Source organism: Curtobacterium sp. MCBD17_003, from assembly GCF_003234885.2.
Classification (GTDB): domain Bacteria; phylum Actinomycetota; class Actinomycetes; order Actinomycetales; family Microbacteriaceae; genus Curtobacterium.
In genome coordinates this window covers 1,243,741-1,359,083 of record NZ_CP126275.1, presented here as the reverse complement: position 1 = coordinate 1,359,083, position 115,343 = coordinate 1,243,741, and the positions used below count along the sequence as shown (strand labels likewise).

The following is a 115,343-nucleotide window of genomic DNA, read 5'->3' as shown; positions in this document are numbered from 1 at the left end:
GGTACGGGCTCTGCTGGCGGTCCTGCGGCGGTCGCCCACGGCGCTCCGAGCGGTTCGTCCCGTCGGGGTTGCCCCGGTACGGAGTGCCACGACCGCCCGGTCGGTCGCCCGCCTGCTCGGCGAGGCGCTCCTCGTCGTAGCGCGAGTAGGCGTCCACGATGCGGCCGACGAGCGTGTGACGGACGACGTCGTCACTCGTCAGGCGCGCGAAGTGGATGTCGTCGACCTGGTCGAGGATCTGGGTCACGAGCCGCAGACCGCTCACCTGCGCGGGCAGGTCGACCTGCGTGATGTCGCCGGTGACGACCATCTTCGAGCCGAAGCCGAGCCGGGTGAGGAACATCTTCATCTGCTCGGGCGTCGTGTTCTGCGCCTCGTCAAGGACCACGAACGAGTCGTTGAGCGTGCGACCACGCATGTACGCGAGCGGTGCGACCTCGACCGTGCCGGACGCCAGGAGCTTCGGGACCAGCTCGGGGTCCATCATCTCGTTGAGGGCGTCGTACAGCGGCCGGAGGTACGGGTCGATCTTGTCGGTGAGCGTGCCGGGCAGGAACCCGAGCTTCTCACCGGCCTCCACCGCCGGGCGGGTCAGGATGATCCGGTTGACCTCACGTCGCTGCAGCGCCTGCACGGCCTTCGCCATGGCGAGGTAGGTCTTGCCCGTGCCGGCCGGTCCGATGCCGAACGTGATCGTGTTCTCGTCGATCGCGTCGACGTAGGCACGCTGGCCGTCCGTCTTGGGCCGGACGGACTTGCCGCGGCTCTGCACGATGGGGGTGCCGAACAGGTCGGTCGGCCGGCGGTCGTCCTCGATGACGCGGGCGGAGGTGGCGACGTCCGCCTGTCCGATGTCCTGGCCGCGACGCACCATGGTGATGAGCTCGTCGACGAGGACACGGGCGTGTGCGACGTCGCGCTCCGGACCGGTGAGGCTGACCTCGTTGCCGCGGACCAGCACGCGGACGGTCGGGTACTGCCGCTCGACCGTGCGGAGCAGGCGGTCCTGCGGCCCGAGGAGTTGCACCATGGCGATGCCGTCCACGGCGAGGTCGACGGTGACCTCGGGCTCGTCGGACGAGGATGCGGGGTGTGCGGTGCTGCTAACCGGCAAGGGTGCCTTCCTGGAGGTCGCCCGCGAGGACGTGGGCGTGGACGTGGAACACGGTCTGTCCGGCGGACGCACCGGAGTTGAACACGAGACGGAACTGGCCCCCCGCGCGCTCGTCGGCGACACGCTGGGCCATCGCGACGAGGTCCGCGAGCAGCGACGGGTCGCCGGCCGCGAGCTCCGCCACGGTGGCGTACTGCTCGGTCTTCGGGACGACGAGCACGTGGACGGGCGCCTTCGGAGCGATGTCCTCGATCGCGATGAGGCGGTCGTCCTCGGCGACGACGGTGGCGGGGATCTCGCGCGCGACGATCCGCGAGAAGACGCTCGGCGAGGTGCTCATCGCTCCATCGTAGGGCGTGCTGGCGACACCGTTCCGAGCTGTTCGCGCTGGGCTTGCGCTGCGCCGGGCACCCCGACGGTGGCAGCCGTCACCAGCGGCCGAGCCGCGCCTGGAGCACGGCGAGCGCCGCGGGCCCCGCGGTGCTCGTGCGGAGGACCGACGCACCGAGCCGGACCCGCGTGGCGCCCGCGTCGGTGAGGCGGTCGAACTCGGGGTCCGCGATGCCGCCCTCGGGACCGACGACGAGTGCGATCGCCCCCGCGCCCTCGGGAACGGCCACCGAACTGAGCGGCTGCTCCGCGAGCGGATCGAGCACGAGGACCGTCGTCGAGGGCGGGAGGCCCGCCCCGTCGGCCAGGGTCGCGGTCGTGACGAGCGGTCCGACGTCGGGGACCCGGGCCCGGAGCGACTGTTTCGCGGCCTCCCGGACGATCGCGCCCCAGCGGGCACGGCCCTTCTCGGTCTTCGGACCCTCCCAGCGGGACACGCTCCGTGCAGCCGACCAGGGCACCACGCCGTCGACGCCGATCTCGGTCGCCGCCTGGACCGCCATCTCGTCACGGCCGCCCTTCGCGAGTGCCTGGACGAGCACGAGCCGTGGCGAGCCCTCAGGTTCGACGTCCACGGACCGGACCGCGAGCGTCAGCGCGTCGCGGCCGACCTCCGCCACCGCGCCGCTGACGACGGTGCCCCGACCGTCCCCGATCCGCAGCGCCTCGCCCTGGCGGATCCGCGCGACCGTGACGGCGTGCCGACCCTCGGCACCGTCGAGCGACACGACGTCGCCGGGACGGACGCCGGCGAGGTCGTCGACCAGGTACAGGGACGCCACGGATCAGAAGGTGAAGAAGCGGTCACGGAGCTTGCCGAAGAGCCCCTGCTGGAACCGGGCGAGCTGCGGCGCCGGCGCCTTCCGGGACTTGGCGAGTTGTTCGACGAGACCGCGTTCCTTGTGCGAGAGCTTCGTCGGCGTGACGACCTGGACGCCGACGCGCAGGTCGCCCCGACCCCCACCGCGCAGTCGCGTCACCCCGCGGTCCTTGATCGTCAGGACGTCGGCGCTCTGCACCCCCGGCCGGATCTCGAGCTCGACCGGGCCGTCGAGCCCGTCGATGGTCGTCGTCGTGCCGAGGATCGCGTCGGTCATCTGCACCTCGAGTGTCGCGAGGAGGTCGTCGCCGTCGCGGCTGTACACGTCGTGGTGCCGCACCTTGACCTCGAGATACAGGTCGCCCGAGGGTCCGCCCGCCGGCCCGACCTCGCCCTGACCGGGCATCTGCAGCCGCAGACCGGAGTCGACGCCCGCGGGGATGTCGACGGGGAGCGTCCGGCGGGCGCGCACGCGGCCCTGGCCCTGGCAGGTCGGGCACGGGTTCGGGATCACAGTCCCGTACCGGCGGCAGGTGCCGCAGGGCGCGCTCGTGACCACGTTGCCGAGGAGCGACCGGACGGTCCGTTGCACGTGCCCGGTGCCCCCGCAGATGTCGCAGGTCACCGGGTGGGTCCCGGGCGCGCTGCACGAGCCGCCGCAGGTCTCGCACAGCACGGCCGTGTCGACCTCGATGTCCTTGTGCGTGCCGAACACGACTTCCTCGAGGTCGACCTCGACACGCAGGAGGGCGTCCTGGCCGCGCTCGGCGCGCGACCGTGGCCCGGTGCCGCGCGCACCGAATCCGCCACCGCCACCACCGAAGAAGGCGTCGAAGATGTCGCCGAAGCCACCGGCTCCGCCGCCGAAGGTGCCGTCCTGCGGACCGGCGTCGTAGCGGCGCCGCTGCTCCGGGTCGCTGAGGACGTCGTAGGCGTGGGTGACGTCCTTGAACCGCTCTGCCGCCTCCGGGCTCGGGTTGACGTCCGGGTGGAGTTCCCGGGCCAGGCGTCGGTACGCCTTCTTGATGTCCGCGTCGGCGGCGTCGCGTGCGACGCCGAGGACCTCGTAGTGGTCTGCCACAGCACCTCAGTCTGTCGGAGTGGTCGGCGTCCGCCGCACGGTGGTCCCGATCCGGGACGACCGGCGGTCCGGACGGATGGTCAATTGTCGGCCAGGAGCCCCGAGAGGTACCTGGCCACCGCCCGGACGGCGGCCATGTTCGTGCCGTAGTCCATGCGGGTCGGGCCGAGCACGCCGAGCCGGGCGACCTCGCCCCCGGCCGCGGTGTACCCACCGGCCACGATGCTCGTCGCGTCGAGTCCCCCGGCGGTGCCGAGGTACGCGGCGTTCTCCTCGCCGATGCTCGCGGCGACGGCGACCGCGTCGAGCTGCATCTCGCCGAAGAGCCGGAGCAGGGTCACCTGTTCCTCGATCGCCTCGAGCACGGGGAACAGACCGCCGGCGAAGTCGTCCTCGCTCTTCGCGAGGTTCGCCGCGCCCGCCATGACGAGCCGGTCCTGGCGGTTCGCGCGGACCTGCTCGACGAGTGCCGCGACCACGACGGCGGCGAGTCCCTGCAGCTCGGGGCGCACGCGTTCGGGGATGCCGAGCAGCACCCGGGGGACGTCCTGCAGCAGCAGCCCGACGGCCGCGGAGCCGAGCACGGCGCGGAGTTCGGTGAGGGCGTCGTCCTCGACGCGGAGATCGGTCTCGAGGATGCGCTGCTCGACGCGTGCGGTGTCCGTGATGAGCACGCTCATGAACCGGGTCTCGCTGAGCCGGACGAGTTCGACGTGCCGTACCCGGGCGCGGATCATCGAGGGGTACTGCACGAGCGCGACCTGGTTCGTGAGCTGGCTGAGCAGACGCACCGTGCGACCGAGGACCTCGTCGAGGTCGTTCGACCGCCCGAGGAAGGTCTCGATCGCGTGCCGCTGGGCGCTCGACAGCGGACGGGCCTCGGTCAGGTGGTTGACGAACACGCGGTAGCCCTTGTCGGTGGGCACCCGCCCCGACGACGTGTGCGGGGCGACGATGAGCTGTTCTTCCTCGAGGGCGGCCATGTCGTTCCGGATCGTCGCCGACGACACCCCGAACGCGTGCCGCTCGACGATGGAGCGGGACCCGACGGGCTCGCGGGACGCGACGTAGTCGCGCACGATGGCCTTGAGCACCTCGAGACTGCGTTCCGACACCATGACGCGCCCTCCCTCCTGCCACTCGTGCGCGATGTGCGCCCGGAGGGTCCGGCGGTGGTCGCACCGTCCGCCGTGCCACAGAGCTGGCACTCTCCGGGTCCGACTGCTGATCCTACGCCGAACCTCCGACCGACCGGGCCTCGAACCGGTCACAGCGAGCCGTTACGCTTCCGGCATGAGCACGACGCCGCCCTACGGACAGCAGCCGGACCCGCAGTGGGGACAGCAGTGGGGGCACTACCAGCCGCCGCAGCCGATGCGCCCCGAGGACCAGCGCCTCTGGGCGACCCTCGTGCACGTCGGCGGGATCTTCTTCCAGTTCGTCGTCCCGCTGGTCGGGTACCTCGTGCTGCGCGACCGGGGACCGTTCGTCCGCGAGCACACGCGGGTCGCGTTGAACTTCCACTTCACGATGGCGATCGCGTACGCGGTCGGCGTCATCACGTCGTGGCTCGGCATCGGCGTCCTCATCCTGTTCGCCGTCGCCGTGATCCAGGTCGTGTTCGGCGTCATCGCGGCCGTGCGCGCCAACGCCGGGCAGTTCTACCGCTACCCGCTCAGCATCGAGTTCATCCGCGCCTGACGACCACCGTCGGTCACCTGCCCGCGGACACGGCCGGGAGGCCCGCCAGCAGCCCGCCGCTCCCCCGGCGGTCCGTCAGTCCAACAGCTCCCGCACCACGGCGTCGGCCAGCAGGCGCCCGCGCAGCGTGAGGTCGAGCCTCCCGGACAGCGCGGCGCGGCCGTCGACGAGTCCGCGCGCGATGAGCCCGGCGACGCGCCCACGCGCCTCGGGACGGAGCTCCGCGGTGGCCAGCTCGCCGCGCACGCGCGCAGCGAGCAGGACGCGCTCGACGTACCGGGTCTCGTCGTCGAGCGTCTCGCGGCCGGCCGCCGGTGATTCGCCCCCGAGCACGCGCGCGGCGTACGCGGCCGGGTGCTTGACGTTCCACCATCGGGTGCCGGCGACGGCCGAGTGCGCCCCCGGACCCACCCCCCACCAGTCGTGGCCCTTCCAGTAGGACAGGTTGTGGCGGCTCGCGTGCTCGGCACCGCGGGCCCAGTTCGAGACCTCGTACCAGCTGTACCCGGCGGCAGCAAGACGTGCGTCGGCCTCCTCGTACATGTCGGCGGCCAGGTCGTCGTCCGGCGCCGGCAGGAGCCCCTTCGCGACGGCGCGCCCCATGGCCGTGCCGTCCTCGACGATGAGCGCGTAGGCCGACAGGTGGTCCGGCCCGTACGCGATCGCCGCGTCGAGCGAACGGCGCCAGTCGTCGAGTGACTCCCCCGGCGTCGAGTAGATGAGGTCGAGGCTGACGTCGAGCCCCTCCGCCCGCGCCGCATCCACCACGAGCGGGACCCGCTCCGGGTCGTGCGTCCGGTCGAGCGTGGCGAGCACGTGGGGCACCGCGGACTGCATGCCGAAGCTCACGCGCGAGAACCCGCCGCGGCGCAGCGTCGCCAGGGACTCCGCGTCGACCGAGTCCGGGTTCGCCTCGGTCGTGACCTCGGCACCCGGGAGGATCCCCCAGGTGTCGTCGATCGCGCGAAGGATCATCACGAGGTCGTCCGCCGGCAGCATCGTCGGGGTCCCACCGCCGAAGAACACCGTGGACACCGGCCGACGCGCGACGCCCGACCGGTCGAGGACGGACGCCGCGAACCGGATCTCCTGGACCGCGTGACCCGCGTAGTCGTCGCGCCGGACGCCCCGCAGTTCCGACGCGGTGTAGGTGTTGAAGTCGCAGTACCCGCAGCGGACACGGCAGAACGGCACGTGCACGTAGACGCCGAACGGGACGCCTCCCGCGTCCGCCGAGGGGACGATCAGGCCGTCCGCGGGGGCGGGATCGGCGATCGGCAGGGCGCTGGGCACGGACTCCATTGTCCCACCGTGCCGCCGTCCCCGGGTCACACCACCGGTCGCGCGGCCGGTACGGGGTCGCCATGATGGTCCCATGCACGACAGCACCACCTCCGGGAGCACGGACCCGGAACCCAGCGCCGACAGCGTCGTCGGCACCATCGTCCTCTGGGACGTCGACGGGACCCTCGTCGAGAACGCCGCCGTCCCCGGGAGCCTGTACCACCTCGCGCTCGAGCGCACCGTGGGCCGGGACCTCGAGCAGCTCGTCGGACACCAGCACGGCCGGACCGACGCCGGGATCATCCTCGAGGCCCTCCGGGCCCACGGGCTCGACCCGGAGCTGTCCGAGACCGTCCGCGGACACCTGCAACGCCTGTCCGAGGAGCGCTACCGGTCGGGTGAGCGGCGGACGCCCGCGCCGGGTGTGATGGCCCTGCTGCAACGCATGACCGATCGTGGCTGGCGCTCCGCGCTGCTCACCGGGAACTCCGCGGGTCGGGCTCGCCTCAAGCTCGCCAGCGCCGGGTTCGACCCGGACGCGTTCGACTGGGCGCACTCGTACTTCGGGGACGAGGACGTCGAGCGGCAGGCGCTGACGCGCCGGGCGGCCGCGGACCTCCGCGGGAACCGGGTGGTGGTCATCGGGGACACGCCCCGCGACGGCACCGCCGCCGACGCGGCGGGCATCCCGTTCATCGCGGTCGCCACCGGCGTGCACGACGTCGACGAGCTCGGCAGGACGAGCGCGGTCGCGGTCGTCGCGGACTGCGCGGAGGGTGCCGACACCCTGCTGGACGCCGTCGCCGCGCTCCGGCCCCTGGTCTGAACGGCCCGGCGCGCGATCCTCAGTCGGAACCGAGCAACGCCTGCAGGTAGGCCTGGGCGAGTCGCCGCTGCTGGCGTCGGAGGAACGGGCCGAGGAACCGCCACCCGCGCGATGACGGCTGCGAGAACTGCCGCACCTGCAGCCAGACCGAGCCGTCCGTGGTGCGCTCGACGACGAAGGACTCCTCGCCCGACACCGGGTGCCCCTCGAGCGTGCCGTACGCGAAGCCCTTGCGGTCCGGTTCGTCGATCACCGAGACGACGCGGACCGGGGCGTGCACGACCCGCCCGTACGCGTGGATCGTCAGCGTCGCGGTCGTCCCCGCGGTCAGCAACGGCGTACCGTCCGGCGCGAACCGCTCGGTCGTCCCGCCGCCGATCGAGGCCGGTGTGACCGGACGACCCTCGTCGTCGAACTCGACGGGGGTGTAGCCGACCTCGTCGTCGTCGGGGACGTCCTCCACGCGGACCCGGATGCCGCTGCGCTCCTGGATCTGCCAGGTCAGGGTCTGGACCCACGCCGTCTCGAACCGCTGGTCGCCGTGGCCGATGCGCGTGCGGGACTCGCTCGGCGTGAACCCCTCGGGCGGGTAGGTCATGAGGTCCGGCGCCTGGGTCGCCCCGACGGCGCCGTAGGTCAGGGCGGTGGGGCGGTGGCTGCCGCGGGTGCTCATCCGCCCATCGTACCGAGCGTGGGGTCGTTCCCCCCGGCGAGGACCCGCAGGTAGCGCGCCGTCGTGCGCCGCGACTTCCACTGCACGAACGGCCAGAGCAGCGCCCACAGTCGGTTCGCCGGTCGTGAGAACGACCGCACGACGAGCCAGACCGTGTCATCGGGACGGTGCTCGACGAGGAACGCGACCTCGCCCGACTCGGGGTGCCCGCGACGGGTGCCGTAGGCGAAGCCGCCGCGGGTCTCCTCGTCGACCACGCGGACGGCGCGGACCGGCGCGTCGGTGGTGACGCCGTACGCGCGGATGTGCAGGACAGCACGGTCTCCGGCGCGGAGGCGCGGGTGCGGTCGCCCGGGTCGGGACGGGTCGTGCGGACCGTCCGGGTCCTCCCGGGCCTCCCGGTGGTCCTGGGTCTCCCGGTGGTCCTGGGTCTCCCGGTGGTCCTGGGTCTCCCGGTGGTCCTGGGTCTCCCGGACCTCCGGTTCCACCCGGATCCCGACGCGCTCCTGGATCTCCCAGCGGAGCACGGCGTCGACCGTGCGGTCGTGGCAGGCACGACCGCGCCCGATCCGCGCGGCGTCCTGCCGTGCGCGGTACCCCGCTGGCGGGGCCGTCACCAGGTCGGGGGCGAGCGATCCGCCCTCGGGCGCGTAGGTCAGGGCGTCGCGGTCCGCACCGGCACGTGCGGCGTGGGCGCTCCCCGGACCGTCGGCGGTCACTTCTTCTTGGCGTCCTTGGCCTCGGTGTCACCGGAGAGCGCAGCGATGAACGCCTCTTGCGGGACCTCGACGCGACCCACCATCTTCATGCGCTTCTTGCCCTCCTTCTGCTTCTCGAGGAGCTTGCGCTTGCGGGTGATGTCACCGCCGTAGCACTTCGCCAGGACGTCCTTGCGCATGGCACGGATCGATTCGCGCGCGATGATGCGCGCACCGATCGCGGCCTGGATCGGGACCTCGAACTGCTGCCGCGGGATGAGTTCGCGCAGGCGACCGGTCATGAGCACGCCGTACGCGTACGCCTTGTCCCGGTGGACGATCGCGCTGAAGGCGTCGACCTGGTCTCCCTGGAGCAGGATGTCCACCTTGACGAGGTCGGCCTCCTGGTCCCCCATGGGCTCGTAGTCGAGGCTCGCGTACCCCTGCGTGCGGCTCTTCAACTGGTCGAAGAAGTCGAACACGATCTCACCGAGCGGCATCGAGTACCGGAGCTCGACGCGGTCCTCGCCGAGGTACTCCATGCCGAGCATCGTGCCGCGGCGCGACTGGCACAGGTCCATGATCGCGCCCACGTAGTCCTTCGGCGCCAGGATCGCCGCGCGGACGACGGGCTCCTTGACGCTGGCGATCTTGCCCGACGGGAACTCCGACGGGTTCGTGACCTCGACGGTCTTCTTGTCCTCGGTCGTGACCTCGTAGACCACACTCGGCGCGGTGGTGATGAGTTCGAGTCCGAACTCGCGGGACAGCCGCTCCGTGATGATCTCGAGGTGCAACAGCCCGAGGAACCCGCAGCGGAACCCGAAGCCGAGCGCGACCGAGGTCTCGGGTTCGTAGACGAGTGCGGCGTCGGACAGCTTCAGCTTGTCGAGTGCCTCGCGCAGGTCCGGGTAATCGCTGCCGTCGATCGGGTACAGCCCCGAGAACACCATCGGCTTCGGGTCGGTGTACCCGGCCAGCGCCTCCGTGGCGGGCCTCGCGGCGCTCGTGACGGTGTCGCCGACCTTGGACTGCCGGACGTCCTTGACGCCGGTGATGAGGTACCCGACCTCGCCGACTGCCAGGCCCTTCGTCGGTACCGGCTCCGGGCTCGACACCCCGATCTCGAGGATCTCGTGGGTGGTGCGGGTCGACATCATCTGGATCTTCTCGCGGGGGCTGATCCGCCCGTCGACCATGCGCACGTAGGTGACGACACCGCGGTAGCTGTCGTAGACCGAGTCGAAGATCATCGCCCGCGGCTCGGCGTCCAGGCGACCGACCGGCGCCGGGATGCGTTCGACGACCCGGTCGAGCAGCTCCGCCACGCCCACGCCGGTCTTGCCGCTCACGCGCATGACGTCGGCCGGGTCGCCGCCGATGAGCTGCGCCAGCTCGGCGGCGTACTTGTCCGGCTCCGCGGCGGGCAGGTCGATCTTGTTGAGGACCGGGATGATCTCGAGGTCGTTCTCGAGCGCGAGGTACAGGTTGGCCAGGGTCTGCGCCTCGATCCCCTGGGCGGCGTCGACGAGCAGGATCGCGCCCTCGCACGCGGCGAGCGACCGCGACACCTCGTACGAGAAGTCGACGTGGCCCGGAGTGTCGATCATGTTCAGGGCGAACGTCTGGCCGTCACGCTCCCACGGCATGCGCACGGCCTGCGACTTGATGGTGATCCCGCGCTCGCGCTCGATGTCCATCCGGTCGAGGTACTGCGCCCGCATCGCACGCTCCTCGACGACGCCGGTGATCTGCAACATGCGGTCGGCCAGCGTCGACTTGCCGTGGTCGATGTGGGCGATGATGCAGAAGTTGCGGATCGCCCCGGCCGCCGTCGACGCGGGTTCGAGTGGTGCGGATGCTTGTGGGCTCACGGTTCCTCTGAGGTCGAGCGGTGGATCGGTCGATTGTTCCACGCGCAGCCGACCGATGCGGCCAGACCCGGCCGCGGCGACCGCGGCGAGGACGGGAGCGACCCTGCCGGCAGGGTCGTCAGCGCGGGTCCGGGAGACGACGGAGACCCTCGCGGAGCACCGCGGGGTCCGCGGCCAGGCACACGCGGATCCACCCCTCACCGGCCCTCCCGAACGCGCTGCCCGGCGCCACCGCGACGCGCTCCGTCAGCAGGAACCGCTCCGCCCATGCCGCGACGTCCCCGTCGGTCGCGTGCGCGACGTCGATCCACAGGTAGAACGCGCCCTCGGGGTCGTTGTACGTGATGCCCTTCGCGTCGAGGACCTCTCGCGCCACCTCGAGGTTCGCGCGGTAGTGGTCACGGGCCTCCTGGACGGCCGAGTGGTCCCCGACGATGGCCGCGAGGGCCGCGAACTGGTCGGGTTCGGCGACACAGCTCACCGTGGCCTCCTGCACCGTCCGCATGGTCCCCGCCATGCCCCTCGGCGTGACGAGGTACCCGACGCGCACGCCGGTCATCGCGTACGTCTTGCTCAGGGAGAACACGCTGAACACCCGGTCGTCCTCGTCGAGGGACGCGGGACTGACATGGCGGGCGCCGAACGTGAAGTACTCGTAGACCTCGTCACTGATGACCCAGAGGTCGTGCCGACGGGCGAAGGCGAGCAGCCGCTGCACGGTCTCCGCGCCGACCACCGACCCGAGCGGGTTCGACGGCGAGTTGAGCAGGAGCACGCGCGTGCGGTCGGTCACGCTCGCCTCGAGGGCGTCGAGGTCCGGCTCGAACCCGTGCGCCGGTGCGAGCTCGTACGGCACCGGGACCGCACCGAGCATGTGGGCGTTCATGGTGAAGGTCGTGTAGCCGGGGTCCGGCACGAGGACCTCGTCGCCCGGCGCGAGCAGCAGTGCCATCGCCTGGTGCAGGGCCTGGGTCGCCCCGACCGTCACCCAGACCTGCTCGATCTCGGCGTCGATCCGGTTCTCGCGGGACAGCTTCTCCTGGAGGGCCCGCCGCAGTGGCGCGATCCCGCCGTTCGGCGTGTAGTTGGTCCGGTCCTCGGTCCACGCGCGTCGCGCCGCGTCGCCGATGTGCCGGGCCACGGGCACGTCGGGCTCGCCGACCACGAGCATGATGGCGTCGTCGAGGAGCAGAGCCTGCTCGTAGATCCGCCGGATGCCGGAGTCGGGCACGGTGCTGATGTGCGGCGCGAGCGATGGCATGGCGCAACGCTAGTCGAGGGGTGGCGCGTTGATCGCTCCTCGTGGTCCTGGTAACATTGCTCGCTGGCTTGCGTGTTCCATCTCCCACAGGTGGAGCGCGATCCGCGATCGGACCCTCTATCCCTGTGATCGCGTTCACCCGTCCGAGACACACAGAAAGCAGAACCGCATGGCGAACATCAAGTCGCAGATGAAGCGCATCAAGACCAACCTGAAGGCCCAGGAGCGCAACAAGGCCTACAAGAGCGAGCTCAAGACGTACATCCGCCACACGAACGAGGCCATCGCCGCCGGCGACAAGGACAAGGCCACCGCCGCCCTCGTCGTCGCGACGAAGAAGCTCGACAAGGCCGTGAGCAAGGGCGTCATCCACAAGAACCAGGCCGCGAACCGCAAGTCCGCGATCTCGAAGAAGGTCGCCGCGCTCTGATCTGAGCGCTGGCCGAGCCGCACCTCGCAGAACGCCCCCGACACCTCGGTGCCGGGGGCGTTCCGCGTGTCCGGCGCGGCGCAGCTCGGGCTTGGGGGTCAGCACGGCGCAGGGGTCCGCACTGCGCAGGGGCCGCACTGCGCAGGGGTCCGCACTGCGCAGGGGTCGGCGCTGCGCAGGGGCCGCACTGCGCAGGGGTTGGCACCCGGCGGGTCCGGCCTACGGGATCAGCACCCGGCGGACCATGCCCGCCCCGGTCAGGTCCCCTCACCGCGGCGGGCGATGACGCGGACCATCACCTCGAGCGCGTAGTGGGCGTCGCGGGACCCGCCCTTCACCGCCGTGTCGGCGGCCGCGATGCTGAGGATCGCGTTCGCGAGGCCGGCCTCGCTCCAGCCCTGGACGTCTCGCTGCGCCCGCTGCACCTGCCACGGTGCCAGCCCGAGCGCCGATGCCGCCTGCCCGCTCGACCCGCGGAAGGAACTGACCTTCGCCATCGTGCGGATCTTGCTCGCGAACGCCGCGACGATCGGCACGGGGGCCTCGCCGGTCGCCAGGGCGTGCCGGAGCTGCACGACGGCCGGCCCCGATCGACCGGCGAGCGCGATGTCGGCCACCTTGAAGGCGTTCGTCTCGACCCGGCCGCCGTAGTACCGGTCCACCGTCCGGTCCGTGATCTCCTGGTCGTCGTCGGCGAGCAGCTGACGACAGGCGGCAGCGAGTTCGGCGAGGTCGTCCGCGAACGCCGCGACGAGGGTGCGGACCGCGGACGGGCTGATCTTCCGGCGCGCGGCGCGGAACTCGGCCTGGACGAAGTCGATCCGGTCGGTCTCCTTCTTCAGTTCGTCGCACTGGACCTCGATCCCGCCGCCGGTGCCGCCACGGATCGCGTCGAGCAGTTTCTTCCCGCGGACGCCGCCGCCATGCCGGAGCACGAGCGTGACGTCGTCGGCCGGGGCCTGGAGGTAGGAGAGGGTCTCGGTGATGAACGCGTCCGTGCACTTCTCGACCTGGACGACGCGCAGGAGGCGGGGTTCGCCGAACAGCGAGGGGCTGGCGAGGGTCGCGAGCAGCCCAGGCGCGTACTGGTCGGCCTCGAGATCGTGGACCTCGAGTGCGGGGTCCTCGGCGAGCAGGAGATCGCGCAGCGAGGTGATCGCTCGTTCGGCGAGGAAGGTCTCGGGTCCCGTCACGAGGACGACCGGTGCCGGCCGGATCGCCGACCACGGGACCTGGTCGATCGCCGCGGCTGCGCGCGCTGGTCTCTTCGCCGCCATGGTGTGCCTCCCGCTCGGGACGTTGGTGGACCCGACCGTGCCCGACCCGGTCCACGCCGGGCTCCGACCCGACCGACCTCCAGCAGTGTACGGGCGACCGGCGACACCCCCGTAGTGGGATCGCCTCGGTCGGGCCGCTCGCGCCAGACCCGGAGGTCGCCGCCCGACGCCGAGAGCACGATCGTGCCGTTCTGATCGGTGCGGAGCGCCGCCGTGCCCGCTGCCTCCAACATCGCGAGCGCGCGGTCGGTGGGATGCCCGTAGGGGTTGTCGGCACCCACGCTCACGATGCCCACCCGAGCCGACACCGCTCGGTACAGCGCCGGGTCCTGGTCGGCGGAGCCGTGGTGCGCGACCTTGACGACGTCGACGGGTGGCCAGCCTCCGGCTGCCGTCACCATGGCGAGCAGCCGTCGCTGCGCCGCCTCGCCGAGGTCGCCGAGGAACAGCGACGACAGGCAGTCGGAGCAACGCCGGGACGGCTCGAACAGGACCGTGACGCTCGCGTCGTTCCCGCCCTCGGTGGTCGACGGAGGGGGCCACACCACCCGCCACGGCAGATCCCCGAGCGTGCCGGCGGTGCCTGCGCCCGCCGTGACCACGTCGGCACCCGCGCGCCGCAGGGTGGCGACGACGTCGGCGTCCGCCGCGCGGCCGAGCGGGCCGACGAGGGCGGTCCCGACACGGTTGGCTACCACCCCGACCGCACCCACGTGGTCGCGGTCGTAGTGCGAGGCCACGAAGAGGTCGATCCGGTCGATCCCCAGCAGGTCGAGGCAGCGCTCGAGCCGCTCCGGCTCGTCGCCCGTGTCGACGAGCGCGACCGCATCGTCCCGCCGCACCAGGACCGCGTCGCCCTGGCCGACGTCGCAGGCCGCGAGCGACCAGTCGGCGGGGACGCTCCCCCGGACGACGGCGTCGGGCACGACGACGACCGAGACGCCGATCACCCCGACCACCACCGCCGCGGCCACGGGGACCGCCCGGGCAGCACGGCGCACGAACACGGCCGCCACGACCGCCGTGCTCACCAGTGCGGCCGTCGCGGCGCCGAACGGACCGGCCGGCCAGGGGACCACCGCGAACGGGAGTGCCGCGGCCGCCCGCGCGACGACGGCGATGACCGCGGCGGGTGCCCACGCGGCGGCCGCGAGGAACCAGGCACCGGTCGACCAGATGGGCGCGAGCGCGCACGCCGCCAGCCCGAGGACGGTCGCGACGGGAGCCAAGGGCTCCGTGACCAGGTTCGTGAGCACGGCGTACGTCGGGATGGACGGCGCGAGCACCACGGTGACGGGCCAGCACGCGGCCTGCGCCGCGACCGGTACCGCGAGCGACGCCGCGACCACTGGTCCGAGTCGTCCGGCGAGACGCGACGCCAGGACCGGGGCGACCACCACGACCCCCGCGGTGGCCAGGACGGAGAGCGCGAACCCGAAGGACCGGGCGAGCCACGGGTCGACGACGAGCATGCCGATCGTCGCCAGTGCCACGAGCGGTGCGCCATGCACGGGTCGTCCACGCAGGTGCACGACGAGCACGACGACCGCCATGATCGTCGCGCGCACGATGCTCGGATCCGGTCGCACGAGCAGGACGAATGCGCCGAGCACGACGACCGAGACCACGACACGCGCCAGCCGCGGGGCGCGTGCGGCACGGCCGACGAGCATCACGAGTCCGACGAGCACCGCGCAGTTCGAGCCGGAGACGGCGGTGAGGTGCGTCAGTGCGGTCACCTCCATCGCATCCGCGGTCCGGTCGTCGATACCGCTCCGGTCCCCGATCGCGAGCCCGCGCAGCAGGCCGGCTCCGGGGCCGGGCAGTCTCCCGGTGACCTCGGCGAACGCGCGGCGGGCGATCGTGCTGGCGAGGAGCAGCGCCGCGGGAGCGTGGACGACCTCGGGGTCGCCCCGGGTGAAGAGCAGGACGGACGCGGTCGCACCCGGCGTCCCGGCGACCAGCTCCGCGTGCACACGCACCGTGGCACCCGCGACGAGTGGGACGGCGACGTCGCTGGCACCGGGGTCGTGCTCCGTCGAGCCCGGCTCCGCGAGGACCACGCGGGCGGGGACGCGGAGGCCGGTGGTCGTGATCGTCTCGCCACCCGCGCGGTGTTCCATCCGGACGAGGCGCCCGGGGACCGTTCGCTCACCCGGTTCGCCGTCGCGCTCGAGCACGACCTCGGCGACCACGGCCGCCCCGTCGTCGATCGCTCGGATGGCTTCCGGACGCCGGACGGCGTCACGCACGTCGACGGCGACCGCGACGAGGGCCACGAGCAGCAGGGTGGGCGCGACGAGGCCGACGACGCCGAGCGGTCCGCTGTGCGCTCGGGGTGGCGGGCCCGCCCGCCCGCGACGGACCGCCTGGAGGACGACCAGGACCGCTGTGGCCGCGGCGACTCCCGCGGCCACGGCGACCGGGACCGCGTGCGCGGGACTGGCGACCAGGACCACCGCGACCACCCAGGCCACGGCCACCGGCACGACGAGGCGGAGATCCGGACGTGGCGCACCGAGCGACGTCACACCCGCACCCGGTCCCGGAGGTCCGCGAAGGTCGCGTCACCGATCCCGCTGACGTCGAGCAGGTCCTCGACGCTCGAGAACCGACCGTGCTCGGTCCGCCACGCGACGATCCGGTCGGCGAGCGCCGGTCCGATGCCGGGCAGGGTCTCCAGGGCGGTGGCATCGGCGGTGTTGAGGTCCACCAGGGTCGGGCCCTCCCCACCACCGACGGACGCACTCCCGCCCCCCACGACGGGTCCCGGGGCCTCGGGGACGTCGTCCTCGCCGTCACGCGGCACGTACAGTTGCTCGCCGTCCACCAGCGGCCGGGCGAGGTTCACCCGGCTCAGGTCTGCGTGGTCGGCCGCCCCGCCGGCCTCGGTGACCGCGTCGTCGACGCGGGCACCGACCGGGAGCTCGACGAGGCCCGGCGTGGCGACGGCCCCGAGCACGTGGACGACGACGGTCGCGGGCGTCGCCGCTGGGGGGACCACTCCCGTGGACGCCGTGGCGGGCGCCGACACCGAGACCGCATCGGCGGAGCGCTGGACCGTCGTGGCGTGGTCGGTCAGTGCGCCCACCGCCAACAGCACGAGCGCCACGACCGTCACGGCGATGGCGACGACCACGAGGGCGCGCGGCCGGATCCAGGTGCGGACCGGTGCGGTGTCGTCGAACTCGTCTCCCGTCATGCTCCGACGCTAGGGGCGCTCCCGACGCCGAACGGCCCCGCCGGTGCGTCCTGTGTCGGGACGCCCCAGCGGGGCCATTGTGGAGGAGTGGGCGCGGAGGGCAGTCAGCCCCGGATCGCGATGTTGACCAGCTTCGGCGCGCGGACGATCACCTTGACGATCTCGCGCTCACCGATGAACCGCTGCACCGATGCGGAGGACCGGGCCAGCGCCTCCAGGGCGTCCGCGTCGATCGACGGCGGCACCTCGAACGTGTCGCGCACCTTGCCGTTGACCTGCACGACCGCCGTGACGCTCTCCTGCACGAGCAGGGTGGGATCGGCCTTCCGCCAACCGTGTGTCGCCACCGACGGCTCGTACCCGAGCCGCTCCCACATCTCCTCGCCGGTGTACGGCGCGAAGACACTCAGACCGAGCGCGACGGTCTCGGTGGCCTCGCGCACCGCGGGGTCTGCCGGCCCGACACCCGAGTCGATGGCCTTGCGCGTGACGTTGACCAGGTCCATGAGCCGCGCGATGACGACGTTGAACTTGAAGGACTCCATGAGACCGGGCGCGTCGGCGAGGAACCGGTGGGTGACGCGGCGCAGCGCACGGTCGCCCTCGGCCCACACCGCGTTCGGAGCCGACGTCACGTCCACCGCCAGGCGGTAGGCGCGAGCGAGGAAGCGCGCGCTCGCGGCGGGCGAGACGTCCTCCCAGTTGATGTCGTCCTCCGGCGGACCGGCGAAGCCCATCACCAGACGGATGGCGTCGACCCCGTGCGCGTCGAGCTCGTCCCCGAGGCTGACGCCGCCCTTCGACTTCGACATCTTCGACCCGCCGGACAGCACCATGCCCTGGTTGAGCAGCGCGTTGAAGGGCTCGGTGAAGTCGATGTACCCGAGGTCGAACAGGACCTTCGTGACGAACCGCGCGTAGAGCAGGTGCAGGATCGCGTGCTCGACGCCGCCGATGTACTGGTCGACGGGCGCCCACTTGCGCGCCTCGGCCGGGTCGAACGCCTGGCTGTCGTCGTTCGGGCTCAGGAACCGCAGGAAGTACCAGGACGAGTCCACGAAGGTGTCCATCGTGTCGGCGTCGCGCTTGGCGGGAGTGCCGTCCACCGGGTTCGGCACGTTCACCCAGTCCTCGGCGCCGCCGAGCGGGCTCGTGCCCTTCGGCTTGAGGTCGAGTCCCTCGCTCGGCGGGAGCAGCACGGGGAGCTGGTCCTCGGGCACCGGGTACTCGGTGCCGTCGTCGCCGTGGATGATCGGGATCGGCGTGCCCCAGTACCGCTGGCGGGAGATGAGCCAGTCGCGCAGTCGGTACGTCTTGGCGGCGCGACCGGTGCCCTTCTCCGAGAGCAGCCGGATCGCAGCCTGGATCGCGTGCTGCTTGCTCATGCCGTCGAGCGGACCGGACGCGATCATCCGCCCCTGTCCGGTCAACGCGACACCGGTCGATGCCGGGTCGAGTGGCGGCAGGTCGAAGTCCTCGAGGGTCGCGCCCTCGGGGATCACCGGGAGGGCACCGGTGACGGCCGCGTTCGTGTCGACGACCACCTTGACCGGGAGGCCGAACACGCGTGCGAAGTCGAGGTCGCGTTGGTCGTGGGCCGGCACCGCCATGACCGCACCGTGGCCGTAGTCCGCGAGCACGTAGTCGGCCGCCCAGATGGGCAGGCGCTCCCCCGTGACCGGATGCAGGGCGAACCGGTTGAGCGGGACACCGGTCTTCGGCCGGTCGGCGTTCTGCCGGTCGATCTCGCTCGTCGCCTGGGTCTCGGTCAGGTACTCGGCGAAGGCCGCCTGCGTCGCGTCGTCCGACGACGCGACGAGTTCGGCGGCGAGGTCACTGTCCGGGGCGACGACGAGGAACGTGACGCCGAAGACCGTGTCGGGTCGCGTCGTGAAGACGGTGACGGGTTCGTCCCGCCCCTCGATCACGAAGTCGACGTCGGCGCCGACGGATCGACCGATCCAGTTGCGCTGCATGGCGATGACCTTCGCCGGCCAGGTGCCCTCGAGCTGGTTGAGGTCATCGAGCAACCGGTCCGCGTAGTCCGTGATCCGGAAGTACCACTGCGTCAACTTCTTCTTGACGACCACGGCGCCCGAGCGGTCGGACGTGCCGTCCGGCAACACCTGCTCGTTCGCCAGGACGGTCTGGTCCACCGGGTCCCAGTTGACCCAGCTGTCCTTCCGGTACGCCAGGCCCTTCTCGTACATCTTGAGGAACAACCACTGGTTCCACTTGTAGTACTCGGGGTCCGACGTGTGCAGCTCGCGCGTCCAGTCGAAGGACGGGGCGTAGCGCTTGAACGAGGCCTTCTGTTGTTCGATGTTCGCGTACGTCCAGGCGCGGGGGTCGATCCCGCGCTTGATGGCCGCGTTCTCGGCAGGCAGGCCGAACGAGTCCCACCCGATCGGGTGCAGCACGTTGAAGCCCTGCTGCCGCCAGTACCGGGCGACGAAGTCGCCGAGTGCCCAGTTCTCGGCGTGACCCATGTGCAGGTCTCCGGACGGGTACGGGAACATCTCGAGGATGTACTTGCGCGGGCGGCGGTCCTCCGGGTCCGTCGTGAAGAGCCCGAGGTCCGACCAGATGCGCTGCCACTTGTCCTGGATGCGCCGGGGGTCGTAGGCGTGCGGGTCCTCGACGTGTTGCTCGATGGTCACGGAACTCTCATTCGGTCGGGAGGGACGGGTCACCGCACACGAGCGGGTGACCGACGATCAAGGGTACCGAACCGAGCCGGGCCGCACGCCGCACGGGGACGGATGCCGGGCACTCGCCCGGCGTCCGTCCCCGTGTCGGTGGTCAGTTCGCCGCGCTGCTCAGAGCAGTCCCTTGTCGGTGAGGAACTTCTTGGCGATCTGCGCCGACTTCTCCTTGTCCACGGTGCTCTCGGTGTTGAGCTGGATCAGCGCGGACGTGGTCAGGGCTTTGTCGACCTTCTCGATGTCGGTGGCGGCCTTGCCGGTCACCTTCTTCGAGACGATCGGCGTCACGTTCTGCGGCAGGATCAGGTGCTTCGGGTCCTTGAGGGTGACGAAGTCGTTCGCCTTGATGCTCGGGTCGGCGCTGTAGATGTCGGCGAGCTGCACCGTGCCGTCCTTGAGCGCCTTGACGGTGAGCGCGCCGCCCGAGTCCTCGATCGCGGTGAACCCGACGGTGGCACCGTAGGTGGACTTGAGGCCGTTCGGCCCGTAGGGACGGGCCTGGAACTCGGAGTTCCCCCCGACGGTCAGCTTCGTGGAGACGTCCTTCAGGTCGGCCAGGCTGGTCACGTGGTTCTGCTGCGAGAACTGCTTGGTGACCGTGTAGCTGTCCTGGTCCGTCGCCGCCGCTGCGGGGAGCGCACGGATCCCGCTCGGCAGGGCGGACTTGAGACCCGCGGCGATCTCCGCGGGGCTCGACGCCGTGGACTTCTTGTCGTAGTACTGGAGCAGGTTGCCGCTGTACTCGGGCATGACGTCGATCGCGCCCTTCTGCATCTGCGGCAGGTAGACCTCACGTTGCCCGATGTTGAAGTTCCGCTTCACGTCGTAGCCGTCGTGCTCGAGCACCTGCGAGTACAGCTCGGCGATGATCTCGTTCGAGTAGTACTGCTGCGAGCCCACGACGATGGTCGAGGACCCGGCGGCGGACGACGCGCTGCTGCCCGCGATGGGGCTGCTCGAGGAGCAGCCGGTGAGCGCCGCGACGGCGCCGACGGCCAGTGCGGCCGCGATGCCGAGGCGGAGTCTGGTTGCTGTGGTCACGAGGGGTTTCCTTCCGGGAGGGGATTGTGGGAGGACGCGTGCGTCACCCGGGAACGCGAGCCCGAACGGCCGGCGACGCCCGCGGGCACCACCGCCCGCTGGAACCCGGCGAAGAGGATCTCGAAGACGATGGCGAGTGCGATCACGAGGATCGACGAGCCGAGCATCTCCGCGTAGTCCTGGATCTTGAGGCCGAGGAACAGGTAGCCGCCGAGACCGCCGGCCCCGACGTACGCCGCGAGGGTCGCCGTCGCGACGACCTGGAGGACTGCGGCCCGGATGCCCCCGATGAGCAGCGGCAGGCCGAGCGGGATCTCGACCTTCCAGAGGATCTGCCACTCGGTCATGCCCATGGCACGGGCCGCGTCCACGGTCACCGGGTCGACGGCCTCGATGCCGGCGTAGGCGCCGGCGAGCACCGACGGGATCGCGAGCACGACCAGGGCGATGAGCGGGGCGGACAGTCCGACGCCGAGCGCGATGCCGAGCAGCGTCAGCACGCCGAGCGTCGGCAACGCACGGATGCCGCCGGAGAGGGCGATCGCCACGCTCCGCGCGCGACCGGTGTGTCCGATCGCGAACCCGATCGGGATCGCGATGACCGCGGCGATCCCGACCGCGAGGAGCGTGATCCACACGTGTTCCCAGAGGCGCGTCGGGATGCCGGTGGGTCCGGGGTAGTTGGTGGGGTCGAACACCCACGCGAACGCCTGGCCGATGATCACGAGGTCACCTCCGCGACCGGTGCGGTGGATCGGGCGGCGCGCCGTCGCGTGGCGCGGGGCATGGACCGGGTCCATGGGAGCACCAACCGCCCGAGCAGCACGAGCAGGCCGTCGAGCACGAACGCCAGGACCAGGACCATGACGATCCCGGACCCGATCTCCTCGGGGATCGTGCGCTGGATGCCGTCCGTGAACAGCGACCCGAGGCTCTGCACCCCGAGCACCGCGCCGACCGTCGTCAGCGAGATCGTCGACACCGAGACGACCCGGAGGCCGGCGAGCAGCACCGGTCCCGCGAGCGGCAGGTCGACCCGGAAGAACCGCTGCACCGGCGAGTACCCCATGGCGACGGCGGCTGCCTGCGTGGCCGGGTCGACGGACGACAGCGCGTCGGCCGTCGACCGCACCATGAGCGCGAGCCCGTACAGCGTCAGCGCGACGACGATGTTGACGGGGTCCTGCAGGTCGGTGCCGATCACCGCCGGCAGCGCGATGAACAACGGAAGGGACGGGATCGCGTAGAGCAGGCTGGCGACGGCGACGATGCCGCCGCCGGTCCCCCGGGCGAGCCTCCGGGGCGCCCCGCCGTCCGTCGAGGGGCTGCGCAGTTTGACGACGAGCCACCCGATGGGGATCGACAGGAGGAAGCTGACGACGATCGCCGGCAATGCGGTCGCCAGGTGCGCCAGCGTGTCCGACCAGATGATGTCGAGGTTCGACCACACCCAGGTCACGACGCGCTCCCACCCTGCGCCGCAGCACCCGCCGCGGGGTACGCGGCGGCCTCGGAGACGGATGGGACGGGTCCGGTGAGCACACCGGCGGCACGACCGTCGGCGTCGACCACCACGGGACCACCGGGTGTCTGCTCGATGCGGAGGGCGCGGCGGCCGCGACCGGCACCGACGAAGTCGGCGACGAAGTCATCGGCGGGCGACGACATGATCTCGGCCGGCGTTCCCTGTTGCGCGATCACCCCGCCCTTGCGGAGGATGACGACCTGGTCGCCCAAGCGGAAGGCCTCGTCGATGTCGTGGGTCACGAACACGACGGTCTTGCCGAGTTCTCGTTGGAGCCGGATGAGCTCGTTCTGCAGATCCGTCCGCACGAGGGGGTCGACCGCGCCGAACGGCTCGTCCATGAGGAGGATGTTCGGGTCGACGGCGAGGCCACGGGCGACCCCGACACGCTGCTGCTGACCCCCCGAGAGCTGCGAGGGGTACCGGTCGGCGAGGCCGCGGTCGAGTCCGACGGTGTCCATGAGCTCGAGCGCACGCTCCCGTGCGCGGGCCTTGGGGACGCCGGTCAGCAGCGGCACGGTCGCGATGTTGTCGACGACCTTCCGGTGCGGCAGGAGTCCGCTGTTCTGCATCACGTACCCGATGCGGCGGCGGAGTCCGACCGGCGGGACCGCCGCGACGTCCTCGCCGTCGATCTCGACACTGCCCGCGGTCGGGTCCACCATGCGGTTGATCATCCGGAGCAGGGTGGTCTTGCCGCAGCCGCTCGACCCGACGAAGACCGTCGTGGTCCGGGACGGGATCACCAGGTCGAAGTGCTCGACTGCGGTGGTGCCGTCCGGGTACTGCTTGCGCACCGATCGGAACTCGATCATGGATGCTTGGCCCTTCCGGTTCCTGGGTGCGTCTGGTGGACGCGTGCCCGTCGATCTCCCGCCGATGGGTGGAGGTCGTCCCGCCCACGTACTGAAGCATGCTTCGGCGCGATGGGCAATCACGGATTGCGTACGCGGACATCCGACGCCCTGCTCCGCCGGATCGACCGATCGAGCGGGGTACGAGCGCACCGCACCGGAGGGGTACGGACGGTCAGGAGCGTACCCGGGTCCGCCGACGCTCGCGTCGGGACGATGACGAATCGTGACGTGGCGGACGACGACGCCCGCCCCCGAGAGCGGGAGCGGGCGTCGTCCGGTGGCCCCGGGTCAGGCGTCGGCGAGGACCGATCGCAGGTACGCGCGGGACATCGCCCGGAACTCCTCGACGAGTGCGGCGTCCCCGGCACCGGGCACCCGGTGTGCGCGGGCGAGGACCGCGTGCCCGGCCTCGGTCAGGACGGTCCACGCCCGACTCATCCGATCGGAGTCCGGGAACCCGAAGCGCTCGCGGAAGATGACGGCGACCGCGCCGCCCAGTTGGGACATCCGGTCCTCGGTGCCGTCGTCGCCCTCGGTGACGTCACCGAAGCGGACCGCACGGAACCCCGGCTCCGTACGGTACATCTCGACCGTCATGTCGATGAGCGCGTCCGCGCCTTGCTCCCACGTCGTCGCGCCGCTCGCGTCGATCGACGAGACGAACCGCTCGGCGAGCCGTTGGGCGCACCGGATCGCGAGCGCCTCCACGACCGCGATGCGATCCGGGAAGTACCGGTAGACCGTCCCGATCGAGGCTCCGGCCCGCTCGGCGACCATGGCGGTCGTCAGGCGCTCGAGCCCGATCTCGTCGATCACCGCGGCCGCAGCGTCGAGGAGCCCGGCGAGGCGCGCCGAACTGCGGGCTTGGACCGGCTCGTTCCTGAGCAGTGATGATCCCCCCGGCAGTGCGTTCGATACCTCGGTGACGAGCACGTGTTCTCCTCCTCGCGCGAACGCGATGCTGGTCGACGGCCCGAGCGGCCGATGGCGGCGGGACGAACGGGCGTCCGCGCCGCGACGGGCGACGGACCCGCCGACGTGTTGATGTGACGGTCACAATGGTCGCACCGAGCGCCTGGGTCGACGCTGCGTTTCGACTCCTCGGAGGCAACGCGTGTCGTGGGACGCCCGTCCGGCCAGGGCAGGACGGGAGGGGCGACGCGACCGGCACGGTGCACGCACCGACCGACGGATCACCCGCGTCCCCGTGCGCGGCGTCATGACATCACCCGACCGCGGCCGATGGCGGCGGCGACTCGGCAGAGGGTCGGCCGACCGACCGGCGCCCACCGGAGCGTGGAATGATGGTGCGATGCCCGATCGGACGATGCCGGATGCCGCGCTGGTCGACCCGATCCTGCACCGCGCCGCCCGCGTCGAGGACGCGGTCCAGGAGTTCCGGGAGCGGCGGGCACGTGCTCGCGGTCTCGTGCCGACGGTCGTCCCGTACACCGGGTACGGGGCGCCGGGATGGGTCCGGGTCCTCTGTCGGGTCCTGCTCACGCGGCGTGGCCTCGCCTCCGACGCCAGCTACGAGGGCGTCCGCGGTTGGCGCAGCTTCACGAGCGTGGCCGTCGACGACGTCGAGGTCACCGTCACCGCCGGTGGTGCCACGCACCGCGTGCAGGCCGACCGGGGCGGCGTGGTCGACACGCGTGTCCCGCTCGACCTCGAGCCCGGCTGGCAGACCGTCACGCTCGCCGCTGGCGGTTCGCGTCCCGTCCACGCGCCGGTGTTCGTCGTGGATCCGTCGACCCGCTTCGGCGTCGTCTCGGACGTCGACGACACGATCATGGTGACGAGCCTCCCCCGCCCGTTCCTGGCGGCATGGAACTCGTTCGTCCTCACGGAGCACGCCCGCCGCCCCGTCCCCGGGATGTCCGTGCTGTACGAGCGGATCCTGGGTCAGCACCCGGGCGCTCCGGTGGTCTACCTGTCGACCGGCGCCTGGAACGTCGCGCCGACGCTCAACCGGTTCCTCACTCGCAACATGTACCCGCCCGGCGCCCTGCTCCTCACGGACTGGGGTCCGACGCACGACCGCTTCTTCCGCAGCGGACGGCTCCACAAGCAGGAGAACCTCCGACGGCTCGCCGCCGACTTCCCGGACGTCCGATGGCTGCTCGTCGGCGACGACGGCCAGCACGACGAGGAGCTGTACGGCGAGTTCGTGGCGGAGCACGAGGGCAAGGTCTCCGGGGTCGCGATCCGCCAGCTCTCGACGAGCGAGGCCGTGCTCGCCGGCGGCCGCTCCCGGGCTCAGGAACGCAGCCGCAATTCGGCCGCTCCGTGGGTCTACGCCCCGGACGGCGCCGGGCTCTGGGAGGCACTCGCCGACGTCGGGATCACCCGGCGCTGACCCGTGTCGGCGTGCCGATCCGGACGTCCGGACACCGGCTCCCCTGCGGGAGTGCACAGCCGACTCCCTCCCGCCGGACGCGGGACCCGCAGGGTGACAGGCTGGACCGATGGCGCTCCACATCGAGGACTACGCACTCATCGGCGACTGCCACACCGCCGCGCTCGTCGGCCGCGACGGCAGCATCGACTGGCTGTGTCTGCCCCGGTTCGACAGCGCGTCCGCGTTCGCCGCGCTCCTCGGCGACGAGGACGACGGTCGCTGGCTGCTCCGACCGGACGACGACACCGCGACCGCCACACGCCGCTACCTCGACGACACGTTCGTCCTCGTGACGACCTGGACGACCTCCACCGGCGTCGTCGAGGTGACCGAGTTCATGCCGTCCGGGGACCGGCGCGCCGACCTCGTGCGACGGGTCCGCGGGGTGCGCGGATCGGTGGCGATGCGGCAGGAACTGCGGATCCGGTACGGCTACGGAGCGACGGTGCCGTGGATGCGGCAGATCGGCCACGACGACGCGCACGTCCTGCTCGCCACCGCGGGGCCGGACTCGATCGTCGTCCGTGGACCGCGCCTCCATGCGGAGGGCCACCGTCACGAGAGCCGGTTCACCGTCGAGGCCGGCAGCACGGTCGACCTCACGCTGACCTGGTACCCGTCCCATCGTGAGCCGCCGACGCCCCCGCAGGTCGACGCCGTCCTCGACGAGACCGTCGGCTGGTGGCGCCACTGGGCCGCCGGCGACGCCACCGATGGCCGCTACGCCGACGCCGTGCACCGCTCGTTGCTCGTGCTCCGTGCGCTGACGCACGAGGACACCCGCGGGATCGCCGCGGCAGCGACCACGAGCCTCCCGGAGGACCCGGGCGGCGAACGCAACTGGGACTACCGGTACGTGTGGCTGCGCGACGCGTCGCTGACGCTCGCGGCGCTCCTCGCGCACGGGTTCCGCGACGAGGCGAACGGCTGGAAGCACTGGTTGCTCCGCGCGATCGCCGGTGACCCCGCCGACGTCCAGATCATGTACGGCCTCGCCGGCGAGCGGGAACTCCCGGAGCGCACCCTCGACCACCTCGCGGGGTACGAGGACTCCCGCCCGGTCCGCGTCGGCAACGGCGCCTACACGCAGTACCAGGGCGACGTCTTCGGCGAGGTCCTGGCGGCGCTGCACGACGCACGCGAGCTCGGCGTCGAGGAGAACGCGGACAGCTGGTCGCTGCAGCGCGCACTCCTGGCCTACGTCGAGGAGCACTGGCAGGACCCCGACAACGGCATCTGGGAGATGCGTGGGCCGCGCCGCCACTTCACGCACTCCCGCGCGATGATCTGGGCCGCGTTCGACCGCGGTGTCGCCGCCGTCGAGGAGTTCGGACTCGAGGGGCCGGTCGAGCGCTGGCGCGGGTTCCGTGACCGGGTCCGCGAGGAGATCGAGACGCAGGGCTACGACCCGGTGCGGAACACCTTCCGGCAGCACTACGACACCGACGAGGTGGACGCCTCGCTGCTCGTCCTCCCCCAGATCGGTTTCTGCAAGCCCGACGACCCCCGCATGCTCGGCACCGTCGCCGCGATCGAGCACGACCTCCGCACCGGACCCGACGGACTGCTGCTCCGGTACCGCACCACCGCGGGCTTCGACGGCCTGTCTGGATCGGAGCACCCGTTCCTCGCCTGCTCGTTCTGGCTCGTCGAGCAGTACGCGGCGTCGGGCCGGATCGAGGACGCCGAACGCCTCATGGACACGCTCGTCGGGTTCGCGAACGACGTCGGGATGCTCTCGGAGGAGTACGACGTCGAGCACGGCCGGCAGATCGGCAACACACCCCAAGCGCTGTCGCACCTGACCCTCGTCACCGCCGCCGACGCGATCCGCCGGGCGCGCGGCGAGGCCGGGCCCGGCATCCGCACCCGGGAGGCCCAGAACGACGGCACCACCCGCAGCACCACCGGTGTGGGCGAAGCCGCGGGCGCTCCCGACTGACGCGCCGCACGCCGACACGACCGCGGCCCCGTCACCGGCGAGGTGACGGGGCCGCGGTCGCGTCGGACGACGATCGACGTCAGGGGATCAGGACGAGGACTCCCAGTCGGCGGGGCCACGCGAGCCGGCACGGTAGTCGTCGAGCGGGACCTCGCGACGCTTCCAGGCGTCCACGACGGGCTGGACGATCTCCCAGCAGCGGACCGCGACGTCGCCGCGGATCGACAGCAGCGGGTCGTCGTGGAAGATCCCGCTCAGGACCTCACCGTAGGGCGTGAGCTCGCCACTGTCGAACGACGACGACAGGACGATCTGCCCCATCTCGAACGGGTTGCCCCCACCGTTCGCCGACAGGCTCAGCTCGATCTCGTCCGGGTTGAGGACGATGCGCAGCGTGTCCGACACCGGCTGTCCCTCGAGGCCGGACGGGAGTCGCGGCACCGGCTTGAAGGTGACGAGGACCTCCTTACGGCTCGCACCGAGCGCCTTGCCCGAACGAAGCGTGAAGGGCACGCCCTGCCAGCGGGCGGTGTCGACCTCGACGTTGATCTCGGCGAGGGTCTCGGTCTGGCGCTCGGGGTCGACGCCGTCCTCGTCCGCGTACGACGGCAGCTCCTTGCCGTCGATCGTGCCCGCGACGTAGCGCGCACGCCGGCTCGCCTTGAGCGGGTCGTCGTCGACGAGGTGGGTCGACCGCAGCACCCGGGCGAGCGACGACCGCAGCTCGACGGCGTCAACCGCAGCGGGCGCGTCCATCGTGACGAGCGCGAGGATCTGGAGCAGGTGGCTCTGGATCATGTCGACGAGCGCACCGGCGTCGTCGTAGTACTGCGCGCGGCCCTCGAGGCCGAGGGTCTCGTCGTAGAGGATCTCGACCTTCTCGATGTTGTCCGCGTTCCAGATCGGCTCGAACATCCGGTTGGCGAACCGCAGACCGATGATGTTGAGCACGGTCGACCGGCCGAGGAAGTGGTCGGTGCGGTGCACGCGCTCCTCGGGGACGAGCTGGAGGACGGTCTCGTTCAGCGCCCGAGCCGATTCGACATCCGTGCCGAACGGCTTCTCGAACGCCAGGGTCGTGCCCTCGGGGAGTTCGAGCTCCGCCAGGGCGTCACAGATGTCCGACGCGATCTGCGGCGGCAGCGCGAAGTACAACACCGGCTCGCCCTCGGCGGCGTCGAGCATGGCCTTGAGGTGGGCCGGGTCCTTCGGGTCGCCCTGCATGAAGACCGTCGACTCGAGCGTCGCGTCGACCTCGGGCCCCGAGACGTGCTGCGAATCGAAGGCGTCCTTGACGACCTTGGTCCAGGCTTCCTCCGAGCGGGCGCTCCGGCCCGTGCCGATGAGCTTGACGGGGACGGAACGGGCGCTCTGGAGGAACGTCCCGAGGCCGGGGAGCAGCAGCCGGGCGGCGAGGTCGCCGGTTGCGCCGAAGACGATGAGAGTGCGCTTGTCGGTCACCAGGGGTGACTCCTTTCGGATGGATGTGCGGGTGTCGACCGCGTCCGATCGGACCGGTCGGGATCGGCCCGGACGCACGTCGGGCGGCACCGGTGAGGGTGCCGCCCGATGAGCGTCAGGTGCGGATCAGTGTCCGAAGTTGCCGCGGTAGTACTCGTAGGTCCAGCCGACGAGCGCCACGATCCCGATGGAGGCGCCGATGGCGAAGATCCACCACCCGGCTGCGACGCCGAGGAAGCAGATCGCCGCCGCGGCCGCGAGCGTGATCGGCCAGTAGGACCAGGGGCTGAAGTGACCGAGTTCGGCGTCACCGTCCTCGATGTTCGCGTCGGTGCGGTCCTCGGGCAGTACGCCGTCCTGCGCTGCGAACGTCCGGCCCAGGTAGAAGGCGATGAACACCCCCAGGATCCCGGTGAGACCGATCGAGACCGTGCCCACCCACTCGATCTGGTTGGTGGCGAGGATGCCCCAGATCGTGTACGCCGCGTCCGCCACGAAGAAGAAGATCGCGAGGATCCAGAACAGGTTGGTACTAGCGCGCATGGTTCCTCAGAACTTCTGGTCGGTCTGGTTCGGGTTCCGGGTCTTGCCTGTCGCCGCGTCGTGCGTCTGCGCGTCCGGAGCGTCCATCGCCGGACCGACACCGATCGGGATCCCCGCCTCGGGGTGGTTCAGATCGAACGCCGGCGACTCCGACCGGATGCGCGGGATCGAGGTGAAGTTGTGCCGCGGCGGCGGGCAGGAGGTCGCCCACTCGAGCGAGCGGCCGTAGCCCCACGGGTCGTTCACGGCGACGCTGGGCGCGTGCCGCGCGGTGACGTAGACGTTGTAGATGAACGGCAGGAACGAGACGCCGAGGATCATCGCGCCGATGGTCGACAGCTGGTTCATCCAGGTGAAGCCGTCCTGCGGCAGGTACGTGGCGTAGCGACGGGGCATGCCGATGACGCCGAGCCAGTGCTGGATGAGGAACGTCGTGTGGAACCCGATGAACAGCAGCCAGAAGTGGATCTTGCCGAGGCGCTCGTTGAGCATCTTCCCGGTCCACTTGGGCCACCAGAAGTAGAAGCCCGAGAACATCGCGAACACGACCGTGCCGAACACCACGTAGTGGAAGTGCGCGACGACGAAGTACGAGTCGGACACGTGGAAGTCGAGCGGCGGCGAGGCGAGGATCACGCCCGTGAGGCCACCGAAGGTGAACGTCACGAGGAACCCGATGGCCCAGAGGATGGGCGTCTCGAACGTGACCGAGCCGCGCCACATCGTGCCGACCCAGTTGAAGATCTTCACGCCGGTCGGGACCGCGATGAGCATCGTCATGAGCGAGAACCACGGCAGGAGCACGCCGCCGGTGACGTACATGTGGTGCGCCCACACCGTCACCGACAGGGCCGCGATGGTGATCGTGGCGTAGACGAGCGTCTTGTAGCCGAAGATCGGCTTCCGGCTGAAGACCGGGAAGACCTCGGACACGATGCCGAAGAACGGCAGCGCGATGATGTAGACCTCGGGGTGGCCGAAGAACCAGAACAGGTGCTGCCAGAGCAGCGCACCACCGTTGGCAGGGTTGAACACCTGCGCACCGAACACACGGTCGAGGCCGAGTCCGAACAGCGCCGCGGCGAGCACCGGGAACGCCATCAGCACGAGCAGCGCGGTGATGAGGGTGTTCCAGGTGAAGATCGACATGCGGAACATGGTCATGCCCGGCGCGCGCATCGTGATGATCGTCGTGATGAAGTTCACGGCACCGAGGATCGTCGAGAAGCCGGTCAGGCCCAGGCCGAAGACCCACAACGTCCCGCCGAGACCTGGTGTGAACGTGGTGTCCGACAACGGCGCGTAGGCGAACCATCCGAACGAGGCGGCACCCTGCGGCGTGAGGAACCCGCCGACCGCGATGAGGCCGCCGAAGAAGTACAGCCAGAACGCGAAGCCGTTGAGGCGCGGGAAGGCGACGTCGGGCGCGCCGATCTGCAGCGGCATGATCGCGTTCGCGAACCCGGAGAACAGCGGCGTCGCGAACAGCAGCAGCATGATCGTGCCGTGCATCGTGAACAGCTGGTTGTACTGCTCCTTCGTCGCCACGACGTGCAGGCCGGGCTCGAAGAGCTGCGCACGGATCACGAGCGCCATCACTCCTGCCAGCAGGAAGTACAGGAACGAGGCGATCAGGTACATGTACCCGATCGTCTTGTGGTCCGTCGACGTGATCCAGTTGACGATGATGTTGCCCTTGCGGCCCACCCGCGAGGCCGCGAAGTCCGGCGTCGAGGTCGGGGCCGACTGGCCGACGAATGCGGAAGTGGTCATGGAGCGAGCCTTACTTCTCGGTACCGGCGGCCTGCGCGGGCGCCACGTTGTTCGGCTGGTTCGAGTCGGTGTTGTACTCGTTACCGAGCAGACCGACCTTGCCCTGGTCGCGGAGGGACGCGAGGTACGCCTGGTACTTCGCCGGCGACACGACCTTCACCTGGAAGAGCATGAGCGAGTGGTACTCGCCGCAGAGCTCGGCACACTTGCCCTGGTAGGTGCCGGTCTTCTCCGGGATGAAGTACTCGTAGTTGGTCCGGCCGGGGATCGTGTCCTTCTTGTAGAGGAAGTCGACGACCCAGAACGAGTGGTCCACGTCGCGCGAGGACAGCTCGATCTCGACCTTCTTGCCCTTGGGCAGGTAGAGGGTCGGCAGCTGGTTGGTCTTGATGTCGCCGGTGCCGTTGTCTTCTTCCTGGGCCTGGATGCCCTGGTAGTAGACCGACTTCTTGGCGTCGTTCTGGTCGATGTAGTTGAAGTCCCACGCCCAGCGCTTGGCGTACACGTGGATGGTGGCGTCGGGGTGTGCGAACGGCTTCTCGATCGCGGCCTGGTCCTTGGCGGTGAAGGCGAAGAAGCCGAGCACCAGGATGAGCGGCACGATCGTGTAGAAGATCTCGATCGGCATGTTGTAGCGGAGCTGCACCGGGAGGCCGGTCTGGCCCTTGCGGCGGCGGTAGACCACCGCGGCCCAGATGATCAGGCCCCAGGTGATGAGACCGACCGCGAGGAGGACGATCCAGCTCGTCACCCAGAGGCCGACCGTCGCACTCGTGTGGTTGGTCGTGTCCCGCGTGTGCTCGGTGCCCGGCAGCCAGCCGTTCAGCTGCTGCTGCGTACAACCGGCCAGTGCGATGACCAGACCGACGGCCACCGGGATGGCCGCCCAACGTATACGGCGATTCGAACGCACTGTTACCTCTCGCGAAGACGGTTGTCGGGACGTGACCGCATCGAATCAGCTCGACGCAGGGCTCGTTCCCAGACTGGGTGGAACACTCCTAGCTTACTCGCAGCCAGGGTGCCGACGTGCACACGCGACACGCTCGCGGGCGGCTTCGGAAGCCCACAGGTGTCGCCCAACGCAGCACGAGGGACGCCGGTCGCCCGGTCGTCCCTCGCTCGCCGCGGTGCCCCGGCAGGGCCGGTGCCCTGCGTGCGCCGCGATCGGTGCTGGTCAGTGGAAGCTGTCGCCGCACGCGCAGCTGCCCTGCGCGTTCGGGTTGTCGATGGTGAAACCCTGCTTCTGGATGGTGTCCTCGAAGTCGATGGTCGCACCGTCGAGGTAGGGCACGCTCATCCGGTCCACCACCACCTCGACCCCGTCGAACTCGGCGGTGGCGTCACCCTCGAGCAGGCGCTCGTCGAAGTACAGCTGGTAGATGAGGCCCGAGCAGCCGCCCGGCTGGACGGCCAGACGGAGCCGGAGATCGTCGCGGCCCTCTTGCTCGAGCAGGCTCGCGACCTTCGCCGCGGCCGCGTCGGACAACAGGACGCCGTGGGACGGTGCCGCGGCCGGCTTCTCGATCGTCGTGGTGGTGTCGGTCATCGCCGTCTCCCTCCGCGCGGTGCAGGTCACCGCGGCTCGTTCCGATTGTAGGCGCGCGCACCGACGCCGTGCACCGGGTCGGGCCTCCCGGGTCGTGCGGACCGGACCGGAGGCCCGACGGCGGGCCGCTCAGACGGAGCGGGTGCCGAGGCGGGCCAGCAGGATCGTCTCGGCGGCGATCGCGCGGTGCAGGACGCCCAGGTGCTGCGACTCGTTCGGGCTGTGCGCGCGGGTGTCCGGGTCCTCGACGCCGGTGACGAGGATCTGCGCGGCGGGGAACTCGGCGGCGAGGTCCGACACGAACGGGATCGAGCCGCCGATCCCCTGCTCGACCGGCTGCGCACCCCACCCCTCGGTCATGGCCGTCCGGGCCTCGCGCACGGCCCAGCCGCTCGTGTCGACGAGGAACCCGTCGCCGGTGTCGACGTCGGTGATGTCGACCCGCGCGCCGAACGGGGTGTTGGCCCGGATGTGCGCCTCCACGGCCGCGAAGGCGTCGGTCGCCGACTGCCCGGGGGCGACCCGGATGGAGACCCGCGCGGAGACCGTCGGCAGGAGTGTGTTCGACGCGTTCGCCACGCTCGGCACGTCCATGCCCGTGACGGTCACCGAGGGCCCGGACCACATGCGGCCGAGCAGCGGGCCCTCCCCCACGGGCCGGACGCCGTCGACGAACGCCGCCTCGGCCGCGAGTTGCTCCTCGCTCCGCTCGGGCACCGGACCGTCGTACCGCGTGAGCCCGGGCACCGCCACGGTGCCGGCGTCGTCGTGGAGCGACGCGAGGAGACGCACCATGGGCATCATCGCGTCCGGCACGGCACCGCCGAACATCCCGCTGTGCGACGCGTGCTCGAGCGTCGTCACCGTCAAGCGGAAGGTCACGTTGCCGCGCAGGCTCACCGTGATCGCCGGGACGTCGGTGGACCAGTTGTCACTGTCCGCGACGACGATCACGTCGGCCGCGAGGTGCTCGCGCTGCTCGCGGAGGAACGTGGTGAACGAGCGCGACCCGAACTCCTCCTCGCCCTCGACGAAGAGGACGATGCCGAGGTCGAGGTCGGCGTCGTCGACGACCGCACGCAGGGCGCGCAGCGACGCGATGTGCGTCATCACGCCGGCCTTGTCGTCCGAAGCGCCCCGCCCGTGCAGACGCTCCCCGCGGAGGGTCGGCTCGAACGGCGGCGTCTCCCACAGCGCCTCGTCACCCTGCGGCTGGACGTCGTGGTGCGCGTACAGCATCACGGTCGGTCGGCCGTTCCGCGCGCGCCGCACCGCGAGCACCGCCGGCTGTCCGAGCGCCGCGCCCCCGTCCGTTCCGGCCGTCGCGTCGGCGCCCTCGCCCTCGGCGCCCGCGATCGCGGAGCGGACGACCCGGACGTCCTCGAACACGCCCGTGGAGCGCGCGAGGTCGGCCACGGCCTCGGCACTCGCCTGGACCGCGGACGGGTCGAACGCGGACCACGACACGGAGGGGATGCGGATGAGCGCCGACAGGTCGGCGATGGTGGTCGGCAGGCCGCCCTGGACCGCGTCGCGCAGCGCGGCGAGCAGGGTCGGATCGGTCTCGGGCGCGTGCTGTGCGGAGTCGGTCATGCGGGTAATCTTGTCAGTCCGAGCAACGATCGAGGACACCGTGGCCAAGGCGCAACCCAAGACGAACACGACGGTCAACCCGTCCGACGAGGAACTCCTCGCGGCGGGCGCCCCCGCCCGGGGCAAGGGGCGACCCACCCCGAGCCGTCGGGAGCGTGAGGCCGCGAACCGGCGCCCGATCGTCGGCGCGACCCCGGCGGACCGCAAGGCCGCGCGGGCACGCCTGACGGACGACCGCGAGCGTGCTCGCGTCGGCCTGGCGAACGGCGAGGAGCGCTACCTCCCGGCCAAGGACCGCGGTGAGCAGCGCCGGTACGTCCGCGACTACGTCGACGCCCGATGGAGCGTCGGCGAGGTGATGCTCCCCCTCATGGCGGTGTTCCTCATCGTCTCGCTGGCCGTGACGGCGATCGAGGGCATCGCGTTCGTCCTCATCTGGCTCTTCGTCGCGCTGTTCCTGCTCGACGCCGTCGTCACGTTCCTCGCGCTGCGCCGTCGCATCACCGCGAAGTGGGGGTCGGGGTCGCTGCAGCGTGGCACGTTCCTCTACGTGGTGACCCGCCAGTTCCAGATGCGGTTCCTCCGACTGCCGAAGCCGCAGGTCAAGCGCGGTCAGTACCCCGTCTGACGACCGGACGGACGGGAGGCCCGGTGCACGCTCGCACCGGGCCTCCCGTCGTTCCTGCGGCCGATCAGGCGCGCGCCGCGGCAGCCGCGCGCCGCGCCGCACGCCGGTGGCGACGCCGACGCAGTCGGTTGATGCGCATGGCCCACGTCGGTCCCTCGTAGAGGAACGCCGTGTAGCCCTGCACGAGCGTCGCGCCGGCCTCGATGCGGGCCTCGACGTCGGCCTCGGTCGTCACCCCGCCGACCGCGATCACGCAGAAGTCGTCCGGTACCGCAGCGCGCACGCGACGCAGGACCGCGAGGGACCGCTCCGCGAGCGGCGCGCCGGAGAGACCACCCACGCCGAGGGCGGCGACGACGTCCTCGGCGGCGCGCAGCCCCGTGCGTTCGACCGTCGTGTTGGTCGCGATGACACCCGCGAGCCCGAGCTCCACCGCGAGTGCCGCGATCACGTCGATCTGCTCGTCAGTCAGGTCCGGTGCGATCTTCACGAGCGTCGGCACGCCCCGGGCAGCGCCGTGCACGGCCGAGAGCAGCGGCCGGAGTTGGTCGATCTCCTGCAGACCGCGGAGCCCAGGGGTGTTCGGCGAGCTGACGTTCACGGCGAGGTAGTCGGCGAACGGCGCGAGCATGCGGGTCGACTCGAGGTAGTCGTCGACGGCTTCGGCCACCGGGACGACCCTGCTCTTGCCGATGTTGACACCGATGACGGGGCGGCCCGGGAAGCGACGCGCGCGTTCGAGGCGCCGGGCGGCCCGCGCGGCACCGCCGTTGTTGAACCCCATCCGGTTCACGAGCGCTCGGTCGGCGACGAGCCGGAACAACCGGGGCCGTTCGTTCCCGGGCTGCGGTCGGGCGGTGAGCGTGCCGACCTCGACGTGCCCGAACCCCAGGAGCCCGAGCCCGATGACGCCCTTGGCGTCCTTGTCGAACCCCGCCGCCATCCCGAAGCGCGACGGGAAGTGGATGCCCATCGTCGTGACGCCGTCTGCGGCACCGGGCCGTCCGTAGCGCTCGGCCAGTCCCGCGAGCACGGGGAGCCGGGGCAGGACACGGATCACGCCGAAGGCCAGGTGGTGCGCGCGTTCTGGGTCCATCCGGGCGAACACCACCCGGAACACGACCTTGTACCCGGCCCGGAGGAGGACTTCGGCGACGCCGCTCATCCGGCGCTCGTCGCGCTGCGGCCCGCCGCCGCGTCGGCGTCGGCGTCGGCGTCGGCGTGGTGGTCGATGCGCAGTTGCTTGATGGCGTCGTCGAAGTCGTCGAGCGACTCGAACGCCTGGTAGACGCTGGCGAAGCGCAGGTACGCGACCTCGTCGAGCTCGCGGAGCGGATCGAGGATCGCGAGCCCGATGTCGTTCGCGTCGATCTGGCTCGCACCGGACGAGCGGACGATCTCCTCGACGCGCTGAGCGAGCACGGCGAGGTCGGCGTCGGTGACGGGGCGACCTTGGCACGCCTTGCGGACGCCCGAGATGATCTTCTCGCGGCTGAACGGCTCGAGCACCCCGTTGCGCTTGACCACGTTGAGGCTCGCGGTCTCGGTGGTCGAGAACCGGCGCCCGCAGTTCGGGCACTGGCGACGACGGCGGATCGACGTGCCGTCGTCACTGGTCCGGGAGTCGACGACGCGCGAGTCCGGGTGGCGGCAGAAGGGGCAGAACATGTCGCAGACGATCGTACCGGGTGGTCAGGAGCGGGCGAGGCGTGCGGCCACGGCGGCCCCGTGCGCCGGCAGCTGCTCCGCCTCGGCCAACGCCACGATGCGCGGACCGACCTCGGCGAGGGCCTCCGCGTCGTAGCGCACGATCTGCTGCGGGCGCAGGAACGTCGCCGCCGAGAGGCCGGCGCCGAACCGGGCCTGCCCGCCCGTCGGGAGCACGTGGTTCGACCCCGCGAGGTAGTCGCCGAGACTGACCGGAGCGGACGGCCCGACGAACACCGCACCGGCGCTGTCGATCTCCGCGAGCACGGCGTCGTCGTCCTCCGTCTGGATCTCGAGGTGCTCCGGTCCGTACGCGTTGCTGACCGCGGCGGCGTCCGTCAGCGAGCCGACGAGCACGACGGCCGACTGCGGGCCGCCGAGCGCCACGCGCACGCGGTCCGCGGTGGCCAGCCGGGCGAGCTGTGCCGGGATCGCGGCGTCGACCGCGTCGGCCAGGGCCTCGGACGTCGTCACGAGGACGCTGCCCGCCTGCTCGTCGTGCTCGGCCTGGCTCACCAGGTCGGCGGCGACGTACTCGGCGTCGGCGGAGGCGTCGGCGATGACGAGGATCTCGGTCGCGCCGGCCTCGGCGTCGATGCCGACGAGGCCGCGGACGAGCCGCTTCGCCGCCGCGACGTAGTTGTTACCGGGACCGGTCACGAGGTCGACCGGCTCGAGCCCGATCTCCGGCACACCGTGCGCGAGTGCCCCGATCGCACCCGCACCGCCCATCGCGTAGACCTCGTCGATGCCCAGGAGGCCCGCGGCCCCCAGGATCGTCGGGTGCACGCCGTGTCCGTGGTCGCGTTGGGGCGGGGACACGAGGGCGATCGACCGCACCCCGGCCACCTGGGCCGGCACGACGTTCATGACCACGCTCGACGGGTACACGGCCTTGCCGCCCGGCACGTAGAGGCCGACCCGACGCACGGGGCGCCACCGCTGGTGGACCTCGGCTCCGTCGGCGAGCGTGGTGATCGCGGCCTGGGGCACCTGGGCGGTGCTCGCCGCACGGACGCGCCGGATGGCCTCGTCGAGCGCGTTCCGGACCACCGGGTCGAGTCCGGCCACTGCTGCGCCGATCGCTGCCGCTCCCACGCGGACGGCGCCGGGCGCGCCCCCGTCGAACCGCTCCGCCTGCTCGCGGAGCGCGGCGGCACCGCGGTCACGGACGTCGTCCACCAGGTCACGCGCCGCGGTCGTCGCACTCGCGACGTCACCCGCGGCCCGCGGCATCAGTCGGAGGAGTTCGGCGCGGTCCGGCAGTCCGCCGCGGAGGTCGATTCGTCGCATCATGGCCAGCCCAGCCTACCGAGGCCGACCCGGTCACCGACGGCGCAGGTCACACGAGACAGGACGGTCCGAGCAGGCTCTTCAGCTCGCCGAAGAGATCCGGCGTCAACGCGACCGGGAACGGGATCTCGAAGGTGCGCGCGGCGTCCTCCTTGAGGAGCCGGAGTCGCACCTCGGTGTCCCCGTGATGACGGCCGAGCACCTTCGCCAGCTCGGAGACGGTCTCGGTCGTCGCACGCCGTTCCGGCAACGACAGCGTGAGCGGCCCCGAGCCCATGGCGTCGCCGACGTTCGGCGCGAACATGCTCACCGCGTGCAGGCTCTTGCCGTCGTCGCGCACGCTCACCCGACCCCGCAGGACGACGATGGCGTCCGCCTGGAGCATCGGGCCGAACTCCTGGTATGTCTTGCCGAGGAACATGACGCCGATCTCGGCGGCGAAGTCCTCGATCTGCACGATGCCGTACGGGTTGCCCGAGTTCTTCGACACCCGGTGCTGCACGCTCGTCAGGAGTCCGGCGACCGTCACGGTCTCGCCGTCGATGTGGTCCTCGGCCGCGACGATGTCGGCGATCGACATCGACGCGTGCTTGGCGAGCTCGACCTCGAGGCCGGCGAGCGGGTGGTCGGACACGTAGAGACCGAGCATGTCGCGCTCGAAGGCGAGCTTGTCACGCTTCGACCACTCCGGCCGCTCGGGCACCTGTGACACGGGCGCGGCGGTCTCGGCGACCTCCGCGAACAAGCTGTCGAAGTCGAACCCGACGTTGCCGTTCGCCTCGTCGCGCTTGATCTTGACCGCGGCCTCGACCGCACCCTCGTGGATCTCGACGAGCGCACGCCGGGTGTCACCGAGCGAGTCGAACGCCCCGGCCTTGATGAGGGACTCCACGGTGCGCTTGTTCGCGGCGGTGATCGGGATCTTGCGGAGGAAGTCGTGGAAGGACTCGAAGCGCCCCTTCTGCCCACGGGCCTCCACGATCGCGTCGACGACGTTGAAGCCGACGTTGCGCACGGCGCCCATGCCGAACCGGATGTCCTCGCCGACGGCGGCGAAGAACCCGATCGACTCGTTGACGTCGGGCGGCATGACCTTGATGCCCATGCGCCGACACTCGTTGAGGTACAGCGCGAGCTTGTCGCGGGCGTCGCCGACGCTGGTCAGCAGCGCCGCCATGTACTCCGCCGGGTAGTGCGCCTTGAGGTACGCCGTCCAGTAGGACACGACCCCGTACGCCGCCGAGTGCGCCTTGTTGAACGCGTAGTCGGAGAACGGCAACAGGATGTCCCACAGCGTCTTGATGGCCGCGTCGGAGTAGCCGTTGTCCTTCATGCCCTGCTCGAAGCCCGCGTACTGCTTGTCGAGCTCGGACTTCTTCTTCTTGCCCATCGCCCGCCGCAGGATGTCGGCCTGACCGAGCGAGAACCCGGCCACGCGCTGCGCGATCGCCATGACCTGCTCCTGGTAGATGATCAGGCCGTAGGTCGTGTCGAGGATGTCGGCGAGGGGCTCGGCGAGCTCCGGGTGGATGGGCGTGATCTCCTGCTCGCCGTTCTTGCGCAGGGCGTAGTTCGTGTGCGAGTTCGCACCCATCGGCCCCGGGCGGTACAGCGCGATGAGCGCGGAGATGTCCTCGAAGTTGTCGGGGCGCATGAGCCGGAGGAGCCCACGCATCGGACCGCCGTCGAGCTGGAAGACGCCGAGCGTGTCACCGCGCTGCAGCAGCGCGTAGGCCTCGGGGTCGTCGAGGGTGAGCGACTCGAGGTCGAGGTCGGTCCCCCGGTTCATCTTGATGTTGTCGATGGCGTCGCTGATGATCGTGAGGTTGCGGAGCCCCAGGAAGTCCATCTTGATCAGCCCGAGCGACTCCGCAGCCGGGTAGTCGAACTGCGTGACGATCTGGCCGTCCTGCTCGCGCTTCATGATCGGGATGATGTCGATGAGCGGATCGCTCGACATGATCACGCCGGCCGCGTGCACACCCCACTGTCGCTTCAGGCCCTCGAGCCCCAGGGCGGTGTCGAAGACCGTCCGGGCCTCGGGGTCCGACTCGACGACGGCGCGGACGTCCGCGGCCTCCTTGTAGCGCGGGTGGTCGCGGTCGAAGATGCCCGTGAGCGGGATGTCCTTGCCCATCACGGGCGGCGGCATCGCCTTCGTGAGCTTCTCGCCCATGCCGAACGGGAACCCCAGGACGCGCGAGGAGTCCTTGAGGGCCTGCTTCGCCTTGATCGTGCCGTACGTGACGATCTGCGCGACGCGCTCGTCGCCGTACTTCTCGGTGACGTACTTGATCGCCTCACCGCGGCGACGGTCGTCGAAGTCGACGTCGAAGTCGGGCATCGAGACGCGGTCCGGGTTGAGGAACCGCTCGAAGATCAGACCGTGCGCCAGTGGGTCGAGGTCGGTGATGCGCATGGCGTAGGCGGCCATGGACCCGGCACCGGAACCGCGGCCCGGCCCGACGCGGATGCCGTTGTCCTTCGACCAGTTGATGAAGTCCGCGACGACGAGGAAGTACCCCGGGAACCCCATCTGCGTGATGATGCCGACCTCGTAGTCCGCCCGCTTCCGCACGGCGTCCGGGATGCCGTCCGGGTAGCGGTAGTGCAGCCCCTTCTCGACCTCCTTGACGAACCAGGACTCCTCGTTCTCGCCCTCGGGCGTCGGGAACCGCGGCATGTAGTTCGCCGAGGTGTCGAACTCGACGTCGCACCGCTCGGCGATCGCCAGGGTGTTGTCGCAGGCGTCCGGGTGGTCGCGGAACAGGTGCCGCATCTGTGCCGGGGTCTTGAGGTAGAACTCGTCCGCGTCGAACTTGAACCGGTTCGGGTCGTTCAGCGTCGACCCGGACTGCACGCAGAGCAGCGCCGCGTGCGAGGTGGCGTCGCCCGCGTGCGTGTAGTGCAGGTCGTTCGTGGCGACGAGCGGGAGGCCGAGGTCCTTGGCGAGGCGGATCAGGTCCGTCATGATCCGCCGCTCGATGCCGAGCCCGTGGTCCATGATCTCGCAGAAGTAGTTGTCGGCGCCGAAGATGTCACGGTAGTCGGCCGCGGCCCGGACGGCCTCGTCGTACTGCCCCAGGCGCAGCCGCGTCTGGACCTCGCCCGAGGGGCACCCGGTGGTCGCGATGAGGCCCTTGGCGTACGTCGACAGGAGCTCGCGGTCCATGCGCGGCTTGAAGTAATAGCCCTCGATCGAGGCGCGGGAGGACAACCGGAAGAGGTTGTGCATGCCCTCGGTGGTCTCGGCGAGCAGCGTCATGTGCGTGTACGCGCCGGCACCGGAGACGTCGTCGCCGCCGCCGTCGCCCCATCGGATCCGGGTCTTGTCGCTCCGGTGGGTGCCGGGCGTGATGTAGGCCTCGGTCCCGATGATGGGCTTGACCCCGGCACCACGAGCCGTCTTCCAGAAGTCGAACGCGCCGAACATGTTGCCGTGGTCGGTCACGGCGACCGCGGGCATGCCCTGCGCGGCGGTCTCGCCGACGAGCTGTCCGATCCGCGCCGCGCCGTCGAGCATGGAGTACTCGCTGTGCACGTGCAGGTGGACGAAGGAGTCGCTGTCCGCCACGGAACCTCCGGCGATCGATGCTCTGACCTGGTCCGGGAATCGTAACGGGCACGGACGACATCGCGTGGTCGGGCCGCGCGGGTTCAGCCCTCGCGGACGAGTTCCAGGGCGTGTCGCAGGTCGTCCGGGTACGCCGCCTCGAACTCGACCCAGACGCCCGTGCGGGGGTGCTCGAAGCCGAGCCGGACGGCGTCGAGCCACTGCCGCGTCAGCCCGAGTTCCGCGCTGAGCACCGGGTCGGCGCCGTACGTCGTGTCCCCGACGCACGGGTGCCGGGTGGCCGCCATGTGGACGCGGATCTGGTGGGTCCGGCCGGTCTCCAGGTGGACCTCGAGCAGTGTGGCCGCACGGAACGCCTCGAGGGTCTCGTAGTGCGTCACGCTGGGCTTGCCGTCCGCGACGACCGCGAACCTCCAGTCGCTCGAGGGGTGGCGGCCGATGGGGGCGTCGATGGTGCCGGAGGTGGGATCGGGATGCCCCTGCACGAGCGCGTGGTAGACCTTGTCGACCGTCCGCTCCTTGAACGCGCGCTTGAGCGCCGTGTACGCCAGCTCCGTCTTGGCCACGACCATGAGGCCGCTCGTCCCGACGTCGAGCCGGTGCACGATGCCCGCGCGTTCCGCCGCACCCGAGGTCGCGATCGTGAACCCCGCCGCCGCGAGGCCGCCGGGCACCGTCGGCCCGTCCCAGCCCGGCGACGGGTGCGCCGCGACACCGACCGGCTTGTCCACGACCACGATGTCCTCGTCGTCGTACACGATCGTCATGCCGGGCACCGCCATCGGGACGACCCGCGGCGACTCCTTCGGCGACCACTCGACCTCGAGCCAGCTGTCGGCGTGCAGGCGGTCCGACTTGTCGACGACGACACCGTCGACCCGGACGCCGCCGGCGGCGACGACGTCCGCGGCGAACGACCGGCTGAACCCCAGCAGTTTGGCGATGGCCGCGTCGACACGCTCGCCCGCGAGCCCGTCGGGCACGGGCAGGCTGCGCGACTCGCTCACGTCGCGTCGTGCCCGAGCGACGGCCTGGAGGCCCGGTCCCCGTCCGCCGGTCCGCCCGCGGTCGCGTCGGGTGCGGCCCCCACGGCGGACGTCGCCTCGCTCGTGACCGCGGTGGCTCCCCCGTCCGTGGCCGGCGCCGCCCCGGGGACGCGCCCCTGGGCCTCCCGGTCGTCCGTGCCGGCACGGTCGTCGGCGCCGGCGCGGGCGGCCTGGGTCCGCTTGGACGGCGTCCGCGTGCCGTCGAGGTTCACGCCGAGCAGCGTGAGCACGACGAAGATCGCCATGCTGATGCAGATGAACGAATCGGCGATGTTGTAGATCGCCGGCATCATCCACGGGGTGTAGATGAAGTCGACCACCTGGCCGCGCCCGAAGCCCGGCGGCCGCGTCAGGCGGTCCGTCAGGTTCCCGAGGGCACCGCCGAGCAACATGCCGAAGAGCACGGCCCACCAGAGGGAGCGGATGCGCCGCGCCGTGATCACGATCGCGACGACCACCGCGGCGGCGACGATCGAGAAGATCCAGGTCTGACCCGTGGCGAACGAGAACGCGGCGCCGGGGTTCGTGACGTAGTGCAGCTGCAGGAGCCCGCCGAGCACCGGCACGGTCGCGCCGTAGGTCAGGTGGGCGACGACGAGCGCCTTGACGACCTGGTCGAGTGCGTAGACGCAGACAGCGGCGAAGGCCAGTGCCGCGATCGCGCGGACACTGACCTTCGCCGGACGTTCGGCTGGTGCAGCCGGATGGGGCTGGGGCAACGTCAGTTGGACCCGAAGCCCTGCGCCGACGCCGGCGCGGGCTGGAACCCGCTGGGCTGCTCGTTGCTCGCGCTGTCGAGTTCCTGCAGCTGGCCCTGGATGTAGTTCTTGAGCTGCGCGCGGTACTCACGCTCGAACGTGCGGAGCTCCTCGATGCGACCTTCGAGCTGCTTGCGCTCCTGCTCGTAGGTCGACACACGCTGCCGCTGCTGCTGCTCCGCGTCGGCGAGGATCTGGCGCTGCTGCGCCTCGGCCTCGGAGACGAGACGCGCGGCGGTGGCGTGACCCTCGGCGATGAGGGCGTCACGCTTCTCGACGCCCTCGCGGACGTGCTCCTCGTGCAGGCGACGGGCGAGCTGCAGGAGGCTCGAGGTGCCTTCGGTCTCGTCGTCGGTCGTGGTCGTCGTGGGGGCGGCGGCGGCGACGGGCGCCGGAGCGGGGGTCGGCTCCGGTGCGGCGGCGACGGGCGCCGGCTCCGGGGTCGGCTCGGGCTGCGGGGCCGGCGCGGGCGTCTCGGCGGCGCGGGCCTCGGCGGCGCTGAGGCGCTGGCGCAGCTCCTCGTTCTCCTGCCCGAGACGACGCAGTTCCACGACGACCTCGTCGAGGAAGTCGTCGACCTCGTCCTGGTCGTAGCCCTCGCGGAACTTCGTCGGCTGGAACCGCTTGTTGACTACGTCTTCCGGCGTCAAAGCCATTGCCGTCACCTCAATAGAACTGCTGATCGTGTGGAACCGAACGGTCACGACCGAACCTACCAGCCGTGACCTCCGGTGCGGATGCGCGCGTGACGCGCATCGGGTCCCGACCACCGTACACCGCCGGTCGGCCGCACCCCCTGCGGCGCCCGGTGTGGCGCGGGTCGGACGCGCGGTCAGGCGATGGCGAAGCGCTCCGTGACGCCCATCAGGATGATCACGAGGAGCATCACGATGCTCCACCCGAAGTCGAGCGCGACCGCACCCATGCGCATCGGCGGGAGCACCCGTCGGACGGCGCGGACCGGCGGGTCGGTGGCCCCGAACACGACCTCGGCGATGACGAGCACGGCACCCCGGGGCCGCCAGGACCGGTTGAAGGTCCGGAGCAGGTCGAGCACGAACCGCGCCCACATCATGAAGAAGTAGATCAGGAGCAGCAGGTGCAGGATGCTCGCGACGAGGGACACCATCGGGGCAGATCAACTCGTTCGGTCGGGGCGGGCACCGGGGCCGGTGTGGACCCGGCGGAGGACGCGCGGGGAGCGGTCCTCAGGACTGGGCGAAGAAGGACGCCTCGATGTCGGACTCTACCTCAGCGGGCTCGCCGCTCACCGCGACGTGCGCCGGCGACAGGAGGAACACCTTGCTCGTGACGCGCTCGATCTTGCCGTAGAGGCCGAGCGACAGGCCACTCGCGAAGTCGATCATGCGACGCGCGTCGCCCTCGGTCATCTGGGTGAGGTTGATGATCACGGGGATGCCGTCGCGGAAGCTCTCGGCGATGGACTGCGCGTCCTTGTACTCGCGGGGGTGGACGGTGAGGATCTCGTTCATTTCCTGGACCGGGGTCGCCTTCTGTGCGTGGGCGCGTCGGAGCGGGGTCACCTGCGCGCGCTGCTGGTTCTGGGTCGCGACGGACGCGACGGGTGACTGGGTGGGCGCGGGCGGAGCCGCCTGGACGGCGGGCTGGGTCGCGACCGCGGTCGGCTGGGAGGGCGCGGCCTGGGCGGCCGGCTCGTCGTACTCGACGTCCTCGTCGGCGAGGCCGAGGTACACCATCGTCTTGCGCAGCGGGTGGGCCATGGTTCCTCCGGGTGGTGGGTGCTCGTGCGTGTCCAGTGCGAGATTAACGAGGAGCCGGGCGGTTTCCGGTGATTGCCGTCCCGATCCGAAGGTGTGTCGCGCCCTCGAGCACGGCGTCGGGGTAGTCGCCGCTCATGCCGGCGGAGATCGCGGTCGCCGACGGCGCCACCGCACGCACGCGCTCGGAGATCGCGCGGAGCCGGGCGAACGCCCGACGGGGCTCCTCGTCGAGCGGAGCGACGGCCATGACGCCGCGCAGGCGGACGCCGCCGGATGCCAGCACCTGCTCGACGAGTGCGTCGACCTCGGACGGCTGAGCGCCACCGCGTGCGGGATCGATCGTCAGGTTCACCTGGACGAAGCCGTCGATCACCCGCGGGTGCGGCTCGCCCTCCGTCGGTGCGAGCGCGTCGACGACACTGGCCCGGTCGAGCGACTGCACGACGTCCGCGTAGCGACGGACCTGCCGCGCCTTCTTGCTCTGGAGCTGGCCCACGAAGTGCCAGCGCAGCGACAGGTCGGCGAGCTCGGCCGCCTTGGCCTGCGCCTCCTGGTGCCGGTTCTCCCCCACGTCGGTGACGCCGAGTGCGGCCAGGGACCGGACGAGTGCAGCCGGGTGGTACTTCGTGACGACGACGAGCGTCAGCTCGTCGACGCCGCGCCCCGCGGCTCGCGCGGCGTCGGCGATGCCGTTGCGGACGGAGCCGAGCCGTTCCTCCAGACCGGGTTCCCCGGACGGGAGGGGCGGCTCGGCCCCGTCCACCCGACTCACTTCAGGAAGTCGGGGACGTCGAGCTCGTCGTCGTCGTCGTCGAACGCCGGGTCGGCTGCGCGCTGCACGGGCGGCTCGTGCTCCTGCGTCGCCCAGGAGGCGACCGGAGCGGTCTCGTCGTGCGCGTGGCTCGCCGCGACCGGGGCGGTCGTGTCCGGGTCGACGTAGCTCGACCGGCGGTCCTTCTGCTGCTGCTGTCCGGACGGCTCCCCGCCGTCGAAGCCCGCGGCGATGACCGTGACCCGGACCTCGTCGCCGAGGGTGTCGTCGATGACCGCACCGAAGATGATGTTCGCCTCGGGGTGGACGGCCTCCTGCACCAGGCGGGCGGCGTCGTTGATCTCGAAGATGCCGAGGTTCGACCCACCCTGGATCGAGAGCAGCACGCCGTGCGCACCGTCGATCGAGGCCTCCAGGAGGGGCGACGCGACCGCGAGCTCGGCGGCCTTGATCGCACGGTCCGCGCCGCGTGAGGAACCGATGCCCATGAGTGCCGACCCGGCCCCCTGCATGACGCTCTTGACGTCGGCGAAGTCGAGGTTGATGAGCCCCGGGGTCGTGATGAGGTCGGTGATGCCCTGGACACCGGCCAGGAGCACCTGGTCGGCGGTCGCGAACGCCTCGACCATGCTGATACCGCGGTCGCTGATCTCGAGCAGGCGGTCGTTCGGCACGACGATGAGCGTGTCGACCTCGTCCTTGAGCGTGGCGACGCCGTTCTCGGCCTGCGCCTGACGGCGCTTGCCCTCGAACCCGAACGGCTTCGTGACGACACCGATGGTGAGCGCACCGATCGACTTCGCGATGCGCGCGACGACCGGCGCGCCGCCCGTCCCGGTGCCACCGCCCTCACCCGCGGTGACGAACACCATGTCGGCGCCGGCGAGGGCCTCCTCGATCTCCTCCGCGTGGTCCTCGGCGGCGCGACGGCCGACCTCCGGGTCGGCACCAGCACCGAGCCCACGGGTGATCTCGCGGCCGACGTCGAGCTTGACGTCGGCGTCGCTGAGCAGGAGCGCCTGGGCGTCCGTGTTGATCGCGATGAACTCGACACCGCGGAGACCCAGTTCGATCATGCGGTTGACGGCGTTCACGCCGCCGCCGCCGACGCCGACCACCTTGATGACGGCGAGGTAGTTGTGGTTCGTGGTCACGTTGGTCCGGCCTCCGGTAGTGCTCTCCGAGAGCAAGCCTCAACCTCTGGTTGAAGTTCAGGAATTTTGCTGGTATGGGTACTGCTGACGACGCTAGGGGTGCCCCTCGGAACGAGGGACGACGCCACGCCGCGTGTCGCAGGAGCGACCCGCGAATCGGCGTGTGCGCCCATCATCCCGCCGATCGCTGCTGCCGCACGATCCCGTTGTCGGGCGCCGAGACGTCGTACTCCACCTTGCCCGAGGGCGCCTGCGACGTCATCAGTGCCGCGAGGAGCCGGGCCTTCGCGGCGGAGTCGTCGGGACTCCCCCAGACGACCTTCGCACCGGAGCGCAGGGTGAGCGTCACGTCGTCCGAGGTGCTCGCGGTCACCTGCGTCACCGTCGAGCGCACCGAGGTGGGCAGCGCCAGCACGACCTCGGTCATCGACCGGAAGGCCGTGCTGCCGAGCTGGGACGGCTGCACCGCCGCGAGCGGCATCCCGGCGGGCTGTTTCGGGTCGGACTCGACGACGATGCCCGCGGGGTCGACGAGGTCGTACCCGGACCCGGTCTTCACCGCCACGATCGGCTCGCGTTCGGTCACCGTGATGACGAGCGTGTGCGGCGGAGCCTCCTCGGTCACGTAGCTCGCGATGAGCGGGAACCCGGCGAGCTGCCGCTTGATGGCACCGAAGTCGATCCGGGCGAGCGGCGTGCCGAGCTGGCCGTCCACCGCGTGGAGCACCTGCTGCCGGTCGACCCGGTCGGTGCCCCGCACCTCGATCGTCCGGAGCGCCATGAGCGGTGAGTACACGGCCACGACGACCGACAGCACGAGCACGAGCAGCACCGCGCCGGATGTGAGCCACGCTGCACGCCGGTGGCGGCTCCGCCGCGTGAACCGACGGACCTCCTGGCGCTCCACCAGACGACGACGGCGGCGGGCCGCGCGGGCCTCGCGAGCGGTCTCGGCGGCGCGGACGCCCGCGCCCAGCGGCCGCTCGTGGTCGACGTGCGGATCCTCGGCGGCCTCGGCGGCCTCGGCGGCCTCGGCGGCCCGTGCGGCACGCGCGGCGGCGCGCTCCTGCGCCACGGGGTCGACGAAGTCCTCGTCCGGGCTCAGAGCACGGAACCGGCCGGCCAGTGCGGTGATGCCCGCGCCGAGCCGCTGACCCGTCGCACCGGTCAGGAGGCTCCGCGCACCATCCGACGGCGCACGGCCCGGCGTCGCACCACCCGGTGTCGCACCACCCGGTGTCGCACCACCGCGAGCGCTCGCGTCCGTGTCCGACGCGGCACGGTCCTCACGCGGCGGCGCCGGACGCTCCGGGACGGGCAGCGAGCCCGGGTCGAACCCCTCGGGACGCTTCACCGTGCCGGGGCCTCCGCCGCGACTCGGCCGCCGTGCAGGTCGGCGAGCACCTGCGGGATGATCCGGTAGACGTCGCCACAGCTCAGCGTCATGACGATGTCGCCGTCCTCGGCGAGGTCGGCGGCACGGGCCGCCGCCTCGGACCAGTCCGGCAGGTAGTCGACGCGCGACTGGTCGGTGAACCGCTCCTGCACGAGCGCTCCGGTCACCCCGGGCTCCGGGTCCTCACGGGCGCCGTACACGTCGAGCACGACCGTGTGGTCCGCGAGCTCCTCGTAGACGCGGGCGAAGTCCCCGGCCATGAGCCGGGTGCGGGAGTACAGGTGCGGCTGGTGGATCGCGATGACGCGGCCCTCGCCGACGACGCTCCTCGCGGCGCGCAGTGCCACCGCCACCTCCGTCGGGTGGTGCGCGTAGTCGTCGTAGACGCGGACGCCGCGCTCGGTGCCGTGCAGTTCGAACCGCCGCTCCGTCCCCCCGAAGGCCTCGACGCCACGGACGGCGTCGGCCGCGTCGACCCCGAGGCCGACGAGCACGGCCACGGCCCCCGCCGCGTTGATCGCGTTGTGCCGCCCGGGTACCCGCAGCGCCAGGGGGTGCGCGACGCCCGCGACGTGGACCACGGCCTGCACGCCCGCGGTCTCGACGACATCGGTCACGCGGACGTCGGCGTCGTCGGCCTCACCGAACGTGACGATGGACGGTGCGTGCGCGGTCGCCCGGACATCGGCCGTGACGCGTCGCGCTCCGGCGTCGTCGCTCGAGATCACCACCCGCTCGGACGCGCGCGAGGCGAACGTCACGAACGCGTCGATGAACGCGTCCTCACTGCCGTAGTGGTCGAGGTGGTCGGCGTCGACGTTGGTGACGAGGGCGATCGCGGCGTCGTAGAGCAGGAACGAGCCGTCGGACTCGTCCGCCTCGACGACGAAGGTGTCACTCGCACCGCTGCCCGAGCTGACACCGAGGGACTGGATGACGCCGCCGTTGACGAAGTTCGGGTCGAGGCCGAGCTCCACCAGGGCCGTGACGATCATGCCGGTCGACGTCGTCTTGCCGTGCGCGCCCGCGACCGCGACGAGCCGCCGGCCCGCGATGAGCGCTGCGAGGGCCTGCGAGCGGTGCATGACCGGCAGACCGCGACGCCGGGCCTCCAGGAGTTCCGGGTTGTCGGGCCACAACGCACTCGTGACGACGACCGTGTCGGCGTCACCGACGTTCGCGGCGTCGTGGCCGATGCGGACGTCGGCACCGAGTTCGCGCATGCGTCCCGTCGTCGCGGACTCCCGGGAGTCCGACCCGGTGACCCGGTGCCCGGCGGCGAGGAACATCCGTGCGATGCCGCTCATGCCGGAACCGCCGATGCCGATGAAGTGCACGGTGCCGAAGTCGTCGGGGATCGGTTGCGACAGGTCGGGCTTGATGGTCATGGTTCCTCCGTCCGTCCCGCGTCGCGCCCTCGGAGCGCGTCGATCACGAGGTCCGTCATGCGATCGGCGCCGTCGCGGTGTCCGACGCTGCCCGCGCGCACCGCCATGTCCGCGATCCGCGCCCGGTCCTGGAGGATCCCGAGCAGGTCGAACGTCACCCACTCGGGCAGGAACGCCTCGTCCGCCACCAGGACCGCGCCGCCGGCCTCGACGACGTCGCGGGCGTTCAGCCGCTGCTCGCCGTTGCCGACAGGATACGGCACGAGCACGCTCGGCAGGCCGACGGCGGTGAGTTCGCAGACCATCCCCGCGCCCGATCGGGAGACCACGAAATCCGCGGCGGCCATGGCGAGGTCCATGCGGTCGCAGTACGGCAGGACGTGGTACCCCTCGAGCGACGAGGGGCCGATGTCGGACTTCGCGCCCACGATGTGCAGGATCTGCCAGCCCACCCCGAGCACGGCGGCCGCGGCGCGGTGGACGGTCTCGTTGATCCGTCGCGCGCCCGAGGAGCCGCCGGTCACGAGCAGCACCGGGCGCGCGGGGTCGAGACCGAACGCGGCCAGCCCCTCGGCGCGGGCGGCGCGTCGGTCGAGCGTCTCGATCTCGCGCCGGAGCGGCATGCCGACGAGGCGGGCGTGCGGGAGGCGCGTGTTCGAGAACGTGGTGCCGACGTGGTCGGTGAAGCGCGCGGCGAGGCGGTTGGCGAGCCCCGCACGGGCGTTCGCCTCGTGCACCACGAGCGGGACGCCCGTCCGCCGTGCGGCGATGTAGGCCGGCGCGGCGGCGTACCCGCCGACGCCGAACACGACGTCGATGCCGCGATCCCGGATCAGGGCCTCGGTGTGGGCCACGGTGCGCCGGAAGGCGCCCGGGAACCGGACAGCCGCCGCGTTCGGACGGCGCGGGAACGGCAGGCGCGGGATGGTCGCCAACTCGTAGCCGCGCAGGGGGACGAGCCGCGCCTCCAGGCCCTCGGCCGTGCCGAGCACGAGCACGTCGTCGTCCGGACGACGCTCGCGCAGCCGGTCGGCGACGGCGAGGAGCGGGTTGACGTGCCCCGCCGTGCCTCCGCCCGCGAAGAGGAAGCGGCTCACCGAGCACCCCGTCCGGGGTTCGCGACCCGGCCGGCACGCGCCGCCGCGGCCGCCGCGGATCGCTGCGCCGCGACGAGGTGCCCGTCCACGGGTACTGCGGTGTCGGCGTCCGGAGCGACGCGGGCGAAGGACAGGACGACGCCGATCGCGACGAGCGTCATGATGAGCGCCGAGCCACCCGCGGATATCAACGGCAACGGCACGCCGAGCACGGGCAGGAGGCCGAGCACCACGGCGATGTTGACGAGTGCCTGCCCGACGATCCACACCATCACCGCGCCGGTCACCGTCCGCACGAACGGGTCGCGGGAGGTCCGGATCACCTTGACGAACCCGATCGCGAGGACCACGAAGAGGACGAGCACGACGATCGCGCCGATGAGCCCGAGCTCCTCGCCGATGATCGCGAAGATGAAGTCGTTGTCCGCCTCGGGCAGCCACGACCACTTGAGCTTCGAGTTGCCGAGGCCGACACCGAACACACCGCCGGACGCGAGCGCCCACATGCCGTGCACGGGCTGCCAGCAGAGGTCCTGGTACTGGTTCGAGTTCGTGCAGCCCGACAGCCAGGCGCTGATCCGGGACGACCGCGAACTCGACGACATCGTGAGGAACGGGACGACCACCGCGATCGCGAGCACGCCCACCCCGAGGTGCCGCAGGCGGGCGCCGCCGATGAACAGCGCACCGAACACGAGCAGCATCATGATGATCGCGGTCCCGAGGTCCTTGCCGACGAGGACGAGCCCGATCGAGCCGAGCGCCGCGAGCCCCACGGGGATGAAGACCTCGCGCCAGTCGTCGAGCTTGTCCCGCTTGGCGTAGATGATCGCACCGATGCCGAGCGCGAGGGCGAGCTTGAGGATCTCGGACGGCTGCGCGGTGAAGGAGCCGATCCGGATCCAGTTCCGGTTGCCCTGGATCGAGTACCCGAGCGGTGTGAGCACGACGAGCGCCTGCACGACCAGGCCCGCGACGACGATCCGCATCGCCCACTTCCGCCAGAAGCGCACCGACAGCCGCGATGCGACGAGCATGAGCGGGACGCCGATCACGGCGTACATGCCCTGTCGCGTGAAGGCCCCGAAGAAGTCCTTCGTGGCCGCGTACTGCTCGACGCTCGACGAGGACAGGACCATGACCACGCCGAACACGACGAGGAACAGGGTCACCCCGAGGATCGTGTAGAACGCGCCCGTCTCGGCGACGAACAGCTGGCGGACCGCGACCACGGCCCCGTTCGCGCGTCGAGCGGCCGCACCGGCAGACCGGTCACCGCCCCCGGTCCGGGTCGTCCCCGTGCGGACGGTCGTCGGCGGGTTCGCCATCGGCGTCTCCTCCCAGGTGCTCGTGGACGGCCGCCGCGAATCGGCGCCCCCGGTCCGCGTAGGAGCCGAACTGGTCGAACGACGCGGCAGCCGGGGCGAGGAGGACCGTGTCGCCGGGTCGTGCGACCGCGGCGGCATGCCGGACCGCCTCGGGCATGACCTGCTCAGTGTCCGATGCGAGGACCTCGACGAGGGGCACATCGGGCGCGTGTCGTGCGAATGCCGCGAGCACCGGTGCGCGGTCCGTCCCGATCACGACGGCCGCACGCACCTCGGGTCCGAACCGGGCCACGAGGTCGTCGACGTCGACGCCCTTGAACAGGCCGCCGACGATCCACACCACGTCCTCGAAGGCCGCGAGGGACGCCGTTGCAGCGTGGGGGTTCGTCGCCTTGGAGTCGTCGACCCAGCGCACGCCGTCGGCGACCGCCACGAGCTCCGTGCGGTGGTGGTCGGGACGGAACCCCCGGACCGCCTGACGGATGTCGGCGGGCGTGACACCACCGGCGCGGGCGAGCGCCGCCGCCGCGAGCACGTTCATCGTCATGTGCGGCGACGCGAGGCCGGCGAGCTCGAGGTCCGCCTGCGCGGCCAGTTCGAGCGCGGCGTTCCGCCGGTCGTCGAGGAACGCACGGTCGCACAGCACGTCCTCGACCACCCCGACGTCGCCCGGCGCCGGGACGCCCGCGGTGAACCCGACGGCACGGCACCCCTCGACGACGTCGGCGTCCTCGACCATGCGCCGCGTGGCCTCGTCGACGACGTTGTAGACGCACGCGACGACGGTGTTCGCGTAGACCTTCGCCTTGGCGTCCCGGTAGGCCGCGGCGGATCCGTGCCACTCGAGGTGGTCGTCGGCGAGGTTGAGGCACGTGGACGCGAGGGGCACGACGGCGCCCGGTCCGGTCGTCGGCATGCTGTGCAGCTGGTGGCTCGAGAGCTCGACGACCAGCACGTCGTACCCGTCCGGGTCGCGGACGACGTCGAGCACGGGGACGCCGATGTTGCCGCAGGCCGCGGCACGCCAGCCCCCGGCCGCGTACATCGCCTGGGTGAGCTGCGTCGTGGTCGTCTTGCCGTTCGTCCCGGTGATGAGCACCCACGGCGCGGGTCCGCTCGGACGCACCACCTTGTCGCGGACGCGCCAGGCGAGTTCGATGTCGCCCCAGACCGTGCTGTGCTCGACGGCCCAGGCGAGCGTCGGGTTCGACGGCGGCAACCCGGGCGACGCGACGACGAGGTCCGGGGCGGCGACGACGAGCTCGTCCGGCACGGTCGCCAGGGAGGTCCGCACGAACCGGGCGCCGATCACACCGAGCAGCTCGACGCGGTCCTCCGGGGCGTCCTCGGACCACACGGTGACCTCGCTGCCGAGTTCGACGAGGGTGTCGGCGACCGAGAACCCGGTGGCACCGAGCCCGAGCACCGCCACGCGGAGCCCACGCCATCCGGTGGCGTGCCAGCTGGTCAGACCGTCGAGCCGGGAGGCCCGGGTGGGTCCTGTCATGCGTTGGCTCTCGTGATCCACTCGAGGTAGAACAGCCCGACGCCGGCGGCGACACAGAGTCCGGCGATGATCCAGAACCGCACCACGACCGTGACCTCGGCCCAGCCCTTGAGCTCGAAGTGGTGGTGCAGCGGACTCATCAGGAAGATGCGCTTGCCGTGGGTGATCTTGAAGTAGGCCCGCTGCAGGATGACCGAGCCGGTGACGATGAAGAACAGGCCGCCGATGAGGACGAGCAGCAGCTCCGTCCGGCTGAGGATCGCGAGCGCGGCGAGGGCGCCCCCGAGGCCGAGCGAGCCCGTGTCACCGAGGAAGATCTGCGCCGGCGACGTGTTGTACCAGAGGAACCCGATGAGCCCGCCGCAGATCGACGCGGCCACGACCGCCAGGTCGAGCGGGTTCGTCACCCGGTAACACGCGTGCACGACGCTGTCGTCGAGTCGCGCTCCGCCGCACTCCTGGTTGTACTGCCAGAAGCCGATGAAGATGTAGGACGCGATCGCGAGGATGCTCGACCCGGTCGCCAGCCCGTCCAGCCCGTCGGCGACGTTGACACCGTTGGACGTGGACACCGTGAGGAACACGATCCACGCGAGGTAGAGCACGGTCCCGATGACGGTGCCGAGGGCCATGAAGTCGAGCCACGGGATGTCCCGTACGGCCGAGATCATCTTGGACGCCGGGTACTGCCCGTGCGCGTTCGGCACGACGAGGGCGACCGTCGCGAAGATCACGCCCACGATGACCTGCCCCAGCACCTTCGCCCAGCCGCCGAGCCCGAGGCTCCGCTGCCGACGCACCTTGAGGAAGTCGTCCACGAACCCGACCACGCCGAGCCCCACCATGAGGAACAGCACGAGCATCCCGGACAGGGTCACGGTGTCGCGGCCGGCGAGGTGCCCCACGAAGTACCCGATGACGGACCCGAGGATCAGGACGATCCCGCCCATGGTGGCCGTCCCGCGCTTGGTGTGGTGGGACTGCGGACCGTCGTCGCGGATGAACTGCCCCCACCCGAGTCGGTGGAAGAGCTTGATGAACAGCGGGGTGAGCAGCAACGTGAACACGAGCGACACCGCCGCGGCGATGAGCAGTGCGATCATGCCGGAACACCTCCGATGCGGTCACCGAGGTGTCGGAGACCGGCGGACTTCGAGGACTTGACCAGGACGACGTCGCCGGGGCGGAGCATGTCCTGCAGGGTACGGACGGCGTCCTCGGCGTCCTCGACGTAGACCGACTCGCCGTCCCACGATCCCTCGAGGGAGGCGGCCTGGTGGATGGGGAGCGCTCCGGGCCCGACGACCAGGAGCTGCCCGATGCCGAGGCGGACGACGAGCCGTCCGACGCGGTCGTGCTCCTCGACGGAGTACTCGCCGAGCTCGGCCATCTCGCCGAGCACCGCGACGGTGCGCTCGCCCGGACGGGCGATCTGCGCGAGCGTCCGGAGCGCGGCGGCCATCGAGTCCGGCGAGGCGTTGTACGCGTCGTTCACGACCGTGACGCCCTCCGGGCCGCCGTGGAGGAGCTCCATCCGCCACCGCTCGGCGCGCGTCATCGTGGCGAGCGCCTCGGCACCGTCGGCGAGCGGGACACCCCACTCGGCGGCGACCGCGAGCGCGGCCGTGGCGTTCATGGCGTGGTGCTCGCCGAGGATGGCGAGGCGGACGCTGACGGTCTCCTCGGCCTGGGTCGGGCCTCCCGGCACCGCCGACGCGTCCGTGCTCCGACGGGTCAGCGTGAACGCGGTGCCGTGCCGGTCGCTCGTCAGGTCCCCGATGCGGTACGCGGCGTCCGGGGAGGTGCCGAAGCCGACGACCCGCGCGGCTGTCAGCGCGCGCATCGAGGCAACGCGGTCGTCGTCGATGTTGAGCACGGCGGTCGCGGTCGACGGCAGGTCGGTCACCATCTCGGACTTCGCGCGCTGGGTCGCCTCGATCCCGCCGAACTCGCCCGCGTGCGCGAGTCCGACCTTGAGGACGACCCCGACGTCCGGCTCGGCGATGCGGACGAGCTTCGCGATGTGCCCGACACCGCTCGCGCCCATCTCGACGACGAGGAACCGCGTGTCGTGCGTGAGTCGCAGCATCGAGATCGGCGCGCCGACGTGGTTGTTGAACGAGCCCTCGGGTGCGACGGTCTCGCCGTGCCGGGACAGGATCGTGCGCAGCATGTTCTTGGTGCTCGTCTTGCCGTTCGAGCCGGTGATGCCCACCACCCGCAGGCGGCCGCCGGCGCGGACCCGGGCGACGACCTCGTGCGCGAGCGCGGCCAACGCGGCGTAGCCGTCCGCGACGACGATCTGGGCGACGTCGGCGTCCGGCCGGCCCGCCACCTCGGTCGCCGTGACGCGCTCGGTGATCACGAGCGCCGCCCCCGCCGACACCGCTGCGGGGACGAACAGGTGGCCGTCGGTCGTCTCGCCGGCGAGGGCGAAGAACACCGACCCGGACCCGACGAGCCGGGAGTCCGTCTCAACGGAGCCCTCGATGACCCGCTCGGGCGCGCCGGCGACGAGTTCGCCGCCCACCGCCGCGGCGACCTCGGCGAGGGTGAGCGCGATCACCGGCGGGCCTCCCCCGGGGTCCAGCCGGCCTCACGGAGGGCGGCGCGTGCTTCGTCACGGGCGGAGTACTCCGTCCGGACCCCGCGGATGTCGCGGTAGTCCTGGTGTCCCGGTCCCGCCCAGAGGATCGAGTCGCCCTCGCCGGCGAGCGACACGGCGTGCCGGATGGCGGCCTCGGGCGGCGTGACCTCGTACAGCTCGTGGTCCGGGTAGGCCTCGCGTGCGGCGTCGACGAGCGTCTTGCGGATCGACGCCGGGTCCTCGAATCGCGGGTGGTGGTCGGTGACGACGAGCACGTCGCTGCCCGCCGCGGCCACACGGGCCATGTCCGCCCGCTTCGTCGTGTCCCGGTCGCCGTCCGCGCCGAAGAGCATGATCACCTTGCCGGGCGTGAACTGCCGGACCGCGGCGAGGGTGTTGAGGAAGGCGTCGGGGCTGTGCCCGAAGTCGACGTAGACGCTGGGTCCCTCGTCTCCGGAGACCCGCTCGGTGCGGCCGGGGAGGTACGCGTCGATACCGCTCGTGCCGTCCTCGTGGCGGAGGGCCTGCTCGATGGCGCCGAGCTCGAACCCGCCTTCGACCAGCATGACGATCGCCAGTGCAGCGTTCGCGGCCATGTGCCACCCGATGAGCGGGACGCGGGTGGTCAACGACCGGCCCTCGGGGCCGGTGAGCCGGAACTCGGTGTACGCGGCAGCGGCCTCGGTGATCTCCACGCGCCACTCGGCCTCGACCTCGGGTCGGACCGTGATCGTCGTGACCGGGATCCGGGACTCGGCGACCACGCGCGCCCCCCACTCCGAGTCGAGCGAGACGACGCCCCGACGCCCGTGTTCGGGTTGGAACAGGGGCAGCTTCGCCTGGAAGTACTCCTCCATGTCGGCGTAGTCGTCGAGGTGGTCGTGGCTGAGGTTCGTGAACGCGACGACGTCGAACACGATGCCGTCGACCCGGTGTCGGCTGAGGGCCTGGGCGCTCACCTCGACGGCGACCGCGCGCACCTCGCTCTCACGCATCCGGGCGAGGAGCGCGTGCATCTCGCTCGCCTCCGGCGTCGTGAGGCGGCTCGTCACGCTGAGCTGCCCGATGTGCCGCTCCGCGGTCGAGCTGAGTCCCGTGACGAGCCCGAGCTGCCCGAGGACCGCCTCGAGCAGGTAGGCGGTGCTCGTCTTGCCGTTCGTGCCGGTCACGGCGAAGAGCTGCGGCAGGTCCTCGGCGTCCTGCGTCGTGCGGTACACCCACGCGGACACGTCTCCGAGCGCCGCGCGCGGGTCCTCGACGACGATCACGGGGAGACCGCTCGGTGCCGCCAGGGCCACCCCGGCGTCGTCCGTCATCACCGCGACGGCACCACGCTCGGCAGCGTCAGCCGCGAACTCGGCCCCGTGACGGTGCGCTCCGTGGACGCCGACGAAGACGTCCCCGGGCTGCACCTCGGCGGCGCTGAGGGTCACGCCGGTGACCTCGATGCCGTCCGTCGAACCGACGACGCGCAGGCCGAACGCGTTGACGAGTTCGGCGAGCGGGCGTGCGGCCGGGTGTTCGGGACGGAGGACCGGAGGGATCCGAGCGGACACGTGCTCCTTCTTCCTCACCACGTGGACGGGTAGGTCTTCTCCGCCGTCGTGGAGGGGGTGACGCGGTACTTCTCGAGCACCTGGGACATGAGGGTGTGGAACGCCGGAGCGGCGGAGCTGGAGAACCGATGTCCCGGCCCCGGCTTCGTGAACGTCACCGTGACAACATACTGGGGGTCCTCGGCAGGTGCCATTCCGGCCACCGAGATGATGCGGTCGCTGCCGTACCCGCCACCGTTCGCCACGGCGACCTCGGCGGTCCCGGTCTTGGCGGCCACGTTGTAGCCCGAGATGGGCTGCATGCCGGCGAGCGTGCCCGCGTGGTCGGTCAGGGTGCTCTGCAGCATCTGCACGACCTGGTCGGCCGCCGAGGTGGACACCACGCGCGTCGGCGTGACGTCGGGCTTGTCGGTGACGGTGCCGTCGGCCTGCTCGCACCCCGAGACGAAGTGCAGCGGGATCCGCTCCCCGCCGTTCGCGAGCGTCTGGTAGATGCTCGCGACCTGCAGCGCGGTGGTCGAGATCCCCTGGCCGAACATCGAGTTCATGTTCGTCTGCGGGTCCCACGAGGGTGACGCGGCGTCGGGCCAGGTCGGCTGCCCCGGGAAGGCGATCCCGGACTGCGACTCGAACAGGCCGAACTTGCGCATGTAGTCGTACCGCTGCTGGGCGCTGAGCACCTGCCCCGCCTCGGTGATGCCGACGTTCGACGACTGGGCGAGGATCCCGGTCAGGGTCAGGTTCTCGGTGCCGTGGTACTCGGCGTCCGAGATCTTGCCGCCCCACGGGAAGGTCCGCGAGTACGGGACCGACTCCGGGGTGAGCGGCGTCGCCTTGCCGGTGTCGAGGAGGGCCGCCGCGATCGCCGCCTTGATCGTCGACCCCGGCTCGTAGGTCGCGGTGAGCGCCCGCGAGCCGAACGACCCGGTGTCCTTCGTCGCGTCCACGTCGTTCGGGTCGACGCTCGGCCAGTCCGCGATCGCGCGGATCTCCCCGGTTCCGACCTGGACGACCGTCGCGGTGGCCGACTGCGCTCCGAGGGCCTGCGCCTGCTGGGCGATGTCCTGCTGCGCCATGTACTGCAGGTCCTCGTCGATGGTCGTCTCGACGGTCCCGCCGTTCTTCGCCTGCTTCGTCGTGACCGTGCTGCCCGGCAACTGGACGCCGTCCTCGCCGCGCTCGTAGGTCTCGGACCCGTTCGTCGCCGCGAGGCACTTGTCGTACGCCAGCTCGAGCCCCGCCTGCGCCCCGTCCGTGCCCATGAACCCGGTGAGGTTGCCGGCGGCGGCCCCGTTCGGGTAGGTCCGCGATGCTTGCTTCTCGGGGTAGATCCAGGGGATGCCGAGCGCTTCGACCGCGCGGTAGTGCCCGACGTCCAACCCCTTGACGAGGTAGGCGAAGTCGGAGTTCGGGGCGGCCGCGATGGCGCGCTTCATGGTGGGGACGTCGCCACCGGACGCCGTCGCGAGCGCCTGGAGCGCCTGCGCGATCGAGACGTGCTTGATCCGGGTCCCGCCGAGCTTGCCCTGGAACGCGTCGACGATGCGGGGCGCCGTCGTGATGTTGTAGCGCGTGACGCTGTCCGCCAGGGGCGTGCCGTCGCGGTCGACGATCGACCCGCGGGTGCCGTACAGCGTCACCGGGATGCTCCGCTTGGCGACGGAGGCCTTGTCGAGCTCGGCCGCCTGCACGACCTGGATGTCGACGAGGCGGACGACGAACACCGCGACGAGTGCCATGATCGCCACCATCACGACGCTGTAGCGGATGCGTCGGTTCTGGAGGGTCTTCCTCACACTGCGTCCTTCCGGACCGAGGGCGACGGTCAGCGCGTCTGGGGCGCCTGGAGCTCGGCCGCGTCCGACGATACGGACGAGTCCGAGGAACCCTGGCCCGACGCGCTGGCGCCGCTGCTCTTCCCAGCATCGGAGCCCGACGCACCGGTCGCCGAGCCGGTCGTGGTGGTGTGGGTCGTCGGCTGCTCCGCGCTCGTGGCCGTGTCCCCGTGCTTCGCGACGACCGCGGTGCCGTCGAGCAACGCGTTCGGCACCTGGTTCGTCGTGGTGGCCGCGGTCGAGTCGGTCGCCGCTGCCGGCGTCGGCGTGCCGTACACCACGCCCGTCTTCGGGTCGAGGTACACGGGCGACGAGTTCGCGATCATCCCGAGCGCCTGGGCGTTCCGAGCGAGGTTCTGCGGCGAACGGAGGACGGACAGCTGCTCGTCGAGCTGCTGCTGCGACCGGCTCAGGTCCGTCTGCGTCGACTGCAACGCGTCGAGCTGGTAGGCGCCCTTGCTCAGGACCATGCTGATCCCGAGCTGCGCGAGCAGGAGCGCCGCGAGTGCGGCGACCGCCACGAAGGCGGCGACGATCCGCGGTCGTGCCCGACGCTGCGCGCGGGTCGCCGTGACCTCGACGAGTTCTGGGCGGGCACGGCGGTGGTCGGGGCGGGGCTCGGCCGCGATGCCGGCCGCGAGGGCGAGGTTCGTGGTCATGTCACTTCCGGATTCGCTCGGCCGCGCGGAGTCGCACGGGGGTGGCTCGGGGATTGGCGGCGCGTTCGGCCTCGTCGGCCAGCTCGGCGCCCTTGACGACGGCGGTGAAGGTCGGGCGGTGCTCGGGCAGCTCGACCGGGAGGCCCGCGGGTGCGCTCGACCGCGTCCGCTCGGCGAGCGCGCGCTTGACGATGCGGTCCTCGAGCGACTGGTAGGCCTCGACGACGATCCGGCCGCCGACGCGCAGGGCGTCGAGCGCGGCCGGGATCGCGCGCTCGAGCACCGCGAGCTCCTGGTTGACCTCGATCCGGAGGGCCTGGAACACCCGTTTCGCGGGGTGGCCCTGCCGCTGCACCGCGACCGGGGTGGCGGCGGTGAGCACCTCGACCAGGTCCGCCGACCGCTCGAACGGGCGCTCGGTCCGGCGCGCGACGATGGCCCGGGCGTACCGCGCCGCCAGTTTCTCCTCGCCGTACACCGTGAAGATCCGGCGGAGCGCGCGCTCGTCGTACTCGGCCAGGACGTCGGCGGCGGTGGGGCCGGCGGTGCGGTCCATGCGCATGTCGAGCGGCGCGTCCTTGCTGTAGGCGAAGCCGCGCTCCGCCCGGTCGAGCTGCAGGGACGAGACGCCGAGGTCGAACAGCACGCCGTCGACGGCGTCGATCCCGACGGACGCGACGGCCGCGGGCAGCTCGTCGTACACGGTGTGCACGAGGTGGACACGGTCACCGAAGGGCGCGAGGCGCTCCCCCGCGATCCCGAGGGCGTCCGTGTCGCGGTCGAGGCCGACGAGGGTGAGCTCCGGGAAGCGCGCGAGCAGTGCGGCCGAGTGACCGCCCATGCCGAGCGTGGCGTCCACGAGGACCTTGCCGGACCCCTCGAGCGTCGGCGTGAAGAGCTCGACGATGCGCTCGAGGAGGACCGGTGTGTGCGGGAAGGTCCCGCCGTCGGATGCTGTCATGTCGCCCCCGCTTCCTGGACCGTGGATCCGGATCCCCATCCATCCCGACCTGACACCGGGGAAGGTGTGTCAGGGCGCATGGCTGGGAGTCCGGGTCCGCGGGTCAGAAGACGCCCGGGATCACCTCCTCGTCGTTCTCGGCGAAGTCGGCCTCGCTCGCGGCGTAGTAGGCCTCCCACGCGGGGGTGGACCAGATCTCGGCTCGGTCACCCGCGCCGATCACGGTCAGGTCGCGCTCGAGGCCCGCGTACTCGCGGAGGTTCTGGGGGATGGTCACGCGGTTCTGCTTGTCGGGCTGTTCCGCGCTCGCCCCGGAGAGGAACAGGCGCATGTAGTCGCGAGTGCGCTTGTTCGTCATCGGTGCCTGCCGGATGCGGTCGTGCAGCGCGGCGAACTCCTGCTGGCTGAAGACCACGACGCACCGTTCTTGTCCGCGCGTCATGACGATGCCGTCGGACAGCTCGTCACGGAACTTGGCGGGGAGGATGACGCGCCCTTTCTCGTCGAGCTTCGGAGCGTACGTACCGAGCAGCACGCCCGACCCCCTCTGCTCCAACGACCACCTAGTTCCTCCACTTTACTCCACCACCCACCACCCAGCAACGGAACGGCGCCCCGGGAAGGCCCCCGAGCCCCCGTTCTGGGGGCGAGAAGGCGGCGTCGCGGCGGGCCGGAGCGCTGCGGAACGCCCGCACGCATGCGGATCCGGCGCCGTTCCTCCCGGTCGGAGCGGGGGTGGAGGGAAGTGGGGGGATCGTGTGGAGCGGAGTGGAGGAGGGGGTGGAGGGCCGCGGTGTGTCGTCGGACCATCGACGGCTGCCGCCCGGGAACGCGACAGCGGGGCCGACCCGAAGGTCGACCCCGCTGTGGTGGTGCAGGTGGACGGGAGCGGCTACTGCTCCTGGTTGCGCTTGTCCCAGCGCTCGTTCATGCGGTCCATGAACGAACCGCCGGCGCCGCCCTTGGCGGTCGGACGGCCGGCCGGCCGGCCGGCACGCGAGCCGACACCGGGACGCAGTGCGAAGAGGACGCCCACGAGCATGAGCACGAAGCCGACCACGCCGATCACGGGCTGCCGGAGCGCGAGGCCCAGCACGACGACGCCGACCCCGACGAGTGCCCCGAGGACACCGAGCGTGATCGAGGTGTAGGTCGGCCGCCCCTGCCGCTTGGTGACGCGGGCCACGAAGTCGGAGTCGTTCTGGTAGAGGCTGCGCTCCATCTCCTCGAGGAGTCGCTGCTCTTGCTCCGAGAGTGGCATCTCAAGTCCCTCATCCCTGGGATCGACGCTGGTTCAGTGGGCCGATTCTATGCCTCAGCCACCCACTAAGGTAAGGAGGGTGGCTGAGAGTACGCGGTTAGTGGATCTCGTCTCGGATCGCATCGAACGCGCGCTCACGGAGCAGCGCACGCGGCTCGCGGCGATCAGTCCCGACCTCGCGCCGTTCAGCGACTTCTCGCGCGATCTGCTCGCCGGCGGCAAGCGGTTCCGTGCCCTCTTCTGCTACTGGGGCTGGCAGTCCGTCGCCGGCCGGTCGGGCTCGTTCGACCCGCTCGCCGCGGGATCCCGTCAGACCACCGCGGAGGCCGTCGTCACCGCGGCCGCGGCCCTCGAGGTGTTCCACGCGGCGGCCCTCGTGCACGACGACATCATGGACCGCTCGGACACGCGGCGCGGCCGCCCCGCAGCCCACCGTCGCTTCGAGCGCCTGCACGCAGAGCACGGATGGATCGGCGACAGCGCCGCGTACGGCACGAACAGTGCGCTGCTCATGGGCGACCTCCTGCTCTCGCTGTCCGACAGCGTGTTCGACGAAGCCCTGGCCCTGCTCGAGCCCGGCCGTGCGCGCCTGGTCCGTCAGGAGTTCCACGCGATGCGACTCGACGTCACCGCGGGGCAGTACCTCGACATCCACGAGGAGACCGCGTGGCCGACCGTCGACGAGGCCGACCTGCTCGTCCGCGCCCAGCGGGTGATCGTGTTCAAGTCGGCGAAGTACTCGGTCGAGGCGCCGCTCGCCATCGGCGGACTCATCGCCGGCGCGGACGACCGCCAGCTCGAGGGGTTGCGGGCCTTCGGCCTCCCCCTGGGCGTCGCGTACCAGCTGCGCGACGACCTGCTCGGCGTGTTCGGCGACCCCGAGGTCACGGGCAAGCCCGCCGGTGACGACCTGCGCGAGGGCAAGCGGACGGTGCTCATCGCGACCGCACGGAAGGCCCTGCCCACGGGCGCCCGGCAGCTCGTCGACGAGTTGCTCGGCGATCCCGAGCTCGACGAGGACCAGATCACGATGCTCCGGGCGACCCTCACCGAGTCCGGCGCCGTCGCCGCCGTCGAGCGGTCGATCGAGCGGCACGTCGCCCGGGCGAAGGCCGCGCTCGCGGCGGCGCCGCTCACGCCGTCGGCGCGGGAGCAGCTCGTCGCCCTGGCGGACACGGTCGCCCAGCGCGTCGCCTGAGGACCACCCCGACTCGGCGACTGGTCGCGGCTCGACGACCCGCTGCGCCTCGGCGACCCGCTGCGCCGCGACGACCCGCTGCGCCGCGACGACCCGCCGCACCTCGCCGCGCCTCGCCGACCATCGCGGCCGGTCAGAGCAGGGACTGCGCGACCCGACGCACCTCGGCCTTGCGTCCGGCCCGGAGCGCTGCGATGGGCGGGACACCGATCGACTCCTCGGTCGTGAGCATCCAGCGCACGGCCTCGTCGTCGCTGAAGCCGTTGTCGCCGAGCACGATGAGCGTGCCGCGGAGCTCCGGCAACGGCTCCGCGCCGTCGAGGAACTCGACCGGGACACGGAGCACACCGTCGACCCGCGCGGGGAGCAGGGTGCGCTGCTCGAACAGCCGGTGGACCCGGCCCGGGCTCACACCGAGCAGCTCCACGAGGTCGGGCACGGTCAGCCAGCGCTCGGACAGGGCATCGTCCGTCAGTGCGTCAGTCACGCTGCCATGGTGCCAGAATCCCCCGCGGTCCTCGAACGGGGGCGAGGGGCACGTGAGTCACACCAGTCACATGCGTCTCGTTGATTGACTCGCGTGACGATCCGTGCAACGGTGGTGCGGACCTTGCCGCGGCGCGACGGAGCACCCGCGGCGTGGCACCCGGCCGAAGCAGCACGGCACCCCCGCCGCGGCCCCCGAGGAGAGTGATCACCGTGGACACCGACGACGCCGCCGCACGGCGCCCGCGCGCAGCCCGATTCGCGACGATGCCGATCGTCCTCGCCGGCACGATCGCCGTCGCCGCCGGCCTGACCGGACCGGTGGCCGCCGGACACCTGGACCAGCGCCATCGCCCCGAGGAGAAGCACGAGGGTGACCACACGCGCCGCGCCGCGCCCGACCGCGTCGAGACCGACCACCCGGTGTTCGGCACGGCGGTCGCCACCTCGACCCCGACGGTCACGACCGTCGCCGCCATCACCGAGGCGCCGGCCTCGTACACCGTGGTCCAGGGCGACACGGTCAGCGCGATCGCGGCCCGGTACGGGCTCTCGCCGCGCGACGTCCTCAGCGCGAACGGCCTGAGCTGGAACGCGATCATCCACCCGGGGCAGACCCTGACGCTGCGGTCGGGGTCGACCGCAACCGGCCGGACCGGCGGGACCTCGACCTACCACGTGGTGTCGGGCGACACGGCGACCGGCATCGCGGCGCGGCTCGGTGTCTCCACGAACGCGCTGCTCGCCGCCAACCAGTTGTCGGCCAGCAGTGTCATCTACCCGGGGCAGACGCTCCGGGTGCCGTCGGCGACGACCACCTCGACGGTCGCCGTGACGACGAACGCCGGGACGAGCACCGCGGCACCGGCGGTCAGCAGGGCGACGACCGTGCACATCCACGCCGGTGACACCCTGGCCACGATCGCGTCGGCGCACGCCGTCTCGGTCGCCGACCTGCTCGCCGCGAACGGCCTGACCTACACGAGCACGATCTACGCCGGGAGCACCCTCGTCGTGCCGGCGTCGAGCGGTGTCGGCCTGACGAACGAGATGCGGGCCAACGCCGAGACCATCGTCCGCGTCGGCCGCGCCCTGGGGGTTCCCGAGCGGGGCCTCGTCGTCGCGCTCGCGGCCGCGATGCAGGAGTCCGGGCTCCGCGACCTCGACCACGGGGACCGCGATTCGATCGGACTGTTCCAGCAGCGGCCGAGCCAGGGCTGGGGATCCGCGTCCGAGCTCATGGACCCGACGTACGCGGCGAGGCTGTTCTTCGGCGGTCCGCACAACCCGAACGCCGGCACGACGGCCGGTCTCCTCGACGTCCCCGGCTGGCAGTCGATGTCGGTCACGGACGCGGCCCAGGCCGTGCAGAACTCGGCGTACCCGAAGGCGTACGGCCAGTGGGAGAAGCCCGCGACCGCGTGGCTCGCCACCCTCTGACACCGGATCCGGCCGCCAGGTCGGAGGCGGGACCGGTCGTCCGTGAGCACCGCCTCCTCCTCCAGATCGAGATTGCATCACGGTCGGTGCGTCAGCGGCGGTGGTCCGACGCCCGATTCGTAGAATGCCGACCGTGACCATGAACGCCGCGACGGATCCGATGATCGGTCGGATGATCGACCAGCGGTACCGCGTCCGGTCGCGCATCGCCCGCGGTGGCATGGCCACCGTGTACCTCGCCACGGACGTCCGTCTGGAGCGCCGCGTCGCGATCAAGATCATGCACGGTCACCTGGCGGACGACGCCGCGTTCCGCGGACGCTTCATCCAGGAGGCCCGGTCCGCCGCCCGTCTGTCCCACCCGAACGTCGTGGGCGTGTTCGACCAGGGGCAGGAGACCGACTGCACCTACATCGTCATGGAGTACATCCCGGGCATCACGCTCCGTGACCTCCTGCAGGAGCACCGGGCGCTCACGAGCGACCAGGCGCTCGACATCCTCCGCGCCGTCCTCGCCGGGCTCGCGTCCGCGCACCGGGCGGGCATCGTGCACCGTGACCTCAAGCCCGAGAACGTCCTCCTCGCGGACGACGGCCGGATCAAGCTCGGCGACTTCGGCCTCGCGCGCGCCGCGACGGCGAACACCGCCACCGGTGCGGCCTTGCTCGGGACCATCGCCTACCTCTCCCCCGAACTCGTCACGCGCGGAGTGGCGGACACCCGGAGCGACATCTACGCCGTCGGCATCATGCTGTACGAGATGCTCACGGGCGAGCAGCCGTACAAGGGCGACCAGCCGATGCAGATCGCGTACCAGCACGCGAACGACACGGTCCCGGCCCCGAGCGCGAGCAACCCGGCGGTGCCGCCCGAACTCGACGACGTCGTCCGCTGGGCCACCGCCCGCGACCCCGATGAACGACCGCGCGACGCCCGCGCGATGCTCGACGGCCTCGCGGGCATCGACGAGCGGATGAGCGGTCCTCGCGCGACGTCCGTGCTCCACCCCGCCGGCACCACCACCGTCCTGCCGCTCGACGCCGCGCCCGCGGACACCACGATGCTCGGTCCGCGTGGTCCGCTCGCTCCCCCCCGGAGCCCGATCGGTCCGCAGCGCACGACGACGTCGGCGCCCCGGTTCCCGCCGACGGCGAGCGACTCGGTCGACATCGCTCTCGCTCCCGCCGCGGGACGCCTCGCGCACACGACCGCCCGGCGCCGTCGCCGCGGGTGGGTCCTCCTCGCCGTCGTGGTCGTGGTGGCACTCGTCGTCGGGGTCGTCGCGTGGTGGTTCGGACCCGGGCCCGGCGGCAACGTGCGCGTGCCGGAGGTCGCCGGCAAGAGCGTCTCCCAGGCACGCCGCCTGATCGAGGAGCGGGGACTGCACGCCGCGTCGAGCACCGGTGCGCGCCCCGACGCGGTCGTCCACGCGGGCGCCGTCTCGGCGACCGCGCCGGACGCCCGGCGCATCGTGACCCGCGGGACGACCATCCGGATCCTCGTCTCGTCCGGGCCCCGTCCCATCGTGCTGCCCGCGATCGTCGGACAGCCGGTCGCGACCGTGCGGAGCGAACTCGCCCCGCATTTCACACTCGAGCAGCTGCGCTACCGGTTCGACGGATCCGCTGCCGCGGGCACCGTCCTCGCCGCGACCGGCACGACCGAGGCCGGCGACGACGTCGACCTGACCACCGTGCACCAGTACGGCGAGCGGATGCCCGTCCGCCTCACGGTGTCGCTCGGCGCCGTGCCGGACGTCGTCGGCAAGTCGAGCGACGCGGCCACCGCCGCGCTCGAGGCGGTCGGGCTCGACGCCGGCCAGGCGCCCGGCCAGTACAGCGACGACGTCCCCACCGGCGACGTCATCAAGGCGATCCTCCCGGCCGACCCCGTGGTCAAGGGTTCCACGGTGCAGCTCGTGGTGTCGAAGGGCCCCGTCCCGATCACGCTCCCCGACGTCCGGAAGAAGCCGATCGACCAGGCCGCGTCGACCCTCCAGGCCCTCGGCCTGCACGTGTCCTACCCGGACTGCACGAACGTGCTGTGCTCGTTCTACGACTGGAAGTCGTCGCTGCCGGTGTCCGCGACCGACCCGGCCCCCGGCTCCACCGTGCACAAGGGCGACACGATCACGCTCGACTACGAGCAGTGACCGGTGCGCGCCGTCCGGTCCTCGGCTGACGCGACCGGGGGCGGGACGGACGGGAGGCACGACACCGGTCCGGTGCCGTGCCTCCCGTCCGTCCCGGGGACCGTCAGGACCGCGGTGCCGCGCTCAGCTCCTCGGCCACGAGGAACGCGAGCTCGAGCGACTGCATGTGGTTGAGGCGCGGGTCACAGAGCGACTCGTACCGCGTGGCGAGGGTCTCCTCGTCGATGTGCTCGGACCCACCGAGGCACTCGGTGACGTCGTCGCCCGTGAGTTCGACGTGGATGCCGCCCGGGTAGGTCCCGACCGCGCGGTGGGCCTCGAAGAAGCCGCGGACCTCGTCCACGACGTCGTCGAAACGCCGCGTCTTGTAGCCGGTCGGCGTCGTGAGGCCGTTGCCGTGCATCGGGTCGGAGACCCAGAGCGGGTTGGCGTCCATGCCCTTGATCGCCTCGAGCAGGGGCGGGAGTTTCTCGCGCACGAGGCCCGCACCCATGCGCGTGATGAACGTCAGGCGGCCCGGCTCGCGCTCGGGGTCGAGCTTGTCGATGAGCGCCTCCATGTCGGAGGCCGAGGTCGACGGCCCGAGCTTCACGCCGATCGGGTTCCGAACCCGCGACAGGAAGTCGACGTGCGCGCCGTCGATGTCGCGCGTGCGCTCCCCGATCCACACGAAGTGGCCGGACGTGTCGTACGGCAGCCCGGACCGCGAGTCGATACGCGTCATCGGGCGCTCGTAGTCCATGAGGAGGCCCTCGTGCGACGCGTAGAACTCGACGTGCTTGAGTTCGTCGAAGTCCGCGCCCGCGGCCTCCATGAACCGGATGGCGCGGTCGATCTCGCGGGCCAGGTGCTCGTACCGCGCGTTCGCCGGGTTCTCGGCGAAGCCCTTGTTCCAGCTGTGCACCTGTCGGAGGTCGGCGAACCCGCCCTGCGTGAAGGCGCGGATGAGGTTCAGCGTCGACGCCGCGGTGTGGTACCCCCGCACGAGACGCTGGGGATCCGCCTGCCGGGACTCCGGCGTGAAGTCGTAGCCGTTGATGATGTCGCCGCGGTAGGCGGGCAGGGTGACGTCACCGCGGGTCTCGAAGTCGCTCGACCGCGGCTTGGCGAACTGCCCCGCCATGCGTCCCATCTTGATGACGGGCGTGGAGGCGCCGTACGTCAGGACGACGGCCATCTGCAGGATCGTCTTCACCCGGTTGCGGATGGCGTCGGCGGTCGCACCGGCGAACGTCTCGGCGCAGTCACCGCCCTGGAGGAGGAAGGCCTGACCCCGAGCCGCCGCCGCGAGCCGGTCGCGCAGCACGTCGACCTCGCCAGCGAACACGAGCGGCGGGAAGGTCGCGATCTCGGCCGATGCGGCCTCAGCCGCGACCGGGTCGGGCCACGCCGGCTGCTGCTTGATCGGGAGCGTCCGCCAATAGTCGAGCCCCTCGATCACGTCCGGATCCTGCAGGGCGACGATGTCGGTCGACTCGAACACTTCGATTCCCTCGTGGTTGTGTGGCTCGATGCCACGTCGGGCAGGGCTGTCCACACCGGTCGGGGCGTGCGGACTGACTGAGCCTAACGTGGAAGCGTGGCGCCCTGTTCCCCAGCGGTGGAACCGACGCGCTGCCCCGTGGACCGGAGGGCCGCTGCGCCGCGCTCCTTCACGCTCGACGCATACACGTCGGCGTACTCCTGGTGACTCAGGCGTCGGAGCTCGTGCATGATCTCGTCGGTCACGCTGCGGAGGATGAAGCGGTCCGACTCCAGGCCCGTGAAGCGGGAGAAGTCGAGGGGCTCGCCGAAGACGACCCCGACGCGCTTGATCTTCGGCACGTGCTGACCGATCGCCATGACCTCGCGCGTGCCGACCATGGCGACCGGGACGACCGGGACGCGCCCCTCGAGCACCATGCGGGCGACGCCCGTGCGGCCGCGGTAGAGGCGCCCGTCCGGGCTGCGCGTGCCCTCCGGGTAGATGCCGAGCTGCTCCCCGCGCGCCAGCACGCCGAGGCCCGTCCGCAGGGAGGCCTCGCTCGCCTTGCCGCCCGATCGGTCGATGGGCAGCTGGCCGAGCGCGCCGAAGGCGGTCTTCGTGGCCCAGCCCTTGATCCCACGACCGGTGAAGTAGTCGCTCTTGGCGAGGAACGAGATCCGGCGGTCGAGCACGACCGGCAGGATCACGGAGTCGATGAACGACACGTGGTTGCTGGCGAAGATGACGGGACCCGTCGCCGGAACGTGCTCACGCCCGACGACCCACGGGCGGAACACCGCCGTGAGCAGTGGTCCGATGAGCAGGTTCTTGAGCACCCAGTAGAGCATCGTCGCGTCCTCGGTCCGGTCGAGCGGTCAGGCGGTCCGCGCGTGGATCCGCGCCAGGTCCGCGGCACCGACGACACCCGCGTCGTTCACGAGCTCCGCGATGACGAAGTCCGGCTCCGGATGGTAACCCCGCGCGGGCAGGTTGTTCAGGTACGCCTGACGGATCGGTTCGAGCAGGCGGTCCCCCGCGCTCGCGACCCCACCCCCGAACACGAACAGCTGCGGGTCGAGCACGGCCGACAACGACGCGCACGCCTCGCCGAGGTGTCGTCCGAGTCGACGGAGCGCCGCGAGGGCCCCCGGGTCGTCGGCGAGGATGAGGTCGCCGACGATCTGCCCGTCCAGCGTGCCGCCGTTGGCGTCGCGGGCCTCGGCGAGGGCGACACCGATCCCACCGGCGTCCGCGACGTCGTTCGCCATCCGCTGCAGCGCCCGACCCGAGCCGTACTGCTCGATGCACCCGCGCGCGCCACAGCCGCACGGGAGCCCGTTCGGGACGATGCGGAGGTGGCCGATCTCGCCGCCGGTGCCGAAGCCGCCGCGGAACAAGCGGTCCTCGGTGACGATCGCCCCACCGACACCGGTGCCGATCGTGAGCATCGTCATGTCGCTGACGAGGCGGCCGGCACCGAAGCGGAACTCCGCCCAGCCCGCGGCGTTGGCGTCGTTGTCGACGGTGATGTGCACGTCGCCGAGGCGTTCCTGCAGCCGCTGCCGCAGCGGCTCGTTCCGCCACCGGATGTTCGGCGTGTAGTAGACGATCGACTGCGAGGCGTCGATGAACCCGGGAGCCGCGACACCGACGGCCTCGATCGCGTGCTCCGCGCGGAGGCGTTCGACCATCGAGACGACGTCGTCGAGCATGGCGGTGGGGTCCGCGGCGTTGGTGGGGACCCGGTCCTCCGCGACGATCTCGCCGAGTTCGGAGACGACCGCGCCCGCGATCTTCGTGCCCCCGATGTCGATTCCGATGGCATGCACGAACATCGACCCTACCCGGTGTGGACACTGGACTCGCGCGGGGGCGTGGGTCCTATGCTGAGCGCGTCCGGCTCGACGACGAGGCGGATCAGCATCGACGGTCGACGAGGGAGTTGCCGTGCACGATCACCGAACCTCACCCGAGGGGACCGACCAGACCCACGCGGACGCCGGGCACGGTTCCGCCGCCCGGATCCTCGTCGAACGGGCCGCGGCGACGCCCGATCGCGGACTCCTCGCCCAGCGGCACGGGGAACGGTGGGTGCCGATGAGCGCTGCGAGCGTCCTCGCCCGCGTCCGCGCCGTCGCCAAGGGCCTCGTCGCCGCAGGACTCGAGCCGGGCGCCCACATCGCCGTGCTGTCCCGCACGCGGTCGGAGTGGACCATCGTCGACTTCGCGATCTGGCACGCGGGTCTCGTGTCGGTGCCCGTCTACGAGACGAGCTCGCCGGACCAGGTCCGGTACATCCTCCAGGACTCCGAGTCCGTCGCGATCGTCGTCGAGAGCGAGGAGCACGCACGCCGTGTGGCGGGCGTCGCCCCGGACCTCCCGCGTCTGGCGCAGCACTGGACCATCGACGGCGGCGGGCTCGACGACCTGGCGCGACTCGGCGAACCGGTGACCGACGCCGAGCTGGACGCCCGCCTCGACGAGGTGTCCGCGCACGACGACGCGACCATCATCTACACCTCCGGCACGACGGGTCGGCCGAAGGGCTGCGTCCTCCGTCACGACAACTTCACGACGCTCGTCGAGGGTGCGGCGGAGGCGATGGCGGACGTCGTCGAGGAGGGCGCGTCGACACTGCTGTTCATCCCCATGGCGCACGTGTTCGCGCGGTTCATCGCCGTCATGTCGATCGGGACCGGTGTGCTCGTCGGTCACGAGCCGGACACCAAGGACCTCATGCACGCGGTCGCCACGTTCCGGCCGACGTTCCTGCTCGCTGTCCCGCGCGTGTTCGAGAAGATCTACAACGCGGCCGAGCAGAAGGCGGCCGTCGGCGGACGCGGCCGGGTGTTCCGGCTGGCGGCCGACACCGCGGTCGAGCACTCCGAGGCGCTCGCCACCGGGACGGTCCCGCTCGGCCTCCGCCTGCGGTTCCGGCTGTTCGACCGGCTCGTCTACGCGAAGCTCCGCGAAGCGCTCGGCGGTCGGGTGCGGTACGCGATCAGTGGGTCGGCACCGCTGTCGCCCTGCCTGGCCCACTTCTTCCGGTCCGTCGGGGTGCTCGTGCTCGAGGGCTACGGCCTGACCGAGACGACCGCACCCGCGACCGTCAACCGGGCGGCGGAGATCCGCATCGGGTCCGTCGGCCGCGCCCTCCCCGGCGTCGAGGTGCGGATCGCCGACGACGGCGAGATCCTCGTCCGTGGCGTCGACGTGTTCGACCGGTACTGGAACCGCCCCGACGCCACCGAGCAGGCGTTCGTCGACGGCTGGTTCCGCACCGGTGACCTCGGGACGCTCGACGAGCACGGCGTCCTGACCGTCACCGGGCGCGCGAAGGAGCTCATCGTCACCGCGAGCGGCAAGAACGTCGCACCCGCCCCGCTCGAGGACGCCGTGCGCGAGCACCCGCTCGTCGCGCAGGTCGTCGTCGTCGGCGAGGGCAAGCCGTTCGTCGCGGCGCTCGTCACCCTGGACCGCGAGATGCTGGCCGGCTGGTGCGCGGCGAACGGGATCGTCCCCGCGCTCACCCCCCGGAGCGCCGCCCACGACGCACGCGTCCACACGGCCGTGCAGCACGCGATCGACGCCGCGAACCAGCGCGTGTCCCGCGCCGAGTCGATCCGCTCGTTCACGATCCTGGACGCCGAGTTCACGGAGGCGTCCGGGCACCTCACGCCGAAGCTCACCGTCAAGCGGGACCGGGTGCTCTTCGACCACGCCGCCGACATCGAGCACATCTACTCGGGCTCCGCGGTGCAGACCACCGCGGTGCCGGTCGTGGAGCACCGGCACCGCGGGTACTGACCCGACCCGACGACGAACGCCCCGCCGGAGCACCGGCGGGGCGTTCGTGTGTGGTCGCGGTTCAGCCGACCGTCACGGACTTGCATCCGAGCGTCGGGTTCGACCCACCGCCCTGGTTGATCGCGTACGCGCACACCTTGTGGGTGCCCTTCGCCAGCGAGACCGTCGTGCTCCACCCGGTGTTCGCCGGGGCTCCCGCCACCGCACGCGCCACGTCGGACCGGGCGATGGAGGTCGTCACGCTTCCCAGGTACTTCGACCCGGAGGTCTGGTCGTACAGCCGGACCTCCGTGCTCGAGGTCTGGTCCGGGTCCCATGCCCACCCGCGTGCCGTGGCCCCGCCGCTCGTCGCCGTGAGGGTGTCGAAGCTGCCCTTCGGGGTGGCCGAGACGGTCGAGCCCGACGCGGCGGCCTTGGACATGATGACCGGCGCGGACGAGAACGCCAGTGCGTTCCCGCTGTTCGGGTGGTGGAGCACGACCTCGACGTGGTAGGTCCCCGCGGCCATCGAGCCGAGCGAGAAGGTCGTGGCGTTCGTACCCTGCTGCACCGGGACGCCGGACGCGATCGTCGTGTAACCGGAACCGTTCGCGCTCGTGCCGACCTTGACGTCGGCCGTCGTGCCGGCGACCCACGCCGCGTCGTGGAACTTGACCGTCGTGCTGCCGGTCGCGGCCGGCGTGTTCCGCAGGTGGATCGACTTGAGGTGCCAGACCGCGGCACCCTTGTCCTCGTTCGGGTCGAACCGGAACCCGGTGATCACCTGGCCGGCCCACCCGACCTTCGGGTTGAGGGCGGTCTCGTCGAGGGGGTTCACCGCGGTCATGTCGATCGCGACCTCACGGGCGTTCGCCCCGGAGAACGTCAGGATGTCGTTGCCGATCTGCGGCGTCGACGTGCTCGCGCCGTACCAGATGACGCGCGCCATCTTGCCGCCGCCCGCAGCGCTCGCCAGTGAGAACCCGCCGTCGTAGGTCAGGTCGAAGGTGAGGTAGTGGTACTGGTTCGCGCTGAACTTCTGGACGGGCAGGTGGACCTGCGGGTCGCCCTGGTTCGGCCCCTGGTTCTGCGCCGTCAGACCGTCGCTGCCGTAGTGGATGAGCCGCGCGTTCTGCAGCGTGACGCCCGACGCGTTCGCCGACGAGGTGAACTCCCACGGCTTGCCCCGCTGGACCGTGGCGAGGTCCTTGCCGTCCGCCGGGCTGGGGCTGTCCACCACCGGCTCGGGCATCGGCTCGACCCGGTAGGTGCCGTGGTCGCCGGCCGGCATCGCGGCCTGCGCCGTCGTGCCGCCGTGCAGGCGCACCCAGTTCAGGGTCGCCGACACCGTGGGGTGCGCCGCGTTCGTGACGATGGGCTGGACGCGGAGTGCGACCACCTTCGCGCTCGTCCACGGGATCTTGCTGCCCTGGTTCGACGTCCCGTTGAGCGGGATGTCGTACACGTGGTCGCCCGCCGTGACGTTGAAGGTGGTCCCGCCGAGGCAGCTGCTCGTCTTCTCGCGGCAGGTGTACCAGTAGACGATGCCCTTGCCCGAACCGGCCGACGACGTGTTCATCTCGAACGCCAGGCGCTGGTAGCGCGACGTGTTGATCGGCGCCGCGGCACCGTCCCGCCCGTAGGCCAAGCTGCCGCTCACCGTGTCGACGAGCGAGATGAAGCCCCCGGTGCCGTAGTTCATCGACAGCTGCCCGTTGGCCACCTTGTAGGTGCCGGGCCCGCTGAGGTCGGTGTTGTAGTCGGCCGCGTCGCTGAAGTCCCACGGGTCCTGGAAGGTCTCGGACGCGTAGTCCGGGGACTCCCCCACCACCGGCTCGGTCGCGGCGTGTGCCGGTGCCGCAGCACTGACCGTCACCACCGCGAGCGGCGCGGCGACGACCGTGAGGACCACCCCGAGGGCGGTCAGTCGTCCGCGGCGCGAGCGCGCACGGACGAGACGTGTTCCTGATGATGACATCGCTGTCCCCTGATCCTGTCGGCGGACGCCCTCTCTGCGTCCGGGTCCACGGTGACCAGGGAACCTGATCCGCGTCCACCCCGTGAACGGGGGTGCCCGCGTCGGGAGCGATGTGCGCCCCGGTCAGAACCAATCCTGCCCGCGGATGTCGCGGAGCGCACGTCGTCGTGTCTCCGGATCGAGCGTCATGACGTAGACGGTGCCGTCGAGGTGGTCCGTCTCGTGCTGCAGCGCCTCCGCCATGAGCCCCTCACCCTCGAGCACGACCTCGGCGCCGTCGACGTCGAGGCCCCGCACCCGCGCGTACGGGAACCGTCGGGTCGGGTACGCCAGGCCGGGCACCGAGAGGCATCCCTCGTCCATGAGCTCGGGCTCGCCACGGGTCTCGACGAGCTCCGGGTTGAGCACGTAGCCGACGAAACCGTCGACGTTGACGCTGAAGGCGCGCAGTCCGACGCCGATCTGCGGCGCGGCCACGCCGGCACGGCCCGGCACCCGCACCGTGTCGAGGAGGTCCTGCACGAGGTCCGCGACGCCGTCCGCGCCGATCCGGACCGGGTCGGCCGGTGACCGCAGCACGGGGTCGCCGAACAACCGGATGGGTCGGACCGTCATCAGGCGACCACCACCAGGAGGTCCCCGGCGTCGACCTGTTGGGTCACCGGGACGGCCAGCCGTGTCACCGTTCCCGCACGGGGCGTCGTGATCGCCGCCTCCATCTTCATCGCCTCGATGCTCGCCACGGCCTGCCCCGCCTCGACGCGGTCGCCGGGCTGCACCTTGAGCGTCACGACACCGGAGAACGGTGCCGCGACCTGACCCGGGTCGTCGCGATCGGCCTTCTCGGCGGCCTTCGACTCCACCGCGACCGACCGGTCACGGACGTACACGGGGCGGAGCTGCCCGTTCAGGGTGGTCATGACCGTGCGCATGCCGCGCTCGTCGGCGTCGCCGATGGCCTCGAGGCCGACGTGGAGCGTGACGCCCCGGGCGATCGACACGACGTGCTCCCGCCCCTGCTTGAGCCCGTACAGGTAGTCGGCGGTCCCCACGCCCGAGAGGTCGCCGTACTGGTCCCGGACACGGTGGAACTCGTCGGTCGGACCCGGGAACAGGAGCCGGTTCAGGGCCGCCTGCCGCGCCCGGCCCGGCTCGGCGAGCACCGCGGCGTCCTCGTCCGAGATCGGCGTCGTCGTGAGGTGGACCTCGCGCCCGGCGAGCACCTTGCTGCGGAACGGCTCCGGCCAGCCGCCGGGCAGGTCCCCGAGCTCGCCCGCCATGAACCCCACGACCGAGTCCGGCACGTCGTACCGCTCGGGGTGCTGCTCGAAGTCGGCGGGGTCGGCGCCGACCGCCGCGAGCTGGAGTGCGAGGTCGCCCACCACCTTGGAGGACGGGGTCACCTTGGTCGGGCGTCCCAGGATCCGGTTGGCCGCGGCGTACTGGTCCTCGACCTCCTCGAACCGGTCGCCGAGGCCGAGCGCGATCGCCTGCTGCCGGAGGTTCGACAGCTGCCCGCCCGGGATCTCGTGCACGTACACCCGACCGGTGGGACCCGGGAGGCCCGACTCGAACGGCCGGTAGACGCGGCGGACGGCCTCCCAGTAGGGCTCGAGGTCGCTCACCGCCCGCAGTGCGAGCCCGGTGTCGCGCTCCGTGTGCGCCAGCGCCGCCACGAGCGCCGACATGCTCGGCTGGCTCGTGGTGCCCGCCATGGGCGCGGCCGCGACGTCGACGGCGTCCGCTCCGGCGCGGCTCGCCGCCAGGAGGGTCGCCAGCTGCCCGCCGGCGGTGTCGTGCGTGTGCACGTGGACCGGCTGGTCGAACCGCTCCCGCAGGGCCGTCACGAGGCGGTCGGCAGCACCGGCACGGAGGAGGCCCGCCATGTCCTTGATCCCGATCACGTGCGCACCCGCCGCCACCATCTGCTCCGCGAGGCGCAGGTAGTAGTCGAGCGTGTAGAGGTCCTCCGCCGGGTCGAGCAGGTCGGCCGTGTAGCAGAGCGCGGCCTCGGCGACGGCCGTGCCGGTCGCGAGCACGGCCTCCAGGGCGGGTCGCATCTGCGCGACGTCGTTGAGGGCGTCGAACACGCGGAAGACGTCGACGCCCGTCGCCGCGGCCTCGGCGACGAAACCCTCGGTGACCTCGGTCGGGTACGGCGTGTAGCCGACCGTGTTGCGGCCGCGGAGGAGCATCTGGATCGGGATGTTCGGCATCGCCGCACGGAGGGCCGCGAGCCGTTCCCACGGGTCCTCGCCGAGGAACCGCAGGGCGACGTCGTACGTCGCGCCGCCCCAGGCCTCGATGCTGAGCAGTTCCGGGGTGAGCCGCGCGACGTACGGCGCGACCGCGACGAGGTCCGTGCTGCGGACGCGGGTCGCGAGCAGGGACTGGTGGGCGTCGCGCATGGTCGTCTCGGTGACGGCCAGGGCCGTCTGCGCGCGCAGGGCTTCCGCCCAGCGCGCCGGACCGAGGGCGAGGAGGCGCTGCCGCTGCCCGGCGGGCGGCTCCTGTCCCAGGTCCACACGCGGGAGCTTCACCGCCGGGTCGAGGGCACCCGTGCCCGGCCCGTTCGGCTGGTTGACGGTGACGTCCGCGAGCCACGCCAGCACCTTGGTGCCACGGTCCCGCGAGACGTGGCCGCCGAGCAGCTGCGGGCGCTCCTCGATGAACGACGTGCTGACGTCACCGCGAGCGAAGTCCGGGTCCTCCAGGACGGCCTGGAGGAACGGGATGTTCGTGCTCACGCCGCGGATGCGGAACTCGGCGAGCGCACGACGGGCCCGAGCGACCGCGGCGGGGAACGACCGCCCGCGGCACGTCATCTTGGCGAGCATCGAGTCGAAGTGCGGGCTGATCTGCGCGCCGGTCGACACCGTGCCGCCGTCGAGGCGGACCCCCGCGCCACCCGGGCTCCGGTAGGTCGTGATCCGGCCGGTGTCCGGGCGGAACCCCTGCGACGGGTCCTCGGTCGTGATGCGGCACTGCAGGGCAGCCCCGTGCACCGCCACGTCCTCCTGCGACAGTCCCAGGTCCGCCAGCGTCTCGCCCGCCGCGATCCGCATCTGCGCCTGGACGAGGTCGACGTCGGTGACCTCCTCGGTCACGGTGTGCTCGACCTGGATGCGGGGGTTCATCTCGATGAAGACGTGCCGCCCGGCGCGCTCGCCGACCGTGTCGAGCAGGAACTCGACCGTGCCCGCGTTCACGTAGCCGATCGACCGGGCGAAGGCGACGGCGTCCCGGTGCAGCGCTGCCGCCACCGCGGGGTCGAGGTCCGGCGCCGGCGCGATCTCGATGACCTTCTGGTTCCGGCGCTGCACCGAGCAGTCGCGCTCGAACAGGTGGATGGTCCCGGCCTCGTCGCCGGTGGCGTCCGCGAGGATCTGGACCTCGATGTGCCGGGGCCGGAGCACAGCCTGCTCGAGGAACATCGTCGGGTCGCCGAACGCACTGTCGGCCTCGCGCATGGCCTCCTCGAGGGCGGGACGGAGGTCCTCGGGCCGGGCGACACGGCGCATCCCCCGGCCACCGCCACCGGCGACGGCCTTGGCGAACACCGGGAACCCGATGGCCTGGGCGCCGCGCACGAGCTCGTCGACGTCGCGGGAGGCCGGCGTGCTGGCGAGGACGGGCACCCCCGCCGCGACGGCGTGTTCCTTCGCCGTGACCTTGTTGCCGGCCATCTCGAGCACGCGTTCGCCCGGGCCGATGAACGTGATGCCGGCCGCTGCCGCAGCGGCCGCCAGCTCCGGGTTCTCGGACAGGAAGCCGTACCCGGGGTAGATCGCGTCCGCGCCGCACTCGCGGGCGACGCGGACGATCTCGGCGACGTCGAGGTAGGCCCGGACCGGGTGACCGGGCTCGCCGATCTGGTACGCCTCGTCCGCCTTGAGCCGGTGCTCGGAGTTCCGGTCCTCGTAGGGGTAGACGGCGACCGTCCGGGCACCGAGCTCGTACGCGGCGCGGAACGCCCGGATGGCGATCTCGCCTCGGTTCGCGACCAGGATCTTGCGGAACACGGGCTGCCCTTTCGGCATGCACCCGGGCGTCGTCGTGGTGCCCGGGCGGACGGCGCGATCGGCCGTCGAGCACGGCGGATCTTGAGGTGGTTCAACCCTAGTGGGGCTATCGTGTCTCGACGTGCATGTACTCAGCGTCAGCTCCCTCAAAGGAGGCGTCGGCAAGACGACCGTGACCCTCGGCCTGACGTCAGCCGCGTTCGCCAAGGGACTCCGCACCCTCGTGGTCGACCTCGACCCCCAGTCGGACGTCTCCACGGGGCTCGACATCTCGCTCGCCGGCCACCTCAACGTCGCCGACGTGCTCGAGAACCCGAAGGAGAAGATCGTCCGTCAGGCGATCGCCCCATCCGGGTGGACCAAGGGACGCCAGGGCAAGATCGACGTCATGGTCGGCTCCCCCTCGGCCATCAACTTCGACGGTCCGCACCCCTCGATCCGGGACATCTGGAAGCTCGAGGAGGCCCTCGCCAACGTCGAGGCCGACTACGACCTCGTGCTCATCGACTGCGCTCCCTCGCTCAACGCCCTGACCCGCACGGCGTGGGCCGCCTCGGACCGCGTGTCCGTCGTCACCGAGCCGGGGCTGTTCTCCGTCGCGGCGGCCGACCGTGCACTGCGCGCCATCGAGGAGATCCGCCGCGGACTCTCCCCGCGCCTCCAGCCGCTCGGCATCATCGTCAACCGTGCCCGCGTGCAGTCGCTCGAGCACCAGTTCCGCATCAAGGAGCTCCGCGACATGTTCGGCCCGCTCGTGCTGTCGCCCCAGCTGCCCGAACGGACGTCACTGCAGCAGGCCCAGGGTGCCGCGAAGCCGCTGCACGTGTGGCCGGGCGAGTCCGCGCAGGAGATGGCACGGAACTTCGACCTGCTGCTCGAGCGGATCATGCGGACGGGCAAGATCGGCGAGTACGCCGAGGGGGTCGCGCAGGCCTGAGCCGGCCGAGGCGCCTGAGCCGGCCGAGGCGCCTGAGCCGGCCGAGGCGCGGCGGCCCCGTGTCGCCTGCCGTGTGCGCTGCGCCGTCGGACGCGTGGGTCAGGAGACCCGGGAGACCGCGCGGGTCAGGAGGCCCGGGAGGCCCGGCGCGCCGCGAGCTCGTCGCTCGGGTCGGCCGCCGGCGTCGAGTCGAGTTCCACGAGACTCGTCTCGACCTCGCGCAGGACCTTGCCGACCGCGATGCCGAAGACACCCTGCCCTCGGGAGACCAGGTCGATGACCTCGTCGTTCGAGGTGCAGAGGTACACGGACGCCCCATCGGACATCAGGGTCGTCTGTGCCAGGTCGTTCACCCCCGACTCGCGGAGCTGGTTCACCGCGGTGCGGATCTGCTGCAGCGAGATGCCGGTGTCGAGCAGGCGCTTGACGAGTTTGAGCACGAGGATGTCGCGGAAGCCGTAGAGCCGCTGCGAACCGGACCCCGCCGCGCCACGGATGGTCGGCTCGACGAGGCCCGTCCGCGCCCAGTAGTCGAGCTGGCGGTAGCTGATGCCCGCGGCCCGGGCGGCGACGGTGCCGCGGTAGCCGTTGGACTCGTCGCGCTCGGGCATGCCGTCGGTGAACAGCAGGCCGAGGTCGTAGCGGGTCAGCTCGCCGTCGGGCGTGTCCACGGCTGCGTCGGACGGTGCGTCCCCGGGGGTCCGGGGCGTTTCGTTCCCACTCATCAGACTGCCTTCCACGACGTTCCGGCCCGCAACCGAACATTCAACGATCGGTTGAGAGTTGTGCCGAGGTCCACGCTAGCGAGTCGGACCCGGTCGTCGCGGGACATCCGCACCGGGGAGTTCGGCGTGTCGAGGATAAGCCCGACCGACACCGGCTGTCCACGTTCGGGCCCCGTGCTCACGAGGCGTCGAACCGCCCGATCGCAGCCCGGATGAGGCTCGACCGGACGACCTCGAGTTGCCCTGCGATCTCGCGGGCGAGCTCCGCCGCCTTGGCGCGTGAGGTGGCGTCGGACCGGCGCCGGACGGGCATGAGCGCCGACTCGATGAGACCGAGTTCGCGCTCCGCCGACGCCCGGAACGTGCGGAGATGCCGTGGCTCGATGCCGGTGCGCTGCAGCTCCACGAGCGCCTTGACGACGGTGACGGCGTCCTCACCGTAGTGCTCGACGGCCGGCAGCAGCGACGCGGACACGGCGTCCGACACGAGCATCGGGGTCGCGCCGGCCGCGCGGACGAGCTCGTCGCGCGTGTACCGCCGCTCGGTGCCGAGGATCGAGGGCCGCGGGCCGTCGGCACCACCCGGCAGGACCGGGTCGCGCCCGGCGTCGAGGTCGGCCAGGTACTCCTTGATGACCTTGAGCGGCAGGTAGTGGTCTCGCTGCAGGCCCAGGACGATCCGGAGCCGCTGGACGTCGGCGGGCGAGAACTTGCGGTATCCGCTCTCGGTCCGGATCGGCGTCACGAGCTCGCGTTCCTCGAGGAACCGGAGTTTGGAGTTCGACAGGTCCGGGAACTCGGGCTTCAACCGCGCGAGCACCTGCCCGATCGTGAGCAGGTCGGGACCCGCGGCCGTCGACCGGGCCGCAGCGCTCCGCGCCGGCACTACGCGGTCGCCAGGCGCGCGATGTCGACGCGGGACGCGTAGAAGGTGAGGCGGAACTTGCCGACCTGCACCTCGGCGCCGTCGGCGAGCAGGGCCTCGTCGATGCGGACGCCGTCGAAGTAGGTGCCGTTGAGCGATCCGAGGTCCTTGACGCTGAAGCTCGTACCGTGCCGGAGGAACTCGGCGTGCTTGCGCGACACCGTGACGTCGTCGAGGAAGATGTCGGCGTCGGGGTGTCGGCCGGCCGTCGTGACGTCGGAGTCGAGCAGGAACCGAGCCCCGGCGTTCGGCCCGCGGCGGACGACGAGCAGCGCCGACCCGGACGGCAGCGCGCCGATCGCGTCGATCTCCTCGGTCGAGACACCGTTCTCCGGTGTGAGCGCCGCCCCCATGTCCATGCTGAAGGTCAGGGTGGTGTCGACGCGCCGCTCGGGCGCATCGGATCGTGCGGCGCCGTCGCGCGGACCCGTTGGACCTGCCATCGTGGACCTCCTTCTGGCGGACCAGCGTATCGGAAACGCGCGGCACCGCGAACGCCCTTTCACTCCTGTGGAGCGACCGCACGGTCCACACACGTCCCGCACACGGCGGGACCGCCGGGAGGCCCGCTCGGTCGGCGTGGAGCAGCGTGGAACGGGCGGGCGCGGTCAGCGCCCGCGCGCGATCAGCCAGAGCAGGTACGGCGCGCCGACGATGCCCGTGACGACGCCGACGGGCACCGCCACCCCGGGGATCGCGAACTGCGCCACGAGGTCGCTCGCCTGCACGATGACGGCCCCCACCGCGGCGGCGGGAGCGAGGGCGACGCGACCACGACCGACGAGACGACGGGCGATCGGCGCGGCCATGAGCGCGACGAACGACACCGGGCCCGCAGCCGCCACCGCCGAGGCGCTCAGGCCGACCGCGGTGAGGACGAGCAGCACCTTGGCCCGGTCCGGCGGCAGCCCCAACGACGCCGCGACGTCGTCCCCGAGGGTGAGCACCCCGAGCCGCGGCGACTGGAGGAGGGCGAGGACGAACAGCACGACGAACGCCACCGCCAGCACCGCGAGCACCGTGGGGTCGACCGCGTTGAGGCTGCCCGTGAGCCACACGAGCGCGACGGCGGCGTCCTGCACGTTCCCGCGCGTGAGCATCCACCCCGTGACGCTCACGGCGATCGCCGCGACGCCGACGCCGACGAGGACGAGCCGGTTGTCCCCGATCCCGCCGCGCCAGCTCAGCGCGGCGATGACGACCGTCACGAGGACGGCACCGACGACGACGACCGAGAACAGGGTGAGCCCCGAGGCGGCGAACAGCGCGATGGCCGTGATGCCCGACGCGCTCGCGCCCGAGGTGATCCCGATGACGTCGGGGCTCGCGATCGGGTTCCGCACGACGCTCTGCACGATCCCGCCGGCGGTGCCGAGGCTCGCGCCGACGAGGACCGCCGCCAGCAGCCGGGGCCCGCGGAGCTCGGTGATGACGAAGTCCGTCACGCGGTCCGCGCGTCCGACGAGCGCGGCCAGGACCGCACCCGGGGAGATCGCGATCTCGCCGAGGCCGAGCGCGGCGACGGCGAGCACCACGACGAGCACGAGGGCCCCCGCGAGCACGAGGAGCTCGCGCCGCAGTCCGGCATCGGTGCCCCGTGGTCGCCGAGGGGTCCGGGTCGACACGCTCACAGGTCCCGCACCGCCCTGCTCCGGACGAGCGCGATGAACACGGGAGCGCCGATCACCGCCGTCACGATGCCGACCTGGACCTCGCCCGGGAAGGCGACGACACGACCGATGACGTCGGCGACGAGCAGGAGGGCCGGGGCCACGATCGCGGACAACGGCAGGGTCCACCGGTTCGCCGGACCGGTGACACGGCGGACGGCGTGCGGCACCGCGAGCCCGACGAACCCGACGGGTCCGATCGCCGCCGTCGCCGCCCCCGCGAGGAGGACCGTGGCGAGCGCGCCGAGTGCCCGCGCCACGACGACCCGCTGCCCGAGGGACGCCGCGAGCTCGTCCCCGAGGGCGAGCGTGTCGAGTGACCGGCCGAGGGTCATGGCGATGGCCAGGCCGACGACGACCGGCACGGCGACGACAGCGACGACGTGCAGGTCCCCCGTCGCCAGCGAACCCACCTGCCAGAAGCGGATGCGGTCGAGTGCCGACTGGTGCGTCAGGAGGACCGCGGTCGTGACCGACCCGAGTGCGGCGGCGACCACGGCACCGGACAGAGCGAGGCCCACCGGGGTCGGCCCGCGCCTCCCGGCCGATGCGATCCCGTACACCACGACGGCCGCGACGGCGGCACCGACGAAGGCGAACGGCAGCGTCGCCGCCGTGCCCGCGATCCCGAACACCGTCGTCCCGACGACCACCGCGAGTGCGGCGCCGGCGTTGATGCCGAGGATGCCCGGATCCGCGAGCGGGTTGCGGGTGACACCCTGCATCACCGCGCCCGCCACGCCGAGCGCGGCTCCGGCGACGAGTCCGAGCGCCGTCCGGGGCACCCGCTCGCCGACGACGATGAGCGTGATCTCGTCCGTCCGGCCGGGGTGCAGGAGCACCGTGACGACCGTCAGCGGATCGATCGGACGCGCGCCGACCATGACGCTGAGCACGCACGCCGCGGCGAGCACCACCAGGGACACGGCGGTCGTCCCGACGAGGCGCGCTCGGCGCGGACGAGCGGTCGGGGACATCGGCGCAAGCCTAGTCCGGCTCCCCCGTGGTCGAACGGCGGGCGCGGTGGCGACGGCGACGGCGCCGCAGCCGATCCCGAGGGAGTGCGGAGCCGCTGTCCACGCCGCTCATAGGTCACTCATCGGATCGGGTCCTGTACTGGACGCATCGACGCCCCACCGGCTGTCGGACGAGCCACCGGAGAGACCAATGACCGAGCACCCCACCACCCCCGCCGACGACGAGCGCGGCGAGGACGCCCCGCGCGACACCACGCAGCCCATCGGCACGCCGGCTCCCGCAGCGGCACCGCACGTCGACCCCAGCACGCTGCGGTCCGCCTACGCGTTCGACGGATCGGGCCCCTACCTCTACGCGCCGGACGGCTCCGGCCCCTACACGTACACGCACGACGGCCACGGCCCCTACCTCGTCGGCGCCACGGCGGGTGCCACCGACCCGACCGCGGCAGCGAAGCCGAAGCGCCGCCGCGTCGGCCTCATGGTCGGGGCGGGTGTCGCCACCCTCGCGATCGTCAGCGCCGCGGGCGGCACCGCCTTCGGCCTGGCCTCCCGGGACACGGGGACCACGACCTCGAGCCAGTCGAGCGGGTCCTCGAGCAACGGATCGTCGGACAGCGGCGGCATCGGTGGCGGCTGGTCCGTCCCGGGCGACGGCTCGTCGAGCGGATCGAGCGGTTCCGGGTCGAGCGGTACGGGGTCGAGTGGATCCACCGACAGCGCCCAGACCACGGCCACCGACTCGCAGAAGGCCGGGATCGTGACGATCGACACGACGCTCGACTACGACTCCTCGTCGCAGGCCGCCGGCACCGGGATGATCATCTCCTCCGACGGCGAGATCCTGACGAACAACCACGTCGTCGAGGACGCCACGAGCATCGAGGTGACCGTCGAGTCCACCGGCAAGACCTACACGGCGGACGTCGTCGGCACCGACAAGACCGACGACGTCGCCGTGCTCGAGCTGCGCGGGGCGTCGGACCTCACCACCGCGACGCTCGACGACGACGACGACCTGGCCGTCGGCGACACCGTGACCGACGTCGGGAACGCGGAGGGCCAGGGCGAACTCGTCGCCGCGAAGGGCTCCGTGACCGCGCTCGACCAGGACATCACCGTGCAGAGCGAGTCCGGCACCGGCACGGAGTCGCTCACCGGTCTCATCGAGGTCGCGGCCGACGTCGTGTCCGGCGACTCGGGCGGCCCGCTGCTCGACTCCGAGGGCGAGGTCGTCGGGATGACCACCGCCGCGTCGTCGGGCACGAGCGACGTCACCGGGTACGCGATCCCGATCGCGACGGCCAAGAGCATCGCCGAACGGATCCTGTCCGGCACCGCGACCTCGACGATCGTCATCGGGACCCCGGCCTTCCTCGGCGCGGAGGTCTCGTCGACGACTCCGACCACCGGCTCCGGTGTGACGCTGCAGGGCGTGGTGTCCGGGTCCCCGGCCGAGAACGCCGGGCTCGCCGCGGGCGACACGATCACGAGCATCGACGGCACCGCCGTGACCGGTGCCGATCAGCTCACCGAGCTCATCCAGGCACACGCCGTGGGGGACTCGGTCACCGTCGGGTACACCGCCGCCGACGGCACGGCGGGAACGGTCACCGCGACGCTGGTCGCCGGTCCGGCCGCCTGACGCGGGACGTCCGGGAGGACCGGGGTCAGCCCGCCAGGACCGTGCGGACGAGCAGACGGTGGACGTTCGCGGACGCCTCGACCCGGATCGCGGTCCCCTCGGCCGTCGCCCGTCCGATGCGCGCGAAGCCGACGCCCGCGGCGTGGACCACCGTGACGGGACGCGGCCGCGTCGGCACCCGGAGGTGCGACACGGTCCACGGAGCGTCCCAGAACCGCGCGAGCACCGGATCGGCCGTGCGGACCGCCGCGGGCAGGTCGGGGCGGGCCGTCGGGTCCTCGACCCGGCGGTCCAGGACCGCGGCCGGGAGCCGCGGCGTCGCGAAGGCGAAGGTCCACGACGGGGTCACCCCGAGCCTCCCGGCCGCGAGCGCCAGGAGCGTGGCGTCGTCGACGCTGCCGATGCGGAAGCCGGCCTCCTCGGTCCCGTCCAGCACGGTCACGGCGGCGTCGCCGCGCCACCAGCGAAGCCGGGCGGCGGGCCCGTCCTCCCGCTGCTGCTCGAGCGTGACTGGGTCGACGCCGGCTTCCCAGGGCGCGAGCACCGCGCTCGTCAGTGACGGGACGGTGCCGAAGCGGCCGACGAGCCCCTGGTCGATGAGCGAGCGACCGCCGGGCGACCGGAGGACCGCGGGGTTCCAACGGCGGCCCGCCATGCCCTGCAGCGCGGCGAGCGCCTCGGCGTCCACCGGCACACCGAACGGGGCGAGCGTCGGGCGCACGGGGACCGGGACGTCCTCGAGCACGCGTGGCGGGTGGGCTGCGGCCGGCGCGGGGCCGACGACGCGGACGGACTCGAGCACGCGGGCGACGACGTCGTCGGTGGCGTCGAGGACCGCGAGCGGGCGCTCGGCGACGACGTCGATGCGGTGCCGACCGGTGGTGACGAGCAGGTGCGACACGAAGACGCCCGTGCGGTCCGGGGCGCGGTGGCCGAGGGCGGGAACGGGCCGGTGCGGTTCGTGTCCGTGCTCGGTGCCGTCCGACTCGCCGACCGCGGGGCGGTCCGTCGCGGCGGCGGCCTCCAGCGGCGGAGCGGGGCGGTGGTACTCGACGAGGCGGGCCGGCGCCCCCGCGCTCCCCCACGGGTCGCACCCGACGACGAGCACGCCGTCGACCGAGCCGGGCAGCCGAGCGACCAGCGCGGCGGTCTCGTCCGCGATGCCGTTGTCGCTGGGGCGGGAGCGCACGGTCACGGTGACGCCGTCACCGGTCGTCCGGAGGTCCGCGTCGGCGGCGTGCACGGTCGCCCAGGACGCGGGGCGCTCGATGCTGACGCGGGCGGTGCGGTCGGTCACGGTGTCCGCGTGCTCGCGGCGACCCGGCGTCGACCGGCCGGGCGACGGCGCCGGCATCCCGGCCGACGAGCTCACGTCCGGCGACGACGGGGCCACCGACGACGGGCCCACCGACGACGGGGCCGGTGCCGGGTTCGGTGCCTGTGGTGCGGGGACCATGCCGTTCACGGTACGGGCGACGGGTCCCCCGCTCGACGAGGCGCGCGGGCGGCGCGCTCAGGACGCGCGTCGGCGCTCGCGGGGCGGCGGCGGCGGTGGCACCGGACGGGCGGCGACGACGGTGGCGAGGGCGATGTCGACGTCCTCGCGGCGGGTGCGCACCGTGCAGATCGTGTCGGTGCGTGCGACCAGGGTGCCGAGGGCGTCCCGCGCACCGTCGCCGTGGTGGGCGCGCACCACCAGGCGCGTGCCGATCGGGGCGGTGGCGAGGAGGGCGAGCGCCCGGCGGCGGTGGGCGTCCGCGCGGCGGACGTCGTCACGCGCAGCGGACCCCGCGTGGTCGGCAGGGTCGGCCTGGCCGTCGGGGTCGTCGTCCACGGCACTCATGGTAGGACCGGGGCGTTCCGCATAGGCTGTCGCGCATGGACCGCGCCCGCGTCGACAGCTGGTTGTGGGCGGTGCGGCTGACGAAGACCCGCTCCGCCGCCACCGCTGCCTGCCGTGCCGGGCACGTCCGGGTGAACGGCGAGCGCGTCAAGGCAGCGCAGTCGGTCGGGATCGGCGACGAGGTGCGGCTGCGGACCAACGGGGTCGAACGGATCGTCGTCGTGCGCGGGATCGTCGTCAAGCGCGTCGGGGCACCGGTGGCCGCCACGTGTCTGGAGGACCGGACGCCCCCACCGCCGCCGCGCGAGGAGACGGCCTGGTTGCCGGTGCGGGACCGCGGAGCGGGTCGACCGACCGGGCGGGAGCGCCGCGACCTCGAGAAGCTGCGCGGGTACTGAAGCCGCGTCTCGGGTCGGCGCTCGGCGCTCGCGGTCCGACGACGAGCACGGTCAGACGAAGCGGACCGTCTCCTGGAGCCGCGCGCGGAGCTCGAACACGTCGACCGACCCCGTCTCGGCACCGGGGCCGAGCAACACGCCGGCCAGGGCGCTCCGCCGCACGACGAACGCGGTCGGTCTGCGTGCCGGCCCCACGAGCCGGACGTCGTCGTCGACCGCGGAGTCCGGGACGACCAGGAGCCGGCCCGTGAACCGGACGCGGGTCGCCTTCTGGACCGTGCGCGCAGCGCGGACGAGTTCCCGCACCGGGCGCTCCCCCGGCGCGAGGGTCGCGCCGACGACCTCGCCGTGCTCGATGCGGACGGGAGCACCCCAGTCGATGGACTCGAGCGCCCAGAGTCCGCTCGTCGTGAGGACGACGTGGTCCAGCTTGCCCTCGGGCCCGGCGTCGAGGTCGTGCCACACCGTCACACCGATCCCGAGGTCGGCGACGATCGCCGCGGTCGCCTCCTCGGCGAGCGCCTCGGCCAGGAGACGGCGGATGTGGCGCGGGGCGGAGCGGACGAGTGCCGGGTCGTACGGGTCCTCGATCGGGTCGCCGAGGCCGACCCACTCGCGCTCGGCGGCGAGGAAGACCTCGCGCGACAGTCCGCCGGGGTGCCCGAAGGACCGGGCACGTGGGCGGGAGTCGCGGCGCGCGGCGGGCGGCGCGTAGGCGTCACGGCCCGAGGCCGGACGCCCCGCGGGGTCGCCGGCGGGTCCGTGCCCGGCGACCGCCGAACGGGAGGCTCCGGCGTCGTACGCCCGGCGCGCCTCGGGGGTGCCGACGCGTTCCCACGCCTCTTGCAACAGGCGGAACGAGCGCGGGTCCCCGCCGAGGTCCGGATGGGTCTCGCGGGCAGCCCGGCGGTAGGCGCGCCGGAGGGTGTCGTCGTCGGCGGAGGCGGGGACGCCGAGCACCTCGTACGGGGTGGCGTCGGCAGGGCTGTCGCTCATGGCGGTGGAACACTACCGGCTCGCCGCGCGGAGGACGCCCCGTGTTCGCCGTGGGCTCGCCGTGCTCCCGCTGGGCGCGGGCTGCGCGCCGGTGTGGTGCCGCCCGCGGGGAGCCCTGCTCAGGCCACGGCGTGCCGGATGGCGTCGGCGTGGTGCTCGATGTAGGCGACGTCGGCGCGGTAGAGCTCGGCGTGGCCCGCCGCGAGGTCCCGGGCGAACTTCGGGTCCCCGGCGGCGGCCTCGGACTCGATGGTGGTCACGAGGGCGACGAGACCCGCGACCACGGCGTCGACGAGCCCCGCTCGGCTGGGCGCGTCGAGGTCGTAGGCGCGGCAGAACTCGGCCGCACGGGCGAGCTGGTCGTCGAGACGCGCCACGGGGGTGTCACCGGTCGTCAGCGGCGCGAACCGGTAGACCGCCGACGCGACGTCCCACACCCGCGGCCCGGGGTGGGCCGTGTCGAAGTCGATGATCCCGACCGCGGCCCGGCCGTCGAACACGCAGTTGTACGGGGCGAAGTCGCCGTGGCAGATCGTCTCGACAGGAGCGCGGTCGGCTTGGGACCACACGTCGTCCGCCGCCACCGCGTAGGTGGCAGCGGCGTCGTGGTAGTTGCGCAGTAGCCGGGCCGCGGTGACGAGCGCGGCCTCGGACGCGACGTCGTCGGTCCAGGGGTACTCACCCGCGAGACCGGGGATGAACGACACGGTCTCGAGCGCCGCACCGAGCGCGATCGGCTCCGGCGCCTCCACGAACCCGCGCTCGTGGAGGTGTGCGAGCAGCCGGTGGACGGTCGGTGTCCAGGGCCCAGCGGGGCGGTGGACACGGTCCTCGGCTCGCGTGATCCTCTCCATGACGGTCCCTCCAGTCGGACGTCGCCGTCGACGCCGTCCCGTCAATCTACGCGGTGGCACCTCGGGAGTCCGGGCCGGAAACGCGATGTTCACATGCTCCTCGGACAAGCTGCACGGGCACTTGCATGCAAGACGTACGATCGACACATGTCGTCCGCGGAGCGCGCCTACGAGCACACGAAGCAGCGGATCATCCGCGGTGAACTCCCTGGCGGTGCCCTCCTCAGCGAGGGGGTCGTCTGCCAGGAGCTCGGCATCAGCCGGACCCCGGTGCACGAGGCGTTCCTCCGGCTCGCCGCGGAGCAACTGCTCACGCTCGAGTCCCGGAAGGGCGCCGTCGTCCGCCCCATGTCCCCGAGCGAGTCCGCCGACGTCCTCGAGATGCGGGAAGCGGTCGAGGCGTCCGCGGCGACCCGAGCACTCCGCAGTGGCCCGCGTCCGGACCTCGTGCCCGTGCTCGACGACCTCCTGCGCGACCAGGCCGACGCGATCGCGGAACACGACGTGGACCGGTTCGTCGACGCCGACGACGCGTTCCACACCGCGGTCGTCGCGGCCGCGGAGAACCCCGTCGCGGTGCACTTCACCCGCCTCCTCCACGACCGCCAGCAACGCCTCCGGCACCAGCTCATCCGGGTCCGTCCCGAACAGCTCCACCCGGCGCTCGACCAGCACCGCGCACTGGCCCGGGCCGTCGCCGCCGGCGACGCCGCCCGCTACGCCGAGGTGCTCCGCGACCACGTCGCCGGGCACCGGGGCGCGCTGTGAGCGTGGACACGTCGACGGGAGCGGTCCCGTTGCAGCGGACCGGGCCTCCCGGCCGGCCCGGTGTGACGAGCCGGCGGGCAGCACGGGTGCGGCCGTGGCTCGCGGTGTGGGGCGCCGTCTTCGTCTGCTCGTGGGGCGGCAACCAGTTCAGCCCGTTGCTGCTCATGTACCAGGAGCGTGCGCACTACTCGACGCTCCTCGTCAACGCGTTCCTCGGCGTGTACGTCCTCGGTCTCGCACCGGCACTGCTCGTCGCCGGGTCGCTCTCCGACCGGCACGGACGCCGCCCCCTCATGCTCGTCGGGGTCACGGCGGCGCTCGTCGGCAGCGGCCTCCTGGCCCTCGGTCCGTTCGGCGCGGGGTACCTCGCGGCCGGGCGACTGTGCTCCGGGATCACCGTGGGCATCGCCATGGCGGTCGGGAACAGCTGGGTGAAGGAACTGTCCCAGGGCCGGTACGACCCGACGGCGGACGCCGGATCGGGTGCACGACGGGCATCGCTCGCGTTCACCCTCGGATCCGGCAGCGGCGCACTCGTCGCCGGCTGCATGGCCCAGTGGGGCCCGGTCCCCGAGGTCCTGCCGTTCCTCGTGCACATCGCCGTCGCGGTCCCGTTCCTCGTCGTCGTGCTGCGCGCACCCGAGACCCACACGTCCGGCGGCGTCACCGGGCCCTGGTGGCGGCAGCTCCGCGTGCCGTCGGCCGGACACCGGCGCTTCGTCCGCGTGGTCATGGTGTCGGCCCCGCTCGTGTTCGCGTCCGCCGCGATCGCGTACGGCTACCTGCCCACCCAGTTGCACGACGCGACCGGACGCTGGGGGCTCGTCTTCGCGACCGCCGCGACGGTCGTCGCGCTCGGGGTGTCGAGTGCGGTCCAACCGATCGCCGGACGGGTGCACTCCGTGTCGAGCGCGCGCGGGCTCGTCGTCGCCGTGCTCGTGATGACCGTCGGCATCGCGGTCGTCGCGCTCGCGATCGCGGCCGATTCGGTCTGGATCGGGCTCCTGGCGAACGCGGTCGTCGGTGCCGGCATGGGCATCGCCCTGGTGTCGAGCCTGCTCGAGGTGCAGCGGATCGCGTCGAGTCGGGACCTCGCGGGCCTCACCGGCGTGTTCTACGCGGTCGCGTACGCGGGGTTCCTCGCTCCGGCCGTGATCGCCGCGGTGGCCGCCGTCGCGCCCGTGACGGCGATCCTGCTCGTGGTCGTCGGCCTCGGTCTCGTGGCGTGGGTGCTCGTGGGCGTCTCGTCGCGCCGCCACCTGCCCGCCGCGGCCGCGGGCGTCGGACCGGACGACCCCACGGCGCACCTGGGTTAGGGTCGCGGGCGTGACCACGATCCTCCTGACCGGGTTCGAGCCGTTCGCGGACGCGCCCCGCAACCCGTCCTGGGACGCCGTCGAGCGCGTCGCCGCGACCTGGACGGGTCCGGAACGCGTCGAGGCCGTCCTGCTGCCCGTCGCGTTCGGACGCTCGGTCGACGCACTCCGTGACGCCGTCGAGCGGGTGACGCCGGACGTCGTGGTCGCGGTCGGGCTCGCCGAGGGGCGCAGCGCGATCACGCCCGAGCGGGTCGCCGTCAACCTCGACGACGCCCGGATCCCGGACGCCGACGGCGCGCAGCCCGTGGACGTGCCCGTCCTGCCGGGAGGCCCGGCCGCGTACTTCACGACGCTCCCGGTCAAGCGCATGGTCGCCGCCGCGCGCGCGGCGGGCGCACCGGCCGCGCTGTCCGCCACGGCCGGCGCGTACGTGTGCAACCACGTGTTCTACGCGCTGCAGGCGCTGGCCGGGGCCGGGGTGCGCTCCGGGTTCGTGCACGTGCCCGCGACACCCGAGACCCTGCGCGAGGCGGACGACGCCGTCCCGACGGTGTCGCTCGACGTGCTCGTCACCGGACTCGCCGCAGCGGTCCGCGCCGCGGTGGACCCGGCACCCGACCTGGCCGTCGCGGGCGGTGCGATCAGCTAGCGATCAGCGTTCGGAGCCAGGACGGCCCCGTCACCGACGCTCCGAGGGCCTCGACGCGCGCTCGCAGCCCGCGGTCGGCCGTCACGACGACGACCGGACCGGCCGCTCTCGCGATCGCCCGGTGCACGGACTCGACGATCGCGTCGTCACCCGCGCCGGTCGCGCGGACGACCTCGACCTCGGGGCCATCGGTCCGTGCGGCTCGCGCATCTCCCTCGAGGACGACCGACCACCGCGGCCACCACCGACCGGCACCCAGTCCGAGTTCCGCAGCGGCCAGTCCCGACGCGGCGAGCGCGCCGATCGCGTCCACGAGTCGCTCGGCGGCGCCGGCGCGGTCCCGCCACCAGCCGTCCGGCACGCTGCCGACGACGTTCGCGGCGTCGACGACGACCACGGGCTCGGTCACGAGCACACCGCGGAGGGCCGGCCAGCTCGCGCCGAACCCCGGGTGCAGGGGCAGCCCCTCGACGTCGTCGACCGGCACCCAGTCGAGGGCGAGGCTCTCGCGGTCACCGACCTCGGCCCGGAACGGGTGGACGGCGCGTGCCACCACCGTCGTGTAGGTCCAGAACCCGAGGTCGAGCACGGAGGTGTGGCGGATCCGGAGCGCGGCGGCGGGGACACCGGCTTCTTCCGCGGACTCGCGGAGCGCTCCGGTGACCGCGTCCTCACCCTGGTGTCGCGCACCACCCGGGATGCCCCAGGTCCCGCCATGGTGGCTCCACTCGACACGGTGCTGCAGCAGGACGCGGCCCGCACCGTCGTCGACGAGCAGCCCCGCGGCGCCGAACAGGCCCCACGCCTTCTGACCGTCCGGCCCGTACGCCCACGCGTCGCCCGGGTCCCGGGGGCCGGGCGGCGGACCCGGCGGGAGGGACGGCGCGGCCTCCGCGGGCACCGCGCGCTCGTCGTGCCGGTCGTCCGTCATCGCCCCAGCGTCCCACGTCGGCACACCGCACGGCCAGTCGGGTCGCGCCGCGGCCTCAGCGCTCCCGCGAGACCGGTGGGAGGCGCACGAGTTCGACCGCGAGGTCGCGACCGTCGACCACCGCGGTCATCCACGTGTGGTCGGGCTGTCGTCGCCGGTCCGTCGGCGATCCGGGGTTGAGCAGTCGGAGCCCGGTCGACGCGGTGGAGTCCCAGGGGATGTGCGAGTGCCCGAACACGAGGACGTCGACGTCGGGGAACCGCTGCGCCATCCGGGCGTCGCGTCCCGCCGCGGCGCCGGTCTCGTGCACGACCGCGAACCGCAGGCCCTCGACCTGCTCGTGCGCGACGAGCGGCAGCCGGTCCGCGAACCCCGGTTCGACGTCGTTGTTGCCGCGCACCGCGACGAGCCGTCGAGCCCGGGCTGCGATCCGGTCGACGGTCGCCAGGTCCACCCAGTCCCCCGCGTGCACCACGAGGTCGGCGTCCTCGATCGCCGCCCAGAGCGCCGGCGGGAGGTCCTTCGCGCGCCGGGGCAGGTGGGTGTCGGACAGGAACACGAGGCGGGTGGGCACGGTCAGGCCTGCATCGGGGCCGCGGCCCCCGGCAGGTCGTCGTCGTCGACATCGGGAACCGGCACGGGATCCTCGGTCTCCGCGGCGTTGAGGCGCTCGAGCAGACCGGCGAGCAGCGCGACGTCGTCGTCGGACCACGACGCCAGCCGTTCCTCCAGGCTCTCGCGGTGCACGCGGACGGAGCGTTCCAGCGCCGCCTCGCCGGCCGCCGTCACCGCGAGCGGCTTCGCGTTCCCGGTGCCCCCGTCGACCTGCTCGATCAGGCCGGCGGCCAGGAGGCCCGACAACTGGCGCGAGATCGTCGACCGGTTGAGCCGCAGGTACCGCGCGATGTCGATCGCCATGCACCCGTAGTGCTGGGCGACGAAGTCGACCAGCGAGTGATCGACGATGCTGAGCGCGGCTTCGGGACCTCGGGCGCGGACCGCGGCGCGCCGGGTGATCCGCGCGAGTTCCCGGTAGGCCCGGGTGATCTCGGCGGCACGAAGCCGATCGGTTCCCTGCTCCATCGACGAGTCCCTCCCTGTCGTCGCGTCCGCCGCGACCCGCTCCGCGACGTGCCAGCGTGCGCGGTGCACCGCGTCGTGTACGCGACACGCTAGCGGACCGGGGATCGAAGTTGTACAGTGCAACACGTGTCCGATGTTGCAAAGAACAACTTGCTACCCGTCCGTCGCCTGACCGAGCGGCCGACGCCCGGTCACGCCGCCGACCGCCACGCCGGCAGCGCGCCCGCGCACGAGCCGTCCATGCTCCGTCCCGCCGGGCTCGGTCGGCTCCTGCTGTCGTTCGCCTCCCACATCCTCGTCCCACTGTTCCTCGCCGCGGGGATGGGCCTGGCCTACCTCGGCGCATTCCACGCCCCGACCCCGAAGGACCTGCCCGTCGGGGTCGTCGGCACGGGAGCCGCGACCCAGGTGTTCGCACAGACCGTCACCGACCGGTCCGACGGCGCGCTCGTCGCCCACGTGGTGCAGGACCCCGCGCATGCGCGTGCGGCGATCCGCGACCGTGATCTGGCGGCCGTGTACGCGCCGGGGTCGACGAGCGCCACCCTCTACGTGTCCACCGCCGCGTCGGACACCACCGCGACCGCTGCCGAGCGGATCTTCGTGCCCATCGCCTACCAGCAGCACCTGCCGTTCCACGTGGTCGACGTCGTCGCCGTGCACGACGAGGACGCGACGGGCCAGGGACTCTTCTTCCTGCTGGTCGCACTCAGCGTCGGCGGGTACTCGAGCGCGATCGCGGTCGCCGCGTTCTCCGGGCGGCTCCGCCTGCTCTGGACGGCGGTCATCGGCGTCGCGACCGCCGGGGTCGTCGCGGGGATCGGCGTCGTCATCGCCGGTCCCGTCTACGGCGTGATCACGCACCATGCGTGGCCGATCTTCCTGTTCGCCTGGATGTACGACCTCGTCATCATCGCGCTCGGTGTCGGACTCCACCCGATGCTCGGCCGGTGGACCACGCCGATCCTCACGATGCTGTTCGTGATGCTCAACTTCACGTCGTCGGGCGGGATCTTCCAGCCGGCGTTCCAGCCCGGGCTGTTCGCGGGACTCCACACCTTCTGGAGCGGCGCGGCCTGGCTGCAAGCGGCGCAGGACCTGCAGTACTTCCCCGCGGCATCCCTCGGCCGCAGCGCCCTCGTGTTGGCGCTCTGGCTGGCCACCGCCGTGCTCCTGGTGCTCGTCGTGCACGGACTCGCCGCCCGACGGACCCGGATCGCCCGCGAACGCGAGGTCTCCCGACTGGAGGAGGAGCAGGTCGTCGCTGCCTGAGCACCCCCGGTTCGGAGCGAGGTTCAGCCCGCGGTCCCCGCGCCTCCGCGTCCGTCGGCGGCTGCTTCGAGCGCGGCGATGTCGAGCTTCACCATGTCCTGCATGGCGAGCATGGCGCGGGTCCGCCGTTCGGGAACGGGGTCCGCGAGGAGCTCGGCGAGTCGGACGGGCGTGACCTGCCACGCGACGCCCCACCGGTCCGTGCACCACCCGCACGCCACCTCGTGGCCGCCGTCGCTCGTGAACGCGTCCCAGAGCCGGTCGACCTCGTCCTGCGTGTCGCAGTCGACCTGGAACGAGATCGCATCGGAGTGCGGGTGCCCCGGTCCGCCGTTCATCGCTCGCCATCGCTGCCCGAAGAGCGTGAACTCGACCACCAGCGCCTTGCCCGCGTCGGGCGTGCCGTCCGGCCATCGGCCGATGGAGTCGATGCGGGCGTCCGGGAACAGGCCCGTGTAGAAGGTGACGGCCTCCTCGGCCTGGTCGTCGAACCAGAGGAACGGGACGATCCGCTGCACGGGAGTGTCCTCTCCGGCGGTCACGACATCGGACGACCGCCTCGGCGGGACACTACTGCCGAGGCGCCGGGATCACCAGGCGGTCCACATCGTGGGGTCATCGGGAGAGCAGGTCGGCCTTGTCCGGGTGGTCCTCGAACCACTGACCGACGAACCAGCACATCGGGACGATCCGGCGGGTGCTCGTGGTCTCGACGTCGGCGACGGCCTGCTCGACGAGCTCACCCGCGTAGCCGTGACCCCGATGCGCGGGCACCGTGTACGTGTGCGGGAACGCGATCGAGTCGCCGTTCACCCGGTAGTCGAGCACGCTGACCAGGGCGCCGTCCACGTAGAGCGCGTAGCGGTCGCGGTCGGTCTCGTTGCGGAACTCGTGGGCCATCGTGCCATCCTGCCCGCCACCCCCGCGCGCTGCCCGGACGTGCGCTGACCATCGCGCGTCCGACCGGAGCACACTCGATCCATGACCACCATCGGATTCATCGGATCAGGGAACATCGGTTCGCAGCTCGCCCGGCTCGCGGTGCAGAACGGCTACGACGTCGTGATGAGCAACTCACGCGGCCCCGAGACCCTGTCGGACCTCGTCGACGAACTCGGACCGCACGCGACCGCCGGGACCCCGGAGGACGCAGCGACCAAGGGCGACGTCGTCGTCGTGACCACGCCGCTCGCCGCGATCGAGACCATCCCCGTCGAGCCCCTCGTCGGCAAGGTCGTGATCGACACGAACAACTACTATCCGCAGCGTGACGGGCAGATCGCGGCCCTCGACGAGGAGACGACCACGGTGTCGGAACTGCTCCAGGACCACCTGCCGCAGTCGCACGTCGTCAAGGCCTTCAACCACATCGCCGCGGCCGACCTGACCACCGCGGGGACCCCGCGCGGTACCGAGGGGCGCCGCGCCCTCGTCGTGGCCGGTGACGACGACGAGGCGAAGCAGGCCGTGGGCGACCTGATCGACGAGTTCGGGTTCGACGCCGTGGACATCGGACGTCTGAGCGAGGGCTGGCGCATCCAGCGCGACACCCCCGGGTACGTCAAGCCGTACGCCGCGATCGACCTCGAGCTGGCGGTCGCGGACGCGAAGCGTTACCGCGACATGTGAGTCCGGGCCGGCGGCCGCGGCCACTGGCGGTCGCGGCCGCCAGCCCCCCGGCACACCCGCCGAGATCGCAGAAGATGCCGCTCTGACCTGGGTCGGAGCGGCATCTTCTGCGATCTCGGCGAGGGCGGCGCGGGGCCGGCCGGGCGGCCCGGCCCGGCCCCCGGGTCAGCGGCGGCGGAGCGCCTTGCGCACCACGCCCTTCGCGACGTTGTGGGGGCGCTGCATCTCGCCCTCCTTGGCACCGACCACGATGATCCAACCGCCGAAGATCGCCTGGAGCCACTGCAGGCGCTGGAGCTTCCGCTGCACGCGCGCGAGCTCGGGTGACGTGCCAGGCGCCGGCTCCGTGGCCCCGGCCGCCGGCTGCCCCTTGCGCGCGTCCGCCTCGACGAGCTTGCCGTAGCGGTTGCCGACGACGGCCGTCCACAGCGTCACACCCGCGCCGACCAGGGTCACGACGGCCTTGTAGGTGTTGATGCGGTGCATGCCGTGCTGGACCGCGCTCCGCGGCGCGTTGTGCGCGGTCACGTCGAGGTCGGCGAGCAGGTGCAGCACGACGGCGCCCGTCTGGATCGGCCCCCAGCGCCGCCACCCGATGGTGGTGAGACGGGTCCGTTCCTCCGGGTCCTCGGCGCGGGCCGCGGCGCCGTTGAGCCCGATGGCACCCATGAGGGAGCCGCCGAACCACGCGGCCGCGGTCAGGTCGTGGATGGATCGTCCGGGGAGGTTGCCTGCCATGTCCCGGACGCTACGCGCGGACGGCGCAGGAACGCCCAGCCGCCGTACGCCGACGCTCGGGTCAGACCCCCTCGAACACCAGCGTCATCTCGGCGAGGTCGTCCTCGGACGGGGTCCAGGCCGAACCGGCGTCGACGTTCTGGGCGATCTGCTCCGGCTTCGTCGCACCCGCGATGACGCTCGTGAGTCCGGGCTGGGCCAGCAGCCACGCGAACGTCGCCTGGAGCATGGTCACGCCCCTGGCCTCGCAGAAGCGCTGGTACTCCTCGATGACGTCCCACGGGGCGTCGTCGAGCAGCTGCGGCTTGATGTTCGTGATCCGGGCGTCCGCCGGGCCGCCGCCGCGTCGGGTGTACTTGCCGGTGAGCAGGCCGTTGGCGAGCGGGAAGTACGGCAGGAACCCGAGCGCGTACGCCCGCACCGCCGGCAGGACCTCGGCCTCGGCACCGCGAGCGAGCGGGCTGTACTCGTTCTGGGCCGACACGAACGACGTGGTGCCGGCGATGGAGGCGGTGAGCTCGGCCTCGGCGATCTGCCACCCGGCGAAGTTCGAGTGCCCGATGTAGCGGATCTTGCCCTCACGCACGAGGTCGTCGAGCACCGACAGGGTCTCCTCGATCGGCGTGATCGGGTCGGGGACGTGCATCTGGTACAGGTCGATCCAGTCCGTGCCGAGTCGACGCAGCGACCCCTCGACGGCGAGCCGGACGTACCGACGGGAGCCACGGACACCCCAGTCGGGCCCGTTCGCACCGCGCATGTCGCTGCCGAACTTCGTCGCGAGCACGACCTCGTCGCGACGACCGGCGAGGGACCTGCCCATCATCGACTCGCTCCGGCCGGGCTCGCCGCCGTAGATGTCCGCGGTGTCGAACAGGGTGACTCCGGCGTCGAGCGCAGCGTGGACGACGGCGTCCGTGCCCTCCTGCGTCTCGGTGGCGGTGCCTGGTCTGCCGAAGTTGTTGCAGCCGAGCCCGACGGTCGAGACGACCAGGCCGGAGGGACCGAGAGGACGGTGTTCGATGTCTGCCATGCCGCAGACGCTACCGGCGTCACCCGCACTGGGGCGTCCGGGAACGGGCGCCGCGCACTAGAACAGTAGGACGGACCATCGAGAGGGAGCACGCGTGGGCCAGCACCGCATGCCGGGCGCGACGCCGGACCAGGCGTCGACGCCGGACGTGCCGACCCCTCCGCCAGTGACCGGGACGCGTGGCCTTCCCGCGTGGGTGACCGCACCACCGACGCCCGTGGCACCCGTCCCGGCTCCGCAGACCGCCGCGCTCGCCGAACCGGGCGTCACCCGGCCCGTCGCCGCGGCTGATCACCCCGCCGTGGCGACCGGACGCCCCGTGACGGAGGATGCGACGACGCCCGTTCCCGCCGCACGCACGGCTCCTGCTGATCCGCTTCGTCGTCCGCGGACCGCGCGAGCGCCCCTGCCCCCCGCGCCGCTCTCCCCCACGGTCGACACCGGAGCGATCGAGGCGGCCCGCCGTCACGCCGCGTCCGGCACGGCGTCGCGGATCGCGGCGACCGTCCGTCCGGGCACCTCCGACCCGACCGCGCCGCCCGTACCCGACCTCGCGGCATCCCTCACCCCGACCGTTGCCGGGCACGGCTTCGCAACCGCATCGGAGGCGGACGCTCACGTCACGTCCCCGCTCCCCACCGGCGAGCAGCACGCCGGTCCCACCGGCCGGACCGCATCGGAGCGCGGCCCGGGCCAGGTCCCGGATCCCGGGAGGCCCGGCGTCGGCATCGCGGGTGCCGTCCGCCCCGCCACGTCCGGGTCGCCGATCGTGGCGACCCCGGGTGGGCCGCGCCCCGTCACGCCGCAGCCGACGGAACGGCGGACGACCGACGCCGCCGAAGGGCCGGTCGAACCCCGGCCGGGTCAGCCGCGGTTCTCGGTGCCCGGGCTCGAGTACCTCGTGGTCGGAGGCCTCGTCGACGAGGACCTGCCCCGACCCGTCGGGGCCCCCAGGCCCGTCCCGGGGACGCCGGTCGCACCGGCGTGGGCGACTCCGACGGGCGCTGCCGCAGCGCAGGCCGCACCGATCCCGCCCGGGACGACGAGCCTCGTGACGCCGGACACCGTCGACCCCGCCGCTCCGGCGTCGCCGTTCCCGGCTCCGGCACCCCCGGCCCCGACCGCGCGGGACCGGCGTCGTGCCGCCGCTGCCGAGAAGCAGGCCGCGGCAGCGGAACGGGCAGCGCAGAAGCAGACCGCGGCCGCAGAGCGCGCCGCCCAGAAGCAGACGGCCGCCGCACGCACCGCCCCGGAGCAGCCTGCTCCGGCCGTCGGCGCCGCCGAGCAGCCCGCGGCGACGGCCGCGCAGACGTCGGACCACCGGGGCAGCGAGGGCAACGACGAGCCCGTCGTGTTCGCTCGCTCCGCCGCCTCGGCCGTGTCCCTCGCCGGTCGACGTGGTCGATCCGGTCGCCGCGGCGCCCGGACCGAGCGAGCGCACGGCCTCCACCGCGCAGCCCCCGTCGGGAGCCGAGAACCGCACGGATCCGACGCCGGCGCGCCCCGCCGGGCCGGGGCCCGGACCGACGACCCGCGGCGGGCCTCCCGGACCGACGCGGCACGGGCCTCCCGGACCGACGGGCCGGACGGACGCCCGGCCGTCAGCCCCGGCACCGCCGCCGCACTCGCGGTGGTCGCCGGCCTCGCGACGCTCGCGGTCGGTGCCTGGTTCCTGCTCGTCGCGGGTCAGGTGCACGTCGTGGCCCTCGTGCTCGGCGGCCTCGCGATCGGTCTGGCCGTGATGGTGCTGCGGGCACGGGCAGCTGCGTCGTGGACCCGTCTGCTCTCGCTCGTCGGACTCGTGTTCGGCATCGCTGGCAGCGCCGTGCTGCTCGTCGGCCTCGCGAGCGCGCTCGCGCCGACCCTCGGGCTGCACCTGCCGGACCTCGGCACGATGACCGGGACCGGCAGCGCGACGTCCGTCACCTGGTGACGCCGCGGACCCGACCGGACGACCGGACCGCGCGGGTCAGACCGCGCGGATCACGCCGCGGCTGAGGATCGCGTTCGTCAACGCGTCGACCGGCCCGCGACCGGCGGCCGGGTTCGCCATGAGGACGTAGTCGACGGCCGGGAGGTCCGGCAACACCAGCCGCTGGGACACCTTGACGAGATCGGCCGGGATGAGGGAGTGCGGGAACACCGCCACCCCGATGCCCGCTCGGACCGCCGCGAGCACGCCGTTGACGTCGCGCGTGTTGCACGTGATCCGCCACGTGCGGCCGACGGCCTCGAGCGCGTCGATGGCCATCTGGCGACTGATGCTCGGCGCCTGGTAGGCGATGAGCGGCACGGGTTCGTTCGGCTCGAGCGCGATGCCGTCCTGGGCCATCCACACCATCTGGTCGCTCGCGACGCGCGTGCCCTCGGCGGGCTGCCCGGCGGTCTGCTTGATGAACACGAGGTCGAGCTGACCGGCCTTGAGCCGCCGGAGCAGCGGACCCGACTGGTTGACCGTGAGCTCGAGGTTGATGTGCGGGTGGAGCCGCCGGAAGTCGCGGAGGATGCGGGGCAGCTGGGTGATCGCGAGGTCGTCGGCCGCCCCGAAGCGCAGGCGCCCGCGGTTCGCCTGGCCCGAGAAGTACGCATCGGCCTGCCCGTGTGCGGCGAGGATCGTGCGCGCGAAACCGGCCATGGCGTCGCCGTTGTCCGTGAGCGCCACGCCCCGCGTGTCCCGGACGAGGAGGGTCCGGGACACCGCGGTCTCGAGCTTCCGGACGTGCTGGCTGACCGTGGGTTGGCTGATGCCGAGTCGGCCCGCGGCCTGCGTGAAGCTCAGGGTCTCCGCGACCGTCAGGAACGTGCGGAGCAGGATCGGATCGAGCAACAGTTCCCCCGGTGGTCGCGGCGATGGTCATCACGGAACGCAATGGATTGATAGGGACGATAGCCCTCGGCAATGGGTCCCGGCGATTAGTTTCGAAGATGAACAGCATTCGCCACCGATCGCCGGAGCCCCAGAACCGTGAGCGCCCCCTCGTCCTCGTCCACCCTCTACCCGCCGACCGAGCCGCTCCCCGTCCTGGCGACCCGCCCGCCGTGGCGACACACCCTCATCGCCCTGTCGGTACCGAACTTCCGGCTCTTCACGGCGACGAACCTGGTCGCGATGACCGCCGGGTGGATGCAGCGCGTCGCGCAGGACTGGCTCGTGCTCCAGCTCACGCACTCCGTGGCGGACGTCGGGATCACCGTCGCGATGCAGTTCGCCCCGATGCTCCTGTTCGGGCTGTTCGGCGGCGTCATCGTGGACCGCTACTCGAAGCGCGCGCTGATGATGCTCACGCAGGCGTCGTTCGCGCTGCTCAGCGGTGTGCTGGCCGCGCTGACGCTCGCGGGGGTCGTGCAGGCCTGGCACATCTGGGTCATCGCGTTCGTCGTCGGGCTCGTCACCGTGATCGACAACCCGGCGCGGCAGGTGTTCGTCACCGAGATCGTCGGACAGGAGCACCTCCGGAACGCGATCAGCGTCAACTCGTCGGTGTTCCAGCTCGGCGGCATGATCGGCCCGGCGCTCTCCGGCATCCTGCTCGTCGCGGTCGGGGCCGGCTGGTCGTTCGGCATCAACGGCATCGCCTGCGCGGCGGTCGTGGTGACCCTGGGGTTCCTCCGTGTCTCCGAACTCCACCGGATGCCGGCCGTGCCGCCGTCGAAGGGGCAGCTGCAGGAGGGCCTCCGCTACGCCATCCGGAAGCCGACGATCATCGTGCCCGTGGTGCTCGTCGCGTTCTTCTCGGTGTTCGCGCTGACCATGCCGGTCCTCCTGTCCGCGTTCGCCTCGGACGTCTACCACGTCGGGGCCGGCGGCTACGGCGTGTTCAACTCGATGGTCGCGATCGGCGCGCTGACCGGCGCGCTCCTGTCGACGCGGCGGGCGGTGGTACGACTGCGGACCATCGTCGGCGGCGTCGGCATCACGGGGCTGCTCCTCGTCCTCGCCGGCGCCGCGCCGATGATCGCGCCGTTCGCGCTCATCCTCGTCGCGGTCGGGATGGCACAGCTGCTGTTCCAGACGGCGTCGAACTCACTCGTCCAGATGTCGTCGAACATCGGGATCCGCGGCCGTGTGATGTCGCTGTACGTGCTCGTCCTGCTCGGCGGCCAGGCGATCGGCGGGCCCGTCATGGGGCAGATCGTCGACCGCTTCGGTGCGCACGTCGGCATGGTCGTCGCGGGTGGGGTGCCCGCGATCGCCGCCGCGGTCATCGCGGTCGTGCTCGCTCGACGGGGCGGCCTGCACCTGGAGGTCCGCCTGCGGCACCACCTGCCGCTCCCGGCCATCGTCGGCCAGCACTAGGGGGCCGACGGACGGGAGGGACGGGGCGGGGCCGCCCCGTCCCTCCCGTCCGTCGTGCACCCCGTCCGGAACCGCACCATCAGGGCGTTACTCTCTTCGGGGAAGCGGGCACCTCGTGGGTGCACGGCGAGGAGCGGGGACGATGACCACGACGGACGCACCACGGCACGAGGCGTACAGCCCGTACGCGCGGGACTGCCCCACCCGGCAACTGCTCGACCGCATCGGTGACCGGTGGACCGTCCTCACGCTCGGGGCGCTCGTCGACGGGCCACGGCGGTACTCCGCGATCGCGGGGCGGGTCGACGGCGTGTCACAGAAGATGCTGACGCAGACGCTGCGGGCGCTCGAGCGGGACGGCCTCGTCACGCGCACGGTGTTCCCGGAGATCCCGCCGCACGTCGAGTACGCCCTGACCGATGCCGGGTGGTCGCTCCGGACCGTGCTCGCCGGGCTCGAGGACTGGGCGACCGGCCACATGGACGACGTCCTCGCGGCCCGCGCGGCGTACGACGAACGCTGACGGTCGACCCGGGGTCCACCGGAACACCGGGCGCGTCCGCGTGGTTGCCTGCCGGTATGCGATCGATCGTCTACACCCACACCGGTGACCCCTCCGTCCTCGAGCTCGTCGAGCGGGACGTCCCCGAGCCCGGCCCGGGCGAGGTCCGCGTCCGGGTGGTCCGTTCCGGCGTGAACCCGACCGACTGGAAGTCGCGGCGCGGCGGCACGGACGGGTCTCGGTTGCCGTTCCCCGAGGTCACCCCCAACCAGGACGGCGCAGGCGTGGTCGACGCCCTCGGCGACGGTGTCGACGGCCTGGTGGTCGGTGACCGTGTCTGGACCTTCCTCTCCGCGCAGCAGCGTCCGACGGGCACCGCGCAGGAGTACACCGTCCTGCCACTGGAGCGTGTCGCGGCGTTGCCCGACGGCGTCGACTGGGACGTGGCCGCGTCGCTCGGGGTCCCCGCACTGACCGCGCACCGCGCGCTCACCGTGCACGAGGACGGGCCGACACGTCTCGGTCCCGGGGCGCTCGCGGGACGGACCGTGCTCGTCGCCGGTGGCGCGGGGGCCGTCGGGCACGCCGCCATCCAGCTCGCCGCCTGGGCCGGTGCCCGTGTCGTCTCGACGATCAGCAGCCCCGCGAAGGCAGCACTCGCGACCGCGGCCGGCGCCCACGCGACCGTCGACTACCACGACGACGACGCCGCGGACCAGGTCCGGGCGTTCGCGCCGGACGGCGTCGACATCGTGGTGGAGGTGGCCATCCCGCAGAACGCCGACCTCGACGCGCAGGTGCTCGCCACCCGCGGTGTCATCGCGATGTACGCGAACAACGGGGGCGACGAGGCCACGCTGCAGGTCCGGCCGAACATGGCCCTGAACGCGCGGTACCAGTTCGTCCTGCTCTACACGATGGGCGAGGTGGCGCTCCGCGCGGCGGTCGAGGACGTCACCGCGGCCCTGCGCGACGGGGCGCTGCCCGTCGGCGAGGAGCACGGCCTCCCGATCACGCGGTTCCCGCTCGAGCGGACGGCCGACGCGCACGACGCCGTCGAGCACGACGCGGTCGGCAAGGTGCTCATCGACGTCCAGCCCGAGTGAGGCGGGGCGCGGTCAGCCCTCCTCGGGGTCCGAGGACCCCGCCGCCTCCGGCGTCTCGGCCGTGCTCTCCGCCGGAGGCTCGGTCTGGTCCGCCGCGAGCGCCCGCTTCCGGCGCGTGACCTGCACGGCGATCGCGACCGGGACGGCCGCCAGGGCCAGGCCGCGCATCCACGGGCGGTCGAACACGTGCCCGGTCGCGTGGTCGAGGGAGACCGCTCCCGGCCCACCGAGCGCGAACATCGACGCGGCGAATCCCAGGAACGCGGGGAACTCGAACCCGCCGTCGGCGTTGAAGAACCCGTTCGGCACGTGGATGCTCGCCGCCGTGCCCATGGTCGTCGCCGCGCCGGCACCGGCCACGGGGGTCCCGAGCCCCAGCACGAGGGCCGCTCCCGACCCCGCCTCACCGAGCCCAGCGAGCACGGCGTGCGGTTTCGCCGGCCGGAAGCCCATCGCGTGCATGCCCTGCGCGGTGCCCTCGATGCCACCACCGCCGAACGCCCCGAAGAGCTTCTGCGAACCGTGCGCGACGAGCACCGCCCCGAGGGCGACGCGGAGCAGGGTCGTTGCGGTGGTCGCCGCCGTGGTTCCCGGATGACGCATGGAGTTCCTCCCTGGTGTCGACGGGCCCGCACCACGCGGGCCGGTGTCGCCGAACGTACTCACGCTCTCCGGCACGCGCCCGCCGGTCGACGCTCCGGACTCCCCGAGGACGATGCGGTAGGCAAGAGGGGTGATCGACCTGCCGGACCTGACCGACCGCCCACAGCACACCGCGATCGTCCTGGGCGGAGGTGGCGTCGCCGGCATCGCGTGGGAGCTCGGGCTCCTGAGCGGGCTGCTCGACGCCGGGATCCCGCTCGCCGACGCCGATCTCGTGGTCGGGACGAGCGCCGGCAGCGTCGTGGGCACCCTGCTCCGGACGGGTGGCGTCGCGGACGCCTACGGTCAGCAGGTCGATGACGTGCCGTGGGACTACGAGGAACCGGCCTCGCCCGACTGGGCCGCGATCGGCGCGCAGTTCGTGGCCGCGCTCCAGGGCGCCACGGGCGACCAGGACGCTCGCGCCCGCATCGGTCGCCTCGCGCGCACCGTGACGTCGGGACAGAGCCAGGAGGAACGCATCGCCTCGTTCCGCGCGACGTTCCCCGCCGACACGTGGCCGGACGCGCCCCTCGGCATCACCACCGTCGACGCGACCGACGGGTCGTTCCGGGTGCTCACCGCCGCCGACGGCGTCCCGTTGACCCGCGCCATCGCGGCGAGCTGCTCCGTGCCCCTCGTGTGGTCCCCGGTGACCGTCGACGGCCGCCCGTACGTCGACGGCGGCGCCCGCTCGGGGACGAACGCGGACGCCGCGGCGGGGTACGAGCGCGTGCTCGTCATCGCCTGCCGCGCGGAGGACCCGAGCCCGACCGGTCCGTGGCTCGACCGCGCAGTGGCCGGTCTGCGGCACGACGGTTCGGCCGTCGAGGTGGTCGTCGCGGACGCCACGAGCCAGGCCGCCTACGGCACGAACGTCCTGGCGCTGTCGACCCGGGCCCCCGCCGCGCACGCCGGTCGGGCGCAGGCGGCCGCCGTGGCCGCGCGCGTCCGCGACTTCTGGGTCGGCTGAGCGACCGGTCGGCTGGCGCTCGGTCGGATCGGCCGACTCCGAGGCCGTGTCCCCGCCCTCCGATAGCGTGGGTGGATGCCGAACGACGACGACGCCACACCGTTCTCCGACCTCGACGCCTTCGTGGCGCTCCCCCGTGTCGACGGCATCGCGCTGTCACCGGACGGCACGCGCGTGGCGCTCACGGTGAGCACGCTCGACCACGACCGGACCGGGTACACCCGCTCGATCTGGTCCGTGCCGACGTCGGGCGAGGGCGTGCCGGTGCGGCTCACCCGCTCGGCGAAGGGCGAGGGCGGCGTCGCGTTCACCCGGAACGGCGACGTCCTGTTCGTCTCCGCCCGTCCGGACGCCGACGCCGCGAAGGACACCGAGGCTGGTCAGGTGTGGCTCCTGCCCGCCGCCGGCGGCGAGGCCCGGGCGGTCACGCGACTCGCCGGTGGTGCTGGCATCGCGGCGACCGCGCGGGAGGCCGACACCGTGGTCATCAGCGCGGGGCTGCTCCCGGGTGCGAACGACGCCGAGGGGCGCCTGCTCGAACGCGACGCCGAACTCCGCGCGGCCCGGAAGGAGCACGCCGTCGCGGCGATCCTGCACGAGACCCACCCGGTCCGCTTCTGGGACCACGACCTCGGACCCGACGAGCCGCACCTGTTGGCGCTCGACCTCGGCGACCTGCACGAGACCCTCGACGCTCCCGTCGCACCGGGCACCGCAGCCCCGGACGAGGTCGCGGTGGCCGACGCACCGGTCGCCGTCACCGCCGAGTACCCCGCGGAGCTCCCGCGCCCGCGCGACCTCACGCCGTTCCCCGGGCGCTCCGCCGACACGGCCGGGCAGGCGCTGACGCCGGACGGCCGCACGCTCGTGGCGGCCCTCACGGTGCACGAGCAGCGCGGTGTCCGGGCCGTGCTCGTCGCGATCGACACCGAGACCGGCGAGCGCACCACGCTGTTCGACGAGCCGGACGTGTTCCACGAGATGCCGGCCGTCAGCCACGACGGCACGACGATCGCTTGGGTGCGCGCCCCGCGGGACACCCCGGCCGGGCCCGCCGACCGTGAGATCTGGGTGGCCGACCTCGACGGCGGCCACGCCCGACGCATCGCGACGGAGTGGGACCGTTGGGCGAACGAGTTCGTGTTCGACGCCGACGACCGCGCCCTCATCGCCACCGCGGACCAGGACGGCCGCGCGCCGGTGTTCCGGATCCCGCTCGACGGGAGCGCCGTCGAACAGCGCACCACGGACGAGCACGCGTACAGCGGCGTGGCAGTGGACCGGGCGACTGGCGTCGTCGTCGCACTCCGGTCCTCCTGGGCGGGGCCGCTGCACCCGGTCCGGATCGACCCCGACGGCACCGTGACCGCCCTGCCGACCCCCGCGCCGCTGCCCGCGGTGCCGGGCCGCGTCGAGGAGGTCGAGACGACCACCGCGGACGGCACGCGCGTGCGCGGCTGGCTCGTCCTGCCGACGGGCGCGTCGGCCGACGCGCCCGCGCCGTTCCTGCTGTGGATCCACGGTGGACCGCTCAGCAGCTGGAACGCCTGGAGCTGGCGGTGGAGTCCGATGGTCGCCGCGGCGCGGGGCTACGCGGTCCTGCTGCCGGACCCGGCGCTGTCCACCGGGTACGGCCTCGAGTTCATCGCGCGCGGCTGGAACGCCTGGGGGCAGGCGCCCTACACCGACCTCCTCGCCATCACCGACGCCGTCGTGGCGCGGCCCGACGTCGACGAGACCCGCACGGCGGCCATGGGTGGCTCCTTCGGCGGCTACATGGCGAACTGGGTCGCCGGGCACACCGACCGCTTCGACGCGATCGTCACGCACGCGAGCCTCTGGGCGCTCGACCAGTTCGCCGGCACCACCGACGCGTCGTACTACTGGCAGTCCATCTTCACGGCCGAGGGCATGGCCGAGAACGACCCGCACCGGTCCGTGGAAGCGATCACGACACCGATGCTCGTGATCCACGGCGACAAGGACTACCGCGTGCCGATCGGCGAGGGGCTGCGGCTCTGGTCGGAGCTGGCCGAGCACCACGCCGACCCCGACGGCACCATGCCGCACCGGTTCCTGTACTTCCCGAACGAGAACCACTGGATCCTCACGCCGCAGCACGCGAAGGTCTGGTACGAGACGGTGTTCGCGTTCCTCGCCCAGCACGTGCTCGGCGAGGCCTGGGAGCGGCCGGAGCTGCTCGGGTGAGGACGCCGGGCGGCAGCGGTCACACGAATGCGGCGTGCCCCGTGATCGCACGTCCCACGATGAGCGTGTTCATCTCGCGGGTGCCCTCGTACGAGTAGATCGCCTCGGCGTCGGCGAAGGACCGCGCGACGCCCGCGCCCAGGACGATGCCGTTGCCGCCGAGGACCTCGCGACACCAGCCGACGGTCTCGCGCATCCGCGCCGTCGCGAACGCCTTGGCCAGCGCGGAGAACTCGTCGCGGTGATCGCCGCGGTCCTGCAGCGCCGACGCCTGGGTGCACAGCGCGATCGACGCCGTGATGTTGCCGACCGAGCGGACCAGGAGGTCCTGCACCAGCTGGTGCCGCGCGATCGGCTTGCCGAACTGCTCGCGCTCCCGCGCGTACCGGAGGGCGGCCTCGTACGCACCGACGGCGATGCCGATCGCCTGCCACGCGACCTCGCACCGGGTGAGCCGGAGCACCGCCGCGGTGTCGCGGAACGACCGGGCACGCTGCAGCCGCCGCTCCTCGGGGACACGCACGTCGCGGAGCACGATGTCGGCGTTCTGCACCGTCCGGAGCGAGATCTTGTCCTCGATCTTCGTGGCGGTGAACCCCGGCGAGTCCGTGGTCACGAGGAATCCCTTGACCTGCCCGTCGGCCACGTCCTTGGCCCAGATCACGACGACGTCGGCGAACGTCGCGTTGCCGATCCAACGCTTCTCGCCGTCGAGGACCCAGGTGTCGCCCTCGCGTCGGGCCGTGGTGCGGAGACCGCGGGCCGAGTCCGACCCCGAGCGCGGTTCCGTCAGGCCGAACGCACCGACGAGTTCGCCGGTGGCCATGCGCGGCAGCCACGCGCGCTGCTGGTCCTCGCTGCCCGCGACGGCGATGGCGTTCATGGCGAGGCCGGACTGCACGCCGACGAAGGTCGCCATGCCCGCGTCGACCCGGCCCATCTCGAGGGCCGCCCACCCCCGGTACACCGCCGAGTTCTCGAACCGGGCGACGAGCGGGATCCCGGATCCGAGTACCCCGGTCTCGGCGAGCGGCCGGATGAGGTGCGTCGGGAACTCCGCGTCCGCCCACGTGCGGTCGGCGATCGGCGCGACCCGGTCCTCCATGAACGCGCGGAGCGCCAGGACGCGTTCGCGCTCGACGTCCGTGAGGTCGTCCTGGAAGCGGTAGAAGTCGGCCTCGAGGTGGGCCCGCTGCACGCGCTCGGTCGTGTCGAGCGGTGCGGCGGCGGCGGGGGTCGTCGTTGACATGACCCCCATCGTGCATCGTTGTGAGGAACGTTGCAACACGCTTAGGCTCCGGTGGTGGACGGTATGCGGGAGGCGCGGCTCGGCCAGCACGGCACGGCGCTCGTCCCGAGCACCCTCTCCGCCCGTCTGGAGGCCCATCCCGACGCCCTCCGCGCGTTCCGTTCCGCGCGACACCGGTTCGTGGACGGCGAGCGGATCGACATGGGCCGCCTGGCCGCCGAGCTCGGCGTCGACCGCACGAGCCTGTTCCGCTGGGTCGGCAACCGGGACCAGCTGCTGTCCGAGGTGCTGTGGTCCCTGGCCGTGCCGACGCTCGACGCGGCCGACCGCGCCGTGACCACCACCGGTGCCGCCCGGATCGTCGGCGTGCTGACCCGGTTCACGGCCGACCTCATCGAGGCGCCGTACTTCCGCGTGTTCCTGACGCGGGAGCCCTCGCGCGCGCTGCGACTGCTCACGACCACGGACAGCGACGTGCAGCGCCGGCTCGTCGCGGTCGTCGCCACCCTGATCGACGAGGAATCGGCCGCGGCGCGCTTCGATCCCGCGCCACTGTCGGCACGCGAGGTGGCATCGCTGCTCGTCCGGATCTCGGAGTCGTTCTCGTACGCCGACCTCATCTCGGGCGAGCCGCCGGACGCCGACCGCGCTCGCGCCGCCTTCGAGTACGTCCTCCGTCCGTCCGCGCCGGCCACCCGGCCCCCGTCCGACCCGACCGCCGGATAGCGTGGCGACCATGCCCACGCTCCTGCACCTCGACTCGTCCGCCGACCTCGCCGCGTCGCGGTCCCGTGCCCTCACCGCGGTGTTCGCGGACGCCTGGCGGGCTCGTGGTGCCGACCACACCGTCACGTACCGGGACCTGCACGTGCACCCGCTCCCCCACCTCGAGGCATCGGCGTTGCACTGGCCGGCCGCGGAACGCCGACCCGGCGCGGACGTCCCCGCCGGATCGCAGGAGCTCCTGCAGTCCGTCGTCGACGAGCTGCTCGCCGCGGACGTCCTGCTCGTCGGGGCGCCGCTCTACAACTACTCGCTGCCGTCGACCCTGAAGACCTGGATCGACCGGGTGCACCTGCCCGGGGTGCTCGTGCCGGACGCCGGGTCGACCGGCCCGCTCGCCGGGCGTCCCGCCGTGGTGGTCGTCACCCGCGGTGGCGCCTACGACGCGGGGACCCCGACCGAGGGCTGGGACCACGGAACGCCCGTGCTCGAGCTCATCCTCGGGACCGCACTCGGCATGGACGTCCACACCGTGACCGCGAGCACGACCCTCGCCGAGACCGTCCCCGCGCTCGCGCCGTACCGGGAGCGTGCCCGCGCCGAGTTCGCGGACGCCGAGCGCGAGCTCGCCCGACTCGGGTCGACGCTGGCCTGAGGTCGGACCTCAGGAGCCGCCTCGCTGCACCCGAGGACCGGCGTCAGGAGTCGCCGTCGCTCGAGCCGGAGCCGGAGCCGGAGTCGGAGCCGGCACCCGGTCGCGTGGTGCAGCCGGCCGAGCTGGCGGCGGAGACGGTGATGGTCGTCGCAGCGATCGACGAGCCGGATGACGACGAGGACGAGGACGAGGCCTGCACGCACTCACCGACGGCGAACGCCGACGACGTCGCCGACGCCGTCCTCATGTAGGTCGTGTCCGCGTCGACCGAGATCGTCGACGTCGATGATGCACCGGACGCGCCCGTCGTCCGGACGGTGATCGTCGACCCCGAGACCTTCGTGACGAGGCCCGAGACCACACCGCCCATGCCGGAACCGCCGGATCCCCCGCCTGGTCCGCCCGCTCCTCCCGGTCCCCCGGTCGGCGCGCCGCTCGGGGCCGTTGCGTCCGTTGAGCCCGCCCCGGTACCACCCGGGGCGGAACCACCCGGTGCACCGCCGGGGGCAGTGCCGGTCGTGCAGGCACCGTCGACCGCGGTCGAGACCGTGACCGTCGACGCGGTCACGGTGTCGGAGGAGCTGCCCGAGCCCGACGAGCCCGACGCCGGCATCGATGACGCGCTCACGCAGACGCCCTTGCTGACCTCGGACAGCGACGCATCGACGAGCTGTTCGATCGTGGTCGAGGACGAGTAGGTCAGGGTCGTCGTGTCGGATGTGTCCGACGTCGTCGTGACCGCGAGCGTTCCCGAGCCGACCGAGGCGATCGTCCCGCGGACCATCCCGCCGATGCCCCGGCCGGCGACGCTCGTGCCACCCGCGGTCGACGCCCGCGTGGCGGTCTGGTCGGTGCCGTTCGATGACGAACAGGCCGTCAGGGCAGCCACGAGGGCGAGCACGCCGACCGAGGCCGATGCTCGGAGGAGGAGGGGTCGGCGCGGTGCACGGGGGACGGTGGTGGTGCGGTCGGTGGCGGTGCGGTCGGTGGCGGCGCTGATCGCGGGGCGGCTCGAGCCGGCTGACGTGGTCGTCATGATGCCTGGTCCTGGTTCTGGTGGTCGGATGTTCGAGATGTGGGAGCGCCCCTGAGGAGCGGACGTCGTCAGGGCCGCACCTGCTGGAACGGGACGGACGAGGTGGCGGCTGGCGCGGATTCGTCGCCGACGGCCCTCATCGGACGTGTGGCGACGTCGGACGCGGGGCGCTCGACTCCATCGGCGGGTTGTCGGCGCCGCCCTCGGAACACCCAGAGCTTGAACAGCACGAACCGCATCCCGGTCGCGACGAGGTTCGCGACCGTCAGGACGACGACCTCGGTCCCGCTTCCGGCATGCGGGGCCGTCGCGTGGAGTCCGGCCAGCGACCCGGCGGTGATGAGCCAGGCGACGCCGAACACGACGAGCCCCTGTACCTGGTGTCGCCCGGCACCCGCCGCTCCCCGGACGCCGAACGTGAACCGGCGGTTCACAGTCGTGTTGCCGATCGCGGTGACCATCAGCGCCACGAAATCGGCGACCTGAGCGCCGAGCGCCGGCTGCAGGACGACGTAGAGCAGGGCGAATGCGAGGGTCGAGGCCACGCCCACCGCGCCGAACCGGAGCACCTGCGCGAACAAGCCGATCGTCGGGGTCGTGAACGGATGGCGCCCGACGGCGTCGTACACCTCGGCGAGCGGCAATCGCCCGCGAGCGAGATCCCGGCCGACGCGGAGCATTCCACGGAGGTCCTCCCGCGCGGTCGCGGTGATGTCCACCGACGAGTTGACGTCGTCCACCCAGTCCACGGGGACCTCGTGGATCCGCAGTCTCGCGTGCTCGGCGAGGACGAGGAGTTCGGTGTCGAAGAACCAGGCGTCGTCACGGACGAGGGGCAGCAGACGCGCAGCGACGTCGCGGCGGATCGCCTTGAAGCCGCACTGGGCATCGGAGAACGACACCCCCATGGCGGTCCGGAGCAACGCGTTGTACGAGCGCGAGATGAACTCCCGCTTGCCGCCCCGGACGACCCGCGACGACCCGACCAAGCGAGTTCCGATGGCGAGGTCCGAGTGGCCCGACAGCAGTGGCGCGACGAGTGGGCCGAGCGCCGCCAGGTCGGTGGAGAGATCCTCGTCGACGTACACGAGGACCTCGGCCGGTGAAGCGGACCACACCGCTTTGAGCGCGCGCCCGCGGCCCTTGAGCGGCAGGTGCACGGCGACGACCCGCGGCAGGATCGCGGCGAGGTCGTCCGCGATCCGGGCGGTGTCGTCCGTCGAGGCGTTGTCCGCGATGGTGATCCGCCACGTCCGTCCCGGCCCGGCCACGAGTGGTTCAGCGCTGAGGAAGCTGTGGAGCCGCCGGATGTGCGCGGCGAGGGTGCCCTGCTCGTTGTAGCAGGGCACCACGATGTCGATGTCGATGGTGTCCGTCGGTGCGCTCATGCCAGACAGCGTGCGGAGCGGGGATGGAGGAAGCGCTTCCGGGGCCTGTGGTCGCCGTAAGAACGACCAGGCGTCGCCGAGGAGGTCGGCGCGACCTCAGCTGGCGGCGACGTCGAGCGGCAGCGACACGACGAACTCCGTCCGGGTCGGGCCACTCGTCACCGAGACCGAACCGCCGTGCGCGAGGGCAACGGCCTGCACGATCGACAGACCGAGCCCCGTCGTGCCCGTCGACCGCGACCGCGAGGCGTCACCCCGGCTGAACCGGTCGAACAGCGTCGGCAGGGACGCCGCTGAGATCGGAGGACCGTCGTTCGCGACGGCGAGCCGAGCGCGGGCACCGGCTCCGTCACGCTCGTCCCGGTGCACCGAGACCGCGACCTGTGTCCCCGCTGGCGTGTGGATCCGCGCGTTGGCGAGGAGGTTGACGACCACCCGACGCAGCTGGACCGGGTCGCCGACGACCACCACCGGCTCGTCGTCGAGGTCGAGCGCCCATCGGTGCTCCGGCCCGGCCGCACGGGCGTCCATCGTCGTCTCGACGGCGAGTGCGGACAGGTCGACGGGCTCCCGGACGGGCGGCACGGTCGAGTCGAGCCGAGCGAGCAGCAGGAGCTCCTCGACGAGGTCACCCATGCGCACCGCCTCGGCTCGGATCCGCTCGGTGTTCCGGTGCACCGCGGGCGACGCGGGTTCAGATCCCGTCAGCTCCGCGTATGCCCGGATGGTCGCGAGCGGCGTCCGCAGCTCGTGGGAGGCGTCCGCCACGAACGCGCGCACGCGGGTCTCGGCGCGATCCCGCACGGCGAGGGCCTCCGACACGTGCCCGAGCAGACTGTTCAGCGCCGTGCCGACCTGGCGGACCTCGCGACTGATGCCGATGTCCTCGTCGGAGACCCGGATGGGGATGCCCTCGTCGCCGCGGTCGAGATCGAGGGCGGTGACGGCCGAAGCGGTGGCGGCGACTCGCGAGAGCGGACGCATCGCGCGACGCACGAGCATCGCCCCGGCCCAGGCAGCGACCACGACCCCGAGCACCGCGACGATCGCGATGACCAGGACGAGCCGCGCGATCGCCGCCGTGATGCCGCCCACGGGGAGCGCCGTGATGAACACCGCGCCGTCCGACCTGGTGGCGAGCACTCGGTAGGCACCGAGGGAGCCGAGCTCGCGCGTGACCGGGTCGCCGTCACGCGGCACCCGAGCGAGCGCCGCCTTCGCAGCGGTGCCGAGACGGTGCTGCTCACCCTTCGCGTCGGTGTACCCGGCGAGGACGAACGCTCCCTTCCGGGAGACGGCGACGACCGTGTCCGCGGACTGGCCGGGTGCGCCGATGAAGTCGTGGTCTGGATCGGTGCCGGTGACGCCCGGGGGC

Annotated in this window: 104 protein-coding genes (2 of these 104 only partly in view); 26 read left to right on the top strand and 78 right to left on the bottom strand. The window is 72.1% G+C overall.

The genetic code is table 11. The features are described from left to right. From DEI88_RS06530 to hrcA, 5 genes are all read right to left on the bottom strand, one after another. A protein-coding gene (locus DEI88_RS06530; protein WP_258368408.1) for a PhoH family protein crosses the window boundary here: on the bottom strand, window positions 1-1,114 show its 5' portion. 29 nt of this gene lie to the left of the window's left edge; only the first 1,114 of its 1,143 coding nucleotides appear in the window; its start codon is at window positions 1,112-1,114; the stop codon falls past the left edge of the window. Next, entirely contained in the window at window positions 1,104-1,454 is a 351-nt protein-coding gene (locus tag DEI88_RS06525; RefSeq protein ID WP_111008673.1) for a histidine triad nucleotide-binding protein, read from the bottom strand. The genes DEI88_RS06530 and DEI88_RS06525 overlap by 11 nt, the downstream gene beginning before the upstream one ends. An 88-nt stretch (window positions 1,455-1,542) precedes the next feature. Next, window positions 1,543-2,286, bottom strand: a complete 744-nt coding sequence (locus tag DEI88_RS06520) for a 16S rRNA (uracil(1498)-N(3))-methyltransferase (RefSeq protein ID WP_111012606.1) — start codon at window positions 2,284-2,286, stop codon at window positions 1,543-1,545. 3 nt (window positions 2,287-2,289) lie between these two features. Further along, window positions 2,290-3,405: a molecular chaperone DnaJ gene (gene dnaJ / locus DEI88_RS06515; protein WP_111071722.1), complete on the bottom strand. Its 1,116-nt coding sequence runs from the start codon at window positions 3,403-3,405 to the stop codon at window positions 2,290-2,292. Between the two features lie 80 nt (window positions 3,406-3,485). Next, window positions 3,486-4,523 (bottom strand): heat-inducible transcriptional repressor HrcA, encoded by a 1,038-nt coding sequence (gene hrcA / locus DEI88_RS06510; RefSeq protein ID WP_111008670.1) that lies wholly within the window; start codon window positions 4,521-4,523, stop codon window positions 3,486-3,488. 175 nt (window positions 4,524-4,698) lie between these two features. Between hrcA and DEI88_RS06505 the strand changes: the two genes are divergently transcribed. Further along, the gene (locus DEI88_RS06505) at window positions 4,699-5,106 is read left to right on the top strand and encodes a DUF4870 domain-containing protein (protein WP_111008669.1); all 408 of its coding nucleotides are present in this window, start codon (window positions 4,699-4,701) and stop codon (window positions 5,104-5,106) included. Between the two features lie 75 nt (window positions 5,107-5,181). On the opposite strand, the gene hemW is transcribed toward DEI88_RS06505, so the two are convergent. Continuing rightward, entirely contained in the window at window positions 5,182-6,399 is a 1,218-nt protein-coding gene (gene hemW / locus DEI88_RS06500) for a radical SAM family heme chaperone HemW (protein ID WP_181441199.1), read from the bottom strand. Window positions 6,400-6,481: 82 nt separating this feature from the next. Here hemW and DEI88_RS06495 point away from each other — a divergent pair, with 82 nt between their 5' ends. Further along, window positions 6,482-7,216, top strand: a complete 735-nt coding sequence (locus DEI88_RS06495) for an HAD family hydrolase (protein ID WP_111048615.1) — start codon at window positions 6,482-6,484, stop codon at window positions 7,214-7,216. 19 nt (window positions 7,217-7,235) lie between these two features. Here the strand turns inward: DEI88_RS06495 and DEI88_RS06490 are convergent, their stop codons facing one another. From DEI88_RS06490 to DEI88_RS06475, 4 genes are all read right to left on the bottom strand, one after another. Beyond that, a complete protein-coding gene (locus DEI88_RS06490) occupies window positions 7,236-7,889 on the bottom strand; it encodes a DUF1990 domain-containing protein (RefSeq protein ID WP_111036758.1) in 654 nt (217 codons plus the stop codon). After that, entirely contained in the window at window positions 7,886-8,608 is a 723-nt protein-coding gene (locus DEI88_RS06485) for a DUF1990 domain-containing protein (RefSeq protein WP_111071720.1), read from the bottom strand. Before DEI88_RS06485 ends, DEI88_RS06490 begins: the two co-directional genes overlap by 4 nt. Next, window positions 8,605-10,461: a translation elongation factor 4 gene (lepA, locus tag DEI88_RS06480; protein ID WP_111071719.1), complete on the bottom strand. Its 1,857-nt coding sequence runs from the start codon at window positions 10,459-10,461 to the stop codon at window positions 8,605-8,607. The genes DEI88_RS06485 and lepA overlap by 4 nt, the downstream gene beginning before the upstream one ends. Before the next feature lie 118 nt (window positions 10,462-10,579). Next, a complete protein-coding gene (locus DEI88_RS06475; protein ID WP_111048618.1) occupies window positions 10,580-11,722 on the bottom strand; it encodes a pyridoxal phosphate-dependent aminotransferase in 1,143 nt (380 codons plus the stop codon). 169 nt (window positions 11,723-11,891) lie between these two features. On the opposite strand from DEI88_RS06475, the gene rpsT reads away from it, so the two are divergent. After that, window positions 11,892-12,152 carry a 30S ribosomal protein S20 gene (rpsT, locus tag DEI88_RS06470; protein ID WP_111008662.1) on the top strand — a complete coding sequence of 87 codons (261 nt, stop codon included), beginning with the start codon at window positions 11,892-11,894 and terminating at the stop codon, window positions 12,150-12,152. Window positions 12,153-12,409: 257 nt separating this feature from the next. Here the strand turns inward: rpsT and holA are convergent, their stop codons facing one another. From holA to DEI88_RS06425, 9 genes are all read right to left on the bottom strand, one after another. Next, window positions 12,410-13,429, bottom strand: coding sequence for a DNA polymerase III subunit delta (gene holA, locus DEI88_RS06465; RefSeq protein WP_111012609.1), 1,020 nt, complete (start codon window positions 13,427-13,429; stop codon window positions 12,410-12,412). Further along, window positions 13,342-15,960 carry a ComEC/Rec2 family competence protein gene (locus DEI88_RS06460; RefSeq protein WP_111071718.1) on the bottom strand — a complete coding sequence of 873 codons (2,619 nt, stop codon included), beginning with the start codon at window positions 15,958-15,960 and terminating at the stop codon, window positions 13,342-13,344. Before DEI88_RS06460 ends, holA begins: the two co-directional genes overlap by 88 nt. Beyond that, window positions 15,957-16,631: a ComEA family DNA-binding protein gene (locus DEI88_RS06455; RefSeq protein ID WP_111008659.1), complete on the bottom strand. Its 675-nt coding sequence runs from the start codon at window positions 16,629-16,631 to the stop codon at window positions 15,957-15,959. Before DEI88_RS06455 ends, DEI88_RS06460 begins: the two co-directional genes overlap by 4 nt. 104 nt (window positions 16,632-16,735) lie before the next feature. Beyond that, the gene (leuS, locus tag DEI88_RS06450; RefSeq protein WP_111026113.1) at window positions 16,736-19,291 is read right to left on the bottom strand and encodes a leucine--tRNA ligase; all 2,556 of its coding nucleotides are present in this window, start codon (window positions 19,289-19,291) and stop codon (window positions 16,736-16,738) included. 159 nt (window positions 19,292-19,450) lie between these two features. Further along, window positions 19,451-20,377, bottom strand: coding sequence for an ABC transporter substrate-binding protein (locus DEI88_RS06445; protein ID WP_111071717.1), 927 nt, complete (start codon window positions 20,375-20,377; stop codon window positions 19,451-19,453). Continuing rightward, window positions 20,374-21,102 (bottom strand): ABC transporter permease, encoded by a 729-nt coding sequence (locus DEI88_RS06440; protein ID WP_111012858.1) that lies wholly within the window; start codon window positions 21,100-21,102, stop codon window positions 20,374-20,376. Before DEI88_RS06440 ends, DEI88_RS06445 begins: the two co-directional genes overlap by 4 nt. Further along, window positions 21,099-21,836: an ABC transporter permease gene (locus tag DEI88_RS06435; protein ID WP_111008656.1), complete on the bottom strand. Its 738-nt coding sequence runs from the start codon at window positions 21,834-21,836 to the stop codon at window positions 21,099-21,101. Before DEI88_RS06435 ends, DEI88_RS06440 begins: the two co-directional genes overlap by 4 nt. Continuing rightward, the gene (locus tag DEI88_RS06430; protein WP_111008655.1) at window positions 21,833-22,717 is read right to left on the bottom strand and encodes an ABC transporter ATP-binding protein; all 885 of its coding nucleotides are present in this window, start codon (window positions 22,715-22,717) and stop codon (window positions 21,833-21,835) included. The genes DEI88_RS06435 and DEI88_RS06430 overlap by 4 nt, the downstream gene beginning before the upstream one ends. A gap of 330 nt (window positions 22,718-23,047) precedes the next feature. Next, window positions 23,048-23,692, bottom strand: a complete 645-nt coding sequence (locus tag DEI88_RS06425; RefSeq protein WP_181441192.1) for a TetR/AcrR family transcriptional regulator — start codon at window positions 23,690-23,692, stop codon at window positions 23,048-23,050. A gap of 379 nt (window positions 23,693-24,071) precedes the next feature. On the opposite strand from DEI88_RS06425, the gene DEI88_RS06420 reads away from it, so the two are divergent. Beyond that, on the top strand, window positions 24,072-25,118 hold the full coding sequence (locus DEI88_RS06420) for an App1 family protein phosphatidate phosphatase (RefSeq protein WP_111008653.1): 1,047 nt from the start codon (window positions 24,072-24,074) through the stop codon (window positions 25,116-25,118). Between the two features lie 109 nt (window positions 25,119-25,227). Beyond that, window positions 25,228-27,102 (top strand): glycoside hydrolase family 15 protein, encoded by a 1,875-nt coding sequence (locus DEI88_RS06415; RefSeq protein ID WP_111071715.1) that lies wholly within the window; start codon window positions 25,228-25,230, stop codon window positions 27,100-27,102. Window positions 27,103-27,189: 87 nt separating this feature from the next. Here the strand turns inward: DEI88_RS06415 and DEI88_RS06410 are convergent, their stop codons facing one another. The 6 genes from DEI88_RS06410 to DEI88_RS06385 form a co-directional block, all read right to left on the bottom strand. After that, on the bottom strand, window positions 27,190-28,566 hold the full coding sequence (locus DEI88_RS06410; RefSeq protein WP_111012859.1) for a glucose-6-phosphate dehydrogenase: 1,377 nt from the start codon (window positions 28,564-28,566) through the stop codon (window positions 27,190-27,192). 123 nt (window positions 28,567-28,689) lie between these two features. Then, the gene (locus DEI88_RS06405) at window positions 28,690-29,106 is read right to left on the bottom strand and encodes a cytochrome c oxidase subunit 4 (protein WP_111008651.1); all 417 of its coding nucleotides are present in this window, start codon (window positions 29,104-29,106) and stop codon (window positions 28,690-28,692) included. Window positions 29,107-29,112: 6 nt separating this feature from the next. Further along, window positions 29,113-30,879 carry an aa3-type cytochrome oxidase subunit I gene (gene ctaD, locus DEI88_RS06400; protein WP_111012618.1) on the bottom strand — a complete coding sequence of 589 codons (1,767 nt, stop codon included), beginning with the start codon at window positions 30,877-30,879 and terminating at the stop codon, window positions 29,113-29,115. Window positions 30,880-30,889: 10 nt separating this feature from the next. Beyond that, the gene (gene ctaC / locus DEI88_RS06395; protein WP_111008649.1) at window positions 30,890-31,792 is read right to left on the bottom strand and encodes an aa3-type cytochrome oxidase subunit II; all 903 of its coding nucleotides are present in this window, start codon (window positions 31,790-31,792) and stop codon (window positions 30,890-30,892) included. Between the two features lie 264 nt (window positions 31,793-32,056). After that, window positions 32,057-32,428 (bottom strand): HesB/IscA family protein, encoded by a 372-nt coding sequence (locus DEI88_RS06390; protein WP_111008933.1) that lies wholly within the window; start codon window positions 32,426-32,428, stop codon window positions 32,057-32,059. A gap of 129 nt (window positions 32,429-32,557) precedes the next feature. Beyond that, a complete protein-coding gene (locus DEI88_RS06385; protein WP_111071714.1) occupies window positions 32,558-34,021 on the bottom strand; it encodes a dipeptidase in 1,464 nt (487 codons plus the stop codon). Between the two features lie 40 nt (window positions 34,022-34,061). On the opposite strand from DEI88_RS06385, the gene DEI88_RS06380 reads away from it, so the two are divergent. After that, entirely contained in the window at window positions 34,062-34,649 is a 588-nt protein-coding gene (locus tag DEI88_RS06380) for a DUF3043 domain-containing protein (protein WP_258372165.1), read from the top strand. Between the two features lie 64 nt (window positions 34,650-34,713). On the opposite strand, the gene DEI88_RS06375 is transcribed toward DEI88_RS06380, so the two are convergent. From DEI88_RS06375 to DEI88_RS06260, 24 genes are all read right to left on the bottom strand, one after another. Beyond that, complete coding sequence (locus DEI88_RS06375) at window positions 34,714-35,814, bottom strand: quinone-dependent dihydroorotate dehydrogenase (RefSeq protein ID WP_111071713.1); 1,101 nt, start codon at window positions 35,812-35,814, stop codon at window positions 34,714-34,716. Further along, a complete protein-coding gene (gene nrdR, locus DEI88_RS06370; protein ID WP_111036767.1) occupies window positions 35,811-36,317 on the bottom strand; it encodes a transcriptional regulator NrdR in 507 nt (168 codons plus the stop codon). Before nrdR ends, DEI88_RS06375 begins: the two co-directional genes overlap by 4 nt. Window positions 36,318-36,341: 24 nt before the next feature. Next, on the bottom strand, window positions 36,342-37,652 hold the full coding sequence (gene hisD / locus DEI88_RS06365; protein WP_111071712.1) for a histidinol dehydrogenase: 1,311 nt from the start codon (window positions 37,650-37,652) through the stop codon (window positions 36,342-36,344). Window positions 37,653-37,698: 46 nt separating this feature from the next. Beyond that, window positions 37,699-41,172 carry a DNA polymerase III subunit alpha gene (dnaE, locus tag DEI88_RS06360; protein ID WP_502866979.1) on the bottom strand — a complete coding sequence of 1,158 codons (3,474 nt, stop codon included), beginning with the start codon at window positions 41,170-41,172 and terminating at the stop codon, window positions 37,699-37,701. A gap of 134 nt (window positions 41,173-41,306) precedes the next feature. After that, window positions 41,307-42,230: an RluA family pseudouridine synthase gene (locus DEI88_RS06355; protein ID WP_111071710.1), complete on the bottom strand. Its 924-nt coding sequence runs from the start codon at window positions 42,228-42,230 to the stop codon at window positions 41,307-41,309. Continuing rightward, a complete protein-coding gene (gene lspA / locus DEI88_RS06350) occupies window positions 42,227-42,988 on the bottom strand; it encodes a signal peptidase II (RefSeq protein ID WP_258370074.1) in 762 nt (253 codons plus the stop codon). Before lspA ends, DEI88_RS06355 begins: the two co-directional genes overlap by 4 nt. Window positions 42,989-42,990: 2 nt before the next feature. Next, the gene (locus DEI88_RS06345; protein ID WP_111008641.1) at window positions 42,991-43,683 is read right to left on the bottom strand and encodes a DivIVA domain-containing protein; all 693 of its coding nucleotides are present in this window, start codon (window positions 43,681-43,683) and stop codon (window positions 42,991-42,993) included. Between the two features lie 176 nt (window positions 43,684-43,859). Beyond that, entirely contained in the window at window positions 43,860-44,156 is a 297-nt protein-coding gene (locus DEI88_RS06340; RefSeq protein ID WP_111008640.1) for a YggT family protein, read from the bottom strand. A gap of 79 nt (window positions 44,157-44,235) precedes the next feature. Beyond that, window positions 44,236-44,769, bottom strand: a complete 534-nt coding sequence (locus tag DEI88_RS06335) for a cell division protein SepF (protein WP_111008639.1) — start codon at window positions 44,767-44,769, stop codon at window positions 44,236-44,238. Between the two features lie 43 nt (window positions 44,770-44,812). Further along, a complete protein-coding gene (locus tag DEI88_RS06330) occupies window positions 44,813-45,541 on the bottom strand; it encodes a YggS family pyridoxal phosphate-dependent enzyme (RefSeq protein ID WP_258374977.1) in 729 nt (242 codons plus the stop codon). Beyond that, window positions 45,538-46,695, bottom strand: coding sequence for a cell division protein FtsZ (ftsZ, locus tag DEI88_RS06325; protein ID WP_111071708.1), 1,158 nt, complete (start codon window positions 46,693-46,695; stop codon window positions 45,538-45,540). The genes DEI88_RS06330 and ftsZ overlap by 4 nt, the downstream gene beginning before the upstream one ends. 172 nt (window positions 46,696-46,867) lie before the next feature. Next, complete coding sequence (locus tag DEI88_RS06320) at window positions 46,868-48,049, bottom strand: cell division protein FtsQ/DivIB (RefSeq protein WP_111071707.1); 1,182 nt, start codon at window positions 48,047-48,049, stop codon at window positions 46,868-46,870. Beyond that, complete coding sequence (gene murC / locus DEI88_RS06315) at window positions 48,046-49,479, bottom strand: UDP-N-acetylmuramate--L-alanine ligase (RefSeq protein WP_111071706.1); 1,434 nt, start codon at window positions 49,477-49,479, stop codon at window positions 48,046-48,048. Before murC ends, DEI88_RS06320 begins: the two co-directional genes overlap by 4 nt. Next, window positions 49,476-50,576 carry a UDP-N-acetylglucosamine--N-acetylmuramyl-(pentapeptide) pyrophosphoryl-undecaprenol N-acetylglucosamine transferase gene (locus DEI88_RS06310; protein WP_111071705.1) on the bottom strand — a complete coding sequence of 367 codons (1,101 nt, stop codon included), beginning with the start codon at window positions 50,574-50,576 and terminating at the stop codon, window positions 49,476-49,478. The genes murC and DEI88_RS06310 overlap by 4 nt, the downstream gene beginning before the upstream one ends. After that, entirely contained in the window at window positions 50,573-51,904 is a 1,332-nt protein-coding gene (gene ftsW, locus DEI88_RS06305) for a putative lipid II flippase FtsW (protein ID WP_111008633.1), read from the bottom strand. Before ftsW ends, DEI88_RS06310 begins: the two co-directional genes overlap by 4 nt. Further along, complete coding sequence (murD, locus tag DEI88_RS06300; protein ID WP_111012628.1) at window positions 51,849-53,411, bottom strand: UDP-N-acetylmuramoyl-L-alanine--D-glutamate ligase; 1,563 nt, start codon at window positions 53,409-53,411, stop codon at window positions 51,849-51,851. Before murD ends, ftsW begins: the two co-directional genes overlap by 56 nt. Then, window positions 53,408-54,514 (bottom strand): phospho-N-acetylmuramoyl-pentapeptide-transferase, encoded by a 1,107-nt coding sequence (gene mraY / locus DEI88_RS06295; protein WP_111008631.1) that lies wholly within the window; start codon window positions 54,512-54,514, stop codon window positions 53,408-53,410. The genes murD and mraY overlap by 4 nt, the downstream gene beginning before the upstream one ends. After that, on the bottom strand, window positions 54,511-55,977 hold the full coding sequence (locus tag DEI88_RS06290) for a UDP-N-acetylmuramoyl-tripeptide--D-alanyl-D-alanine ligase (RefSeq protein WP_111036775.1): 1,467 nt from the start codon (window positions 55,975-55,977) through the stop codon (window positions 54,511-54,513). Before DEI88_RS06290 ends, mraY begins: the two co-directional genes overlap by 4 nt. Further along, the gene (locus DEI88_RS06285; protein WP_111071767.1) at window positions 55,974-57,554 is read right to left on the bottom strand and encodes a Mur ligase family protein; all 1,581 of its coding nucleotides are present in this window, start codon (window positions 57,552-57,554) and stop codon (window positions 55,974-55,976) included. Before DEI88_RS06285 ends, DEI88_RS06290 begins: the two co-directional genes overlap by 4 nt. A gap of 14 nt (window positions 57,555-57,568) precedes the next feature. Continuing rightward, the gene (locus DEI88_RS06280; RefSeq protein ID WP_258370075.1) at window positions 57,569-59,350 is read right to left on the bottom strand and encodes a peptidoglycan D,D-transpeptidase FtsI family protein; all 1,782 of its coding nucleotides are present in this window, start codon (window positions 59,348-59,350) and stop codon (window positions 57,569-57,571) included. A gap of 29 nt (window positions 59,351-59,379) precedes the next feature. Then, entirely contained in the window at window positions 59,380-60,048 is a 669-nt protein-coding gene (ftsL, locus tag DEI88_RS06275) for a cell division protein FtsL (protein WP_111036776.1), read from the bottom strand. Between the two features lies 1 nt (window position 60,049). Further along, a complete protein-coding gene (gene rsmH, locus DEI88_RS06270) occupies window positions 60,050-61,009 on the bottom strand; it encodes a 16S rRNA (cytosine(1402)-N(4))-methyltransferase RsmH (RefSeq protein ID WP_111008628.1) in 960 nt (319 codons plus the stop codon). Between the two features lie 103 nt (window positions 61,010-61,112). Continuing rightward, complete coding sequence (gene mraZ / locus DEI88_RS06265; protein WP_111008627.1) at window positions 61,113-61,544, bottom strand: division/cell wall cluster transcriptional repressor MraZ; 432 nt, start codon at window positions 61,542-61,544, stop codon at window positions 61,113-61,115. A 357-nt stretch (window positions 61,545-61,901) separates the two neighbouring features. Continuing rightward, complete coding sequence (locus DEI88_RS06260; protein ID WP_111071704.1) at window positions 61,902-62,270, bottom strand: SCO2097 family morphological protein; 369 nt, start codon at window positions 62,268-62,270, stop codon at window positions 61,902-61,904. A gap of 79 nt (window positions 62,271-62,349) precedes the next feature. Between DEI88_RS06260 and DEI88_RS06255 the strand changes: the two genes are divergently transcribed. Next, window positions 62,350-63,468, top strand: coding sequence for a polyprenyl synthetase family protein (locus DEI88_RS06255; RefSeq protein ID WP_111008625.1), 1,119 nt, complete (start codon window positions 62,350-62,352; stop codon window positions 63,466-63,468). A 133-nt stretch (window positions 63,469-63,601) separates the two neighbouring features. On the opposite strand, the gene DEI88_RS06250 is transcribed toward DEI88_RS06255, so the two are convergent. Continuing rightward, window positions 63,602-63,955 (bottom strand): Rv2175c family DNA-binding protein, encoded by a 354-nt coding sequence (locus DEI88_RS06250; RefSeq protein ID WP_258368399.1) that lies wholly within the window; start codon window positions 63,953-63,955, stop codon window positions 63,602-63,604. Between the two features lie 212 nt (window positions 63,956-64,167). On the opposite strand from DEI88_RS06250, the gene DEI88_RS06245 reads away from it, so the two are divergent. Both DEI88_RS06245 and pknB read left to right on the top strand, forming a co-directional pair. Further along, window positions 64,168-65,394 (top strand): LysM peptidoglycan-binding domain-containing protein, encoded by a 1,227-nt coding sequence (locus DEI88_RS06245; RefSeq protein ID WP_146246041.1) that lies wholly within the window; start codon window positions 64,168-64,170, stop codon window positions 65,392-65,394. Between the two features lie 139 nt (window positions 65,395-65,533). Continuing rightward, window positions 65,534-67,546 carry a Stk1 family PASTA domain-containing Ser/Thr kinase gene (pknB, locus tag DEI88_RS06240; protein ID WP_258374983.1) on the top strand — a complete coding sequence of 671 codons (2,013 nt, stop codon included), beginning with the start codon at window positions 65,534-65,536 and terminating at the stop codon, window positions 67,544-67,546. A gap of 103 nt (window positions 67,547-67,649) precedes the next feature. On the opposite strand, the gene DEI88_RS06235 is transcribed toward pknB, so the two are convergent. The 3 genes from DEI88_RS06235 to DEI88_RS06225 all read right to left on the bottom strand — a co-directional run bounded on the left by DEI88_RS06235 (window position 67,650) and on the right by DEI88_RS06225 (window position 70,840). Next, window positions 67,650-68,987: a class II 3-deoxy-7-phosphoheptulonate synthase gene (locus DEI88_RS06235; protein ID WP_111008927.1), complete on the bottom strand. Its 1,338-nt coding sequence runs from the start codon at window positions 68,985-68,987 to the stop codon at window positions 67,650-67,652. A gap of 125 nt (window positions 68,988-69,112) precedes the next feature. Beyond that, a complete protein-coding gene (locus tag DEI88_RS06230; protein ID WP_111008623.1) occupies window positions 69,113-69,859 on the bottom strand; it encodes a lysophospholipid acyltransferase family protein in 747 nt (248 codons plus the stop codon). A gap of 27 nt (window positions 69,860-69,886) precedes the next feature. Next, window positions 69,887-70,840 (bottom strand): ROK family glucokinase, encoded by a 954-nt coding sequence (locus DEI88_RS06225; RefSeq protein ID WP_111008926.1) that lies wholly within the window; start codon window positions 70,838-70,840, stop codon window positions 69,887-69,889. A gap of 118 nt (window positions 70,841-70,958) precedes the next feature. Here DEI88_RS06225 and DEI88_RS06220 point away from each other — a divergent pair, with 118 nt between their 5' ends. Beyond that, window positions 70,959-72,818 (top strand): AMP-dependent synthetase/ligase, encoded by a 1,860-nt coding sequence (locus DEI88_RS06220; RefSeq protein WP_111071702.1) that lies wholly within the window; start codon window positions 70,959-70,961, stop codon window positions 72,816-72,818. Between the two features lie 61 nt (window positions 72,819-72,879). Here DEI88_RS06220 and DEI88_RS06215 read toward each other — a convergent pair whose 3' ends face one another. The 3 genes from DEI88_RS06215 to DEI88_RS06205 form a co-directional block, all read right to left on the bottom strand. Further along, window positions 72,880-74,775 (bottom strand): hypothetical protein, encoded by a 1,896-nt coding sequence (locus DEI88_RS06215; protein WP_146246040.1) that lies wholly within the window; start codon window positions 74,773-74,775, stop codon window positions 72,880-72,882. Between the two features lie 123 nt (window positions 74,776-74,898). Further along, entirely contained in the window at window positions 74,899-75,390 is a 492-nt protein-coding gene (locus DEI88_RS06210; RefSeq protein WP_111008620.1) for a peptide deformylase, read from the bottom strand. Further along, window positions 75,390-78,797, bottom strand: coding sequence for a pyruvate carboxylase (locus DEI88_RS06205; RefSeq protein WP_111071700.1), 3,408 nt, complete (start codon window positions 78,795-78,797; stop codon window positions 75,390-75,392). Before DEI88_RS06205 ends, DEI88_RS06210 begins: the two co-directional genes overlap by 1 nt. A 121-nt stretch (window positions 78,798-78,918) precedes the next feature. On the opposite strand from DEI88_RS06205, the gene DEI88_RS06200 reads away from it, so the two are divergent. Continuing rightward, entirely contained in the window at window positions 78,919-79,734 is an 816-nt protein-coding gene (locus DEI88_RS06200; protein WP_111008618.1) for a ParA family protein, read from the top strand. 125 nt (window positions 79,735-79,859) lie between these two features. Here DEI88_RS06200 and DEI88_RS06195 read toward each other — a convergent pair whose 3' ends face one another. The 5 genes from DEI88_RS06195 to DEI88_RS06175 all read right to left on the bottom strand — a co-directional run bounded on the left by DEI88_RS06195 (window position 79,860) and on the right by DEI88_RS06175 (window position 84,031). Beyond that, window positions 79,860-80,345 carry a MerR family transcriptional regulator gene (locus tag DEI88_RS06195; RefSeq protein ID WP_258368453.1) on the bottom strand — a complete coding sequence of 162 codons (486 nt, stop codon included), beginning with the start codon at window positions 80,343-80,345 and terminating at the stop codon, window positions 79,860-79,862. 292 nt (window positions 80,346-80,637) lie between these two features. Further along, entirely contained in the window at window positions 80,638-81,345 is a 708-nt protein-coding gene (gene ftsR / locus DEI88_RS06190; RefSeq protein WP_111008616.1) for a transcriptional regulator FtsR, read from the bottom strand. Beyond that, a complete protein-coding gene (locus tag DEI88_RS06185) occupies window positions 81,345-81,827 on the bottom strand; it encodes an FHA domain-containing protein (protein ID WP_111008615.1) in 483 nt (160 codons plus the stop codon). The genes ftsR and DEI88_RS06185 overlap by 1 nt, the downstream gene beginning before the upstream one ends. 165 nt (window positions 81,828-81,992) lie before the next feature. Continuing rightward, window positions 81,993-83,015 carry a FecCD family ABC transporter permease gene (locus tag DEI88_RS06180; protein ID WP_258371981.1) on the bottom strand — a complete coding sequence of 341 codons (1,023 nt, stop codon included), beginning with the start codon at window positions 83,013-83,015 and terminating at the stop codon, window positions 81,993-81,995. After that, complete coding sequence (locus DEI88_RS06175; RefSeq protein ID WP_111071699.1) at window positions 83,012-84,031, bottom strand: FecCD family ABC transporter permease; 1,020 nt, start codon at window positions 84,029-84,031, stop codon at window positions 83,012-83,014. Before DEI88_RS06175 ends, DEI88_RS06180 begins: the two co-directional genes overlap by 4 nt. Before the next feature lie 190 nt (window positions 84,032-84,221). Between DEI88_RS06175 and DEI88_RS06170 the strand changes: the two genes are divergently transcribed. After that, window positions 84,222-85,676: a S1C family serine protease gene (locus tag DEI88_RS06170; RefSeq protein WP_258371980.1), complete on the top strand. Its 1,455-nt coding sequence runs from the start codon at window positions 84,222-84,224 to the stop codon at window positions 85,674-85,676. Between the two features lie 25 nt (window positions 85,677-85,701). On the opposite strand, the gene DEI88_RS06165 is transcribed toward DEI88_RS06170, so the two are convergent. Next, window positions 85,702-87,132, bottom strand: a complete 1,431-nt coding sequence (locus DEI88_RS06165; RefSeq protein ID WP_111071698.1) for a hypothetical protein — start codon at window positions 87,130-87,132, stop codon at window positions 85,702-85,704. A 57-nt stretch (window positions 87,133-87,189) separates the two neighbouring features. After that, window positions 87,190-87,510: a hypothetical protein gene (locus tag DEI88_RS06160; protein ID WP_258374976.1), complete on the bottom strand. Its 321-nt coding sequence runs from the start codon at window positions 87,508-87,510 to the stop codon at window positions 87,190-87,192. Window positions 87,511-87,554: 44 nt separating this feature from the next. Here DEI88_RS06160 and DEI88_RS06155 point away from each other — a divergent pair, with 44 nt between their 5' ends. Continuing rightward, window positions 87,555-87,917, top strand: a complete 363-nt coding sequence (locus tag DEI88_RS06155) for an RNA-binding S4 domain-containing protein (protein ID WP_111008612.1) — start codon at window positions 87,555-87,557, stop codon at window positions 87,915-87,917. Window positions 87,918-87,968: 51 nt separating this feature from the next. Here the strand turns inward: DEI88_RS06155 and DEI88_RS06150 are convergent, their stop codons facing one another. Both DEI88_RS06150 and DEI88_RS06145 read right to left on the bottom strand, forming a co-directional pair. After that, window positions 87,969-88,913, bottom strand: coding sequence for a J domain-containing protein (locus tag DEI88_RS06150; RefSeq protein ID WP_111071697.1), 945 nt, complete (start codon window positions 88,911-88,913; stop codon window positions 87,969-87,971). A gap of 119 nt (window positions 88,914-89,032) precedes the next feature. Continuing rightward, window positions 89,033-89,767, bottom strand: a complete 735-nt coding sequence (locus tag DEI88_RS06145) for a phosphotransferase (protein WP_111071696.1) — start codon at window positions 89,765-89,767, stop codon at window positions 89,033-89,035. A gap of 147 nt (window positions 89,768-89,914) precedes the next feature. Here DEI88_RS06145 and DEI88_RS06140 point away from each other — a divergent pair, with 147 nt between their 5' ends. The 3 genes from DEI88_RS06140 to pcp are packed head-to-tail and all read left to right on the top strand — an operon-like array spanning window position 89,915 to window position 92,503. Beyond that, window positions 89,915-90,535 carry a GntR family transcriptional regulator gene (locus DEI88_RS06140; protein ID WP_181435284.1) on the top strand — a complete coding sequence of 207 codons (621 nt, stop codon included), beginning with the start codon at window positions 89,915-89,917 and terminating at the stop codon, window positions 90,533-90,535. Window positions 90,536-90,537: 2 nt separating this feature from the next. Further along, on the top strand, window positions 90,538-91,851 hold the full coding sequence (locus DEI88_RS06135; protein ID WP_220038129.1) for an MFS transporter: 1,314 nt from the start codon (window positions 90,538-90,540) through the stop codon (window positions 91,849-91,851). 10 nt (window positions 91,852-91,861) lie between these two features. After that, on the top strand, window positions 91,862-92,503 hold the full coding sequence (gene pcp / locus DEI88_RS06130) for a pyroglutamyl-peptidase I (RefSeq protein ID WP_111012643.1): 642 nt from the start codon (window positions 91,862-91,864) through the stop codon (window positions 92,501-92,503). Here the strand turns inward: pcp and DEI88_RS06125 are convergent. Genes DEI88_RS06125 through DEI88_RS06115 form a run of 3 tightly spaced genes read right to left on the bottom strand, consistent with a single transcriptional unit; the run spans window position 92,496 to window position 94,517 of the window. Beyond that, window positions 92,496-93,434, bottom strand: coding sequence for an NUDIX hydrolase (locus DEI88_RS06125; protein WP_111071694.1), 939 nt, complete (start codon window positions 93,432-93,434; stop codon window positions 92,496-92,498). The genes pcp and DEI88_RS06125 overlap by 8 nt on opposite strands. A gap of 55 nt (window positions 93,435-93,489) precedes the next feature. Next, window positions 93,490-94,008, bottom strand: coding sequence for a metallophosphoesterase family protein (locus DEI88_RS06120; protein ID WP_111071693.1), 519 nt, complete (start codon window positions 94,006-94,008; stop codon window positions 93,490-93,492). Between the two features lie 2 nt (window positions 94,009-94,010). Then, window positions 94,011-94,517, bottom strand: a complete 507-nt coding sequence (locus DEI88_RS06115; RefSeq protein WP_146246039.1) for a MarR family winged helix-turn-helix transcriptional regulator — start codon at window positions 94,515-94,517, stop codon at window positions 94,011-94,013. Window positions 94,518-94,643: 126 nt separating this feature from the next. Here DEI88_RS06115 and DEI88_RS06110 point away from each other — a divergent pair, with 126 nt between their 5' ends. Further along, window positions 94,644-95,789, top strand: coding sequence for an ABC-2 transporter permease (locus tag DEI88_RS06110; RefSeq protein ID WP_146246038.1), 1,146 nt, complete (start codon window positions 94,644-94,646; stop codon window positions 95,787-95,789). Window positions 95,790-95,812: 23 nt separating this feature from the next. Here the strand turns inward: DEI88_RS06110 and DEI88_RS06105 are convergent, their stop codons facing one another. Next, complete coding sequence (locus DEI88_RS06105) at window positions 95,813-96,307, bottom strand: VOC family protein (protein ID WP_111008602.1); 495 nt, start codon at window positions 96,305-96,307, stop codon at window positions 95,813-95,815. Between the two features lie 97 nt (window positions 96,308-96,404). Next, window positions 96,405-96,689, bottom strand: coding sequence for a GNAT family N-acetyltransferase (locus DEI88_RS06100; RefSeq protein WP_111012648.1), 285 nt, complete (start codon window positions 96,687-96,689; stop codon window positions 96,405-96,407). Between the two features lie 81 nt (window positions 96,690-96,770). Here DEI88_RS06100 and DEI88_RS06095 point away from each other — a divergent pair, with 81 nt between their 5' ends. After that, the gene (locus DEI88_RS06095; RefSeq protein WP_111008600.1) at window positions 96,771-97,418 is read left to right on the top strand and encodes an NADPH-dependent F420 reductase; all 648 of its coding nucleotides are present in this window, start codon (window positions 96,771-96,773) and stop codon (window positions 97,416-97,418) included. A 165-nt stretch (window positions 97,419-97,583) separates the two neighbouring features. On the opposite strand, the gene DEI88_RS06090 is transcribed toward DEI88_RS06095, so the two are convergent. Together DEI88_RS06090 and DEI88_RS06085 are read right to left on the bottom strand one after the other, a co-directional pair. After that, the gene (locus DEI88_RS06090; protein ID WP_111036098.1) at window positions 97,584-98,156 is read right to left on the bottom strand and encodes a hypothetical protein; all 573 of its coding nucleotides are present in this window, start codon (window positions 98,154-98,156) and stop codon (window positions 97,584-97,586) included. 61 nt (window positions 98,157-98,217) lie between these two features. Next, window positions 98,218-99,189, bottom strand: a complete 972-nt coding sequence (locus DEI88_RS06085; protein WP_111026858.1) for an aldo/keto reductase — start codon at window positions 99,187-99,189, stop codon at window positions 98,218-98,220. Window positions 99,190-99,385: 196 nt separating this feature from the next. Here DEI88_RS06085 and DEI88_RS06080 point away from each other — a divergent pair, with 196 nt between their 5' ends. After that, window positions 99,386-101,122, top strand: coding sequence for a hypothetical protein (locus DEI88_RS06080; protein ID WP_146246037.1), 1,737 nt, complete (start codon window positions 99,386-99,388; stop codon window positions 101,120-101,122). Between the two features lie 36 nt (window positions 101,123-101,158). On the opposite strand, the gene DEI88_RS06075 is transcribed toward DEI88_RS06080, so the two are convergent. After that, entirely contained in the window at window positions 101,159-102,016 is an 858-nt protein-coding gene (locus DEI88_RS06075) for a LysR family transcriptional regulator (RefSeq protein WP_111008596.1), read from the bottom strand. A gap of 138 nt (window positions 102,017-102,154) precedes the next feature. Between DEI88_RS06075 and DEI88_RS06070 the strand changes: the two genes are divergently transcribed. The 3 genes from DEI88_RS06070 to DEI88_RS06060 all read left to right on the top strand — a co-directional run bounded on the left by DEI88_RS06070 (window position 102,155) and on the right by DEI88_RS06060 (window position 105,094). After that, complete coding sequence (locus DEI88_RS06070) at window positions 102,155-103,486, top strand: MFS transporter (RefSeq protein ID WP_111008595.1); 1,332 nt, start codon at window positions 102,155-102,157, stop codon at window positions 103,484-103,486. A gap of 142 nt (window positions 103,487-103,628) precedes the next feature. Continuing rightward, window positions 103,629-104,009, top strand: coding sequence for a winged helix-turn-helix transcriptional regulator (locus DEI88_RS06065; RefSeq protein ID WP_111008594.1), 381 nt, complete (start codon window positions 103,629-103,631; stop codon window positions 104,007-104,009). Window positions 104,010-104,065: 56 nt separating this feature from the next. After that, window positions 104,066-105,094 carry an NADPH:quinone reductase gene (locus DEI88_RS06060; protein ID WP_111071689.1) on the top strand — a complete coding sequence of 343 codons (1,029 nt, stop codon included), beginning with the start codon at window positions 104,066-104,068 and terminating at the stop codon, window positions 105,092-105,094. Window positions 105,095-105,106: 12 nt separating this feature from the next. Here the strand turns inward: DEI88_RS06060 and DEI88_RS06055 are convergent, their stop codons facing one another. Continuing rightward, entirely contained in the window at window positions 105,107-105,697 is a 591-nt protein-coding gene (locus DEI88_RS06055; protein WP_111008592.1) for a DoxX family protein, read from the bottom strand. 130 nt (window positions 105,698-105,827) lie between these two features. Between DEI88_RS06055 and DEI88_RS06050 the strand changes: the two genes are divergently transcribed. After that, window positions 105,828-106,709, top strand: a complete 882-nt coding sequence (locus tag DEI88_RS06050; RefSeq protein WP_258374975.1) for a patatin-like phospholipase family protein — start codon at window positions 105,828-105,830, stop codon at window positions 106,707-106,709. 75 nt (window positions 106,710-106,784) lie between these two features. Next, a complete protein-coding gene (locus tag DEI88_RS06045; RefSeq protein ID WP_111071688.1) occupies window positions 106,785-108,917 on the top strand; it encodes a S9 family peptidase in 2,133 nt (710 codons plus the stop codon). 19 nt (window positions 108,918-108,936) lie between these two features. On the opposite strand, the gene DEI88_RS06040 is transcribed toward DEI88_RS06045, so the two are convergent. Continuing rightward, a complete protein-coding gene (locus DEI88_RS06040; protein WP_111071764.1) occupies window positions 108,937-110,166 on the bottom strand; it encodes an acyl-CoA dehydrogenase family protein in 1,230 nt (409 codons plus the stop codon). A gap of 63 nt (window positions 110,167-110,229) precedes the next feature. Here DEI88_RS06040 and DEI88_RS06035 point away from each other — a divergent pair, with 63 nt between their 5' ends. Together DEI88_RS06035 and DEI88_RS06030 are read left to right on the top strand one after the other, a co-directional pair. Beyond that, a complete protein-coding gene (locus DEI88_RS06035) occupies window positions 110,230-110,892 on the top strand; it encodes a QsdR family transcriptional regulator (RefSeq protein ID WP_181441196.1) in 663 nt (220 codons plus the stop codon). 10 nt (window positions 110,893-110,902) lie between these two features. Next, complete coding sequence (locus DEI88_RS06030; RefSeq protein ID WP_111012869.1) at window positions 110,903-111,544, top strand: FMN-dependent NADH-azoreductase; 642 nt, start codon at window positions 110,903-110,905, stop codon at window positions 111,542-111,544. A 43-nt stretch (window positions 111,545-111,587) separates the two neighbouring features. Here the strand turns inward: DEI88_RS06030 and DEI88_RS06025 are convergent, their stop codons facing one another. The 3 genes from DEI88_RS06025 to DEI88_RS06015 form a co-directional block, all read right to left on the bottom strand. Continuing rightward, window positions 111,588-112,580 carry a hypothetical protein gene (locus tag DEI88_RS06025; protein WP_111071687.1) on the bottom strand — a complete coding sequence of 331 codons (993 nt, stop codon included), beginning with the start codon at window positions 112,578-112,580 and terminating at the stop codon, window positions 111,588-111,590. A gap of 68 nt (window positions 112,581-112,648) precedes the next feature. Then, entirely contained in the window at window positions 112,649-113,968 is a 1,320-nt protein-coding gene (locus DEI88_RS06020; RefSeq protein WP_111048647.1) for a bifunctional glycosyltransferase family 2/GtrA family protein, read from the bottom strand. Window positions 113,969-114,064: 96 nt separating this feature from the next. Next, window positions 114,065-115,343 carry the 3' portion of a sensor histidine kinase gene (locus DEI88_RS06015; RefSeq protein ID WP_284183590.1) on the bottom strand. It continues 167 nt past the right edge of the window, so 1,279 of the gene's 1,446 nt are visible here — the last part of the coding sequence; its start codon lies beyond the right edge, outside the window — the gene reads right to left on this strand; its stop codon occupies window positions 114,065-114,067.

Bases quoted from the DNA above. Each gene is read 5' to 3' on its own strand.
- DEI88_RS06525 (WP_111008673.1), bottom strand. From the start codon at position 1,454: ATGAGCACCTCGCCGAGCGTCTTCTCGCGGATCGTCGCGCGCGAGATC.
- hrcA (WP_111008670.1), bottom strand. From the start codon at position 4,523: ATGGTGTCGGAACGCAGTCTCGAGGTGCTCAAGGCCATCGTGCGCGAC.
- DEI88_RS06505 (WP_111008669.1), top strand. From the start codon at position 4,699: ATGAGCACGACGCCGCCCTACGGACAGCAGCCGGACCCGCAGTGGGGA.
- DEI88_RS06495 (WP_111048615.1), top strand. From the start codon at position 6,482: ATGCACGACAGCACCACCTCCGGGAGCACGGACCCGGAACCCAGCGCC.
- DEI88_RS06490 (WP_111036758.1), bottom strand. From the start codon at position 7,889: ATGAGCACCCGCGGCAGCCACCGCCCCACCGCCCTGACCTACGGCGCC.
- DEI88_RS06475 (WP_111048618.1), bottom strand. From the start codon at position 11,722: ATGCCATCGCTCGCGCCGCACATCAGCACCGTGCCCGACTCCGGCATC.
- rpsT (WP_111008662.1), top strand. From the start codon at position 11,892: ATGGCGAACATCAAGTCGCAGATGAAGCGCATCAAGACCAACCTGAAG.
- holA (WP_111012609.1), bottom strand. From the start codon at position 13,429: ATGGCGGCGAAGAGACCAGCGCGCGCAGCCGCGGCGATCGACCAGGTC.
- DEI88_RS06455 (WP_111008659.1), bottom strand. From the start codon at position 16,631: ATGACGGGAGACGAGTTCGACGACACCGCACCGGTCCGCACCTGGATC.
- DEI88_RS06430 (WP_111008655.1), bottom strand. From the start codon at position 22,717: ATGATCGAGTTCCGATCGGTGCGCAAGCAGTACCCGGACGGCACCACC.
- DEI88_RS06420 (WP_111008653.1), top strand. From the start codon at position 24,072: ATGCCCGATCGGACGATGCCGGATGCCGCGCTGGTCGACCCGATCCTG.
- DEI88_RS06415 (WP_111071715.1), top strand. From the start codon at position 25,228: ATGGCGCTCCACATCGAGGACTACGCACTCATCGGCGACTGCCACACC.
- DEI88_RS06405 (WP_111008651.1), bottom strand. From the start codon at position 29,106: ATGCGCGCTAGTACCAACCTGTTCTGGATCCTCGCGATCTTCTTCTTC.
- ctaD (WP_111012618.1), bottom strand. From the start codon at position 30,879: ATGACCACTTCCGCATTCGTCGGCCAGTCGGCCCCGACCTCGACGCCG.
- DEI88_RS06390 (WP_111008933.1), bottom strand. From the start codon at position 32,428: ATGACCGACACCACCACGACGATCGAGAAGCCGGCCGCGGCACCGTCC.
- DEI88_RS06385 (WP_111071714.1), bottom strand. From the start codon at position 34,021: ATGACCGACTCCGCACAGCACGCGCCCGAGACCGATCCGACCCTGCTC.
- DEI88_RS06375 (WP_111071713.1), bottom strand. From the start codon at position 35,814: ATGAGCGGCGTCGCCGAAGTCCTCCTCCGGGCCGGGTACAAGGTCGTG.
- nrdR (WP_111036767.1), bottom strand. From the start codon at position 36,317: ATGTTCTGCCCCTTCTGCCGCCACCCGGACTCGCGCGTCGTCGACTCC.
- hisD (WP_111071712.1), bottom strand. From the start codon at position 37,652: ATGATGCGACGAATCGACCTCCGCGGCGGACTGCCGGACCGCGCCGAA.
- dnaE (WP_502866979.1), bottom strand. From the start codon at position 41,172: ATGCTCGACGGCGCGGCGCGGATCGGACAGCTCGTCGGCGAGACCGCC.
- DEI88_RS06345 (WP_111008641.1), bottom strand. From the start codon at position 43,683: ATGGCTTTGACGCCGGAAGACGTAGTCAACAAGCGGTTCCAGCCGACG.
- DEI88_RS06340 (WP_111008640.1), bottom strand. From the start codon at position 44,156: ATGGTGTCCCTCGTCGCGAGCATCCTGCACCTGCTGCTCCTGATCTAC.
- DEI88_RS06335 (WP_111008639.1), bottom strand. From the start codon at position 44,769: ATGGCCCACCCGCTGCGCAAGACGATGGTGTACCTCGGCCTCGCCGAC.
- murC (WP_111071706.1), bottom strand. From the start codon at position 49,479: ATGACCATCAAGCCCGACCTGTCGCAACCGATCCCCGACGACTTCGGC.
- ftsW (WP_111008633.1), bottom strand. From the start codon at position 51,904: ATGGCGAACCCGCCGACGACCGTCCGCACGGGGACGACCCGGACCGGG.
- murD (WP_111012628.1), bottom strand. From the start codon at position 53,411: ATGACAGGACCCACCCGGGCCTCCCGGCTCGACGGTCTGACCAGCTGG.
- mraY (WP_111008631.1), bottom strand. From the start codon at position 54,514: ATGATCGCACTGCTCATCGCCGCGGCGGTGTCGCTCGTGTTCACGTTG.
- ftsL (WP_111036776.1), bottom strand. From the start codon at position 60,048: ATGACCACGAACCTCGCCCTCGCGGCCGGCATCGCGGCCGAGCCCCGC.
- rsmH (WP_111008628.1), bottom strand. From the start codon at position 61,009: ATGACAGCATCCGACGGCGGGACCTTCCCGCACACACCGGTCCTCCTC.
- DEI88_RS06260 (WP_111071704.1), bottom strand. From the start codon at position 62,270: ATGCCACTCTCGGAGCAAGAGCAGCGACTCCTCGAGGAGATGGAGCGC.
- pknB (WP_258374983.1), top strand. From the start codon at position 65,534: ATGAACGCCGCGACGGATCCGATGATCGGTCGGATGATCGACCAGCGG.
- DEI88_RS06230 (WP_111008623.1), bottom strand. From the start codon at position 69,859: ATGCTCTACTGGGTGCTCAAGAACCTGCTCATCGGACCACTGCTCACG.
- DEI88_RS06215 (WP_146246040.1), bottom strand. From the start codon at position 74,775: ATGTCATCATCAGGAACACGTCTCGTCCGTGCGCGCTCGCGCCGCGGA.
- DEI88_RS06210 (WP_111008620.1), bottom strand. From the start codon at position 75,390: ATGACGGTCCGACCCATCCGGTTGTTCGGCGACCCCGTGCTGCGGTCA.
- DEI88_RS06195 (WP_258368453.1), bottom strand. From the start codon at position 80,345: ATGCCCGAGCGCGACGAGTCCAACGGCTACCGCGGCACCGTCGCCGCC.
- DEI88_RS06185 (WP_111008615.1), bottom strand. From the start codon at position 81,827: ATGGCAGGTCCAACGGGTCCGCGCGACGGCGCCGCACGATCCGATGCG.
- DEI88_RS06175 (WP_111071699.1), bottom strand. From the start codon at position 84,031: ATGTCCCCGACCGCTCGTCCGCGCCGAGCGCGCCTCGTCGGGACGACC.
- DEI88_RS06170 (WP_258371980.1), top strand. From the start codon at position 84,222: ATGACCGAGCACCCCACCACCCCCGCCGACGACGAGCGCGGCGAGGAC.
- DEI88_RS06165 (WP_111071698.1), bottom strand. From the start codon at position 87,132: ATGGTCCCCGCACCACAGGCACCGAACCCGGCACCGGCCCCGTCGTCG.
- DEI88_RS06155 (WP_111008612.1), top strand. From the start codon at position 87,555: ATGGACCGCGCCCGCGTCGACAGCTGGTTGTGGGCGGTGCGGCTGACG.
- DEI88_RS06150 (WP_111071697.1), bottom strand. From the start codon at position 88,913: ATGAGCGACAGCCCTGCCGACGCCACCCCGTACGAGGTGCTCGGCGTC.
- DEI88_RS06145 (WP_111071696.1), bottom strand. From the start codon at position 89,767: ATGGAGAGGATCACGCGAGCCGAGGACCGTGTCCACCGCCCCGCTGGG.
- DEI88_RS06140 (WP_181435284.1), top strand. From the start codon at position 89,915: ATGTCGTCCGCGGAGCGCGCCTACGAGCACACGAAGCAGCGGATCATC.
- DEI88_RS06125 (WP_111071694.1), bottom strand. From the start codon at position 93,434: ATGACGGACGACCGGCACGACGAGCGCGCGGTGCCCGCGGAGGCCGCG.
- DEI88_RS06115 (WP_146246039.1), bottom strand. From the start codon at position 94,517: ATGGAGCAGGGAACCGATCGGCTTCGTGCCGCCGAGATCACCCGGGCC.
- DEI88_RS06100 (WP_111012648.1), bottom strand. From the start codon at position 96,689: ATGGCCCACGAGTTCCGCAACGAGACCGACCGCGACCGCTACGCGCTC.
- DEI88_RS06095 (WP_111008600.1), top strand. From the start codon at position 96,771: ATGACCACCATCGGATTCATCGGATCAGGGAACATCGGTTCGCAGCTC.
- DEI88_RS06090 (WP_111036098.1), bottom strand. From the start codon at position 98,156: ATGGCAGGCAACCTCCCCGGACGATCCATCCACGACCTGACCGCGGCC.
- DEI88_RS06085 (WP_111026858.1), bottom strand. From the start codon at position 99,189: ATGGCAGACATCGAACACCGTCCTCTCGGTCCCTCCGGCCTGGTCGTC.
- DEI88_RS06065 (WP_111008594.1), top strand. From the start codon at position 103,629: ATGACCACGACGGACGCACCACGGCACGAGGCGTACAGCCCGTACGCG.
- DEI88_RS06060 (WP_111071689.1), top strand. From the start codon at position 104,066: ATGCGATCGATCGTCTACACCCACACCGGTGACCCCTCCGTCCTCGAG.
- DEI88_RS06055 (WP_111008592.1), bottom strand. From the start codon at position 105,697: ATGCGTCATCCGGGAACCACGGCGGCGACCACCGCAACGACCCTGCTC.
- DEI88_RS06045 (WP_111071688.1), top strand. From the start codon at position 106,785: ATGCCGAACGACGACGACGCCACACCGTTCTCCGACCTCGACGCCTTC.
- DEI88_RS06040 (WP_111071764.1), bottom strand. From the start codon at position 110,166: ATGTCAACGACGACCCCCGCCGCCGCCGCACCGCTCGACACGACCGAG.
- DEI88_RS06035 (WP_181441196.1), top strand. From the start codon at position 110,230: ATGCGGGAGGCGCGGCTCGGCCAGCACGGCACGGCGCTCGTCCCGAGC.
- DEI88_RS06030 (WP_111012869.1), top strand. From the start codon at position 110,903: ATGCCCACGCTCCTGCACCTCGACTCGTCCGCCGACCTCGCCGCGTCG.
- DEI88_RS06025 (WP_111071687.1), bottom strand. From the start codon at position 112,580: ATGACGACCACGTCAGCCGGCTCGAGCCGCCCCGCGATCAGCGCCGCC.
- DEI88_RS06020 (WP_111048647.1), bottom strand. From the start codon at position 113,968: ATGAGCGCACCGACGGACACCATCGACATCGACATCGTGGTGCCCTGC.